Source organism: Rhodococcus sp. NPDC057297, from assembly GCF_042667435.1.
Taxonomy (GTDB): Bacteria; Actinomycetota; Actinomycetes; order Mycobacteriales; family Mycobacteriaceae; genus Rhodococcoides.
In genome coordinates, this window is sequence record NZ_JBHUZE010000004.1 from 429,161 (window position 1) to 544,503 (window position 115,343).

The 115,343-nt window shown below is 65.0% G+C and carries 101 protein-coding genes and 1 tRNA gene (2 of these 102 running past the window's edge); 59 read left to right on the forward strand and 43 right to left on the reverse strand.

Going from position 1 to position 115,343, the window contains the following annotated elements:
• Both ACFULT_RS15470 and ACFULT_RS15475 read left to right on the forward strand, forming a co-directional pair.
• Nucleotides 1-1,680, forward strand: partial view of a primosomal protein N' gene (locus ACFULT_RS15470; RefSeq protein WP_378481910.1) — the 3' portion only. The gene continues 357 nt to the left of window position 1, outside the view; only the last 1,680 of its 2,037 coding nucleotides appear in the window; its start codon lies off the left edge, out of view; it ends in the stop codon at nucleotides 1,678-1,680.
• Nucleotides 1,681-1,782: 102 nt separating this feature from the next.
• Nucleotides 1,783-2,634, forward strand: a complete 852-nt coding sequence (locus ACFULT_RS15475) for a cyclase family protein (RefSeq protein ID WP_378481838.1) — start codon at nucleotides 1,783-1,785, stop codon at nucleotides 2,632-2,634.
• On the opposite strand, the gene ACFULT_RS15480 is transcribed toward ACFULT_RS15475, so the two are convergent.
• A complete protein-coding gene (locus ACFULT_RS15480) occupies nucleotides 2,550-4,298 on the reverse strand; it encodes a diguanylate cyclase domain-containing protein (RefSeq protein ID WP_378481839.1) in 1,749 nt (582 codons plus the stop codon). The two genes, ACFULT_RS15475 and ACFULT_RS15480, sit on opposite strands and share 85 nt — an antisense overlap.
• Before the next feature lie 158 nt (nucleotides 4,299-4,456).
• Between ACFULT_RS15480 and ACFULT_RS15485 the strand changes: the two genes are divergently transcribed.
• From ACFULT_RS15485 to ppc, 19 genes are all read left to right on the forward strand, one after another.
• On the forward strand, nucleotides 4,457-5,116 hold the full coding sequence (locus ACFULT_RS15485; RefSeq protein ID WP_378481840.1) for a PadR family transcriptional regulator: 660 nt from the start codon (nucleotides 4,457-4,459) through the stop codon (nucleotides 5,114-5,116).
• A gap of 87 nt (nucleotides 5,117-5,203) precedes the next feature.
• The gene (fmt, locus tag ACFULT_RS15490; RefSeq protein WP_176460100.1) at nucleotides 5,204-6,127 is read left to right on the forward strand and encodes a methionyl-tRNA formyltransferase; all 924 of its coding nucleotides are present in this window, start codon (nucleotides 5,204-5,206) and stop codon (nucleotides 6,125-6,127) included.
• 41 nt (nucleotides 6,128-6,168) lie between these two features.
• Nucleotides 6,169-7,599, forward strand: a complete 1,431-nt coding sequence (locus ACFULT_RS15495; RefSeq protein WP_371828900.1) for an RsmB/NOP family class I SAM-dependent RNA methyltransferase — start codon at nucleotides 6,169-6,171, stop codon at nucleotides 7,597-7,599.
• 51 nt (nucleotides 7,600-7,650) lie between these two features.
• A complete protein-coding gene (locus ACFULT_RS15500) occupies nucleotides 7,651-7,986 on the forward strand; it encodes an MmcQ/YjbR family DNA-binding protein (protein ID WP_170945366.1) in 336 nt (111 codons plus the stop codon).
• A gap of 86 nt (nucleotides 7,987-8,072) precedes the next feature.
• Nucleotides 8,073-8,750: a ribulose-phosphate 3-epimerase gene (gene rpe / locus ACFULT_RS15505; protein WP_037113176.1), complete on the forward strand. Its 678-nt coding sequence runs from the start codon at nucleotides 8,073-8,075 to the stop codon at nucleotides 8,748-8,750.
• The gene (gene ribD / locus ACFULT_RS15510; RefSeq protein WP_378481841.1) at nucleotides 8,750-9,775 is read left to right on the forward strand and encodes a bifunctional diaminohydroxyphosphoribosylaminopyrimidine deaminase/5-amino-6-(5-phosphoribosylamino)uracil reductase RibD; all 1,026 of its coding nucleotides are present in this window, start codon (nucleotides 8,750-8,752) and stop codon (nucleotides 9,773-9,775) included. Before rpe ends, ribD begins: the two co-directional genes overlap by 1 nt.
• 25 nt (nucleotides 9,776-9,800) lie before the next feature.
• A complete protein-coding gene (locus ACFULT_RS15515; protein WP_378481842.1) occupies nucleotides 9,801-10,415 on the forward strand; it encodes a riboflavin synthase in 615 nt (204 codons plus the stop codon).
• Between the two features lie 81 nt (nucleotides 10,416-10,496).
• Nucleotides 10,497-11,750: a bifunctional 3,4-dihydroxy-2-butanone-4-phosphate synthase/GTP cyclohydrolase II gene (locus ACFULT_RS15520; protein WP_019666367.1), complete on the forward strand. Its 1,254-nt coding sequence runs from the start codon at nucleotides 10,497-10,499 to the stop codon at nucleotides 11,748-11,750.
• Nucleotides 11,747-12,244: a 6,7-dimethyl-8-ribityllumazine synthase gene (ribH, locus tag ACFULT_RS15525; protein WP_094721677.1), complete on the forward strand. Its 498-nt coding sequence runs from the start codon at nucleotides 11,747-11,749 to the stop codon at nucleotides 12,242-12,244. Before ACFULT_RS15520 ends, ribH begins: the two co-directional genes overlap by 4 nt.
• Nucleotides 12,241-12,696: a PH domain-containing protein gene (locus tag ACFULT_RS15530; RefSeq protein WP_037113419.1), complete on the forward strand. Its 456-nt coding sequence runs from the start codon at nucleotides 12,241-12,243 to the stop codon at nucleotides 12,694-12,696. The genes ribH and ACFULT_RS15530 overlap by 4 nt, the downstream gene beginning before the upstream one ends.
• A 41-nt stretch (nucleotides 12,697-12,737) precedes the next feature.
• On the forward strand, nucleotides 12,738-14,864 hold the full coding sequence (uvrC, locus tag ACFULT_RS15535) for an excinuclease ABC subunit UvrC (RefSeq protein WP_378481843.1): 2,127 nt from the start codon (nucleotides 12,738-12,740) through the stop codon (nucleotides 14,862-14,864).
• 74 nt (nucleotides 14,865-14,938) lie between these two features.
• Complete coding sequence (gene rapZ / locus ACFULT_RS15540; protein ID WP_378481911.1) at nucleotides 14,939-15,838, forward strand: RNase adapter RapZ; 900 nt, start codon at nucleotides 14,939-14,941, stop codon at nucleotides 15,836-15,838.
• Nucleotides 15,835-16,833, forward strand: a complete 999-nt coding sequence (gene yvcK / locus ACFULT_RS15545) for a uridine diphosphate-N-acetylglucosamine-binding protein YvcK (RefSeq protein ID WP_037113185.1) — start codon at nucleotides 15,835-15,837, stop codon at nucleotides 16,831-16,833. Before rapZ ends, yvcK begins: the two co-directional genes overlap by 4 nt.
• Nucleotides 16,824-17,807, forward strand: a complete 984-nt coding sequence (gene whiA / locus ACFULT_RS15550) for a DNA-binding protein WhiA (protein ID WP_037113186.1) — start codon at nucleotides 16,824-16,826, stop codon at nucleotides 17,805-17,807. Before yvcK ends, whiA begins: the two co-directional genes overlap by 10 nt.
• A gap of 157 nt (nucleotides 17,808-17,964) precedes the next feature.
• A complete protein-coding gene (gap, locus tag ACFULT_RS15555; protein WP_019666360.1) occupies nucleotides 17,965-18,984 on the forward strand; it encodes a type I glyceraldehyde-3-phosphate dehydrogenase in 1,020 nt (339 codons plus the stop codon).
• A gap of 4 nt (nucleotides 18,985-18,988) precedes the next feature.
• Nucleotides 18,989-20,200 (forward strand): phosphoglycerate kinase, encoded by a 1,212-nt coding sequence (locus ACFULT_RS15560; RefSeq protein ID WP_094721673.1) that lies wholly within the window; start codon nucleotides 18,989-18,991, stop codon nucleotides 20,198-20,200.
• A 3-nt stretch (nucleotides 20,201-20,203) separates the two neighbouring features.
• A complete protein-coding gene (gene tpiA / locus ACFULT_RS15565) occupies nucleotides 20,204-20,989 on the forward strand; it encodes a triose-phosphate isomerase (RefSeq protein ID WP_037113189.1) in 786 nt (261 codons plus the stop codon).
• Between the two features lie 126 nt (nucleotides 20,990-21,115).
• The gene (gene secG, locus ACFULT_RS15570) at nucleotides 21,116-21,349 is read left to right on the forward strand and encodes a preprotein translocase subunit SecG (protein ID WP_019666357.1); all 234 of its coding nucleotides are present in this window, start codon (nucleotides 21,116-21,118) and stop codon (nucleotides 21,347-21,349) included.
• A 90-nt stretch (nucleotides 21,350-21,439) separates the two neighbouring features.
• Nucleotides 21,440-24,271, forward strand: a complete 2,832-nt coding sequence (gene ppc, locus ACFULT_RS15575; protein WP_037113190.1) for a phosphoenolpyruvate carboxylase — start codon at nucleotides 21,440-21,442, stop codon at nucleotides 24,269-24,271.
• 262 nt (nucleotides 24,272-24,533) lie between these two features.
• On the opposite strand, the gene pgl is transcribed toward ppc, so the two are convergent.
• The 5 genes from pgl to tkt are packed head-to-tail and all read right to left on the reverse strand — an operon-like array spanning nucleotide 24,534 to nucleotide 30,968.
• Entirely contained in the window at nucleotides 24,534-25,283 is a 750-nt protein-coding gene (gene pgl / locus ACFULT_RS15580) for a 6-phosphogluconolactonase (protein WP_037113191.1), read from the reverse strand.
• Nucleotides 25,276-26,184 (reverse strand): glucose-6-phosphate dehydrogenase assembly protein OpcA, encoded by a 909-nt coding sequence (opcA, locus tag ACFULT_RS15585; protein ID WP_342585482.1) that lies wholly within the window; start codon nucleotides 26,182-26,184, stop codon nucleotides 25,276-25,278. The genes pgl and opcA overlap by 8 nt, the downstream gene beginning before the upstream one ends.
• Nucleotides 26,181-27,737: a glucose-6-phosphate dehydrogenase gene (gene zwf / locus ACFULT_RS15590; protein ID WP_037113194.1), complete on the reverse strand. Its 1,557-nt coding sequence runs from the start codon at nucleotides 27,735-27,737 to the stop codon at nucleotides 26,181-26,183. Before zwf ends, opcA begins: the two co-directional genes overlap by 4 nt.
• A gap of 3 nt (nucleotides 27,738-27,740) precedes the next feature.
• On the reverse strand, nucleotides 27,741-28,865 hold the full coding sequence (gene tal, locus ACFULT_RS15595; RefSeq protein WP_037113195.1) for a transaldolase: 1,125 nt from the start codon (nucleotides 28,863-28,865) through the stop codon (nucleotides 27,741-27,743).
• A gap of 3 nt (nucleotides 28,866-28,868) precedes the next feature.
• Nucleotides 28,869-30,968, reverse strand: coding sequence for a transketolase (gene tkt, locus ACFULT_RS15600; RefSeq protein WP_378481844.1), 2,100 nt, complete (start codon nucleotides 30,966-30,968; stop codon nucleotides 28,869-28,871).
• A 293-nt stretch (nucleotides 30,969-31,261) separates the two neighbouring features.
• Between tkt and ACFULT_RS15605 the strand changes: the two genes are divergently transcribed.
• Nucleotides 31,262-32,293: a heme o synthase gene (locus ACFULT_RS15605; RefSeq protein ID WP_037113199.1), complete on the forward strand. Its 1,032-nt coding sequence runs from the start codon at nucleotides 31,262-31,264 to the stop codon at nucleotides 32,291-32,293.
• Nucleotides 32,294-32,300: 7 nt separating this feature from the next.
• Here ACFULT_RS15605 and ACFULT_RS15610 read toward each other — a convergent pair whose 3' ends face one another.
• Entirely contained in the window at nucleotides 32,301-33,266 is a 966-nt protein-coding gene (locus tag ACFULT_RS15610; protein WP_378481845.1) for a quinone oxidoreductase family protein, read from the reverse strand.
• A 73-nt stretch (nucleotides 33,267-33,339) separates the two neighbouring features.
• On the opposite strand from ACFULT_RS15610, the gene ACFULT_RS15615 reads away from it, so the two are divergent.
• Complete coding sequence (locus ACFULT_RS15615; RefSeq protein ID WP_037113202.1) at nucleotides 33,340-33,723, forward strand: hypothetical protein; 384 nt, start codon at nucleotides 33,340-33,342, stop codon at nucleotides 33,721-33,723.
• A 119-nt stretch (nucleotides 33,724-33,842) separates the two neighbouring features.
• On the opposite strand, the gene ACFULT_RS15620 is transcribed toward ACFULT_RS15615, so the two are convergent.
• Genes ACFULT_RS15620 through mptB form a run of 4 tightly spaced genes read right to left on the reverse strand, consistent with a single transcriptional unit; the run spans nucleotide 33,843 to nucleotide 38,294 of the window.
• Entirely contained in the window at nucleotides 33,843-34,826 is a 984-nt protein-coding gene (locus ACFULT_RS15620) for a heme A synthase (protein ID WP_052059557.1), read from the reverse strand.
• A gap of 56 nt (nucleotides 34,827-34,882) precedes the next feature.
• The gene (locus tag ACFULT_RS15625; RefSeq protein ID WP_037113204.1) at nucleotides 34,883-35,683 is read right to left on the reverse strand and encodes an ABC transporter permease; all 801 of its coding nucleotides are present in this window, start codon (nucleotides 35,681-35,683) and stop codon (nucleotides 34,883-34,885) included.
• Entirely contained in the window at nucleotides 35,680-36,642 is a 963-nt protein-coding gene (locus ACFULT_RS15630; RefSeq protein ID WP_241483920.1) for an ABC transporter ATP-binding protein, read from the reverse strand. Before ACFULT_RS15630 ends, ACFULT_RS15625 begins: the two co-directional genes overlap by 4 nt.
• Nucleotides 36,639-38,294 carry a polyprenol phosphomannose-dependent alpha 1,6 mannosyltransferase MptB gene (gene mptB / locus ACFULT_RS15635; RefSeq protein ID WP_241483930.1) on the reverse strand — a complete coding sequence of 552 codons (1,656 nt, stop codon included), beginning with the start codon at nucleotides 38,292-38,294 and terminating at the stop codon, nucleotides 36,639-36,641. Before mptB ends, ACFULT_RS15630 begins: the two co-directional genes overlap by 4 nt.
• A gap of 323 nt (nucleotides 38,295-38,617) precedes the next feature.
• Here mptB and ACFULT_RS15640 point away from each other — a divergent pair, with 323 nt between their 5' ends.
• From ACFULT_RS15640 to ACFULT_RS15670, 7 genes are read left to right on the forward strand one after another with little or no spacing between them, the layout of a single operon-like run.
• The gene (locus ACFULT_RS15640; protein WP_255122974.1) at nucleotides 38,618-39,388 is read left to right on the forward strand and encodes a metalloregulator ArsR/SmtB family transcription factor; all 771 of its coding nucleotides are present in this window, start codon (nucleotides 38,618-38,620) and stop codon (nucleotides 39,386-39,388) included.
• Nucleotides 39,385-40,830: a Fe-S cluster assembly protein SufB gene (gene sufB / locus ACFULT_RS15645; protein WP_019666341.1), complete on the forward strand. Its 1,446-nt coding sequence runs from the start codon at nucleotides 39,385-39,387 to the stop codon at nucleotides 40,828-40,830. The genes ACFULT_RS15640 and sufB overlap by 4 nt, the downstream gene beginning before the upstream one ends.
• Complete coding sequence (gene sufD / locus ACFULT_RS15650) at nucleotides 40,831-42,048, forward strand: Fe-S cluster assembly protein SufD (protein ID WP_378481846.1); 1,218 nt, start codon at nucleotides 40,831-40,833, stop codon at nucleotides 42,046-42,048.
• A gap of 29 nt (nucleotides 42,049-42,077) precedes the next feature.
• Entirely contained in the window at nucleotides 42,078-42,854 is a 777-nt protein-coding gene (gene sufC / locus ACFULT_RS15655) for a Fe-S cluster assembly ATPase SufC (protein WP_020110107.1), read from the forward strand.
• Nucleotides 42,855-42,856: 2 nt separating this feature from the next.
• A complete protein-coding gene (locus tag ACFULT_RS15660; protein ID WP_378481847.1) occupies nucleotides 42,857-44,197 on the forward strand; it encodes a cysteine desulfurase in 1,341 nt (446 codons plus the stop codon).
• Nucleotides 44,197-44,688 carry a Fe-S cluster assembly sulfur transfer protein SufU gene (gene sufU, locus ACFULT_RS15665; protein WP_378481848.1) on the forward strand — a complete coding sequence of 164 codons (492 nt, stop codon included), beginning with the start codon at nucleotides 44,197-44,199 and terminating at the stop codon, nucleotides 44,686-44,688. The genes ACFULT_RS15660 and sufU overlap by 1 nt, the downstream gene beginning before the upstream one ends.
• 11 nt (nucleotides 44,689-44,699) lie before the next feature.
• Nucleotides 44,700-45,089 (forward strand): metal-sulfur cluster assembly factor, encoded by a 390-nt coding sequence (locus ACFULT_RS15670; protein ID WP_037113210.1) that lies wholly within the window; start codon nucleotides 44,700-44,702, stop codon nucleotides 45,087-45,089.
• A gap of 57 nt (nucleotides 45,090-45,146) precedes the next feature.
• On the opposite strand, the gene ACFULT_RS15675 is transcribed toward ACFULT_RS15670, so the two are convergent.
• From ACFULT_RS15675 to ACFULT_RS15685, 3 genes are read right to left on the reverse strand one after another with little or no spacing between them, the layout of a single operon-like run.
• A complete protein-coding gene (locus tag ACFULT_RS15675) occupies nucleotides 45,147-46,091 on the reverse strand; it encodes a Ku protein (protein WP_094721663.1) in 945 nt (314 codons plus the stop codon).
• A 53-nt stretch (nucleotides 46,092-46,144) separates the two neighbouring features.
• Nucleotides 46,145-47,263, reverse strand: coding sequence for a lycopene cyclase family protein (locus ACFULT_RS15680; protein ID WP_378481849.1), 1,119 nt, complete (start codon nucleotides 47,261-47,263; stop codon nucleotides 46,145-46,147).
• Complete coding sequence (locus tag ACFULT_RS15685) at nucleotides 47,260-48,048, reverse strand: SDR family oxidoreductase (protein ID WP_037113212.1); 789 nt, start codon at nucleotides 48,046-48,048, stop codon at nucleotides 47,260-47,262. Before ACFULT_RS15685 ends, ACFULT_RS15680 begins: the two co-directional genes overlap by 4 nt.
• Before the next feature lie 165 nt (nucleotides 48,049-48,213).
• On the opposite strand from ACFULT_RS15685, the gene ACFULT_RS15690 reads away from it, so the two are divergent.
• Complete coding sequence (locus tag ACFULT_RS15690) at nucleotides 48,214-49,845, forward strand: ABC-F family ATP-binding cassette domain-containing protein (RefSeq protein WP_378481850.1); 1,632 nt, start codon at nucleotides 48,214-48,216, stop codon at nucleotides 49,843-49,845.
• Nucleotides 49,846-49,950: 105 nt separating this feature from the next.
• On the forward strand, nucleotides 49,951-50,184 hold the full coding sequence (locus ACFULT_RS15695) for a helix-turn-helix domain-containing protein (RefSeq protein ID WP_080733081.1): 234 nt from the start codon (nucleotides 49,951-49,953) through the stop codon (nucleotides 50,182-50,184).
• 29 nt (nucleotides 50,185-50,213) lie between these two features.
• On the opposite strand, the gene ACFULT_RS15700 is transcribed toward ACFULT_RS15695, so the two are convergent.
• Nucleotides 50,214-50,789: a TetR/AcrR family transcriptional regulator gene (locus ACFULT_RS15700; protein ID WP_037113215.1), complete on the reverse strand. Its 576-nt coding sequence runs from the start codon at nucleotides 50,787-50,789 to the stop codon at nucleotides 50,214-50,216.
• Nucleotides 50,790-50,976: 187 nt separating this feature from the next.
• On the reverse strand, nucleotides 50,977-53,787 hold the full coding sequence (locus ACFULT_RS15705) for an aconitate hydratase (protein ID WP_378481851.1): 2,811 nt from the start codon (nucleotides 53,785-53,787) through the stop codon (nucleotides 50,977-50,979).
• A gap of 388 nt (nucleotides 53,788-54,175) precedes the next feature.
• Between ACFULT_RS15705 and ACFULT_RS15710 the strand changes: the two genes are divergently transcribed.
• The 8 genes from ACFULT_RS15710 to ACFULT_RS15745 all read left to right on the forward strand — a co-directional run bounded on the left by ACFULT_RS15710 (nucleotide 54,176) and on the right by ACFULT_RS15745 (nucleotide 63,008).
• The gene (locus ACFULT_RS15710; RefSeq protein WP_037113216.1) at nucleotides 54,176-54,709 is read left to right on the forward strand and encodes a DUF6676 family protein; all 534 of its coding nucleotides are present in this window, start codon (nucleotides 54,176-54,178) and stop codon (nucleotides 54,707-54,709) included.
• Between the two features lie 392 nt (nucleotides 54,710-55,101).
• Nucleotides 55,102-56,592, forward strand: a complete 1,491-nt coding sequence (locus tag ACFULT_RS15715; protein ID WP_037113218.1) for an NlpC/P60 family protein — start codon at nucleotides 55,102-55,104, stop codon at nucleotides 56,590-56,592.
• A 316-nt stretch (nucleotides 56,593-56,908) separates the two neighbouring features.
• On the forward strand, nucleotides 56,909-58,204 hold the full coding sequence (locus ACFULT_RS15720) for an AAA family ATPase (protein ID WP_378481912.1): 1,296 nt from the start codon (nucleotides 56,909-56,911) through the stop codon (nucleotides 58,202-58,204).
• Nucleotides 58,201-59,190: a DUF58 domain-containing protein gene (locus tag ACFULT_RS15725; protein WP_094721659.1), complete on the forward strand. Its 990-nt coding sequence runs from the start codon at nucleotides 58,201-58,203 to the stop codon at nucleotides 59,188-59,190. The genes ACFULT_RS15720 and ACFULT_RS15725 overlap by 4 nt, the downstream gene beginning before the upstream one ends.
• The gene (locus ACFULT_RS15730; protein WP_378481852.1) at nucleotides 59,187-60,179 is read left to right on the forward strand and encodes a VWA domain-containing protein; all 993 of its coding nucleotides are present in this window, start codon (nucleotides 59,187-59,189) and stop codon (nucleotides 60,177-60,179) included. Before ACFULT_RS15725 ends, ACFULT_RS15730 begins: the two co-directional genes overlap by 4 nt.
• An 84-nt stretch (nucleotides 60,180-60,263) precedes the next feature.
• Nucleotides 60,264-60,986 (forward strand): 3-oxoacyl-ACP reductase FabG1, encoded by a 723-nt coding sequence (gene fabG1 / locus ACFULT_RS15735; protein ID WP_037142311.1) that lies wholly within the window; start codon nucleotides 60,264-60,266, stop codon nucleotides 60,984-60,986.
• A gap of 44 nt (nucleotides 60,987-61,030) precedes the next feature.
• Entirely contained in the window at nucleotides 61,031-61,855 is an 825-nt protein-coding gene (gene inhA, locus ACFULT_RS15740) for an NADH-dependent enoyl-ACP reductase InhA (RefSeq protein WP_020110096.1), read from the forward strand.
• 67 nt (nucleotides 61,856-61,922) lie between these two features.
• A complete protein-coding gene (locus ACFULT_RS15745) occupies nucleotides 61,923-63,008 on the forward strand; it encodes a ferrochelatase (protein ID WP_037113220.1) in 1,086 nt (361 codons plus the stop codon).
• 36 nt (nucleotides 63,009-63,044) lie between these two features.
• Here the strand turns inward: ACFULT_RS15745 and ACFULT_RS15750 are convergent, their stop codons facing one another.
• Complete coding sequence (locus ACFULT_RS15750; RefSeq protein WP_378481853.1) at nucleotides 63,045-63,884, reverse strand: hypothetical protein; 840 nt, start codon at nucleotides 63,882-63,884, stop codon at nucleotides 63,045-63,047.
• A 230-nt stretch (nucleotides 63,885-64,114) separates the two neighbouring features.
• Here ACFULT_RS15750 and ACFULT_RS15755 point away from each other — a divergent pair, with 230 nt between their 5' ends.
• From ACFULT_RS15755 to ACFULT_RS15765, 3 genes are all read left to right on the forward strand, one after another.
• Entirely contained in the window at nucleotides 64,115-64,927 is an 813-nt protein-coding gene (locus ACFULT_RS15755; protein ID WP_037113221.1) for a DUF3097 domain-containing protein, read from the forward strand.
• A 143-nt stretch (nucleotides 64,928-65,070) separates the two neighbouring features.
• Entirely contained in the window at nucleotides 65,071-65,502 is a 432-nt protein-coding gene (locus ACFULT_RS15760; RefSeq protein ID WP_378481854.1) for an NfeD family protein, read from the forward strand.
• Between the two features lie 6 nt (nucleotides 65,503-65,508).
• Nucleotides 65,509-66,714 carry an SPFH domain-containing protein gene (locus tag ACFULT_RS15765; protein ID WP_037113224.1) on the forward strand — a complete coding sequence of 402 codons (1,206 nt, stop codon included), beginning with the start codon at nucleotides 65,509-65,511 and terminating at the stop codon, nucleotides 66,712-66,714.
• Between the two features lie 91 nt (nucleotides 66,715-66,805).
• Here the strand turns inward: ACFULT_RS15765 and ACFULT_RS15770 are convergent, their stop codons facing one another.
• From ACFULT_RS15770 to ACFULT_RS15780, 3 genes are read right to left on the reverse strand one after another with little or no spacing between them, the layout of a single operon-like run.
• Nucleotides 66,806-67,375, reverse strand: coding sequence for a hypothetical protein (locus tag ACFULT_RS15770; protein ID WP_378481855.1), 570 nt, complete (start codon nucleotides 67,373-67,375; stop codon nucleotides 66,806-66,808).
• 37 nt (nucleotides 67,376-67,412) lie between these two features.
• Nucleotides 67,413-68,030, reverse strand: a complete 618-nt coding sequence (locus ACFULT_RS15775; RefSeq protein ID WP_037113227.1) for a hypothetical protein — start codon at nucleotides 68,028-68,030, stop codon at nucleotides 67,413-67,415.
• A gap of 31 nt (nucleotides 68,031-68,061) precedes the next feature.
• Nucleotides 68,062-68,763 (reverse strand): TVP38/TMEM64 family protein, encoded by a 702-nt coding sequence (locus ACFULT_RS15780; protein WP_378481856.1) that lies wholly within the window; start codon nucleotides 68,761-68,763, stop codon nucleotides 68,062-68,064.
• Between the two features lie 164 nt (nucleotides 68,764-68,927).
• On the opposite strand from ACFULT_RS15780, the gene ACFULT_RS15785 reads away from it, so the two are divergent.
• Genes ACFULT_RS15785 through meaB form a run of 3 tightly spaced genes read left to right on the forward strand, consistent with a single transcriptional unit; the run spans nucleotide 68,928 to nucleotide 74,109 of the window.
• Nucleotides 68,928-70,817 carry a methylmalonyl-CoA mutase family protein gene (locus tag ACFULT_RS15785; protein WP_378481857.1) on the forward strand — a complete coding sequence of 630 codons (1,890 nt, stop codon included), beginning with the start codon at nucleotides 68,928-68,930 and terminating at the stop codon, nucleotides 70,815-70,817.
• 2 nt (nucleotides 70,818-70,819) lie between these two features.
• On the forward strand, nucleotides 70,820-73,102 hold the full coding sequence (gene scpA / locus ACFULT_RS15790) for a methylmalonyl-CoA mutase (protein WP_037113229.1): 2,283 nt from the start codon (nucleotides 70,820-70,822) through the stop codon (nucleotides 73,100-73,102).
• A gap of 2 nt (nucleotides 73,103-73,104) precedes the next feature.
• Nucleotides 73,105-74,109, forward strand: coding sequence for a methylmalonyl Co-A mutase-associated GTPase MeaB (meaB, locus tag ACFULT_RS15795; protein ID WP_378481858.1), 1,005 nt, complete (start codon nucleotides 73,105-73,107; stop codon nucleotides 74,107-74,109).
• Nucleotides 74,110-74,117: 8 nt separating this feature from the next.
• On the opposite strand, the gene ACFULT_RS15800 is transcribed toward meaB, so the two are convergent.
• Nucleotides 74,118-75,179 carry a nucleoside hydrolase gene (locus ACFULT_RS15800; protein WP_176460096.1) on the reverse strand — a complete coding sequence of 354 codons (1,062 nt, stop codon included), beginning with the start codon at nucleotides 75,177-75,179 and terminating at the stop codon, nucleotides 74,118-74,120.
• A 215-nt stretch (nucleotides 75,180-75,394) separates the two neighbouring features.
• Between ACFULT_RS15800 and proP the strand changes: the two genes are divergently transcribed.
• Complete coding sequence (proP, locus tag ACFULT_RS15805) at nucleotides 75,395-76,879, forward strand: glycine betaine/L-proline transporter ProP (protein WP_378481859.1); 1,485 nt, start codon at nucleotides 75,395-75,397, stop codon at nucleotides 76,877-76,879.
• Nucleotides 76,880-76,904: 25 nt separating this feature from the next.
• Here proP and ACFULT_RS15810 read toward each other — a convergent pair whose 3' ends face one another.
• The 5 genes from ACFULT_RS15810 to ACFULT_RS15830 form a co-directional block, all read right to left on the reverse strand.
• Entirely contained in the window at nucleotides 76,905-78,170 is a 1,266-nt protein-coding gene (locus tag ACFULT_RS15810; RefSeq protein WP_378481860.1) for a saccharopine dehydrogenase family protein, read from the reverse strand.
• Between the two features lie 20 nt (nucleotides 78,171-78,190).
• Complete coding sequence (locus ACFULT_RS15815; protein ID WP_037113236.1) at nucleotides 78,191-78,571, reverse strand: DUF2784 domain-containing protein; 381 nt, start codon at nucleotides 78,569-78,571, stop codon at nucleotides 78,191-78,193.
• Nucleotides 78,572-78,587: 16 nt separating this feature from the next.
• Nucleotides 78,588-80,084 carry a glutamate-cysteine ligase family protein gene (locus tag ACFULT_RS15820; protein WP_094721653.1) on the reverse strand — a complete coding sequence of 499 codons (1,497 nt, stop codon included), beginning with the start codon at nucleotides 80,082-80,084 and terminating at the stop codon, nucleotides 78,588-78,590.
• A gap of 83 nt (nucleotides 80,085-80,167) precedes the next feature.
• A complete protein-coding gene (locus ACFULT_RS15825; protein ID WP_378481861.1) occupies nucleotides 80,168-81,712 on the reverse strand; it encodes an SDR family NAD(P)-dependent oxidoreductase in 1,545 nt (514 codons plus the stop codon).
• A 132-nt stretch (nucleotides 81,713-81,844) separates the two neighbouring features.
• Nucleotides 81,845-81,933 (reverse strand) — tRNA-Leu (locus ACFULT_RS15830).
• Nucleotides 81,934-82,072: 139 nt separating this feature from the next.
• Here ACFULT_RS15830 and ACFULT_RS15835 point away from each other — a divergent pair.
• Nucleotides 82,073-83,434, forward strand: a complete 1,362-nt coding sequence (locus tag ACFULT_RS15835) for a M20/M25/M40 family metallo-hydrolase (protein WP_080733083.1) — start codon at nucleotides 82,073-82,075, stop codon at nucleotides 83,432-83,434.
• 28 nt (nucleotides 83,435-83,462) lie between these two features.
• Nucleotides 83,463-83,990, forward strand: coding sequence for a YbhB/YbcL family Raf kinase inhibitor-like protein (locus ACFULT_RS15840; protein WP_037113243.1), 528 nt, complete (start codon nucleotides 83,463-83,465; stop codon nucleotides 83,988-83,990).
• Between the two features lie 124 nt (nucleotides 83,991-84,114).
• Here ACFULT_RS15840 and ACFULT_RS15845 read toward each other — a convergent pair whose 3' ends face one another.
• The 3 genes from ACFULT_RS15845 to ACFULT_RS15855 form a co-directional block, all read right to left on the reverse strand.
• Nucleotides 84,115-85,182, reverse strand: coding sequence for a quinone-dependent dihydroorotate dehydrogenase (locus ACFULT_RS15845; RefSeq protein ID WP_378481862.1), 1,068 nt, complete (start codon nucleotides 85,180-85,182; stop codon nucleotides 84,115-84,117).
• Nucleotides 85,183-85,197: 15 nt separating this feature from the next.
• Nucleotides 85,198-85,416 (reverse strand): DUF5703 family protein, encoded by a 219-nt coding sequence (locus ACFULT_RS15850; protein WP_037113436.1) that lies wholly within the window; start codon nucleotides 85,414-85,416, stop codon nucleotides 85,198-85,200.
• An 84-nt stretch (nucleotides 85,417-85,500) separates the two neighbouring features.
• A complete protein-coding gene (locus tag ACFULT_RS15855; protein ID WP_378481863.1) occupies nucleotides 85,501-86,529 on the reverse strand; it encodes a YncE family protein in 1,029 nt (342 codons plus the stop codon).
• A 210-nt stretch (nucleotides 86,530-86,739) separates the two neighbouring features.
• Here ACFULT_RS15855 and ACFULT_RS15860 point away from each other — a divergent pair, with 210 nt between their 5' ends.
• The gene (locus tag ACFULT_RS15860; RefSeq protein ID WP_378481864.1) at nucleotides 86,740-87,117 is read left to right on the forward strand and encodes a hypothetical protein; all 378 of its coding nucleotides are present in this window, start codon (nucleotides 86,740-86,742) and stop codon (nucleotides 87,115-87,117) included.
• Here ACFULT_RS15860 and ACFULT_RS15865 read toward each other — a convergent pair.
• Genes ACFULT_RS15865 through ACFULT_RS15880 form a run of 4 tightly spaced genes read right to left on the reverse strand, consistent with a single transcriptional unit; the run spans nucleotide 87,114 to nucleotide 91,030 of the window.
• Nucleotides 87,114-87,974: a heme ABC transporter ATP-binding protein gene (locus ACFULT_RS15865; RefSeq protein WP_378481865.1), complete on the reverse strand. Its 861-nt coding sequence runs from the start codon at nucleotides 87,972-87,974 to the stop codon at nucleotides 87,114-87,116. The genes ACFULT_RS15860 and ACFULT_RS15865 overlap by 4 nt on opposite strands.
• Complete coding sequence (locus tag ACFULT_RS15870) at nucleotides 87,965-89,032, reverse strand: FecCD family ABC transporter permease (RefSeq protein WP_378481866.1); 1,068 nt, start codon at nucleotides 89,030-89,032, stop codon at nucleotides 87,965-87,967. The genes ACFULT_RS15865 and ACFULT_RS15870 overlap by 10 nt, the downstream gene beginning before the upstream one ends.
• Nucleotides 89,032-90,072, reverse strand: coding sequence for a hemin ABC transporter substrate-binding protein (locus ACFULT_RS15875; protein ID WP_371828898.1), 1,041 nt, complete (start codon nucleotides 90,070-90,072; stop codon nucleotides 89,032-89,034). Before ACFULT_RS15875 ends, ACFULT_RS15870 begins: the two co-directional genes overlap by 1 nt.
• A gap of 25 nt (nucleotides 90,073-90,097) precedes the next feature.
• Entirely contained in the window at nucleotides 90,098-91,030 is a 933-nt protein-coding gene (locus ACFULT_RS15880) for an aldo/keto reductase (RefSeq protein ID WP_037113251.1), read from the reverse strand.
• Nucleotides 91,031-91,237: 207 nt separating this feature from the next.
• On the opposite strand from ACFULT_RS15880, the gene ACFULT_RS15885 reads away from it, so the two are divergent.
• The 5 genes from ACFULT_RS15885 to mshC all read left to right on the forward strand — a co-directional run bounded on the left by ACFULT_RS15885 (nucleotide 91,238) and on the right by mshC (nucleotide 95,742).
• Nucleotides 91,238-92,080 carry an undecaprenyl-diphosphate phosphatase gene (locus ACFULT_RS15885; RefSeq protein ID WP_170945362.1) on the forward strand — a complete coding sequence of 281 codons (843 nt, stop codon included), beginning with the start codon at nucleotides 91,238-91,240 and terminating at the stop codon, nucleotides 92,078-92,080.
• 30 nt (nucleotides 92,081-92,110) lie between these two features.
• Entirely contained in the window at nucleotides 92,111-92,842 is a 732-nt protein-coding gene (locus ACFULT_RS15890; RefSeq protein ID WP_094721649.1) for a histidine phosphatase family protein, read from the forward strand.
• 200 nt (nucleotides 92,843-93,042) lie between these two features.
• Nucleotides 93,043-93,636 carry a DUF3090 domain-containing protein gene (locus ACFULT_RS15895; RefSeq protein ID WP_026347991.1) on the forward strand — a complete coding sequence of 198 codons (594 nt, stop codon included), beginning with the start codon at nucleotides 93,043-93,045 and terminating at the stop codon, nucleotides 93,634-93,636.
• Between the two features lie 35 nt (nucleotides 93,637-93,671).
• The gene (locus ACFULT_RS15900) at nucleotides 93,672-94,457 is read left to right on the forward strand and encodes an SCO1664 family protein (RefSeq protein ID WP_170945361.1); all 786 of its coding nucleotides are present in this window, start codon (nucleotides 93,672-93,674) and stop codon (nucleotides 94,455-94,457) included.
• Nucleotides 94,458-94,500: 43 nt separating this feature from the next.
• Nucleotides 94,501-95,742: a cysteine--1-D-myo-inosityl 2-amino-2-deoxy-alpha-D-glucopyranoside ligase gene (gene mshC, locus ACFULT_RS15905; RefSeq protein WP_378481867.1), complete on the forward strand. Its 1,242-nt coding sequence runs from the start codon at nucleotides 94,501-94,503 to the stop codon at nucleotides 95,740-95,742.
• Between the two features lie 33 nt (nucleotides 95,743-95,775).
• Here the strand turns inward: mshC and ACFULT_RS15910 are convergent, their stop codons facing one another.
• The 8 genes from ACFULT_RS15910 to ACFULT_RS15945 form a co-directional block, all read right to left on the reverse strand.
• Nucleotides 95,776-97,002, reverse strand: a complete 1,227-nt coding sequence (locus ACFULT_RS15910) for a DUF2399 domain-containing protein (RefSeq protein ID WP_037113261.1) — start codon at nucleotides 97,000-97,002, stop codon at nucleotides 95,776-95,778.
• The gene (locus tag ACFULT_RS15915) at nucleotides 96,992-101,158 is read right to left on the reverse strand and encodes a TIGR02680 family protein (RefSeq protein ID WP_378481868.1); all 4,167 of its coding nucleotides are present in this window, start codon (nucleotides 101,156-101,158) and stop codon (nucleotides 96,992-96,994) included. The genes ACFULT_RS15910 and ACFULT_RS15915 overlap by 11 nt, the downstream gene beginning before the upstream one ends.
• The gene (locus ACFULT_RS15920) at nucleotides 101,159-102,568 is read right to left on the reverse strand and encodes a DUF2398 family protein (protein WP_176460095.1); all 1,410 of its coding nucleotides are present in this window, start codon (nucleotides 102,566-102,568) and stop codon (nucleotides 101,159-101,161) included.
• Complete coding sequence (locus ACFULT_RS15925; RefSeq protein ID WP_378481913.1) at nucleotides 102,565-104,025, reverse strand: TIGR02677 family protein; 1,461 nt, start codon at nucleotides 104,023-104,025, stop codon at nucleotides 102,565-102,567. Before ACFULT_RS15925 ends, ACFULT_RS15920 begins: the two co-directional genes overlap by 4 nt.
• A gap of 134 nt (nucleotides 104,026-104,159) precedes the next feature.
• Entirely contained in the window at nucleotides 104,160-104,459 is a 300-nt protein-coding gene (locus tag ACFULT_RS15930; protein ID WP_019666284.1) for a nitrite reductase (NAD(P)H) small subunit, read from the reverse strand.
• Entirely contained in the window at nucleotides 104,456-106,951 is a 2,496-nt protein-coding gene (gene nirB / locus ACFULT_RS15935) for a nitrite reductase large subunit NirB (RefSeq protein ID WP_378481869.1), read from the reverse strand. Before nirB ends, ACFULT_RS15930 begins: the two co-directional genes overlap by 4 nt.
• Nucleotides 106,951-107,298 carry a molybdopterin oxidoreductase gene (locus tag ACFULT_RS15940; protein ID WP_378481870.1) on the reverse strand — a complete coding sequence of 116 codons (348 nt, stop codon included), beginning with the start codon at nucleotides 107,296-107,298 and terminating at the stop codon, nucleotides 106,951-106,953. Before ACFULT_RS15940 ends, nirB begins: the two co-directional genes overlap by 1 nt.
• Nucleotides 107,299-107,464: 166 nt before the next feature.
• Nucleotides 107,465-108,361: a PAC2 family protein gene (locus tag ACFULT_RS15945; protein WP_037113440.1), complete on the reverse strand. Its 897-nt coding sequence runs from the start codon at nucleotides 108,359-108,361 to the stop codon at nucleotides 107,465-107,467.
• Between the two features lie 190 nt (nucleotides 108,362-108,551).
• Between ACFULT_RS15945 and metH the strand changes: the two genes are divergently transcribed.
• Genes metH through hisG form a run of 4 tightly spaced genes read left to right on the forward strand, consistent with a single transcriptional unit; the run spans nucleotide 108,552 to nucleotide 113,986 of the window.
• The gene (gene metH, locus ACFULT_RS15950; RefSeq protein ID WP_037113273.1) at nucleotides 108,552-112,121 is read left to right on the forward strand and encodes a methionine synthase; all 3,570 of its coding nucleotides are present in this window, start codon (nucleotides 108,552-108,554) and stop codon (nucleotides 112,119-112,121) included.
• On the forward strand, nucleotides 112,114-112,806 hold the full coding sequence (locus ACFULT_RS15955; protein WP_378481871.1) for an HAD family hydrolase: 693 nt from the start codon (nucleotides 112,114-112,116) through the stop codon (nucleotides 112,804-112,806). Before metH ends, ACFULT_RS15955 begins: the two co-directional genes overlap by 8 nt.
• Complete coding sequence (locus ACFULT_RS15960; RefSeq protein WP_094620656.1) at nucleotides 112,803-113,084, forward strand: phosphoribosyl-ATP diphosphatase; 282 nt, start codon at nucleotides 112,803-112,805, stop codon at nucleotides 113,082-113,084. The genes ACFULT_RS15955 and ACFULT_RS15960 overlap by 4 nt, the downstream gene beginning before the upstream one ends.
• 50 nt (nucleotides 113,085-113,134) lie before the next feature.
• Nucleotides 113,135-113,986: an ATP phosphoribosyltransferase gene (gene hisG / locus ACFULT_RS15965; protein WP_037113276.1), complete on the forward strand. Its 852-nt coding sequence runs from the start codon at nucleotides 113,135-113,137 to the stop codon at nucleotides 113,984-113,986.
• Between the two features lie 9 nt (nucleotides 113,987-113,995).
• On the opposite strand, the gene ACFULT_RS15970 is transcribed toward hisG, so the two are convergent.
• Together ACFULT_RS15970 and ACFULT_RS15975 are read right to left on the reverse strand one after the other, a co-directional pair.
• Nucleotides 113,996-114,829, reverse strand: a complete 834-nt coding sequence (locus tag ACFULT_RS15970) for a thioesterase family protein (protein WP_378481914.1) — start codon at nucleotides 114,827-114,829, stop codon at nucleotides 113,996-113,998.
• On the reverse strand, nucleotides 114,808-115,343 hold the 3' portion of the coding sequence (locus tag ACFULT_RS15975; protein WP_094721638.1) for a RecB family exonuclease. Its footprint extends 325 nt past the window's final position; 536 of the gene's 861 nt are visible here — the last part of the coding sequence; the start codon falls outside the window, past its right edge; it ends in the stop codon at nucleotides 114,808-114,810. Before ACFULT_RS15975 ends, ACFULT_RS15970 begins: the two co-directional genes overlap by 22 nt.

The window sequence follows — 115,343 nt, forward strand, 5'->3', positions numbered from 1 at the left end:
AAGGTCGAATCGGAACCGGTGCCGGATGTTCCCTCCATCTCCACAGCTGCCGACCACGCAGTTGTCGACGCCTCTGCGTGGGACAGGTACACACACGGCACCGCGTTCGTGGACGCCCTGGCAGCGGCCCGTGGCCCCAGAGCGGTCTGGCAGGCGCTCCCGGGCGAGGACTGGGCGGGGCGTATAGCGGAGATAGCGGCCGTGACGGCAGCGTCGGGTCGCAGTGTCGTCGTCGTGGTGCCGGACCAGCGAGATCTGGACCGGGTGGCGTCGGCGTGCCAGGCCGCCCTCGGCGACGACGCGGTGGTGGCATTGTCGGCCGGTCTCGGCCCGGCTAAACGCTATCGACGCTGGCTCGCCGCATTACGGCGCGACGTGTCTGTGGTGGTCGGGACCAGGAGTGCAGTGTTCGCCCCGGTGCAGAACCTCGGTTTGATGGTCTTGTGGGACGACGGCGACGACGGTTACGCCGAACCTCGTTCGCCGTATCCGCATGCGCGCGAGGTGGCGTTGCTCCGCGCGCACGGTACCGGGTGCGGTGTGGTCCTGGCCGGGCATGCGCGCACCGCGGAAGCGGAAGCCCTCGTCGACTCGGGGTGGGCTCATGACCTGTTGGCGTCGCGTGAGACGGTGCGGGCCGCGCAGCCGCACATAGTGGCGCTGGCGGACAGTGATCACGCTCTGGCGCGCGATCCAGGGGCGCGCGCTGCGCGACTGCCCGCCATTGCGTTCGACGCCGCGAGAACGGCGCTGAAGAACGACACGGCGGTGCTCGTCCAGGTTCCGCGTGGCGGATACGTGCCGTCGCTCGCATGCGCGAAGTGTCGCAACCCCGCTCGATGTAGACGGTGCAACGGACCGCTTGCGTTGCCGTCCGCGCCGGGTGCCGACGGAGCGGGTAGCCCTACCTGCCGGTGGTGCGGCGCTGCGGACACCAATCACAAATGCAATGTCTGCGGGTCGAGGGCCCTGCGCGCGGTCGTGGTCGGGGCGCACCGCACCGCAGAGGAATTGGGTCGGGCATTTCCCGGTGTTGCGGTGCGCACATCCGGTGGCAGCGCTGTCCTGGACTCCGTGGATGCTGGTGCGTCGCTGGTGATCTCGACAGTAGGCGCAGAACCGACGATCGTCGGCGGGTACGGGGCGGCGCTGCTCCTCGACGGGTGGGCGCTGCTCGGGCGCGCAGACCTCCGAGCGGCCGAGGAAACCCTCAGACGATGGATGACGGCGTCCGCCCTCGTACGCCCGGGTGCCGACGGCGGCAGGGTGGTCGTCGTCGCGGAATCCGAGCTGCCCACCGTTCAGGCGTTGGTGCGGTGGGATCCGGTCGGCCACGCCCGAAGTGAATTGGACGAGCGCGCCGAGGTTCGATTTCCCCCTGCCGTCCACGTCGCCGCAGTCGACGGAACGACGGCCGCGATCACGGCTCTCGTCGAATCCACGGCCCTCCCGTCCGACACCGAAGTCCTCGGACCCGTGGAGCTCCCCGACGGGCAGCGACTGCCCGCCGGAGGGGGAGAAGACCGACTTCCTGGCGACGTTCAACGGATACTGCTCCGTGTGCCCCGTCGTGCAGGAGGATCGCTTGCGCGTGCGCTCGCAGACGCGCAAGCCGCCAGTAGTGCTCGTAAGAACACAGAAGCGGTTCGCGTACAGATCGATCCGATCCGCATCGGTTGACGCTCCCCTCAGCGCCCCTCAGCGCCCCTCAGCGCCTAGAGTCCATACCGGCAGTCGAGTCGGACTGGACATCGAGTCGTACATCGGAGCGGGGTCGGGGAAATGAAACGTAGACAGTTGATCAGGCGCGTCGCGACGGGCTTGGCCGTCGTTGCAGGTGCGAAACTCGCCGGACCCGCGGTCGCCCAGGCGGCACCGGGGTCGGGGTCGTCGAATCTGCCGGGGTTCGGAATCCCCCTGGATCGCCTGCTGAAGATCGTGTCGCTGTCGCATGTCAACGACCCGGCGACGACGCCCATCTTCCCCGGCGATCCGGAGTTCGCGCTCGAGACGGCAGCGACGGTGGCCGAGGACGGCTACTACCTTCAGAACGTTCGTGAAGGTGAACACACCGGAACACATTGGGGCGCACCTGCTCATTTCCAGGACGGCGGTTTGACGGCAGATCAGCTGGTTCCGGAGGATCTGTTTCTACCCGCGGTGAAGATCGACATTCGGGACAAGGCCGCGGCGGATGCCGATTACGCGGTGACGATCGCTGATCTTCAGGAGTGGGAGGCGTCGAACGGTCGCATTCCGTCGGGCGCCGCCGTCGTTCTGTGGACGGGGTGGGAATCGCGTTGGGGGACCGACGCATACGTGAATGCCGACGCCGACGGTGTCACTCACCAGCCGGGGTTCTCCGCTGATGCGGCGCAGTGGCTCATCGACACAGGTCGGCTGGCGGAGCGAGGCGCGTTGGGGACCGACACCTTCGGACCGGATCTCGGCAACGACGACACCTATCCGGTGTCGGTGAAGCTGTACGACTTCCATCGCATCAGCCTCGAAAATCTTCGCAACCTGGGCGAACTGCCGACCACCGGCGCCTACATTCTGGTCGGCGGCCCGATCAATCGTGCTGGATCGGGTTCTCCGGCAACGATATTCGGACTCATTCCACGGTTGCCCTGAGCATCTGCAGTGGCGTGCCCGTGACCGAACCAGTTGAACGGCGCGGCCTGCACCGACAGGTTGTAGACCATCCTGAGGGTGCCGTCGGAGTCGTACGCGAACACACCGGCCTTGCCGTTCTTCTTGGCCTCGTACATGGCTCGATCGGCGTTGCGTAGCAGCGTGTCGGCGGTGACGGCTTGCTCGAACACGTCGAGTTCCACGACGCCGACGCTGGCACCGATCGAGACGGTGTGGCCTTCGATGTCCTGTGGTGCACGCAGTGCGTCCACGATCGATCTGGCCGTGGTGCAGCCGGCGTCGATCGATGCAGGGATCAGAACGGTGAACTCGTCTCCGCCGAAGCGTGCGACGACACCTCCGTTGCCCTGGGCGTTCACAGTATCGACGAGCCGACTCGACAGTGTCTTGAGCGACCGGTCACCCGCTCCGTGACCGAGCCTGTCGTTGATGGCTTTGAAGTCGTCGAGGTCGACGAGCAGTAGTACTCCGACATCGCCGTTGTCGTTGTGTCGGTCGATCGCGGCGGTCAGGTGTTCGTCGAAGGCGGAGCGATTGAGCAGCCCCGTCAATCCGTCGTGGTGTGCACGGTAGGTCAGCTCGTTCTGGGCGGCGTAGAGCGTGCGCAGGAGTGCGTCGTTCTGCAGGAGGGTCATGACCTGCCGTACGACCGCGAGCACGATCACGGTGAGGAAGAGCCCGAAGGCGATAGGATCCACGGTCCCTTGCGTGAATCGCTGTATCGCGACGGACACTCCGGTCAGCGCCATCAGTGCATGCGGCACCAAGAGTCGAGTGCGTTCACCTTCTCGTCCACCTGGGGGTCCGGGCGGTGTGTCGGCGGATTTCGGGACGGAGTCCGGGACGGACACGGTGGGCACCGCCACCGCCACCGACGGCGCCGACGCTGCGAGTGCGATGAGGACAGGGCCGGCGATGAAACCGGCGTCGGCGATCAGCGGCATCTCGTCGGCGCCCGCCGCAACAAGGTACGCGTAGAGGCTGTCCGAGATCGCCAGGCAGGTCAGGCCCGCGCCCAGCAAAGTGAGCTGCGCCCGGTATCGGCGCAACACACGCGGTATCACGGCAAGCAACCCGACCATGACCAGCAGCACCAGGTCGGTGATGGGATACATCAACGCGATGAGGAACTGCACCGAGTCCGATCGATCCGAGCGTGCTGCCGGACCCAGAACCGTGGCCCAGGACATCACGAACAGCGAACCGACGACTATCAGGCCGTCCAGTAGCGACGTGAGCCAGTGGTACCTGCTGCCGTCTTCGGACTGGTGCGGCGCACGACGCATCACCGACAGCAGGGCGGGTACCGCGAAGATGGGAAAGAGGAAGAAACCGAAATCGGCGTACGACGGTGACGGCAACGGCACGTCCAGGACGGATCGGTAGAGGGCCCAGACGAGCATCCCGCCGGTCCAGCACGCCATGCCGGCGGCCATCAGCAGGCGCCACCGACGCTGTGCGCCGGATCGGCGTCTGCCGGTGCGCCAGCAGACGACGGTCGCAGCGATACCCCCGGCGAGTTGACCTGCGTCGTCGAGGGCGACCGACGCGGCTTTGGGGAGAAGTCCCGAGCTCGCGAGTGCCACCACGAGGGCGACCGCACCGAGGGAAACGACAATGCGCTTCCTCAGTGAGTTCGCCATGGCGCCCCCTCGTATCGACACGAACCTCGGTGCGAACAGGCTAGCCGCTCGTGGCAGCTGTCGGCCGCCGTCCAGTGAACTGCTCGACACTCACTCTTGCTGAAAACGTATTGGCGATATATCGTCAATACGTCCAAACGATACAGAAGGAGGCGGACATGGAAAACTTCTACGAACAAGAGCACATCCACGGACACGCACGGCGCGGTGGACCGCACCACCACCACCGGGGCGGTCCCCATCATCGGGGCGGTTTCGGTCCCGGTGGTTTCGGTCCCGGTGGTTTCGGTCCCGGTGGTTTCGGGCCTGCGGGCAACCTCGGCCGAGGCCGCGGCCGCGGAGGGCGAGGTCGTCGCGGTGACGTTCGAGCTGCAGTCCTGCTGATCCTGGCCGAGTCGCCGATGCACGGGTACGAGCTGATTCAGCAGATCGTCGCGAAGAGCGAGGGCGCGTGGAAGCCGAGCCCGGGGTCCATCTATCCCGCGCTCTCACAGCTCGAGGACGAAGGTCTCGTCCTGATCGAGAAGGTCGACGGCCGCAAGACGGCTCGTCTGACCGAGACCGGCCGGACGTTCGTCGACGAACACCGGGAGGAGCTGGGTTCTCCGTGGGACGACGTACGCGGAACGGTCGGAGGTGATGCGATGGACCTGCGGGGTCTGATCGGATTGCTGATGGGTGCCGCAGGTCAGGTCGCCGCGGTCGGGACGCCGGGTCAGGTCGCGGCCGCAAGCGAGGTTCTCGTCGATGCGCGGAGGCGTCTGTACCGGATTCTGGCCGAGGAGGAGACACCGGACGCCGGTGAGTCCGACGCATGATCGACGGGCGTGCTCGTGCCCGGTGGGTGGTCCCTAGAATGGGTGGTTCGTGAGAAATCCGTTCTACCTATTCGTGGGAGCCCTCTGGTGCGCGTTGTGTTCGCAGGTACGCCCGACCCGGCAGTTCCGTCGCTGGCGCGACTGATCTCGTCGGACCGGCACGACGTGGTCGCGGTGATCACGCGTCCGGATGCGGCCGCAGGTCGCGGACGCAAGATCGGACGCTCGCCCGTCGGACTGCTCGCAGACGAGCACGGAATTCCGGTGTTGACGCCGCAGCGCCCGTCGGAGCCGGAGTTCCTCGACGCTCTCACAGCGCTCGAACCCGACGTGTGCCCGGTCGTCGCATACGGAGCACTGCTACCGCGTCCGGTGTTGAACGTACCGAAATTCGGATGGATCAATCTGCACTTCTCGCTGCTCCCCGCGTGGCGGGGTGCAGCCCCGGTTCAAGCAGCGATCGCCGCGGGCGACGACGTGACGGGCGCATCGACGTTCCTTCTCGAGGAAGGCATGGACACCGGTCCTGTCCTGGGCGTCGTCACCGAAACCATCGGGTCGAACGATTCGGCCGGCGACCTGTTGGGCCGCCTTGCGCTCAGTGGTGCGGAACTGCTCGAAGCTACGCTCGACGCGATCGAGGCCGGTGAGGCCTCCGCAGTTCCGCAACCGGCCGACGGCGTGTCCTACGCACCGAAGATCACCGTGGACTCCGCGCGCATCGACTGGACCTCCTCGGCGTCGTCGATCGACCGGCACGTCCGCGCGGTGACCCCGTCACCCGGGGCGTGGACGACGATCGGAGACGTTCGACTGAAAGTAGCCCCGGTCACAGTGTCGGACGTGGACCTCGAAGCTGGGCACGTTCTAGTCCGGAAGGACGGGGTGTTCGTCGGGACTGCAACGACCTCGGTAGCTCTGGGCGACGTCCAACCCCAGGGCAAGAAACTCATGAAAGCACTCGACTGGGCGCGCGGTGCCCGGCTGACGGAAACGGCGGTTGCCCTGTGAGCTCCGAGAAGAACCAGGGCCGAGCAGGCCGACGCGGCAACGTGAACAGCGGGCCGACGCGCACCTCAGGTTCCCGTCGGGGGGCGGGCAACCGGCCGAATCGCGGGGGAGGGCCGGGCTCGACCCCGCCTGTCGACCCCGCGCGACTCGCAGCCAGAGACGTACTGAAGGCGGTACGCGAGCGGGATGCCTACGCCAACCTCGTGCTCCCAGGGTTGCTGCGCGAGCGCAAACTCGACACGCGTGATGCTGCCCTGGCGACCGAACTTGCCTACGGATCGTCGCGAGCCCGAGGATTCCTCGACTCGGTCATCGAAAGCGGTTCGGGCCGTGCGATATCGGAGATCGACGGTGGTCTGCTGGACATCCTGAGGCTGGGTGCTTACCAACTGCTCCGTACCCGCGTGGCGCCCCACGCGGCCGTGGCGACGTCGGTCGATCTGACCAGGGCCGAATTCGGCAGCGGCAAGGCAGGATTCGTCAACGCCGTGCTTCGGCGAGTGTCGGAGAAGTCCGCCGATCGATGGGTCGACGAGCTAGCTCCCGCAGCAGACAAGGATCCCGTCGGACATCTGGCGTTCGAGTACGCGCATCCCAAGTGGATTGCGCAGGCCTTCGCCGACGCGCTCGGGGCGGACGCCGCAGAACTGGCTGATGTGCTGGCCGCCGACGATGCCCGGCCCGCGGTCCATCTCGTCGCACGACCGGGGGAGATCTCCGCCGAGGAGCTCGCCCTCGTCACCGGAGGGGAGGAGGGCAAGTACTCCCCGTACGCCGTCTATCTCGACGGCGGTGATCCCGGCAAGCTCGACGCAGTCCGAGACGGCCTGGCCGGTGTGCAGGACGAGGGCAGCCAACTGGTGGCGCGCGCGCTGACGCTGGCACCGATCGAGGGCGAGGACGGCGGCCGCTGGCTGGACCTGTGTGCAGGTCCTGGAGGCAAGGCGGCTCTGCTCGGGGCGATCGCCGAGATCGACGGCGCGCGCGTCGACGCGGTCGAACCGACCCCGCACCGTGCCGACCTCGTGTCGAAGACGACGAAGGGCCTCCCGGTCACCGTTCACGTCGTGGACGGCCGGGACCCGGGTCTCGACGGCGGATACGACCGCGTTCTGGTCGATGCGCCCTGCACCGGACTCGGAGCGCTGCGCCGGAGGCCCGAGGCGCGGTGGCGTCGCACGCAGTCCGACCTGGCGGGGCTGGTGGCGTTGCAGAAGGAACTGCTCGCCTCCGCGCTGAAGCTGGTACGGCCAGGCGGCGTCGTCGTGTATTCGACCTGTTCGCCGCACCTGTCCGAGACCACGGCCGTCGTCGCGGACGCGGTGCGCCGTTACGGCGCTCAGCAGCTCGACACCCATGCGCTGCTACCGGACGTTCCGCAGCTCGGTGACGGTGCGTCGGCGCAGCTGTGGCCACACCGCCACGGAACCGACGCGATGTTCCTCGCTGCGCTTCGTCGTCCGCTCGACTGACACTGCCCATTCGTACAAGTGCGGTGGGCAGACATGGCGGAGACTGTCCCCATGGCACTTGTGTGGGAAGACCTCGTTTCGTTCGCCGTGACCCTTCCGGAGACCGAGGAGTCGACGTCCTACAACACTCCCGCGTTGAAGGTGGCGAACAAGTTGATCGCTCGCCTACGGGCCGAAGCAGAGGGCGGCGTGGTCGTCATGTGCAGCCTCGCGGAGAAAGAAGCTCTGCTGGCCTCGCCGGGCTCCGCGTACTACACGACGGATCACTACGACGGGCACGGCTCGATCATCGTGGACCTGGACAGGGCCGACGCCACCGAAGTGCAGGAGCTGCTCACCGAAGCGTGGCGTGCGAAGGCCCCCAAGCGGGCCCTGAAGAGCCTCTGAATCGGGCACTGAAGCGGCTCTGAATCCGGCACGAAGAAATCACGCGCCGCAGGAGCGCGTCCGCCGACCCTTTAAGCTGTCTCATCGTGGCAGCTCCGATGATCGCTCCGTCCATCCTCTCCGCCGACTTCGCCCGTCTGGGGGAGGAAGCAGAGGCCGTCGCAGGCTCCGACTGGCTTCACGTCGACGTCATGGACGCGCATTTCGTTCCCAATCTGACGCTCGGCCTTCCCGTCGTGCAGAGCCTCGTCAAGGCCACCGACATACCCCTCGATTGCCATCTGATGATCGAGGATCCGGCTCGGTGGGCGCCGCCGTACGCAGAAGCGGGTGCCTACAACGTCACGTTCCACGCGGAGGCAGCGGACGATCCCATCGCCGTTGCGAAGGACATCCGCGCTGCGGGAGCCAAAGCAGGTCTGAGCGTGAAGCCCGGCACCCCGATCGAGCCGTACCTCGAGATACTCCGGCATTTCGACACGCTGCTCGTCATGAGCGTCGAGCCGGGCTTCGGTGGGCAGTCCTTCATTCCGGAGGTGTTGAGCAAGGCTCGCACCGTACGAAACCTCGTCGACTCCGGTGAGCTGACCCTGGTGGTCGAGATCGACGGCGGCATCAATGCCGACACGATCGAGCAGGCCGCGGAAGCCGGCGTCGATTGCTTCGTCGCCGGGTCCGCCGTGTACGGCACCGCCGATCCCGCCGCGACCGTGCGCGCGTTGCGCGACCGTGCAGCCGGTGCGTCGCACCACCTCGCACACTGATGACATCCGGCGCCGCTGTGAGCGAGACCGCCGCCATGGCGCTCGCCATTGCCGCGTCGGAAACGGCCCGGGGGTCGACCAGCCCCAATCCGCCGGTCGGAGCCGTCATCCTCGACGCCGACGGTGTCGTCGTGGGGACCGGGGCGACGCGGCCGCCCGGGGGTCCGCATGCCGAGGTGGTCGCTCTTGCGGAGGCAGGTGAACGCGCACGAGGCGGAACGGCAGTGGTCACGCTCGAACCGTGCAATCACACCGGTCGGACCGGTCCGTGCTCGCAGGCGCTGATCGCGGCAGGCGTTCGCCGTGTCGTCTATGCGGTGGCCGATCCCAACCCTTTGGCCGAAGGGGGAGCAGGCACTCTCGCCGAGGCAGGCGTCGACGTCTCGTCCGGGTTGGAGTCCGACGCCGTCGAGCGCGGTCCACTGCGCGCGTGGCTGCACAAGCAACGAACCGGACGCCCTCACATCACGTTGAAGTACGCGTCGAGTCTCGACGGCCGCAGCGCAGCGCAAGACGGCACGAGTCAGTGGATCACCGGACCCGACGCTCGTGCGCACGTGCACGCGCAGCGCGCGACTCTGGACGCAATCGTCGTCGGGACCGGAACCGTCGTTGCCGACGATCCGCTGCTCACGGCCCGGCTTCCCGACGGAACCACCGCACCGCACCAACCCGTCCGCGTCGTCGTCGGCCGTCGTGTCATCCCTCCCGAGGCGCGCATCCGCGGCGATCAGGCACGGACGATCTTCGTCCGATCGCACGATCCGCACGACGTCGTCGACGCGCTCGGCGAGTACACCGACGTCCTCGTCGAGGGTGGTCCCACCCTGGCCGGTGCCTTTCTCGCCGCGGGCATCGTCGACCGCATCGTGGCGTACATCGCTCCCGTCGTGCTCGGCGCGGGAACGTCGGCGGTGGAGAATGCAGGCGTCGGAACAATTTCCGACGCCCTGCGGTTCTCGATCGAGAGTGTCGTCCCACTGGGAACCGACGTGGTCGTCAGCGCGGTGAAGCTGCAGGAATGACCGGAAACAAGAGAGTGGAGATCCAATGTTCACCGGAATAGTCGAGGAACTCGGGGAGATCGTCGGCAAGGACGATCTGACCGATGCAGCCCGCTTCACAGTGAAGGGTCCGCTCGTCACGTCGGATGCAGGGCACGGCGACTCGATCGCCGTCAACGGTGTGTGCCTGACGGTCGTCGATGTGCTGGCCGACGGCGCGTTCACGGCCGATGTCATGCAGGAGACGTTGAATCGGTCCAGCTTGCAGCGCTTGGAGGTGGGCAGCCGGGTCAACCTCGAACGTGCAGCAGCGCTCAACAGCAGGCTGGGTGGTCACCTGGTTCAGGGGCATGTCGACGGCACCGGAACGGTCGTGAACCGATCTCCTTCGGACAATTGGACGGTCGTTCGGATCGCGATGCCCACCTCGGTCGCGCGTTACGTCGTCGAAAAGGGCTCCATCACGGTCGACGGAGTGTCTCTGACGGTCTCCGCGCTGGGTCGCGACGACAACGGTGGGCACTGGTTCGAGATCTCGCTCATTCCGACGACGCTCGACCTGACCACGCTCGGCAGTTCGGACGTCGGGACGCCGGTGAACCTCGAAGTCGACGTGATCGCCAAATACGTCGAACGGCTGCAGACCCTCGCCGCGGAGTAGGAATGCCGGAAAGTTACTGTTGAAGAAGTATTCATGCCTGAATTCGTCTGGGGTGTGAACAAGACGTATGGAGCGTAGGACGTGACAAGGTTCGACAGTATCGAGCGTGCGGTTGCGGACATCGCCGCAGGTAAAGCTGTGGTTGTGGTCGACGACGAGGATCGTGAGAACGAGGGCGACCTCATCTTCGCGGCCGAGAAGGCGACGCCGGAACTCGTCGCGTTCATGGTGCGATACACCTCGGGGTACCTCTGCGTACCGCTGTCCGGTGACGATTGCGACCGCCTGGGCCTTCCTCCCATGTACGCGACCAACCAGGACAAGCACGGCACGGCCTACACGGTGACGGTCGACGCCCGGGAGGGCATCGGGACCGGAATCTCCGCGTCGGACAGGGCTGCGACCATGCGGCTGCTGGCGGATCCGACCACGGGCGCGGGCGATTTCACACGGCCGGGGCATGTGGTTCCGTTGCGCGCGAAGGACGGCGGAGTCCTGCGTCGACCCGGTCACACCGAGGCGGCCGTCGACTTGGCGCGGATGGCCGATCTGCGGCCTGCGGGCGTGATCTGCGAGATCGTCAGCCAGAAGGACGAAGGCTCGATGGCGCAGACCGACGAGTTGCGGGTCTTCGCGGACGATCACGACCTTGCGCTCATCTCCATCGCCGATCTCATCGCGTGGCGTCGCAAGCACGAGAAGCACGTCGTGCGCGTTGCGGATGCTCGGATTCCCACCGCTCACGGCACATTCCGCGCCGTCGGCTACCAGAGCGTGTACGACGAGGTGGAGCACGTCGCCCTGGTGTGCGGAGATATAGCCGGGCCGGACGGTGACGGCAGCGACGTTCTGGTCCGCGTTCACTCGGAGTGCCTGACCGGCGACGTCTTCGGTTCGCTCCGGTGTGACTGCGGTCCTCAGCTCGATGCCGCGCTCGACATGATCGCCACCGAGGGGCGAGGCGTCGTGTTGTACATGCGAGGCCACGAAGGCCGCGGCATCGGTCTGTTGCACAAGTTGCAGGCGTACCAGCTGCAGGACGCAGGCTCGGACACCGTCGACGCCAATCTTCAGCTCGGGCTTCCCGCCGATTCGCGGGACTACGGAATCGGCGCTCAGATACTGGTGGATCTCGGCATCTCCTCGATGCGGTTGCTGACGAACAATCCAGCCAAGAGGGTCGGTCTCGACGGATACGGCCTGCACGTCACCGAGCGCGTCCCGATGCCGCTGCGGGCGAATGCGGAGAACCTGACCTACTTGCGCACCAAGCGCGACCGCATGGGCCACGACCTGGCCGGGCTGGACGAGTACGAGAAGGGGCAGCATTCATGAGCGGGGAAGGCGAACCGCAGCTACAACTCGAGGGCGCGAGTGACCTGAAGGTCGCCATCGTCGCGGGTCAGTGGCACCGCACCATCTCCGATGCTCTGCTCGACGGCGCACGCAAGAAGGTCGAGGAAGCCGGCGTCACAGAGGTCACTGTTGTTCGTGTGGCGGGCGCGATCGAGCTTCCGGTCGTCGCGCAGACCTTGGCCCGCGACCACGATGCCGTGATCGCCCTCGGTGTCGTGATCAGAGGCGGTACTCCGCATTTCGAGTACGTGTGCGACGCCGTCACGGCCGGTCTGACGCGAGTGTCGCTCGACGAGAGCACGCCTGTGACCAATGGCGTGCTGACGACGGACGACGAGCAGCAGGCTCTCGATCGGTCCGGTCTTCCCGGTTCGAAGGAGGACAAGGGCGGTCAGGCTGCGGCGGCGGCGATCGACACCGCGTTGACCCTCAAGCATCTGCGGCAACCGTGGACGAACCAGGAATTCCGATGACGGAGAACGCAGACTGGGATCTCGAGGTCCGGTCCAAGAAGTCCGCACGCTACGCGATCGCCGCCGCTGTACTGCTGGTAGTGGCGCACACGACCGTCGCGATTCTGCTGCGGGTCTCGCCCACCGGGGTGTATTTCCGTACTGCCGATCAACTGGCGTTGGCCGGAATCGGTGTGCTGTTGGCGGGTATCGCACTGCTGTTGACGCGACCACGCGTGCGGGTCGGCAAGAAGGGCGTTGCGGTCAGGAACATCCTGTCCGAGCGCCTCATCGAATGGGACCTGGTTCGAGGTCTGTCGTTCCCGGACGGGGCGATGTGGGCGCGCGTGGACATCCCGGACGACGAGTTCATTCCGGTGATGGCCATCCAGTCGAACGATCGGGATCACGCGGTCGCCGCGGTCCGGTCCTTTCGCAGCCTGGAAGCGAAGTATGCGGGCTCGGACCGCTAGCTCGCCGAAGCCGGTCGGTGGCTGCGGCTAACCTGGACACCGTGTCCGACCCAGCTACATATCGCCCGGCTACCGGAACCATCCCGGTGGAGCCCGGCGTGTACAAATTTCGTGATCCTCACGGACGCGTGATCTACGTAGGCAAGGCCAAAAGCCTTCGAAGCCGCCTCAATTCGTACTTCGCGGACGTCGCGTCCCTGCATCCGCGCACTCGTCAGATGGTCACCACGGCGGCATCCGTCGAATGGACCGTGGTGACGACCGAGGTCGAGGCGCTGCAGCTCGAGTACAACTGGATCAAGGAGTTCGATCCTCGATTCAACGTCCGGTACCGCGACGACAAAAGCTACCCGATGCTCGCAGTCACGATGAACGAGGAGTACCCGCGGTTGTTCGTCTACCGCGGGCCCAGGCGTAAGGGCGTTCGATACTTCGGTCCGTACGCACACGCGTGGGCGATTCGCGAGACTCTCGATCTGTTGTTGCGTGTGTTTCCGGCCCGTACGTGTTCGGCAGGAGTCCTCAAACGGCACAAGCAGATCGGCCGTCCGTGTCTGCTCGGCTACATCGACAAGTGTTCCGCGCCGTGCACAGGACGAGTGTCGGCCGACGAGCATCGCCGCACCGTCGAGGACTTCTGTGACTTCCTGTCCGGCAAGACGGACAAGCTCGTTCGGCAGCTCGAGAAGAAGATGCAGGACGCGTCGGAGAACCTGGACTTCGAATCCGCGGCCCGCCTCCGCGACGACGTGGGCGCATTGAAGCGTGCGCTGGAGAAGCAGGCCGTGGTGCTCGGTGACGGAACCGACGCAGACCTGGTGGCCTTCGCGACCGACCCGCTGGAGGCTGCCGTGCAGGTCTTCCACGTGCGTGGCGGCCGGGTTCGCGGACAGCGCGGATGGGTCGTGGAGAAGGCTGGTGAGGTCATCGAGACGGTGGCGGACGATCAGTCCGACCTTCCGGCTCTGGTCGAGCAGTTTCTCACCCAGTTCTACGGTCAGGAAGCAGCGTTGTCCTCACGCACTCCCGGCGTCGACGACGCGGGAGCCAACGCGGTGCCGAAGGAAGTGCTCGTTCCGGTACTACCGGGCAACGCGGACGAGGTGCAGCAGTGGCTCAGCGAACTGCGCGGATCGAACGTGCAGTTGAGGGTTCCGCAGCGCGGAGACAAGAAGGCGCTCGCCGAAACCGTCGAACGAAACGCGAAAGAAGCTCTGCAACAGCACAAGCTGAAGCGAGCTGGTGATTTCACATCGAGATCTGCTGCGCTGCAGGGAATTCAGGAGGCTCTGGATCTGGATTCCGCGCCGCTGCGCATCGAGTGCATCGATATCTCGCACGTCCAGGGCACTGATGTCGTCGCGTCGCTCGTCGTGTTCGAGGACGGTTTGCCGCGCAAGAGTGATTACCGGCACTACGCGATCAAGGAAGCCGCAGGAGACGGGCATTCCGACGACGTCGCGAGCATCGCCGAGGTCACTCGGCGACGCTTTCTACGCCATAGCTCCGACGCCTCGGGAAACGAGTCCGGCGGCGACCTGTCGCCGGAGGCCGCATTGGATCCTCAGACCGGGCGTCCACGACGATTCGCGTATCCGCCCAACCTGTTCGTCGTCGACGGTGGAGCGCCGCAGGTCGCTGCCGCGTCCGAGGTACTCGACGAGTTGGGTGTGACCGACGTCGCGGTGGTCGGCCTCGCGAAGCGACTGGAGGAAGTGTGGGTTCCCGGCGAATCGGACCCGGTTATCCTTCCTCGAACCAGCGAGTCGCTGTACCTGCTCCAGCGGGTTCGAGACGAAGCACACCGGTTCGCCATCACGTTCCACCGCAGCAAGCGCTCCAGAAGGATGACCGCGTCGGCCCTCGACTCCGTGAAAGGTCTCGGCGAGACCAGGCGGACAGCGTTGGTGACGCACTTCGGATCCGTCGCGAAACTCAAACAGGCGACGGTGGAGGACATCGTCGAGGTCCCGGGAATCGGAGCCACCACCGCCAGGGCAGTTCTGGACGCGCTGGGAGCGGGTGCGGCCGAGACGAGAGTCGGCGAGACGGGGGTAGCTGTCGACGACGTGTCGTCGACCGAGGTCGAGGGCGATATGTCGGCATCGGCGGCGCCGGTGGGGGAAGATCGGGAGGAAACGACTTCGACAGGGCAGGTTGTGACGTGAGCGAACCGGATGTTCGGCAGGACGACGAAGTTCAGGTGAACGATCCGGTTCGAGACGTAGATGCCGGTCAGGACGTGCGTGCGGTTCGAGCGACCGCAGTTCACTCCTTCGAGGTTGCGCTCGTGACCGGTCTGTCCGGTGCGGGTCTGCGTACGGCCGCGAAGGTGCTGGAGGACCTGGGGTGGTACGTGGCGGACAATCTGCCACCCGAGCTGATTTCGAAGATGATCGACGTGGCGCTCGAGTCGGAACCTCCGCTCGAACGCCTCGCGTTGGTCATGGACGTCCGTAGTCGCCTGTTCACCGGTGATCTCGGATGGGTCGTCCGTGAACTGAACTCGCGGGGGATTCGGAATCGAGTCCTGTTCCTGGAAGCTGCGGATGCTGTGCTGATTCAACGATTCGAGTCCAACCGTCGAAGCCACCCACTGCAGAACGACGGCCAGGACGGCACCTTGTCCGAGGGGATACACGCCGAACGTGCCCGGCTCGCCGAGGTGAAATCCGTCGCGGACGTGGTCGTGGACACGACGTCGCTCTCGGTGCATCAATTGCGTCGCCGAGTGGAGGCCTCGTTCGGAGGAACCGACATCGCGGTGATCGGTGTGACCGTCCAGTCCTTCGGCTTCAAGTACGGTCTGCCGATCGATTCCGATCTCGTGTGCGACGTGAGATTTCTACCGAATCCGCACTGGGTCCCGGAGCTACGCGAACATACTGGCAAAGAGCCTGCAGTGCGTGATTACGTCCTGGGTCAAGACGGTGCCCAAGACTATCTGCAGACCTTTCGGCACTTGTTGCAGTTGACCGTCGACGGGTATCGCAGGGAGGGCAAGAGCTACATGACCGTCGCGGTCGGGTGTACGGGTGGCAAGCATCGAAGTGTGGCAATGACAGAAGCGCTGGCAGACATGTTGGCGCGAGAGAACGATTTGTCGGTGCGGGTGCTGCACCGAGACGCGGGCCGCGAATGAGCGACATGAAAGTCGTTGCCCTCGGCGGCGGACACGGCCTGTATGCAACCCTCAGTGCGGCTCGGAGGCTCGCATCCCACGTGACGGCAATCGTGACCGTCGCGGACGACGGAGGGTCCTCGGGTCGGCTCCGCGCGGAGCTCGGGCTGGTTCCGCCGGGTGACCTCCGTATGGCGTTGGCAGCGCTGTCGTCGGAGGAACCACGCACGCGCATGTGGGCAGATGTCATGCAGCATCGGTTCGGCGGATCGGGTGCGCTCGCGGGCCATTCCGTCGGGAACCTGATCCTCGCGGGCCTGACGGAGGTCCTCGGCGACACGGTGCTCGCGTTGGACGAAGCAGCACGCCTGCTCGGAATCGAGGGCCGCGTCGTGCCGATGGCTCCGATCCCGCTGGACATCGAGGCCGACGTCTCGGGGTTGGAAGACGATCCACGGGTCTCGCGTGTCATCCGCGGACAGGTCGCCGTCGCGACGACACCGGGCAAGGTACGGCGCGTGCGACTACTGCCATCGGATCCGCCCGCGACCCCGGAAGCCGTCCACGCGATCGACGAGGCCGATCTGGTCGTACTGGGACCGGGCTCGTGGTTCTCCAGTGTGATTCCCCACGTACTCGTCCCGGATCTGCTGGACGCATTGGCGCGGTCGTCCGCGGTCAAGGTGCTCGTACTCAATCTGGCACCGGAATTGGGGGAGACGACCGGATTCTCCGCCGAGCGGCACTTGCACGTACTGTCCCAGCACGCACCGGATTTCAGGGTCGACCACATCGTCGTCGACTCCGCGTTCGTACCGGTCGGTGGCGAACGCGAACATCTCGCCCGAGCGGCAGCACGGTTGGGAGCAGACGTCGTCTACGTGGACGTCGCGGAACCGGGCACCCACGCACATCATTTCGGAAAGTTGGCTGCGGCACTCGGTAGCATCGTCTCCTCGCAGGAGAACGACGCGTCCGACGGGCCGCGCAGAGAGGGGATCACTTCGTGGCCATGACAGCTGAGGTGAAGGACGAGCTGAGCAGGCTGGCTGTCACCCAGGTGAGCTGCAGGAGGGCCGAAGTGTCGGCGCTGCTGCGTTTCGCCGGCGGGCTTCACATCGTTGCCGGACGAGTAGTCGTCGAGGCTGAAATCGACCTCGGTTCGACGGCACGCCGGTTGCGCCGCGAGATCCTGGACCTGTACGGGTACACCTCCGACGTGCACGTTCTCAGCGCCGGTGGTCTGAGAAAGAGTTCGCGGTACGTCGTCCGAGTCGCCAAGGACGGGGAGGCCCTCGCCCGCCAGACCGGACTTCTCGACATGCGTGGTCGTCCCGTTCGAGGGCTGCCGGCCCAGGTGGTCGGCGGCACGGTCGGCGACGCCGAAGCGGCGTGGCGCGGGGCGTTCCTGGCTCACGGTTCTCTGACGGAGCCGGGTAGGTCCTCGGCGCTCGAGATCAGCTGCCCCGGGCCCGAGGCAGCGCTGGCGCTGGTCGGTGCGGCGCGCCGACTCGGCGTCGTCGCCAAGGCACGAGAAGTACGAGGCACCGACCGGGTCGTCGTGCGCGACGGAGAGGCCATCGGCGCGCTGCTCACTCGGATGGGAGCGCAGGACACCAGGCTCGTCTGGGAAGAACGGCGCATGCGTCGTGAGGTGCGTGCCACCGCCAACCGGCTTGCCAACTTCGACGATGCCAACCTGCGCCGGTCGGCGAGGGCAGCCGTGGCCGCGGCGGCGCGGGTCGAACGAGCGCTGCAGATTCTCGGCGACGACGTGCCGGATCATCTGGCCGCGGCCGGGTCGCTGCGCGTCCAGCATCGGCAGGCATCGCTGGAGGAACTCGGCCAACTCGCGGACCCACCGATGACCAAGGATGCGGTCGCCGGGCGTATCCGCAGGTTGCTGTCCATGGCCGATCGAAAGGCGAAGGACACCGGCATTCCGGACACCGAGTCCGCCGTCACCGCCGAATTACTCGACGAGGCCTGAGGCACCGGCGAGAGCTGACGACGCGACTGCTCGGATATCTGCAGGTGGAGGGCGATGCGCGCGCGAACGCAGTGCGCACACTAGGGTGGAAAACGCACGTAGGGACTTGCCCCATGCGCGAAATACGACAATCGGTTCAACAACTTAGGAGCGAACAGTGACGATCCGGGTAGGCGTGAACGGCTTCGGCCGCATCGGACGTAACTTCTTCAGGGCAGTCGATGCGCAGAAAGCTCTGGGCACCACCGACATCGAGATCGTGGCTGTCAACGACCTCACCGACAACGCATCCCTGGCGCACCTGTTGAAGTACGACTCGATCCTGGGCCGTCTGCCGCACGACGTCAGCCTCGAAGGCGACGACACCATCGTCGTCGGCGATCAGAAGATCAAGGCGTTGTCGCTGCGCGAGGGACCGTCTGCTCTTCCGTGGGGCGACCTGGGCGTCGACGTCGTCGTCGAGTCCACGGGTATCTTCACCGACGCCTCGAAGGCCAAGGGCCACCTCGACGCAGGCGCCAAGAAGGTCATCATCTCCGCACCTGCCAAGGGTGAGGACATCACGATCGTCATGGGCGTCAACGACGACAAGTACGACGGCAGCCAGAACATCATCTCCAACGCGTCGTGCACCACCAACTGCCTCGGCCCCATCGCCAAGGTTCTCGACGACGAGTTCGGCATCGTCAAGGGCCTCATGACCACGGTGCACGCCTACACGCAGGACCAGAACCTGCAGGACGGCCCGCACAGCGACCTACGTCGCGCACGCGCAGCGGCCCTCAACGTCGTCCCCACCGGCACCGGCGCAGCAAAGGCCATCGGCCTGGTGCTCCCACAGCTTCTCGGCAAGCTCGACGGATACGCACTGCGTGTGCCGATCCCGACCGGCTCGGTCACCGACCTCACGGCGAACCTGAAGAAGTCGGCATCCGTCGACGAGATCAACGCCGCCATGAAGGCAGCAGCGGAAGGCCCGCTGAAGGGCATCCTGAAGTACAGCACCGACCCGATCGTGTCCTCGGACATCGTCACCGACCCGCACTCGTCGATCTTCGACGCACCGCTGACCAAGGTCATCGACGACCAGGTCAAGATCGTGTCCTGGTACGACAACGAGTGGGGCTACTCCAACCGCCTGGCCGACCTCATCGGTCTCGTCGGAAAGTCCCTCTGATCACATGGCAGTCAAGACTCTGCAGGACCTGATCGACGCCGGTGTGTCGGGTCGCCCGGTTCTGGTGCGCTCTGACTTCAACGTGCCGATCGAGAACGGTGTCATCACCGATCCCGGTCGCATCGTCGCGTCGCTTCCGACGTTGAACGCACTGCTCGACGCCGGTGCGAAGCTCATCGTCACCGCGCACCTCGGCCGGCCGGACGGCAAGCCCGAGGCGAAGTACTCGCTCGCGCCGGTGGCGTCGAAGCTCGGGGAACTGCTCGGTCGCCACGTTCAGTTGGCGGGCGACGTCGTCGGCCAGGACGCTCAGGCTCGTGCCGAAGGGCTGACCGACGGCGACGTACTGCTGCTGGAGAACATCCGGTTCGATCCGCGTGAGACCAGCAAGGACGAGGCCGAGCGTGCTCAGCTGGCAGCCGAATTGGTCGCGCTCACCGATGGTGATGGTGCTTTCGTGTCCGACGGCTTCGGCGTCGTGCACCGCAAGCAGGCTTCGGTGTACGACGTGGCGAAGCTGCTCCCGTCGTACGCAGGTGGTCTGGTCGCCACCGAGGTCGACGTGCTGGCCAAGTTGACGGAGGATCCGGCACGCCCGTACGCGGTCGTGCTCGGCGGGTCGAAGGTCTCGGACAAGTTGGGTGTCATCGAGGCGCTCGCACCCAAGGTCGACACCTTGGTGATCGGCGGCGGAATGGCGTTCACTTTCCTTGCCGCACAGGGCTACTCGGTCGGTTCTTCGCTTCTGCAGGAAGACCAGATCGACGTCTGCAAGGACCTGCTCGAGCGATTCGGCGACGTCATCCACCTGCCGGTCGACATCGTGGTGGGTGACTCGTTCTCCAAGGACGCGGAAGCCGAGACCGTTGCCGCATCGGAGATCCCGGACGGCTGGATGGGACTGGACATCGGACCGGAGTCCGTCAGCCGATTCACCGCCGTACTCGCGAACGCGAAGACGATCTTCTGGAACGGCCCAGCCGGTGTCTTCGAGTTCGAGAAGTTCTCCGCAGGAACGCGTGGAATCGCCGAGGCAATCGTCGGTGCCACCGAGAAGGGCGCGTTCAGTGTCGTCGGCGGCGGGGACTCCGCGGCCGCCGTCCGTGCACTCGGACTGTCCGACGACGGCTTCTCGCACATCTCGACCGGAGGTGGAGCATCCCTCGAGTACCTCGAAGGCAAGCAGCTTCCCGGCATCGCAGCGCTGGAGGGATGAACCATGGCACGTAAGCCGCTCATCGCAGGCAACTGGAAGATGAATCTGAACCACCTCGAGGCCATCTCGCTGGTGCAGAAGATCGCGTTCTCGCTGCCCGCGAAGTACTTCGACAAGGTGGATGTGACGGTCATTCCGCCGTTCACGGACATCCGCAGTGTGCAGACGCTCATCGAGGGCGACAAGCTCCTGCTCACCTACGGCGCCCAGGACGTCTCCGCACAGGAGTCCGGCGCATACACCGGTGAGATCAGTGGGTCGATGCTCGCGAAGCTCGGTTGCACGTTCGCCGTCGTCGGGCATTCCGAGCGTCGCACCCTGCACAGCGAGGACGACGCCGCGGTCGCGGCCAAGACCAAGGCTGCGCTGAAGCACGGACTCACACCGATCGTGTGCATCGGTGAAGGTCTCAACATCCGTGAGGCGGGCGAGCACGTCTCGTACAACATCACGCAGCTTCGCGGTTCGCTGGCCGGGTTGTCGGCCGAGGACATCGCGAAGGTCGTGGTCGCGTACGAGCCGGTGTGGGCCATCGGCACCGGCCGAGTTGCCAGTGCCGCCGACGCGCAGGAAGTGTGCTCGGCAATCCGCGATGAGCTGAAGACGCTCGCCTCCGCCGAGGTGGCGGCAGGCGTTCGAGTCCTCTACGGCGGCTCCGTCAACGCGAAGAACGTGGGTGAGATAGTCGGCCAACCCGACGTCGATGGTGCACTCGTCGGTGGAGCTTCCCTCAAAGCGGACGAGTTCGCCACATTGTCGGCCATCGCCGCGGGTGGCCCTCTGCCCTGATCGCACAGCTGATCGAGCAACAGATCGGACACTGCCGTGTTACCGCCACCGAGGCGGTGGCACGGCAGTGTGCGTCGTGCAGGTAGGCTGTCACGGGTTGTGAGCTGAGACTATTGTGAGGCGGACATGGAACTGTTCCTGGATATTTTGCTGGTGGTCACCAGTTTGGCGCTGATTCTGCTGGTGCTGCTGCACCGGGGCAAGGGCGGCGGCCTGTCCAGTCTGTTCGGCGGTGGTGTCCAGTCGTCTCTGTCGAGCTCGACGGTCGTGGAGAAGAACCTGGATCGGTTGACCATTTTCACCGGCGTCGTGTGGCTGATCGCAATCCTCGGAATCGGTCTGGAGATCAAGTTCTCCTGATCCGATTTGTCCTTACATATCATGTTGCGGTACCGGGCCCGTACAGGACCTCGGGCTGCATGACACCGGTGGGTGCACGATAATCGGGGGATGAGCGAAACCCCTTTGGAGTCGTCAGGATCTCCCGCCTTCGTCACACCCACGACGCAAGGTCGTGAGTTGACCGAGCCGCTGCGGGAAGACATTCGATACCTCGGTGGCATTCTGGGCGACATCATCCGCGAGCACGAGGGCCCAGCCGTGTTCGACCTCGTCGAGCGTGCCCGAGTCGAATCCTTCGCCGTCCGTCGCTCGGAGGGTGAGCGCGACGATTCGCTCGGGATCTACGCCGACCTCGATGTGTCGCAGGCAGTCCCGCTCATCCGCGCGTTCAGCCACTTCTCGCTGCTGGCCAATCTCGCCGAGGATCTGCACCGCGAGCGTCGCCGCGCAATTCACCTCGATCGCGAGGATCCGCCGCAGGACAGCAGTCTCGACGCGACGTGGATCAAACTCGATACTGCCGACCTCACTCAGCAGCAAGTGGCCGATGCACTGACCGATGCGCTCGTGGCGCCGGTCATCACTGCGCATCCGACGGAAACGCGTCGACGCACGGTGTTCGACGTTCAATCCAGGATCACCGAGCTCATGCGGCGGCGCGAGGTTGCCTCGTCCGCGGCAGCGAACAACGCGTCGAGCGCTGCCAAAGAGCTTGCTGCGGTAGATGTTCAGATCCGTCGCCAGGTCCTCACTCTGTGGGAGACGGCCCTGATCAGGTTGTCCAGGCTCCGTATCCAGGACGAGATCGAGGTCGGCCTCCGCTACTTCGAGACGTCTCTGTTCGACGTCATTCCGGCACTCAACGCCGACGTACGTCAGGCCCTGCGGCAGAGGTGGCCGTCGAGTGACCTGCTGCCGCAGCCCATTCTTCGTCCCGGTTCGTGGATCGGCGGAGACCGCGACGGAAATCCGAACGTCACAGCCGAGGTCGTACACACCGCCACACATCAGGCCGGGTACACCGCGTTCGCCCACTATCTGGACGAGCTCGTCGCGCTCGAGAAGGAACTGTCGATGTCCGCGCGACTCGTCGCGGTCAGCGACGAACTGCTGACGTTGGCGGCAGAATCCGGCGATCCGGCCGACACGCGAAACGACGAACCGTATCGCGTCGCCGTGCGCGGCATCCGAGCACGGCTGACGGCCACCGCCGCGCGGGTTCTCGACTCCGTTCCCGTCGCCGGCCTCGATGTCGGGTCCACCCCGTACGCCGCGCCCCAGGACGTACTGAACGATCTCGACACGATCGACCGAGCGCTGCGTGCCGACGGTGATGCTCTCATCGCCGACGACCGTCTACTGGCGCTGCGCCAAGCAGTCGAGACGTTCGGCTTCCACCTGCAGGCACTGGACATGCGCCAGAACTCGGAGACGCACGAGGAAGTCGTTGCCGAACTCCTGGCATGGGCCGGTGTTCACTCCGATTACGCCTCGCTCGACGAGAACGAACGGGTCGCTCTGCTGGCACGGGAGCTGACCACTCGACGGCCCCTCGTGGGCCCGACGGCCCAGCTGAGCGAACTCGCGACCAAGGAACTCGGCATCGTCCGCGCCGCGAAGATAGCCATCGATCACCTCGGGCCCGACACGATCCAGAACTACATCATCAGCATGTGCCAGTCGGTGAGCGACATGCTCGAAGCCGCCCTGCTGCTGAAGGAAGCCGGAATCTTCGACCCCGGCACCGACGGATCCGCGCCGACGTCGACTGTGGGCGTAGTGCCTCTGTTCGAAACCATCGAGGACCTGCAGCAAGGCGCAGCCACACTCGTGGCCACCCTCGACGTTCCGGTCTACCGAGCTCTCGTCGCGGGCCGCGGTATGAACCAGGAAGTGATGCTCGGGTACTCCGACTCGAACAAGGACGGCGGGTACCTCGCGGCGAACTGGGCGTTGTACCGCGCCGAACTGGATCTGCTCGAGGCGTCGCGCAAGACCGGAATTCGGTTGCGACTCTTCCACGGTCGAGGTGGCACCGTCGGCCGCGGTGGCGGCCCGAGCTACGACGCCATCCTCGCGCAGCCTCCGGGCGTCGTGCAGGGGTCCCTGCGTCTGACCGAACAGGGCGAGATCATCGCCGCCAAGTACGCCGAGCCGTCCATGGCTCGTCGCAACCTCGAATCGCTGGTGGCAGGCACGCTCGAATCGACCCTGCTCGACGTGGAAGGTCTCGGCGACGGTGCCGAGCCTGCCTACGAGGTGCTCGACGACCTGGCTGCGAAAGCCCGCGCTGCGTACGGTCGGCTCGTGCACGAGGAGCCTGGATTCGTGGAGTACTTCCGAATGTCCACTCCGGTTGCGGAGGTGGGGGAGCTCAACATCGGAAGCCGCCCCGCCTCACGCAAGCCGACCAATTCGGTGTACGACCTGCGCGCGATCCCATGGGTGATGTCCTGGAGCCAGTGCCGTGTGATGCTGCCCGGCTGGTACGGAACCGGTACGGCGTTCGAGGAATGGGTCGGCGGCGACGAGAACAAGCTGGCGGTACTGACGGACCTGTACCGGAAGTGGCCGTTCTTCCAAACGGTGCTGTCGAACCTCGCGCAGGTCATGGCCAAATCGGATCTGGGGATCGCTGCTCGTTACTCCGAACTCGTCCCGGACACGGAACTGCGCACCAGGATCTTCGGAATGATCGAAGCAGAGCACGCGAAAACCATCGAGATGTACCTCTCCATCACCGGTCACTCGAGGTTGCTCGAGGACAATCCTGCCCTGGAACGGTCGGTGCACAACCGGTTCCCGTACCTCGAGCCCCTCAACCAGATGCAGGTCGAGATGCTGCGACGCTACCGTGCCGGTGACGAGGAGGAGCGAGTCAAACGCGGCATCCTGCTGACGATGAACGGTCTGGCGACGGCCCTGCGCAACAGCGGCTAGTCACGTACGGCTCAGTCCTGATCGAGTCGGGAACCGGCGCCGTGTCGGCTGCGTCTGACTAGGTATGAGGCAGTGCAGAACAGACGCCAAGTCCTGGCGCGACGGCTCGGCGTACCGTTCTGCCCGGTCGGCGCGTCGGACACCACCGACAGAGAAGGACGCGGACGACACAGCGAGCACACGCGACTCGGACGCCGACGGCGCCGGTACCCCGTGACGAATCGGGTACCGGCGCCGCCGGGTCGTCTGCCGCTGCTCGAATCTAGTTGCTGTTCTCCAGCTTCGACGCCGCACCTGCATCGAGGAACCACACGGTCGATTCCGATCCGACCGCCCCCGCCGACGGGACGTCGTCGGAGTCGGCGCCGCCGACCGCTGCGGCCACCGCGTCCGCCTTGGCGTCCCCGGAGACCAACAGCCACACGTGCTTCGCACGTCGGACGGCAGGCAACGTCAGCGTGATTCGTACCGGCGGCGGTTTCGGAGAATCCTCGACGGCCACCACGTACCGATGCTGTTCGCGAACGGCGTCGGTGTGCGGGAACAGCGAATTGATATGTCCCTCACCGCCCATACCGAGCAGGTGCACGTCGAATTCCGGCGTGTGCTCACCGTTGGAGCGGGCGCCGAGGATCTGCGCGTACGTTGCCGCAGCCACCTCGGGATCGCTGCCGTGTGGACCGTCCGACGCCGCCATGCGGAACACTCGGTCCGGGTGCACACCCACATGATCGAGTAGAGCCTGCGAGGCCTGCACCTCGTTGCGTTCGGAATCGCCTGCGGGAAGGAAACGTTCGTCGCCGAAGTAGACGTCGACCTGTCCCCAGTCGATGGCTCCGGAATCCGCGCGGAGAGCCTCCAGAAGCGCGACGCCGGTGCCGCCGCCGGTCAGCACGACCGACGCGACGCCGCGTTCGGCCTGAGCCGCCACGACCACGTCGACGAAGCGGGATCGAGCTGCGTCGACCAGTGACTGGGCGTCGAGAAACTGCAGGACGGATTTCTTACTCATAGCTCACCTTCGACAGACCCTTCAAGGCCAGTTCGTAGATTTCGTCGGTATCGAGGCGCCTGAGCTCCTCGGCCAAACACTCGCGGGTTCCACGTCGAGCGAGCGCGACCTCCGCATCGGGTTGGCCGGTTCTGCGCAGCGTGGCCGTCTTTCCGGTCTGCGGACGGGTGATCGAGATGCTGGTGGTCTCGCGATCCAACACGACCTTCAGCTCGCCCGTTCGACGATGGACCGGTACCTCCAGCTTGGCAGCGAGCCAACCGGCGAGGATGTCCAGTGCAGGCTCCTCGGCCAGACCCGACACCACCGCGGAGACGACGGATTCGTGCGGTGCCTGATCCAGGGCCGTGGCGAGTAGCCCACGCCAATACGTGATTCGGCTCCACGACAGGTCGGTGTCTCCGTCGGTGTAACTGGACAACCTGCTCTTGATCGCCGCCGTCGTGTCCGGTGCATTGGTCGCATCGGTGATACGGCGAATTGCGAGCCGGCCCAAGGGATCCTGAGCAGGAACGGCAGGTGCTTCGTTGGGCCACCAGGCGACGATCGGGGTGTCCGGCAGCAGAAACGGTATGACGACGCTGTGTTCGTGATCCGCCAGTTCGCCGTTGAGGCGAAGGACGACGACCTCGGACGCTCCTGCGTCGCCCCCGACACGAATCTGCGCGTCGAGGCTCGACTCCGCGGACCGGTCTCCGTGGATCAGCACGATGACGCGGCACGGATGCTCCCGTGACGCCTCGTTCGCCGCTTCGATCGCGGACTCCGCCTTCGTGGCGTCCTTGCTGACGACGATCAGCGTCAGCACGCGCCCGATGGTCACGGCACCGCCCGACTCCCGGAGGGAGACCAGTTGCTTTCCCACCTCGGCTGTCGTCGTCGAAGGAATGTCGACAATCACGGCCTTCTCCATTCGCGTCCGGTGCGTTGCATCATCTCGTCGGCTGTCTCCGGACCCCAGGTGCCTGCCTCGTACGGCTCAGCGGTGCCGCCCGACGCCCAGAAGTCGAGGATCGGATCCAGGATCTTCCAGGACAACTCGACCTCGGCATTGACGGGGAACAATGACGGTTCGCCGAGCAGTACGTCGAGGATGAGCCGTTCGTACGCCTCCGGTGAAGATTCGGTGAAGGCCTGACCGTAGCTGAAGTCCATGCTGACGTCGCGGACCTGCATGCTCGACCCAGGCACCTTCGAACCGAATCGCATGGTCACGCCCTCGTCGGGCTGGACCCTGATGACGAGCGCATTCTGGCCGAGTTCCTCGGTCATGGTGGCATCGAACGGCAGGTGTGGCGCGCGTTTGAACACCATGGCGATCTCGGTGACCCTGCGTCCCAAAGCCTTTCCGGTCCGCAGATAGAACGGAACTCCGCCCCAGCGTCTCGTGTCGACCTCGAGTGTGATGGCGGCGTAGGTTTCGGTGTTCGACTCGGGGTCGAATCCCTCTTCCTCCTTGAGCCCCTTGACCTTCTGGCTGCCCTGCCACCCGGCTGCGTACTGACCCCTGGCGGTGGTCTCGGCGAACGGTTCGGCGGCCTTGGTGGCGGAGAGAACCTTGATCTTCTCCGACTGCAGCTCCGACGGGCTGAAGCTCACCGGTTCTTCCATCGCCGTGATCGCCAGCAACTGCAGCAAGTGATTCTGGATGACGTCCCGGGCCGCGCCGATACCGTCGTAATACCCTGCGCGACCGCCCAATCCGATGTCCTCGGCCATCGTGATCTGCACGTGGTCGACGTAGTGGGCATTCCAGATGGGATCGAACAACTGATTCGCGAAGCGCAGAGCCAGAATGTTCTGGACGGTTTCCTTGCCCAAGTAGTGATCGATGCGGAAGACGGTGTCCTCGGGGAACACCCTGTTCACGACCGCGTTCAGTTCCTTGGCGCTGTCCAGATCGTGCCCGAACGGCTTCTCGATGACGACTCGGCGCCACTTGCCTTCCTCACGCTGAGCGAGGCCGGAGCGGGAGAGCTGTTCCAGAACGACAGGGAAGGCGCCGGGAGGGATCGACAGGTAGAAGGCGTGATTTCCCCCGGTGCCGCGGGTTTCGTCCAGTTCGGCGAGCGTGGCCGACAGGCTGTCGAACGCCGCGTCGTCGTCGAACGATCCCTGAACGAATCGAAATCCCTCCGCGAGGGTGTTCCACACCTCCTCGCTGAACGGCGTGCGGGCGTGATCGCGGACCGCGTCGTGCACGATCTGCGCGAAGTCCTCGTTCTCCCACTCTCGCCGCGCGAATCCGACGAGGGCGAAACCGGGGGGCAGGAGCCCCCGGTTCGCCAAGTCGTACACCGCAGGCATGAGCTTCTTACGGGCGAGGTCGCCGGTGACACCGAAGATCACGAGGCTGCAGGGCCCCGCGATCCGCGGAAGACGCTTGTCACGTGGATCGCGAAGTGGGTTGTGCCACTCCGCGGAATCCTTCTGATCGGTTTCTGCGGTGGCCACGTCTCAGCTCTTCTGGCCTGCTTGACGCAGCTGCTCGCCGGTGGCTTCGAGCAACTCGCTCCAAGACGCCTCGAACTTCTGCACGCCCTCGTTCTCGAGAGTGAGGAACACATCCGTCACGTCGATTCCGATCGCGGACAGCTGGTCGAAGACCTCCTGGGATTCGGGGCCCTTACCGGAGATGGTGTCTCCCGATACCTCGCCGTGGTCGGCGACGGCATCCAGAGTCTTCTCCGGCATCGTGTTGACCGTGTTGGGCGATACCAGGTCGGTTACGTACAGCGTGTCGGGGTAGGCCGGGTTCTTGACCCCGGTGGAGGCCCACAGCGGCCGCTGCGGGCGTGCTCCCGAGCCTGCGAGCTCGTGGAAGCGGGGCCCGACCTCGAACGCCTGCTGGTAGGCGACGTACGCCAGGCGAGCGTTGGCGAGTGCGGCTTTGCCTTTGAGCGCCTCGGCGTCGGGCGTGCCGATCTTGTCCAGCCGAGCGTCGATCTCGGTGTCGACACGTGAGACGAAGAACGAGGCAACGGAGTGAATCTTCGACAGATCGTGGCCGGCCGCACGTGCAGCTTCCAAGCCCTCCAGATACGCGCCGATGACGGCCTCGTAGCGTTCGACCGAGAAGATGAGCGTGACATTCACGCTGATGCCCTCGCCGATGACCTTGGCGATCGCAGGGATACCTGCCTCGGTCGCGGGGATCTTGATCAGCACGTTGGGCCGGTCGACGATCTTCCACAGCTCGACGGCTTGCGCGATCGTCTTCTCGGTGTCGTGGGCCAGACGCGGATCGACCTCGATCGATACTCGTCCGTCGACGCCTGCCGAGGACTCGTGGATCGGAGCAAAGATGTCGCAAGCGTTGCGCACGTCGTCGGTGGTGACGGTGCGAATCGTCGCGTCGACGTCCGCTCCGCGCTCGGCGAGCTCGGTGACCTGAGCGTCGTACGCATCACCCTTGCTCAGAGCCGCCTGGAAGATCGACGGGTTGGTGGTGACACCGACGACGCTCTTGCTGTCGATGAGCTCCTTAAGGTTCCCGGAGGTGATGCGGTCGCGGGACAGATCGTCGAGCCAGACGGATACGCCTGCTGCGGACAGGTCTGCGAGGTTCTTGTTCTGGGTCATGGGTTATCCCTTCACATTGGTGATGGAGCGCTGCGCGGCGGCGACCACTGCGTCGGCCGTGAATCCGTACTCGCGGAAGAGCGTTTTGGCGTCGGCCGATTCGCCGTAGTGCTCGAGCGAGATGATCTCGCCGAAGCCGCCGACGATCGGGTACCACGGCATCGCGATGCCCGCCTCGATGGAGACGCGCGCCTTGACCGTGGGCGGAAGCACCTGGTCGCGGTAGTTCTGGTCCTGGCTGTTGAACCACTCGACACACGGCATGGATACGACCCGTGCGGCGATTCCCTGGGCTTCCAGAGTTTTCTGTGCCTCGACCGCGTACTGGAGCTCGGAACCCGTTCCGATCAGGATCACGTCCGGAGCAGCCTTCGACGACTCGACGAGGACGTACCCGCCCTTCGAGACTCCCTCGTAGCTGGTGCCCTCGAGAACCGGGATGCCCTGACGTGTCAGCGCCAGGCCGACGGGGCCGCTGCTGCTGGATCGAGCGAGGGTCGACTGCCAGGCGTACGCCGTTTCGTTGGCGTCACCCGGGCGGACGACGGACAGGTTGGGAATGGCGCGCAGGGCGGCAAGGTGCTCGACGGGCTGATGCGTCGGGCCGTCTTCACCGAGGCCGATGGAATCGTGCGTCCAGACGTAGATCGGGTCGATGTCCATCAACGACGCGAGCCGGACAGCGGGACGCATGTAGTCACTGAACTGCATGAAGGTTCCGCCGTACGCCCGAGTCGGCCCGTGCATGACGATGCCGGACAGGATCGAGCCCATCGCGTGCTCACGGATACCGAAATGCAGAGTCCGTCCGTAGGGCTCGGCATCCCAATCGTCGGTGGAGATGGACGTCGGCCCGAAGGACTTCGCGCCCTTGATCGTGGTGTTGTTGCTGCCGGCAAGGTCGGCGGATCCGCCCCAGAGTTCCGGAAGAACAGGTCCGACCGCGCTCAGAACGTCGCCGGACGCGGCGCGGGTCGCGATTGCCTTGCTGCCGGGCTCCCACGTCGGCAGGACGTCGGTCCAGCCCTCGGGGAGGTCGCCCGCGGTCAGGCGATCCAGCAACTTCTTACGCTCGGGCTCACGTGCAGCCCACGCGTCGAACTCCGTGTTCCACTCCGCGTGTGCCTTGCGGCCGCGCTCCTGCAGGCCGCGCGTGTGGACGATGACCTCGTCGGTGACCTCGAAGGTCTTTTCCGGGTCGAAGTCGAGTGCCTTCTTGACCTTGGCGATTTCCTCGTCGCCGAGGGCGGCGCCGTGTACAGCGCCGGTGTTCATCATCGTCGGCGCCGGGTAGCCGATGATGGTGCGCAGCACGATGATCGACGGCTTGTCGGTCACGGCTTTCGCAGCCTCGATTGCTTCCTCGATGGCAGTGACGTTCTCGCCGCCTTCGACTACCTGGACGTGCCAGCCGTACGCCTCGTAGCGTGCGGCGGTGTTCTCCGACAGCGCGATGTCGGTGGCGTGTTCGATGGAGATCTTGTTGTCGTCGTAGAACAGGATGAGGTTGCCGAGCTGCTGGGTGCCGGCGAGCGACGACGCCTCCGAGGTCACACCTTCTTCGATGTCGCCGTCGGATGCGATGACGTAGATGAAATGGTCGAACGGACTCGTCCCGAGCGCGGGCTCGGGATCGAACAGGCCACGCTCGCGACGCGACGCCATGGCCATACCCACCGCGGAGGCCAATCCCTGGCCTAGAGGTCCGGTGGTGATCTCCACGCCGTCCGTGTGGCGGAATTCCGGGTGACCTGGAGTTTTGGACTTGAACGTGCGCAACGACTCGATGTCGACGAGTTCGAGGCCGAAGCCACCCAAGTACAGCTGCAGGTACAGCGTCAGGCTCGAGTGTCCGCAGGAGAGAACGAATCGGTCGCGCCCGATCCAGTGCGTGTCGTTCGGGTCGTGACGCATGGTCCGCTGGAACAGGGTGTAGGCCAGCGGGGCGAGGCTCATCGCTGTACCGGGGTGGCCGTTGCCGACCTTCTGCACTGCATCGGCAGCGAGGACTCTGACAGTGTCGACCGCCCTGGTGTCCAGGTCCGTCCAGTCGCTGGGATGGTGCGCTGTGGTGAGGACGTCAATATCGTCTGTGATCGACACGAGCAGAGATCTCCTGACATTCGTACGAGTGAGGCAGAACGCGCTCGATCAGTCGCAGATCGAAACACGTCGACTACCAGCCTAGTTCCGTCCGCGTCGGCTGTCGTGCCTTCCCCCCATCGAGCCCCGGGCTGTGTCGTCACGGGGCTCTGTCTCTTCACTTTGGGTGCCCTGAGAATTGGAGTGCAGGTGGTTCACGTCTACCATCGCTTGTAGTAGTGCGCTCGCCTCACGTCTTGTGCCGGTGTGCGTGCTGCTCGTTCATGAGTGTCGAGCCCGTGCAAGGAGACGTAGTGCGAATTGGGCAGCAGCCGGGCGGCCACGGATTCGCAGGCGGTCCCAGTCATCCCGAGCACGACGGATCCGCTGGTGGAACCGAGGACGGGCATCGGGACGGTTCAGCTGAGCCGGCGAAGTCGGCTTCTCGGCGGGCGCTTGCACTCGTCATGGCGTACGTCGCGCTGACCAAGCCTCGTGTCATCGAACTTCTGCTCGTCACAACCATCCCGGCAATGCTTCTTGCCGATCGCGGCCAGGTACAGCCAGGTCTGATCCTGACCACTTTGTTCGGTGGAATGCTGGCCGCCGCGTCGGCCAACTGTCTCAACATGGTCGCCGACGCGGACATCGACAAGGTGATGGCTCGCACAGCCAAACGCCCGCTCGCGCGTGGCGCGATGCCGGTGTCGCACGCGTTCGTGTTCGGTGTCACCCTGGGAATCGTCTCGTTCTTCTGGCTGTGGTTCACGACAAACCTGCTCAGCGGCATCCTCGCGGTCGTCACCATCTGCTTCTACATCTTCGTCTACACCCTCGTCCTCAAGCGTCGTACGTCTCAGAACGTCGTCTGGGGCGGCGCCGCGGGCTGCATGCCCGTGATGATCGGCTGGTCCGCGGTCACCGGGACGATCGGCTGGCAGGCCGTTGTCATGTTCCTCGTGATCTTCCTCTGGACCCCGCCGCATACCTGGGCCCTCATGCTTCGGTACAAGGAGGACTACCAGGCGGCCAATGTCCCGATGCTGCCTGCAGTGGCGTCGGAAACGAAGGTGACCAAGCACATCGTCCTGTACGCGTGGGCCACCGTCGTCGCGACGTTTGCACTCGCGCCCGGTTCGGGAGTCATCTACGCGGCGGTCGCTCTCGCGTCGGGAATCTGGTTCCTCGTCGTGGCGCACCGGCTGTATGCCGGGGTGCGCGCGGGCACCCCGGTCAAGCCGCTGAAGTTGTTCATCCTGTCGAACGAGTACTTGGCGCTGGTGTTCTGTGGTCTGGCCGTGGACTCGGTCGTCGGGTGGGACACTGTGAGCCAGCTCCTTTCCTGAGCCGTTCTCACGGAACGAGTACGACCGAGCCGGTCGTGCGGCGACCTTCCAGCTCGGTATGCGCCGTCGCTGCGTCGGACAACGGGTGCACCGCACCCACCCGAACGGTCAGAATTCCGTCGGCTATCGCTTTGAACACCTCGCCCGCACGCCATTCGAGTTCGCTGCGATCTCGTAAGTGATGGGCCAGCGTCGGCCGGGTGAGGAACAGTGATCCGGCGCCGTTGAGCCGCTGCGGATCGAACGGCGGAACCGCGCCGCTGGCTGCGCCGAACAGTGCGAGCGTCCCACGTATGCGCAGCGAGGCGAGGCTCTGCTCGAACGTCGCGGCGCCGACACCGTCGTACACCGCGTGTGCGCCGTCCCCGTCGGTCAATTCTCGTACTTTCGCTGCGACGTCGTCGCTGTATTTCAGGACCTCCGAAGCACCCGCTTGTCGGGACAGCTCGGCCTTGGCGTCCGTCGATACCGTCGTGATCACGCGAACACCCGCCGCGACGGCGAGTTGGGTGAGGATGAGCCCGACGCCACCCGCTCCCGCGTGCACGAGCACGGTGTCGCCCGCAGCGGCCGGGTAGGTCGAGTTCAGGAGATAGTGGGCCGTCATGCCCTGCAGGAGTGCGGATGCGGCCTGTTCGGCTGGAACACCATCGGGTACCGCTACCGCGGCCGACGCCGGAACGATCACTTTCTCGGCGTAGCTACCCGGCGCGGTCGCCCAGGCAACGCGCTGACCGACGACGAACTCGCCGACCCCGTCGCCGACGGACTCCACCACCCCCGAGCCCTCGTCTCCGGGCACGTACGGCAGTTCGCGCTTGTACAGGCCGGTGCGGTAGTAGGTGTCGATGTAGTTGACGCCTGCGGCTTCGAGCCGCACGAGCAACTGGCCGGGGCCGGCAGTCGGCTCGGCGATGTCGACGGGGACGAGGACCTCCGGTCCACCATGTTCACGGATCTCCAGTGCACGCATGGTGTCTTTGTACACCTGCCGATTCCCAGGGGTTCTGGCCACGCGAAGTTACCGAGCGGTATCGTCTTCGGGTATGGCGACCGAAACAGAGACAACATCGCGTGAGACCGACGCGGCCGAGCCGAAGGTCGAGGTGCCCGCGGGTGCCCTCTCGGCAGTCAAGGCGTTCGTCGGAGAGCACGGCGGAACCGGAAATGTCGTGATCCAACCGATCGGACGAGCCGGAACGCGCGTCACCCTGGTCGGTGCCGACGGCGTGTTGGGCGATCAGGTCGTCGAGAACAACGACGTCGCGCACGCCCTCGTCGCCGCCGTCGACGGTTTGACCGAATCGGAGTGGGATCGCGAACTCGTCAGCGCAGTCACCCCTGCTCCCGGGCATTACCGCAAAATGGCGGGATGGGTTGCTCGCCAGACTCGATTCCCGAAGGCGCGTAACGCGGCTCTGGAGAAATAGTTCGAAAGATTTCGGTGGAGGTGGAACCGATCGGGGTTCGGGTCCGTCAAATCTAAGTGGGAGAGGTAGTCGGTCGTCTGAGGGGGAGACCGGCTACCTCTCCTCTCGTTGGTTCGGGGTCATGCAGGGCCGAGGTTTTCGGCGTGTTCGGCGGTCCGGCCCTCGCCGGGTGTACGTACCCTGCAGGCCGCCCAGACGGCGGCGGTGGCGGCAGTCGTCGCGCCCGCCCCCGCAACGTGAATGGCCACGAGCGCGGCAGGCACGTCGTTCAGGTACTGGACAACCCCCACGAGAGACTGCGCCACCACGATGGCGATCAGGACCTTCAACCGCGTCGTCACGTTCTGCGTCGCCTTGACTGCGTACAGGCCGAACCCGAGACCGACCAGGAGTGCGAGGTACGCCACCAGGAGCTGCGCGTGCAGGTGCACGAGTGTGACGATCTCCACCTCGAAACGAGGGACGGGTTCGTCGATGCTCTTGTCGCCGGCGTGCGGTCCTGCGCCCGTCAACATCGTCCCAGCCACCAACACACCTGCCATGACGACGCCGGAGAGGCCCGTCAACAGGCGTAGCGGTTCGGGGACAGTCTTGACGACTACGGTGTCCTCGTCGGATTCGGCAACCTTGAAGTACAGAAGGGTCGCGAGCCACACCATGGCCATCGAGGCCAAGAGGTGGATGGCGACAGTCCACCACAGAAGGCCGGTCAGTACTGTGATACCGCCCAGGATCGCCTGAACGACCGTTCCCAATGGCATGAACCACGCGAACAGGATCACGTTGTTGCGTCTGCGCGCCCGGGTGACAGCGAGAACGATGGCTGCCGCGGCGAGCACGACGACGAACGTCAGAAGCCGGTTGCCGAACTCGACGGCCTGGTGGAGTACAGGGACCTCGGACACTCCGACGGGAGTGAAGCTACCGGGAAAGCACTGCGGCCACGTCGGGCAACCAAGACCCGACGCGGTGACACGCACTACAGCGCCGGTCACGGCGATGCCGCCCTGAGTCAGGATGACGACGAACGCCAGGATCTTCTGCGCTCGCACCGAGGGCAGCGGCAAGCGGTCGACAATGCGCAAATACGCTCGATACAGCACGTAGCGATGGTAGACGGCGATCAACTACACGCTGTCGTTGACCCCGGCGGGGTCGTTCAGGTGAAGCGGAACGAGCGACTCGCGAACACGCCGCACAGTCCTGCCCATCCGAGAAGAACGGCGATTCCGAACCAGTCGACGGAACCGGTGACCGCCTGGCCGAGTGCTTCCGCGAGCGCGCCCGACGGCACCAATCGTGCGATCGTGTGCAGGGTCGTCGGCAGGTCGTCGGCGAGAACGACGAGAGAGCCGATTCCCAGCATCACGAACCAGAGGATGTTCGCGAGAGCCAGGACGATCTCTGCCTTGAGGGTGCCGCCGAGCAGCAGACCCATGGTGGCGAACGTCGTCGTACCCAGCGCGATCACCACGGCGCCGAGCAGCAGGCCGGTGACCTCCGGCCGCCAGCCGAGGGCCAGCCCGATTCCGCCGAGAACCACGGACTGCAGAATCACCACGAGCAGAACGGCGATGGATTTGCCGGCGATGATTCCCCACTTGGGCAGTGGGGTCGCACCCAGTCGTTTGAGTGCTCCGTAGCGGCGATCGAATCCGACGGCGATGGCTTGGCCGGTGAACGCCGTGGACATCACCGCGACCATCATCACTGCGGGCACGACCTGATTCACGGGTTCGTTGCCCATCGCACCCAGTGGCAGCAGCGTGAGCCCGATCAGCAGGGTGATCGGAATGAACATCGTCAGCAACAGTTGTTCGCCGTTGCGCAGAAGCAACTTCAGCTCGAGCATCGCCTGAGCGGACAACATCGTGATCGGCGAGCTGGGTTCGGGTTTCGGTGCGAACAGTCCCTCGGCGAACCTGTTGCTCGCGAGCCGCACGTCTTTGCGAGCTGTCATTTCCTGAGCTCCCTGCCGGTCAATTCGAGGAAGACGTCTTCCAGCCGTCGCTGATCCACCTGCAGTTCCGTCGCCAGTACGTTCTGTTCGGCGCACCACGACGTCACCGTCACCAGTATCGACGGTTCGATCACGCCCTCGATCGCGTACGAACCGGCACTTTCCTCGACCGGGTGGTACCCGGCCGGAAGTGCCGCGTCGAGCAAAGACAATTCGAGCCCGGCGGGCGCGCTGAATCGCAGTCGCCCCTCCGCTCCCTGCTTCGTCAGTTCCGATGCCGTCCCGGACGCGACGATCTTGCCGTTGTCGATGATGACGAGTTCGTCGGCGAGCTGCTCGGCCTCGTCCATCAGATGTGTGGTCAACAACACGCTGACTCCGTCACGACGAAGTGCGTCGACGAGTTCCCAGACAAGCAGACGGGCCTGCGCGTCGAGACCGGCCGTCGGCTCGTCGAGAAACACCAGTTCGGGGCGGCCGACGATGGCACAAGCCAGCGCGAGGCGCTGCTGCTGACCACCGGACAGCCGCCGATACGGTGTCTTCGTCGCTTGCGTGAGGCCGAGGCAGTCCAGCAACCAGTCGGGGTCCAGCGGGTCGTTCGAGTACGAGGCGACGAGCTTCAACATCTCGCCGGCTTTCGAACCCGGGTAGGCGCCTCCGCCCTGGAGCATCACTCCGATGCGCGGCCGTAGCTGTGCCGACTGAGTGATCGGATCGAGGCCGAGCACGCGCACGGAGCCGGACTCGGGTGCGACGAAACCCTCGCACATCTCCACCGTCGTCGTCTTGCCCGCGCCGTTGGGTCCGAGAAGGGCGAGTACCTGGGCGCGCTCGACGGTGAATCCGAGTCCGTCCACGGCCACGGTGCCGTCGTACGTCTTGGTCACGTCTGTCAGCTGCACTGCGGGCTGCGTCGAGTTCGACGCCCCGCTTCTGGTCTGCGCACCGGCGATCACGAGGAACCAGCGTATTCCCCGACCGGTCGACCGGGTTCCGGTGGTCCGGTCTCGCCTCGCCACGGCAGCCGTGAACGTGTGAGCAGGAACAGGATGCCGATGGTCAAGATGGTCATCAGTGCAGCCTGAACGATCTGGAACGGAAGATACTCGCTGCCGTTCGGCATCAGTATGACGCTGACGATCGACGAGAAGACGATGGCGGGCCCGCGGAACGCCCGTGTCGTCGCCCAGGCGGCAAGGGGAGTGACCGCCCACAGCAGGTACCAGGGCTGAACGACGGGGAAAAGCAACACGAGGGCACCGAGCGACACTCCGAGGGCGCCGACCGGATGCAGGCGTCCCTTCAGCACGGCGACGAGCATTCGCAGTGCGATGAAGCCGGCGACGAGCGCTGCGATCGGTCTCGTGAGGCTGAGCACTGCGGTGGTGTGGTCACCGAGCCCCAGAAGTACGCCGACGAACCCAGTGCCCAGGCCGAGAATGGTGGGGATGGACATCCAACTCCGCACGACTCCCGCGGTGCCGAGGGTGTGCACCCACCCGAATCCGAGACCACTGACCGCGCTGACGCCGACGATGATGACGACGCTCACCGCTCCCAGCAGAGCGGCAGCCGACGCGACCGCCCGGAAGCTGCCTCCCCACCTGCGAGCGAGGGCCATGCCCACGAACCCCAGTGCGATGAGCGAGGGGATTTTCACCGTCGAGGAAAGCGCGATCAGAGCAGCGCCGGACAACAACAGGAGCAGGGATGTCTTCTTCAATGGATCCGCGGACTCGATGGCGCGCAGCGCGAGCTCGGTACCCGCCAGCATCAATCCGATCATCAGCGCTTCGTTGTGAATACCCGCCACCAGGTGGAACAACAGGAGAGGATTCGCCGCGCCCAGCCACAGGGCGCTCACCGCAGCCACACCGCACCGTTTCGCGAGCCTGGGCAGTGCCCAGACGATCAGCGCGACACCGGCGATCGCCAGAAGTCGATGCAGGAAGATCCCGGCCACGATGTTCTCACCGGTCAACCACGTGATCCCGCGGCCCATCCAGAGAAACAGCGGACCGTACGGCGCAGGCGTCTCACGCCAGATGTTGGGGACAGTTCTCGTGAGAACGTTGTCCACGCCCAATGCACCGGCAGGGCCGATCTCGTAGGGGTCGAGGCCTCGAGCAGTGATCTCGCTCTGCGCGAGGTAGGAATAGACGTCGCGGCTGAACATCGGCGGAGCGACACACAACGGAAGAATCCACAGCAGCAGGGTTCTGTCCAACTGCGATCGCGTCAAGCGCCGCGGAGCCGTGCCGCCGCGCAGGCGTCCGACGGCGAACCGGCCGAGTAGCAGCCAGGCCAACACCACCATCACCGTGCCGGTCATCGTCACGGTCAGCGCAGTGGTGGCCATCCGGGACGGCAGGCTGAGGATTCGAACGCCGACAACCGGGTTCTGCAGCACCGGCTGCGCACCCGCGCCGAGAGCACCCACGGCCATCAGAATTGCGCCGGCAGCACCGAACCTGCGAATACTGCGGAGCTGACCGGTCTCGGTGGCATTCAGGCCGGGTGATTCGGCCTCGTCCCCGTGAAGGATCGACACACTCGACTGACGCTGATCGGCATCGAGCCCGACCAGGCGACGCAGTGGCCGCACCACGCGTCGCTCGACACCGGATACCGGACGCACGACGTCGACGGAGGAGACCGCGGACTTCGGTTCGATGTTCTGCTCGTCAGCGGTCGGTGGCACCAAAAGAGCGTAGCGGTGCCGCGCGGCCGCGATGCATGCCACTCGAACGACTCGACCTCTCGGATGACAGCGGCACCTCAACACGAGCTCGGCCTGCGATATTCCCTGGTGACGCCACCAGGTGAAGAAGGGCACCCTTGCTGGACCAGTGCAATCAATTCCGTCACACTGGTGTTGTGAAAACCACGACTACCGCGGCGCGCGCACGCGAAAGCGCCGGCAACGGCACAATCGCTCCTGCTCACACGCCTGCTGGTGGTGTCGGCACTTCCGGCGTCGGCCACGAAGGTCAAACCCGGAGTGCTGTGGTGACTCTACTTCTCGAAGAGGGCCCGATCACCGCGTCGGACATCGGTACCAGGCTCGGTCTGAGCGCCGCCGGTGTTCGTCGTCACCTCGAAGCCCTGATCGACAACGGAGAAGCTCGGGTCGCGCCCGCCGCTGCCCTCCGGCAGCGAGGCCGAGGCCGCCCTGCCAAGCACTTCCAGTTGACAGCGGCCGGGCGGAACAAGCTGGGACACACGTACGACGATCTGGCCGGTGCCGCGATGCGGCAGCTGCGAAAGATCGGCGGAGACGCAGCGATCGAAACTTTCGCGCGCCAGCGAGTCGACGCGATCGTCGCGGACCTCGAACCGATCAGCGGCGACGAGCCGTCGGACATCGAGGAGGCCGCAGATCGCATCGCCGACGCGTTCACCGCGGCCGGCTTCGCTGCATCGACGCGGGTGGTGGGTAACGGCGTCCAGATCTGCCAGCACCACTGCCCGGTGTCGCACGTGGCATCCGAATTCCCCGAGTTGTGCCACGCCGAGCGCGAGGCCTTCGCCGAGCTGCTCGGTACTCACGTGCAGCGTCTGGCCACCATCGCCAACGGTGACTGCGCTTGCACCACGCACGTGCCCTTGACCAACCCAGTCGATCTGTCCACCCCCTCCACCCCGTCCGGTGCTCAGCCCAGTACCGGACATCGCACAAGCCTCCGGAAGGAGCTCGCATGACCGTCACACCAGATCAGGTGACACCAGCAGTGCCGATGACTCAGGACGAGACCATTGCCTCGCTCGGCAACTACGGCTACGGCTGGTCGGACTCGGACGTCGCAGGCGCGAGCGCGCAGCGAGGCCTGTCCGAGGCCGTCGTGCGGGACATCTCCGCGAAGAAGAGCGAGCCGGAGTGGATGCTGGAGGCTCGGTTGAAGGCGCTCAAGACCTTCGACCGTAAGCCGATGCCCAACTGGGGTTCCGATCTCGACGGCATCGACTTCGACAACATCAAGTACTTCGTGCGTTCGTCCGAGAAGCAGGCGGCGACGTGGGACGACCTGCCCGAGGACATCAAGAACACGTACGACAAGCTCGGCATCCCCGAGGCAGAGAAGCAGCGCCTCGTGTCCGGAGTTGCGGCGCAGTACGAGTCCGAGGTCGTCTACCACTCGATTCGTGAGGATCTCGAGGCGCAGGGTGTCCTGTTCCTCGACACCGATACGGCGCTGAAGGAACAGCCCGAGCTGTTCCGCGAGTACTTCGGCACCGTGATTCCTGCCGGTGACAACAAGTTCTCCGCGTTGAATACCGCAGTGTGGTCCGGCGGATCGTTCATCTACGTGCCGCCCGGCGTGCACGTCGACATTCCGCTGCAGGCCTACTTCCGCATCAACACCGAGAACATGGGGCAGTTCGAGCGGACGCTGATCATCGTCGACGAGGGCGCATACGTGCACTACGTCGAGGGATGCACGGCGCCGATCTACAAGTCGGACTCGCTGCACTCGGCGGTCGTGGAGATCATCGTGAAGAAGGGCGGTCGTTGCCGCTACACGACCATCCAGAACTGGTCCAACAACGTGTACAACCTGGTCACCAAGCGCGCCAAGGCAGAGGCAGGCGCGACGATGGAGTGGATCGACGGCAACATCGGCTCCAAGGTCACCATGAAGTACCCGGCCGTGTGGATGACCGGCGAGTACGCCAAGGGTGAGGTTCTGTCGGTCGCGTTCGCCGGACCGGACCAGCACCAGGACACCGGTTCCAAGATGCTGCACCTCGCGCCGCACACGTCGTCGAACATCGTCAGCAAGTCGGTGGCCCGCGGCGGCGGACGTACCTCGTACCGAGGTCTGATCCAGATCAACAAGGGTGCGCACGGCTCGCGTTCGACGGTGAAGTGCGACGCGCTGCTGGTCGACACGATCTCGCGCTCGGACACCTATCCGTACGTCGACATCCGTGAAGACGACGTGTCGATGGGCCACGAGGCGACAGTGTCGAAGGTCAGCGACGATCAGCTCTTCTACCTGATGAGCCGCGGTCTCACCGAGGACGAGGCCATGGCGATGGTGGTCCGCGGCTTCGTGGAGCCGATCGCCCGCGAACTACCCATGGAATACGCGCTCGAGCTCAACCGGCTCATCGAGCTCCAGATGGAAGGATCGGTCGGTTAAGTGAGCAACCCAGCGGTACCCGCGAACGGTGTGATCGACGCAGTGACGTCGGAGAATCCGGCTCGTGAAGACAAGTCCAAGCTGGTCGCCAACAAGGGCGCCCAGTTCACCTCCTACGACGTGAACGCGTTCGAAATTCCGTCCGGTCGGGACGAGCTGTGGCGGTTCACGCCTCTGCGGCGCCTTCGCGGGCTCCACGACGGCTCGGCGGTTGCCACGGCGGGTGCGAACATCACGGTGTCCGACGCCGCCGGCGTGACTGTCGAGACCGTGGCCCGCGACGACGCTCGGATCGGTGTGGCCGGCGTGCCGGCCGATCGCATTGCAGCGCAGGCGTACTCGTCGTTCTCCGACGCGACGGTCGTGACCGTCGCCTCGGAGAACGAAGTCGCCGAGCCCATCGAGATCACCGTCACCGGCCCCGGTGCCGACGCGATCGCGTACGGGCACCTGCAGATTCGGCTCGAGAGGTTCGCCGTCGCGACCGTCGTCATCGACCAGGTCGGTAGCGGAACGTACGCCGAGAACATCGAATTCGTTGTCGACGACAGCGCGCAGCTCACGGTCGTGCTGATCCAGGACTGGGAATCCGACGCAGTGCATGTCGCGGCGCACCACGCCCGGCTCGGTCGTGACGCAGTGCTGCGACATTTCAACGTCAGCCTCGGCGGCGACCTGGTTCGGGTCAGCCCGACGGTGCACTACGACGCGCCGGGCGGCGACGCCGAGCTGCTCGGTCTCTACTTCGCAGATGCCGGTCAGCACCTCGAGCAGCGACTGCTGGTCGATCACACTGCACCCAAGTGCAAGTCCAACGTGCTCTACAAGGGCGCTCTGCAAGGCGAAGCAGGCCCGGGGAAAGTCGACGCACACACAGTCTGGATCGGCGATGTCCTCATTCGCGCCGAAGCCGAGGACACCTCGACGTTCGAGTTCAACCGCAACCTCGTACTCACCGACGGTGCACGCGCCGACTCGGTGCCGAACCTGGAAATCGAGACCGGTGAAATCCTCGGTGCCGGGCACGCAAGCGCCACCGGCCGTTTCGACGACGAGCAGCTGTTCTACCTGCGCGCTCGTGGCATCTCCGAGGACGCCGCACGACGGTTGATCGTGCGCGGCTTCTTCCACGAGATCATCAACCGCATCCCGGTTCCTGCGGTCCGCGAGCGTCTCGACGCTGCGATCGAGACCGAACTCGCTGTCACCGGCGCCTAGTCATTCATCGAACTTCGTAAGGAATTTTCATGTCCACGCTCGAAATCCGCGACCTCCACGTCAGCGTCGCGAACTCCGATGCCACCGCAGAGCCGATCGACATTCTCAATGGCGTCGATCTCACGGTGCGTTCCGGTGAGACGCACGCCATCATGGGTCCCAACGGATCCGGCAAATCGACGCTGTCCTACGCCATCGCAGGCCACCCCAAGTACACCGTCACGTCGGGAACGATCACTCTCGACGGCGAGGACGTTCTGGAGATGAGCGTCGACGAGCGTGCTCGCGCCGGACTCTTCCTCGCGATGCAGTACCCCGTCGAGGTTCCCGGCGTCTCGATGTCCAACTTCCTTCGTACCGCGGCAACTGCCGTGCGTGGCGACGCACCCAAGCTCCGTCACTGGGTCAAAGAGGTCAAGACCGCGATGGGCGAACTCGAGATCAAGGAAGAATTCGCCGAGCGCAGTGTCAACGAAGGATTCTCCGGCGGCGAGAAGAAGCGCCACGAGATTCTGCAGCTCGGCCTGCTCAAGCCGAAGATCGCGATCCTCGACGAGACCGACTCCGGGCTCGACGTCGATGCCCTCCGTGTCGTGTCCGAGGGCGTGAACACGTACAAGGAGCGCGAGGACGGCGGCGTGCTGCTGATCACCCACTACACCCGCATCCTGCGCTACATCAAGCCGGACTTCGTGCACGTGTTCGTCGGCGGCAAGATCGTTCAGTCCGGCGGAGCAGAGCTCGCCGACGAGCTCGAGGCCAACGGATACGCAGGGTTCACTCAGGCTGCACCGACAGGAGCGTGAGGATGGTCGCGCCGGCTGCTCTGAAAGACAGCGCCTTCGACGTCACGTCGATCCGCGCGGATTTTCCGATCCTGGCGAGGACCGTTCGTGACGACAAACGGTTGGTGTACTTGGATTCCGGGGCTACCTCGCAGCGCCCGGTGCAGGTTCTCGACGCGGAGCGGGACTTCCTCGTCACGTGCAACGCGGCCGTACACCGCGGCGCACACCAACTCGCCGAAGAAGCCACCGATGCGTACGAGGGTGCCCGCGCGCTGATCGCATCCTTCGTCGGTTGCGACGTAGACGAGGTCGTGTTCACGAAGAACGCCACCGAGTCGTTGAATCTCGTGACGCACGTGCTCGGTGACGACCGGTTCGATCGACGGGTCGGTCCTGGCGACGAGATCGTGATCACCGAGCTCGAGCATCACGCCAATCTCGTTCCGTGGCAGGAACTCGCACGACGAACCGGTGCGACACTGCGGTGGTACGGCGTGACCGAGGACGGACGAATCGACCTGGATTCACTCGAGCTCACCGAGCGCGTGAAGGTCGTTGCGTTCACCCACCAGTCCAACGTCACCGGCGCAGTGGCGCCGGTCGACGAGCTGGTGCGGCGAGCGCGGGCCGTAGGTGCGCTCGTCGTACTCGACGCATGCCAGTCGGTGCCCCACATGAGCGTGGATTTCCACGCGCTCGACGTCGACTACGCGGCGTTCTCCGGGCACAAGATGCTCGGACCGTCCGGAGTCGGTGTGTTGTACGGCAGACGTGAGCTACTCGAAGCGATGCCGCCGTTCATCACCGGCGGCTCCATGATCGAGACCGTGACGATGGAGAAGACGACGTACGCCCCGCCGCCGCAGCGATTCGAAGCGGGCGTGCCGATGACATCGCAGGTCGTCGGACTCGGTGCGGCAGTGCAGTACATCGAGCGCATCGGTATCGACGCCATTGCGGCGCACGAGAAGACCCTCGTGGCAGCTACTTTGGCCGAGTTCGCAGCGATCGACGGCGTCCGCGTGATCGGGCCGACCGAGAACGTGAACCGAGGTTCCGCTGTCTCGTTCGTCGTGGACGGGATCCACGCCCACGACCTGGGGCAGATCCTCGACGACGAGGGTGTTGCCATCAGAGTCGGTCACCACTGCGCCTGGCCCCTGCACCGCAGGTTCGGCGTTGCCGCGACCGCACGGGCGTCCTTCGCTCTGTACAACACCGTGGACGAGGTCGCTGTCCTGGCGAATGCAATACGCCGGGCGCAGACGTTCTTCGGGGTGGGAGCGGAGCCTGCAGGAGTGACCCGTAGTGGGGTGGGAGCGGAGCCTGCAGGAGTGGCTCAAGAGGCTGGGGGTGCTTGATGCGAATGGAGCAGATGTATCAAGAGGTGATCCTGGATCACTACAAGCATCCGCACGGCCGTGGCCTGCGTGAGCCGTTCGGTGCCGAGGTCCATCACGTCAATCCGACGTGTGGTGACGAAGTGACGCTCCGCGTGCACATCTCCGATGACGGCACCGTCGACGATGTGTCCTACGACGGTCAGGGGTGCTCGATCAGTCAGGCGTCGACGTCTGTGCTGACCGATCAGGTCGTCGGGCAGTCGGTGGGGGACGCGCTGAAGATCGTCGAATCGTTCAACGAGATGGTCGGCAGCCGGGGTACCGTCGAGGGTGACGAGGAGGTCATCGGTGACGGAATCGCTTTCGCCGGAGTGTCGAAGTATCCCGCGCGTGTGAAGTGCGCGTTGCTGGGATGGATGGCTTTCAATGACGCGGTTGTTCGAATAGTGGACGAGAGCCCGACACAGAACGAGAACACAGCGGGGCCTGTTGAACCCGCACGATCGTAGGGACGGCAAGAATGACCGAAACTGACACCACGGTGACAGAGACGACCGAGACCGACCAGGTGCCTGCACCGTTGACCCCGGAGGAGATCAAGGTCCTCGAGGATCTCGAAGAAGCGATGCGTGACGTCGTGGACCCGGAACTGGGCATCAATGTCGTCGACCTGGGTCTCGTGTACGACATCAAGATCGATGACGAGGAGATCGTCACGATCGACATGACCTTGACGTCGGCGGCATGCCCGTTGACCGACGTGATCGAGGATCAGGCGCGCGGTGCGCTCGTCCGCAGCGGACTGTGTTCGGACCTGAAGATCAACTGGGTCTGGATGCCGCCGTGGGGCCCGGACAAGATCACCGACGACGGTCGAGAGCAGCTCAGGGCGCTCGGCTTCACGGTGTAGCGACAGCGCTCCGAGGACCGAGCTCGCGGCGAACGAAGTTCACGGAGCAGGAAGTACTCAGGCTCCTTTGCGTGCCTGAGTACTTTTGGCGGCGGTCTTCTTTGCAGCAGCCGCCTTCTTTGCGGGTGCCTTCTTGGCTGCCGCTTTTTTGGCCGGAGCCTTCTTCCCGGCTGTCTTCTCAGCGGGTTGCGACGAACTGCTGGAACTCTTCGCGTTCTTGCCCGCAGCTTCGACACTCCGCTGTAGCGCGGCGACCAGGTCCACCACCTCGGCGTCCTCGCCGTCGTCGGACGACGATTCGTCGGTCTGTATTACCTTTTCCCCACCGTTGGCGATGGTGTCGTCGATGAGCTTGCGGAGTTCGATCTGGTAGTCGTCGGTGAACTCGGTGGGATCGAAATCCGATGACATGCTTTCCACCAGCGACGTCGCCATCTTCACTTCTTGCGGGCGCGCACTGGGGGCGTCGTCGAGCGACGGGAACTCGGCGGCTCGAACCTCGTCGGGCCAGAGCAGCGTCTGGATCACCAGAACGTCGTCGCGTACGCGCAGGGCGGCCAAACGCGTCTTCTGCCGGAGAGTGAAATGCACGAGCGCGGTTCGCTCGGTTTCGAGCAAGGTCTGGCGCAGCAGAACGTACGCCTTGGGGGACGACGAATCGGGTTCGAGGAAATAGCTCTTGTCGAACAGAATCGGATCGATCTGCTCCGTCGGAACGAACTCGAGCACGGGGATCTCGTGTTTCTCCGCGGCAGGTAGCTTGTCGAAATCCTGGTCGGTGAGGATGACGCGTTCACCGTCGGGGGAGTCGTAGGCCTTGTCGATGTCCGCGAACTGCACCGAGTTACCGCACTCGGAGCACACCCTGTCGTACTTGATGCGGCCGCCGTCCTTCGCGTGCACCTGGTGGAACCTGATGTCGTGTGTCTCGGTCGCGGAGTAGACCTTCACCGGGACGTTGACGAGCCCGAAGGCGATCGATCCCTTCCAAATGGAACGCATGGGGTTCATGATTCACGAGATACGTGCGTCAGTCGACCCCAATGGGCAGAAAACTATCGGCCTGCAACTGTTCGCGCTATCGCAATCCTGGCCTCGGTGGGCAGCGTTGGAAACATGCGGGTCATCGCCAGTGCGGTGCCCTTGGGGTCCGCCCGACCGGACAGGTAGGCGCGCTGCAGCGCCACCGGCAGATCGAAGAAGCTTGCGAAGAAGTGTGGAACGAGCTCCGGTTGGAGTCCGAGGGCGGTTCGAAGTCCGAGGTTGCGCAGCTTCTGTACCGCCCAGATCGACAGCGAGCCGACGCGCTCACCTCGCCTGATGTAGTCGACCACCTCGTCGGCTGCGGTGAGCGAGGCCGCGACGCTGTAGCCGGTTGCAGGATGCATCATCGACGATCGGGCTCCGAATCGAACCACCCCGCGTTCCGCACCGTTCGCCGGTGGCGGCTGGACGGGAAATCTGACCCGCTCGACAGGTTCTGTGCCCGAGACGACTACGCCTCTGTTCCGCAAACGAGTCCGTAGGCGCTCTTCGAGGACGGCGAAGCTCAACGCCGGACGTCCTACCAGACAGGTCTCCTCCAGCAATACGGTCTCGGGGTCGGTCGACACCGCGTACAGGAAGCTGGGGACATCCGTCGGTGCCGCACCGTTGTCGCGGCGCCAGTCCATGAACCACGCGTCGACGCCGTCGAGTGCCGGTGCCGCGATGTCTCTCGGCACCATGATTCCGAACGCGGTCTGTTCGGCGAGGCCGATCTCGCCGATCGTTCCGCGGGCGTCGACGACGGTTCCGGCACCGAGCAGCGTGCCGTCGGCGAGGGTCACCGAATGCGCACGGACGGACTCGGCGTGAGCCTGCACCTCCTGAACGGCGTCGGAGCGGAGGCTGCGTTGCAGTGCAGCAGTGTCGAGAACGCAATACGGGCGTTCGATCGATCGTCGAGCCGTGGTGAAGACGGTGGGGCTGGAGGTTCGCGTGGCCACGACATCGGGGGAGAGCCAAGCCGGTAGCTCGTCCGACCACGCGGAGTAGGTGGGCGTCCAAGTTCTGTCGGGGTGTGGGTCTACGGCGATCACCTTCATCCCCGCTGCGGAGGCTCTGGCACTCAGCGCGCGACCCGCCGGGCCGAGTCCGACCACCACGACATCGGCGGAACGGGAGGCGTTCACAGCCCTCCGGTGGCCAGCAGACCTCCGTCGATCCGAACGGTCTCGCCGGTGAGCCAGGACGATTCGTCCGATACGAGAAACGCGACCAAGGAGGCGACATCCTCGGGTACGCCCAATCGCTTCATCGGGTACATCGCCGCGGCCGCGTCCTCACCTGCGGCGACCAATGCTTCGGCGAATTTGGTCTTCACGACGCCGGGGGCCACTGCATTGACCCGAATCGTCGGTCCGAGCTGCCAGGCCAGTTCCTCCGTCAACCTGATGAGCGCAGCCTTCGACGCTCCGTACGCCGCGATGACACCGGTCGACCGGATGCCTGCAACGCTGGCGAGGTTGACGACGGCGCCGCCGTGGTCCTTCATCCAACCTCGGTATGCCTCCTGCACGAATCCGAGAGTTGCCACCACATTGGTGTCGAAAATCTTCTTCACGCCGGCGAGGTCTGCTTCCATCAGCGACCCGTACACCGGGTTGATGCCCGTGTTGTTGACCAGAATGTCCAGAGACCCGAGTTCGGCAACCGTTCGATCGACCGCTTCGCGACGAGACTCTGCGTCACCTGCGTTACCGGCGATGGTCAGGACCTTCGCGCCTTCTGGTGCCGCAGCCTGCAGTTCACCGGCAGCGTCGGCCAGCGGTTCCGGCTTGCGGGCGGTGATGGCAACGTTCGCGCCGCGCCCGAGCAACTCGGCGGCTATCGCCTTGCCGATTCCCCGGCTGGCGCCGGTCACCAGAGCGGTTCTTCCGGTCAGATCCTTGCGTGGTGCAGTGTTCGCGGCTGTCATGGGCGTGACGTTACCGGTGTCACTGGCGCGGGTGGTCGGAGCACGCCGTTCGACGGTCTAAAATGAGTGGTTGCTCTGTCTTCGACTCCTCGCCGCGCACGTGGTGCGAGGAACAATCGATCGAGATGCATGCCCTGTTGTCTTCCCAGTCCAAGGAGCCTACGCGTGATCACCGCCACCGACCTCGAAGTTCGTGCCGGTGTCCGCACGTTGCTCTCGTCGCCAGGACCTGCCCTCCGCGTACAGGCCGGCGACAGGATCGGGCTCGTCGGCCGTAACGGTGCAGGCAAGACCACCACCCTCCGCATTCTGGCCGGCGAAGGCGAGCCGTACGCAGGCTCGGTCGTGCGAACCGGTGAGCTGGGTTATCTTCCGCAGGACCCGAAAGAGGGAGACCTCGACGTCCTCGCGAAGGATCGGGTGTTGTCCGCGCGCGGCCTCGACACGTTGCTGCACAAAATGGAGAAGCAACAGGCGCTGATGGCCGAGACCGCCGACGAAGATCGTCTGGACCGTGCGGTACGCAAATACGGCGAGCTGGAGGAGCGATTCGCGTCTCTCGGCGGCTACGAGGCCGAGAGCGAAGCTGCTCGGATCTCCAACAGCCTCGGATTGCCGGATCGCATCCTCGGCCAGCCGCTTCGCACGCTGTCCGGTGGACAACGCCGTCGCGTGGAGCTCGCTCGCATTCTGTTCGCCGCGTCGGACGGCAGCGGCGGCCGCTCCACCACCACGCTTCTGCTCGACGAGCCCACCAACCATCTCGACGCCGATTCGATCACCTGGCTGCGAGGATTTCTGCAGAACCACGAGGGCGGGCTGATCGTGATCAGTCACGACGTCGAGCTGCTCGGCGACGTAGTCAACCGTGTGTGGTTCCTCGATGCTGTCCGCGGCGAGGCGGACATCTACAACATGAACTGGAAGAAGTACCTCGATGCGAGGGCGACGGACGAACAGCGTCGTCGCCGCGAGCGCGCAAATGCGGAGAAGAAGGCGGGCGCTCTGCGCGTACAGGCCGCGAAAATGGGTGCCAAGGCGACGAAAGCCGTTGCAGCACAGAACATGGCGAAGCGCGCCGACAAACTGTTGGCCAACCTGGACGCCGAGCGGGTGTCGGACAAGGTTGCGCACATTCGCTTCCCCGAACCAGCGCCGTGCGGGAAGACCCCGCTGATGGCGAAGAACCTGACGAAGATGTACGGATCCCTCGAAATCTTCGCCGGCGTCGATCTCGCCATCGACCGAGGAAGCCGGGTGGTGGTGCTCGGGCTCAACGGCGCAGGCAAGACGACTCTCCTCCGTATCCTCGCCGGCACGGAGAAAGCCGACACGGGCGACATCGAACCGGGCCACGGCATGCGCGTCGGATACTTCGCTCAGGAACACGACACCCTCGACGACAACGCGTCGGTGTGGGAGAACATCCGGCACGCGGCTCCGGACACGGCGGAGCAGGAACTTCGTTCGCTCCTCGGTGCGTTCATGTTCACCGGACCTCAACTCGAGCAGCCCGCCGGGACTCTGTCCGGCGGTGAGAAGACCCGTCTGGCGCTCGCCGGTCTGGTCTCCTCGGCGGCGAACGTGCTTCTGTTGGACGAGCCCACCAACAACCTCGATCCGATCTCCCGCGAGCAGGTGCTCGACGCCTTGCGCAGCTACAAGGGTGCCGTCGTGCTCGTCACGCACGATCCCGGTGCCGCTGAAGCGCTGTCACCGGAACGCGTCATCCTCCTTCCCGACGGCACCGAGGACCACTGGTCCCAGGAATACCTGGAGCTGATTCAGCTCGCGTGATCGAGTTCGTCGCGTTCGGCCATGCCGCGTGGCCTCTGTCCTCTACCCTGAATCCGCGGGGGAATTTCGGTGAGCGAACACATTCGTAGCTGACTGGAGGATCCCATGGCCAAGGAGCGAGCCCGAAAGTCGACGTACATGAAAGGTGCTCGTATAACCGGTGATTCGCGTGATCGCCTGCAATCCTCGCTGAAGGAGCAATACGAGGCCGGAGCGAGTATCCGGTCCTTGGCCGTGCGAACGGGTAGGTCGTACGGTTTCGTGCACAAGGTGCTGGGGGAGTCCGGCACAGTTCTCAGGTCACGCGGCGGACCCAACCGAAAACCCGCAGCACGCTGACGACTGCAGAGCGGTGACGACGTGATTCGCTAGCTGGTCGCGTCGGGCTTTCGGACCGACTCCTCGACGAGGTCGAGCACTGCAGCAAGGTTGTGACCGTCCTGGCCTGATGCAATCCGTGCGACCAGGCCGTCGAGAACAAGATCGAGATACTCGACCATGACGTCCGGTGCGACGTCGTCCCGCAGGCGTCCCGCGGTTTTCTGCCGTTCCAGTCGGGCCAGTGTTGCATCCGTCAATTCGGCGGACTGCTGGGACCAGCTGTTTCTGAACTCGGGGTCGGTGCGCAGGCGTCGGGCGATCTCGAGCCTCGTACCCAGCCATTCGAAGCGATCCGGCTCCTCGAGGATGTCGCGCATGACCTGGACCAGACCCTGGCCCGCCGCGACTTCAGCCATGCGGCGAGCGTCTTCTCGGGCGAGTGCCAAGAACAGGCCGTCCTTGTCCTTGAAGTGATGGAAGATGGCCCCGCGAGACAGGCCGGTGGCCTCTTCGAGGCGGCGAACGGTGGCGCCTTCGTAGCCGAACTCACCGAAGCATCTGCGTGCGCCGTCGAGAATCTCACTGCGCCGCGCGGCCAACTGGTCTTCACTGACCTTGGGCACGTGCACGCCTCCTTCGTCGGACTGCCGGTGCGCACGGTCGGCGCACTCCAGGGACCTGCTGGCAAGCGCAGAACGCGCACGAGCACCGCAACCGCCGAGGCCTGAGCCCGACGTGTGGTGGTCGTGCGCGTTCTGCTGTCCTGGTCGGTGATGGTGTCACCATCCAGGGACCGAAATCCAGTGGCGTCTAGCCGCGGATCATGTTGCGCAGCACGTACTGCAGGATGCCACCGTTGCGGTAGTAATCCGCCTCACCGGGGGTATCGATGCGCACCACTGCGTCGAACTCGACCTTGGTTCCGTCGGTCTTGGTGGCGGTGACGGCCATGGTCTTCGGCGTCACGCCCTCGTTCAGCTTCTCGATACCGACGATGTCGAAGGTCTCGGTGCCGTCGAGCTTCAGCGACTTCGCGCTCTCGCCCGCCGGGAACTGCAGCGGCACGACGCCCATGCCGATGAGGTTGGAGCGGTGGATCCGCTCGAACGATTCGGTGATGACGGCCTTGACGCCGAGCAGAGAGGTGCCCTTTGCTGCCCAGTCACGCGAGGATCCCGAGCCGTACTCCTTGCCGCCGAGGACGACGAGAGGAATGCCGGCGGCCTGGTAGTTCTGCGAGGCGTCGTAGATGAACGACTGCGGTCCACCGTCCTGGGTGAAGTCACGGGTGTATCCACCCGAGACGTCGTCGAGGAGTTGGTTCTTCAACCGGATGTTCGCGAACGTTCCGCGAATCATGACCTCGTGATTACCGCGGCGCGAACCGAGCGAGTTGTAATCCTTGCGCTCGACGCCGTGCGAGTCGAGGTACTGGGCTGCAGGCGTACCGGCCTTGATCGGTCCGGCCGGGCTGATGTGGTCGGTGGTGACCGAATCGCCGAGCAGGGCGAGGACGCGAGCGCCCGTGATGTCCTTGACCGGAGCCGGTTCCATCTCCATGCCGTCGAAGTACGGGGGCTTCCGCACGTACGTGGACTTGGGGTCCCAGTCGAAGGTGTCGCCCTCCGGGGTCGACAAGTTCTGCCAGCGGCTGTCACCGGCGAAGATTGTCTCGTAGGACTTACTGAACATGTCCCGGCTGATCGAGGACTGGATGGTCTCCTCGATTTCCTGCGAGGACGGCCAGATGTCCTTGAGGTACACGGGGTTACCCTCGTGATCGGTTCCGAGGGAATCGTTCTCGAAGTCGAAGTCCATCGTGCCTGCGAGGCCGTACGCGATGACGAGGGGAGGCGAAGCCAAGTAGTTCATCTTCACGTCGGGGGAGATGCGCCCCTCGAAGTTGCGGTTTCCGGACAACACGGCGGTGACCGAGAGGTCGTTGTCGTTGATCGCCTTGGAGATCGGCTCGAGCAGAGGGCCGGTGTTACCGATGCACGTGGTGCATCCGTAGCCACCGAGGTAGTACCCGAGCTTCTCGAGGTACGGCCACAGGCCTGCCTTCTCGTAGTAGTCGGTGACGACCTGAGATCCGGGGGCCATGTTGGTCTTGACCCACGGCTTGGTGGACAGGCCCTTCTCGACGGCGTTTCGAGCGAGCAGCGCCGCGCCGAGCATGACCGACGGGTTGGACGTGTTGGTGCAGGAAGTGATTCCTGCAACGACGACGGCACCGTGGTCCAATACGAATTCACCGGCCTCGTCGGTGACTACGCGAACGGGCTTGCTCGGGCGTCCTTCGGAACCGTAGGCGGCCGAACGAACGTCGACGGCGTCGTCTTCGGCGAAGCTCAGCGATGCGGGATCGCTGGCAGGGAAGGACTCGTTGAGTGCTTCGTCCAGCTTGCTGTCGCCCTCGTGCGCGGGGTGGTTTTCCTCGACGTAGTTGTGGATGTCCTTGCGGAAAGCGATCTTCGATTCCGACAGCAGGATTCGGTCCTGCGGACGCTTCGGTCCGGCGATGGACGGTACGACGGTGTTGAGGTCGAGTTCGATGTACTCGGAGTAGACGGCCTCGTTCTCGGGGTCGTGCCACATGCCCTGCTCTTTGGCGTATGCCTCGACGAGCGCCAGCTGCTCGTCGCTGCGGCCGGTCAGCCGCAGGTAGTTGATGGTCTCCTCGTCGATCGGGAAGATCGCTGCGGTGGAACCGAACTCGGGGCTCATGTTGCCCAGGGTCGCGCGGTTCGCGAGGGGGACCTCGGCCACGCCCTTACCGTAGAACTCGACGAACTTGCCGACGACACCGTGCTTGCGAAGCATTTCGGTGGCGGTCAACACCACGTCGGTTGCGGTGACGCCGGGCTGGATTTCACCGGAGAGCTTGAAGCCGACGACGCGGGGGATGAGCATCGAGACGGGCTGGCCGAGCATGGCTGCCTCTGCCTCGATACCGCCGACGCCCCACCCGAGAACACCGAGGCCGTTGACCATCGTCGTGTGCGAGTCGGTGCCGACACACGTGTCGGGGTATGCCTGGCCCTTACGGGTCATGACGGTGGGTGCGAGGTACTCGATGTTGACCTGGTGGACGATGCCCATGCCCGGGGGGACGACCTTGAAGTCGTCGAACGCGCCCTGGCCCCAGCGAAGGAACTGGTAGCGCTCGCCGTTCCGTTCGTACTCGAGGTCGACGTTGCGCTCGAGCGCGTCGGAGCGACCGAAGACATCCAGGATGACCGAGTGATCGATGACCATGTCGGCGGGAGAGAGCGGGTTGACCTTGTTCGGGTCGCCGCCGAGAGTGGTGACTGCTTCGCGCATGGTCGCAAGGTCGACGACGCATGGGACGCCGGTGAAGTCCTGCATGATGACTCGTGCGGGGGTGAACTGGATTTCGATGCTCGGGTCGGCCGAGGGGTCCCACGACGCGATCGAACGGATGTGGTCGGCGGTGATGTTGGCACCGTCTTCGGTGCGGAGGAGGTTCTCCGCGAGAACCTTCAGTGCGTAGGGCAACTTCTCGGCGCCAGGGAGGGCTGACAGGCGGAAGATCTCGTAGGAGTTGTCTCCGACTTCGAGGGTGCCCTTTGCACCGAACGAATCATTACTGGCGGTCACTTCAGCTCCACTCGTCTTGAGGCACACCGCCGACGGGGCTGTGTCGACGGTTGAAGCGAGACGCACCTCGCAGGCTGGTGCCGCTGGCTTGTTCGTCTCGCGGTCGAGTCTAACAGTACGCTTGTCCTGTTGAAACGAAGGGCAGCCTACATTGCAGGTCGACGGCCCTCGACTGTCGATCTTCGTCCAGCGAACCTGGCTACGCAATGCAGGGGAACCTCACTCGCAGGCGGGTAGCCCGGTAAGTCGCGAACCCGTCGGTCGCGGCGTCACGTAGTGTTCGTTCGTCGAGCACGGTCCGAACATCGACGACGTCCGGTACACCCGTGATGCCGAAAGGGCGAGTGCTCGACCGTCCCGATGCAGCTAGTGAACTGGAACCTTTCTGATGCCTGTACCCGGTCTTGCTTTCACGCCGATGTCGGCCGACGTACCTCCCGGTGTCGACGTCGACACGATCGTCGCGGAGGTCTCGGCGACCGGCGTCAGTGCACCGGCCTCGATCGAGAGCCAACTCGAGTCCGCGGTGGACCGCGCCGAGGAACACGGCATCGATCTGTCCATCGTCGTGGTGGAGGACAACCCGCGGCACGACTCCCAGTTGCGCGATCTGGCCACGGCTGTCGGCGCAGAGGACGGCGGGACCGTCTTGGTGCTGAGCCCGAATCAGGTGGGGTCGTTCAGCGACAGCGTCAGCCGAGTTGTTCTGGAAGCCGGGCAGGACCGCACCTACACCGGGGATCCGGTGGTCGCCGCGGACAATTTCGTCGACACTTTGATCGAGCCGAGTGCTCCCTGGACCGCAATCACGGCCGTGATTCTCGTCGTGGTCGCCGGAGCGTCCGCGGCCACCGCGTGGGTCAAGATCAAACGGCGGCGAACGAAGGCCGACGCACCCTCGTCGAGGGTTCCCCGAGCCTGAAGGATTCTCTCTCCGAGGGTTGCCTGCGCATCGCGCGAAAAAGTCCAAAAAAATGTTTCGGGCGAACACCCGAGTTCAGCGCGTTTTCACCGGTCGAATCACAAATGTGTCATTTGTGACTGGAGTTTCCTCAGTGCTCAAAGTGTCGTACGGTGCCTTTGGCACTGCTGGGGAAGGAGTGTCGCAGAAGGCAGAGGTGTATCCGAGTTGTCTCGGGAGGCCGATGCTTCGGGTGTGACCGGCGTGGTCTGCATCTGACGTGTTGCTGCGTGCTCTCTCCCTGCCCGGCGGATCGACGAGGACATCTTGGGGAAGGCTGTCCAGCGGTCCGTCCGGCGTCGACAGCTTCCTCGTGAAGCGGTCGCGAGCGCCGGGACCGAGGGAGACTTTTTGTGAGGCGTCGAGCTGATCGCGGCATTCGCCGTGGAGCGTTCTCTGCCACTGCACGACTACTGGTCGGGTCCGGACTGGTGATAGCGCTGCTCGGTGCCGTGTCCGGCACCGCTGCGGCCGTGCCACCACCTCCGCCGAATCCGTCCGACTCGGACATCGCTGCGGCCGGTTCACGGGTGGAGCAGCAGCTCGGCGCTGTCGGCCAGTTGATCAATCAGGTTGCCGCAGCCAATCAACAACTGGCGCAGCTCGACGCCGACGTCGCGATCAAGCGCGAAGACGTGAACAGGGCACTCGTCGACCTGCAGAACGCCCGCGATGCTGCCGACGTCGCCGCGCAACTGGTCGGCGTCGCACAGCAGGCACTTGCCGACGCAGGCACGCAGATTCAGGCTGCTCAAACCAAGTTCAACGATTTCGCGGTGTCGAGCTACACACAGGGCACAGGCGTGGCATCGATCTCGTCGTTCCTCGGGTCGACCGGGCCGGACGACGTACTCGATCGAGCGCAGGTGCTGAAGGTGCTGTCCTCCAGTCAGAATGCTGTTCTCGACGGACTGCAACGTGCGCGTACCGAGCAGGCGAACAAGGACTCCGCCGCCCGCGAGTCGAAGCAGCAGGCCGACGCCGCTGCCAGCGACGCGGAGAGCAAGAAGGCTGCCGCGGAAGACGCCATTGCCACTGCGCGGGCGGCCCTCGCAGCCCAGGCCGAGCAGAAGACAGCAATCGAGGCGCAACGCGATTCCGCGCAATCGCAACTGGACTCCGCACGATCCGAGGTTGCGGGACTCGAGGGTCAACGCGATGCGTACTCCGCCTGGGAACAACAGAAGGCTGCCGAGGACGCAGCAATCGCGGCGGCAGCAGCCGCCGCACGCGATGCTGCCGTCCAGGCGGCGGCCCGTGTCGCCGCGAATCAGGCCGCGTCCGCGGCAGCGGCGGCCGCAGCAGCCGGACAACGCTCGCACACCGCCATCGACGATTCGGACTCCAGCCCGTCACCGTCCACGTCGACGACGCCGAAGAAGCCACGCAGCAGTGGTCAGAGCAATCCTTCTCTTACCGGCAGTGCCGCCGTGGAACTCGTCATCGACCGCGGCATGTCGCAGTTGGGTGTGCCCTACTCGTGGGGTGGCGGAGACGAGAACGGGCCGACCAAAGGAATTCGTGACGGAGGTGTCGCCGACAGTTACGGGGACTACAACAAGGTCGGTTTCGACTGCTCCGGATTGATGATCTATGCGTTCGCCGGCCTGGGGATCTCACTCCCGCACTACACGGGTTACCAGTACACCGCGGGCAAGCAGGTTCCGTCCTCGGACATGAAGCGCGGAGACATGCTGTTCTACGGTCCGAACGCGAGCCAGCACGTCGCGTTGTACCTCGGTGACGGAAAAATGCTCGAGGCCCCTCAATCGGGCAGCGTCGTGAAGGTCTCGCCGGTCCGGTACGACGGCATGACCCCGTACGCAGTGCGCATGGTCTCCTGAATCGGTGTGCATGGTCTCCTGACCGCGGTACCGATAGGCTCGCCCGTGCGCGCCGGTAGCCTGGGGCGGGACCGTCGGCGCGTTCTGTCGTCACCTGCAATAGTTGGTGGCGGACATGGAGGAACGTGCCCGCGAAATGTCGAGTGGAAGCGGTGGATTGTTGGTGGCATCACGTGACGGCGTGTCGAACGGTGACGCATCGAAGGCCGACCTGTCGAAGGGCGACGGATCGAGGGGCGACGGATCGAACGGGGGAGTGTCGAACGTAAGTGCATCGCACGGTACGGAGCCGAAGACCGCGGGCGGGACTGCTTCGGTGGATGCCGTGAACGACCTCCAGCAGGACGTACGCATTCTCGAAAAGGCCGTGTACGAGGTCAAGCGCGTCATCGTCGGCCAGGATCGGCTTGTCGAGCGTATTCTTGTCGGCTTGCTCGCCCGCGGACACGTTCTGCTCGAGGGCGTTCCCGGAGTGGCCAAGACGCTCGCCGTGGAGACGTTCGCCAAGGTGGTCGGCGGTTCGTTCTCTCGTGTGCAGTTCACCCCGGACCTGGTGCCGACGGACTTGATCGGTACCCGCATCTACCGACAGGGACGCGAGGAGTTCGACACCGAACTGGGCCCTGTCGTCGCCAATTTCGTACTGGCGGACGAGATCAACCGTGCCCCGGCCAAGGTCCAGTCCGCGCTTCTCGAGGTGATGGCCGAACGGCACGTCTCCATCGGCGGCAAGACGTTCCCGATGCCCGATCCGTTCTTGGTGATGGCCACACAGAACCCGATCGAGAACGAAGGCGTGTACCCGCTTCCGGAAGCCCAGCGGGACCGCTTCCTGTTCAAGATCGTGGTGGATTACCCGTCGGTCGAGGAGGAGCGGGAGATCGTCTACCGGATGGGAACCGCGGTCCCCACGCCGAAGCAGATACTCGACCCGGCTGAGCTCGTCCGCTTGCAGAAAGTCGCGAGCAACGTCTTCGTGCATCACGCTCTCGTCGATTACGTCGTCCGAGTCATCGCGGCAACTCGAACACCGGAGCAGCTCGGTCTCGACGACGTCGCCAGTTGGATCGCTTACGGTGCATCCCCTCGTGCGACGCTCGGCATCATCTCGGCGTCTCGTGCACTTGCACTGCTCCGCGGACGTGACTACGTAGTTCCGCAGGATGTCCTCGAGGTCATTCCCGACGTGCTCCGGCACCGGCTCGTCCTGTCCTACGACGCTCTCGCCGACGAGGTCACGCCGGAGGACGTCATCACTCGCGTCCTGCAGACCGTGGGGCTTCCACAGGTTGCACCGCAAGCCGTCGGAGGTGGGCCGCAGCCGCCGGTTCCGAACCAGCAGCAGGGCCCCAACCCTCAGCAGCCACCTTTTGCGCAGCAGCCACCGTTTGCACAGCAGACGCCGAATGCACAGGTTCCCCACACGCCTCATCAGCCACCTCACCAGCAGCAACCGCATCCGCAGTCGGGTCAGTTCCCGGTGCCGGGCGGGCAGGGACCAGGACCGAGCATCGGTGCACCCCAGGGTCAGCAGGGTCATCAGGTTCCCCAGGGTCAGCAGGGGGCACAACCGGCCGGCAACGAGTCGGCCGCGGGTAGCCAGAAGCAGTGAGGGGACCGGCCGAAGGTGCCGTTCGGCGGCACGAGGCTCGCCCACCGTCGTTCCGGAGCGGGGAACTACGGGACCCGTCGCTCGCCGCTGCGCTCCGAACGCTCGAACTGACGGTTCGGCGTCGGCTCGACGGTGTACTTCACGGCGATCACCTCGGGTTGATTCCAGGCCCCGGGTCCGAGCCGGGGGATGCTCGCGAGTATCAGCCGGGCGACGACGTGCGTCAGATGGACTGGTCGGTGACGGCACGCACGACTCATCCGCACGTGCGCCAGTCGGTGGCGGATCGGGAGCTGGAAACGTGGATGGTTCTCGACCTGTCGGCAAGCCTCGACTTCGGAACCACCGGATGCGAGAAGCGCGACCTCGCCGTTGCCGCGGCCGCCGCGATCACGCATTTGACGGGGGGAGGCGGTAACCGGATCGGAGCGGTCGTTGCCAACGGCTCCACACTGACGCGAATTCCCGCGCGCGGTGGGCAGATTCACGCACAGTCGATGCTGCGAACGATCGCGACCACTCCCAGCGCAGTAGACGGTGTCCGAGGTGATCTGGTGGGCGCGATCGAGTCGCTTCGACGGCCGCAGCGCAGGCGCGGGATGGCGGTGATCATCAGCGATTTCCTCGGGCCGATCGACTGGGAACGGTCGCTGCGAGCAATCGCGGCGCGGCACGATGTCCTCGCCGTCGAAGTACTCGATCCGCGCGACCTCGAACTTCCCGACATAGGAGATGTGGTGCTGCACGACCCCGAATCAGGGCGCACCCGAGAGTTCAGCACCACGCCGCGGTTGCGGGCGGATTTCGCCGAGGCAGCAGCAGCGCACCGGAGCGACGTCGAGCGTGTGTTGCGCCGATGTGGGGCGCCGCGTCTTACCTTGCGGACCGACGGTGACTGGATCGCCGACGTGGTTCGATTCGTGTCCTCGCGGAGGCACACGCTCGGGGCAAGCGCTGCCAACACTGCACGGGCGGGTCGCCGGTGAGCTTGTCCGACTTCACCTCTCCGTGGTGGCTGCTGTTTCTGTTGGTCGTCGGCGCTCTCGTCGCCGGATACGTCGTCGTCCAGCGTCGCCGTCAGAAGAACACTCTGCTGTTCTCCAACATGGAGTTGCTGGAGAAGGTAGCTCCCAACCGGCCTGGGTATTGGCGGCACGTACCGACGGCTCTGGTGCTGGTAGGCCTGCTTCTGCTCACCGTTGCGCTGGCCGGACCGACGTCGGATCAACGGGTTCCGCGCAACCGCGCAACCGTCATGCTCGTGATCGACGTGTCGCTGTCCATGGAAGCGACCGACGTCGAACCGTCACGTCTGGCGGCAGCGCAGGAAGCCGGCAAATCGTTCGCCGACGGCTTGACTCCCGGCATCAACTTGGGACTGGTGGCGTTCGCCGGCACTGCTTCGGTACTGGTGTCGCCCACCGCGAATCGTGAAGCGACCAAAGCGGCGATCGACAAACTCCAGCTCAGCGAGCGCACAGCAACCGGAGAAGCGATCTTTACGTCACTGCAGTCGATCGACACTCTGGGCGCGGTACTCGGCGGCGGAGATGCTGCCCCACCTGCCCGCATCGTGCTTCTGTCGGACGGCAAGCAGACGGTGCCGGAGAACCCGGACGACCCGAGAGGCGGTTACACCGCGGCGCGTGCTGCTGCCGAGAAGGACGTGCCGATATCGACCATCTCGTTCGGAACGAGCTACGGCACCGTCGACATCGAGAGCGAATCGGGTTCGGAGAGAGTGCCGGTGCCGGTCGACGACCCGTCGCTCAAGGAAGTCGCCACATTGTCCGGCGGCAGTTTCTTCACGGCCTCGTCGTTGGAGGAACTACGGGCCGTCTACGACACTCTCGAGGAGCAGATCGGTTTCGAGATGACGCGGGGCGACGCGAGTAGACCGTGGCTGATTCTCGGCGTCTTGTTCACAGCGGCGGGGCTCGGTACGGCCTTGGTGCTTCGACAGCGTTTGCCCTGATTTACCGAATTCGTACCGATTCACTGTTATTACTCATGAGTAACACTGCTTTGTCATTCCAGCACGAACAGATAGGTTGCAGGCATGTCCACACCCGACTTCATCGCACGTTCCGTACTTGTCACCGGAGGTAACAGAGGCATCGGCCTTGCCATCGCTCAGCGACTCGCCGCCGACGGCCACAAGGTCGCCGTCACTCACCGTGGCTCGGGCGCGCCGGAAGGTCTGCTCGGCGTCGTGTGCGACGTCACCGATTCCGCATCCGTCGACGCTGCGTTCAAAGAGGTCGAGGAGAAGCAGGGGCCTGTCGAGGTTCTGGTGTCGAACGCAGGCATCACCGATGACACGTTGATCATGCGTATGAGCGAGGAACAGTTCTCCAAGGTCATCGACGCAAACCTGACCGGTGCATTTCGCGTTGCCAAGCGCGCGAGTCGGTCCATGCTCCGAGCGCGTTACGGACGCTTTGTCTTCCTTGGATCAGTCGTTGCGCTTGCCGGTACACCAGGACAGGCGAACTATGCGGCATCCAAAGCAGGTGTCATCGGGCTCGCTCGTTCGCTGACACGTGAGCTCGGCTCGCGTTCGATCACGGCCAATGTCGTCGCGCCAGGTTTCATCGACACTGAAATGACCCAGGCCTTGGACGAGAAATATCAGGAGATGGCTGTCAGCGCTATTCCCCTCGGTCGCAAGGGCACGACCGAGGAGGTGGCTGGCGTTATCAGTTGGCTCGCATCGGAGGACGCAGCATATGTGTCAGGTGCGGTCATTCCGGTCGATGGTGGCTTGGGCATGGGTCACTGATTTTCTTCGTTTTCTCTTTTCGATTCGATCTGTAAGGAATACACATGGGCGGACTGCTCGAAGGCAAGACAATACTCGTGACCGGCATCATCACCGATGCCTCGATCGCGTTCCACGCCGCCGCAATGGCGCAGAACCAGGGCGCGAAGGTCATCATCACCGGCTTCGACAGGCTCCGCCTGATCGACCGCATCGCGCAGCGGCTCCCGCAGCCGGTGCCCCCGGCGATCGAACTGGACGCAACCAACGAGGAGCACCTGGCCGCTCTGGCCGACCGCGTTCGCGAACTCGCACCCGAGGGTGTCGACGGCGTACTGCACTCCATCGCTTTCGCGCCGCGCACTCTGATGGGACCGGACGCGAAGCCGTTCCTGGACGGTCCGGGCCCCGACGCTTCGCGTGCGTTCGAGATCTCCGCATGGAGCTACGCCTCGCTGGCGCGTGCCGTTCTCCCCGTCATGAACGAGGGCGGATCGATCGTCGGAATGGACTTCGACCCGCGCACCGCCATGCCGTACTACAACTGGATGGGCGTTGCCAAGGCCGCGCTCGAGTCGGTCAACCGGTACGTCGCCCGCGAGGTCGGTCAGGCCAAGCGCGTTCGCTCGAACCTCGTTGCCGCAGGCCCTATCCGCACTTTGGCAGCCAAGGCCATCGCAGGCACAGCGACGGGCGATGCCGCCAAGATGCAGCAGCTCAACGAGTACTGGGACGGTGCATCGCCCATCGGTTGGAACTACGACGACCCGACGGCCGTTGCCAAGTCGATCGTTGCGCTTCTGTCCGATTGGCTGCCGGGCACCACCGGCTCGATCATCTACGTGGACGGCGGCGCGAGCCACAACACGTACCTCCCGGACAACGTCTGATTCTCTTCTCCGTACGCCCGGGGAGGGGCGTGTTCGGTCACATCCTCCTCGGGCGCACAATGGACCGATGACCGACTCTCGTGGTGTCGATGGTTTCGATGCGTTGCTGTTCCTGTCCTTCGGTGGCCCCGAAGACCCGTCACACGTTCGGCCGTTTCTCGAGAACGTCACCCGTGGACGCGGTGTGCCGCCCGAGCGGCTCGACGCGGTCGTCGAGCACTACATGCACTTCGGTGGAGTCTCGCCCATCAACGGACTCAACCGCGACATCATCGCGACGGTCGAATCCGAATTGGCATCGGCATCGATCTCCCTACCGGTGTACTTCGGTAACCGGAACTGGCATCCGATGGTCGAGGACACGGTCGCCCGGATGACCGAGGACGGTGTTCGCCGCGCGCTGGTGTTTCCGACGTCAGCTTGGGGTGGCTATTCCGGGTGCAGGCAATACCACGAGGACATCGCACGTGCTCGTGAATCGGTAGGTGACGGCGCACCCGAGTTGGTCAAGATCCGGCAGTTCTACGACCACCCCCTGATGATCGACTCCTTCGCCGACGCGATCACCGCCGCATTGGAACAGTTGCCTGCTGACAAACGTGCCGGAGCGCGACTCGTGTTCACTGCACATTCCATTCCCAGCGCGGCCGACGCGAACGCGGGGCCGCCTAAGGACGGCGGGCACCTGTACAGCAGACAAGTCGCCGACGCATCCCGGCTGGCTGCCGAGCGAGCAGGTTTCGAGGACTACGACCTGGTGTGGCAGTCGCGTTCCGGACCACCTCAGGTTCCGTGGCTCGAGCCCGACATCTGCGACCATCTCGAACTTCTGTCGGACAAGGGTGTCGACGCGGTTCTCGTGTGCCCGGTCGGGTTCGTGTCCGATCACCTCGAGGTGGTGTGGGATCTCGACACCGAGGCACGCGACAAGGCAGCCGAACTGTCCATGGCTTTCGCGCGCGTAGCAACGCCAGGCACGGATCCACGGTTCGCGAAGATGATCGTCGAGTTGGTGGGGGAGTACGTCGGCGACACCTCTCCCCGCGGGATCGGTAGCGTCCCCCGTTACGGTTCGACGGCAAACGGTGATCGCTGCGCACTCAACTGCTGCGAGCAACCTGCGCGTCGTCGTCCGGTCGGCGCACCTCGCTGACGCAACGCACACTCGTCGGCCCCGACTCGGCTCCGCTCAGGCCCGAGGCGCTCCCTCTTCGATGCTGCGCGCCACAGCGCTGAGTCGCGCAGCCCGCACGGCCGACCACAGAGGCCGTATGAGGTTCTCCCTCGCTACCTCTGCTGCAGCGGTAGGAGCCTCGGTGGGTGAATCGTGCTGAGCAACGGACAGTATCGCGGACACCCGGTCGGCCGACTCCAGCACACGAAGCGCTCGTTCGGGAGTTTCGATCGGATAGCGATGTCGCGCAAGCGATTCCAACTCGGCGGCAATCCGAGTGCGGGGGTCACCGTTCGGAGTGCGCGTCGGCAGTGCCGACATGGTTCCGAGAGCCTCGGCGGCACCGCGCACGGCGTCGCGCATCGCGTATTCCGCCTCGCCCAGTGAGAAGTCGCGTACGAAGTGATCGGGAACCCGGACGGTGTGCACCGTCCAGCGCATCACGTCCGGGCCCTCGACGGTAGGTACCAGACCGATTCCGTCGGCTCCGGGAGCGCCGACGAGAACAGCCTGACCGGTGACCAGTGCCGCACGGGAGAACGCGGTACCGGGCGTGAGATTCTGCGCAGATCCAGGCGAGGGAAGAAGCAGTTCGATTCCTGGGTTCCCCGGCTGTCGGGCACCGCCCGGCGCGCGGCCAGACGTCGCACGCACGAGCGTCAACAACGCTGCGATGCCGTCGGCACGCGGGCTCGGCCAGGCCAGCGACGCGGAGGCCGCGGTTGCCTCGTCCGCAGCCACGACCAGATGCATCGGCGCCCATTCGGCCATGGCGTCGATCACGTCGTCCGGTGCGCTCACGCCGGCCAACCACGAACTCGCCCATACGGCGAGGCTTGCACTGGGAGAACTCACGGCTCACCAGTTTAGGCCGGGAGTGGAGCTTGCAGAAATGACCCGGGAGAAGCCGGGAGTGGAGCCTGCAGAAATGACCAGGGAGAAGCCGGGAGTGGAGCCTGCAGAAATGACCCGGGAGAAGCCGGGAGTGGAGCCTGCAGAAATGACCCGTGAGTCGAGGCTTTCGAACGGCGTGGCGTTCGGCTCGAGTGCTGTGGGTTCGGCTAGCGTGTTCGGCCGTGGCGGATATGTACGGGTCGGACATTCTTGCGGGTCACAGTCGGATGCGGAAGGTCCCTGCGCCGCAGGTTCCGGCCGAGCGTGGGCTCGTGGTCGAGGACGCGGCGACCGGGTACTGCGGCGCTGTCGTGGGGTTCGAGCGAACCTACGACGGTGATTTCGTGCGCCTGGAGGACGCGGCACGAACCACACGTCTGTTCGCGTTGCGCGAGGCTGCGTTCCTGATCGACGGAAAGCGGGTGACGTTGGTACGTGCCGCTGTGGCTCCGAAGGCGGGCCCCTCTCGGTCGGCGTCGGGTTCCACCCGTGTCGAAGGGCTGCGTGCTCGTACGGCTCGTGCGAGCCGCATCTGGGTCGAGGGTGTCCACGACGCCGCTCTGGTCGAGCGGGTGTGGGGTCACGATCTGCGTGTCGAAGGAGTTGTGGTCGAGCACCTCGAGGGTCTCGACAATCTCGGTGAGCGTCTCGCGGAGTTCGAGCCCGGTCCTGGGCGCCGTGTCGGTGTGCTCGTCGACCATCTCGTGACGGGTTCGAAGGAGTCGAAACTGACCACGTCCTTGGGTCCGCATGTGCTCGTGACGGGCCATCCGTACATCGACGTCTGGGAAGCGGTGCGTCCCAAGGCAGTTGGTATTGCTGCATGGCCGCGGATTCCGCGCGGCGAGGATTGGAAGACCGGTATCTGCCGGGAGCTGGGGTGGGGATCTCCGCGCGACGGTTGGCGACGTGTGTACGAATCGGTGTCCAGTTTCCGCGATCTCGAGGCGCCGTTGATCGGTGCGGTCGAGCAGCTGGTCGATTTCGTCACCGAGCCCCAGTGACCGAGCCCCCGTTGACTCGGCGCCGGTAATCGCAGTGCAGTAACCGCGCTGCAGTAACCGCGCTGCAGTAACCGATCGGTTGCTGCAGTGAGTTGTCACCTCGGTCTCACCGGCAGATGTCCGATTTGTGGTTCACTGGGGGTGTGGCAGCGATTATCTGGCTCATCGCGGGCGTCCTCCTTGCGGCGGCCGAGGCACTGACGGGTGATTTCTTCCTGCTGATGATCGCCGGAGGGGCCCTGGCAACGGCCGGAGTGTCGTCGATAACAGATTTTCCGGTGTGGGTCGATGCCGTGGTGTTCGCCGTCGTGTCGTTGGCCCTCGTTCTCGGGGTGCGTCCGATTCTGCTGCGCAAGTTCGCGAAACCGCCTGTCCTGCCGACCGGAATCGAGGCGTTGTCGGGCAAGAGTGCGCTGGTGCTCGAACAGGTGTCGGCCACCGAAGGTCAGGTGAAGATCGGCGGTGAGGTGTGGACGGCGCGTCCTCTGGATTCCACCGAGGTGTACGCGCCGGGGATCACAGTGACCGTGATGGAAATAGACGGCGCAACTGCGCTCGTGTGGAGAGGACCGTAGTCGAACATGGCAGCACTCATCGTTCTGGGCGTGATCGTCCTTCTTGTCGTCGTTCTGGTGGCCAAATCGGTTGCGCTGGTACCGCAGGCCGAGGCCGCGGTGATCGAGCGGCTCGGTAGGTATTCGAAGACTGTGTCGGGGCAGCTGACGTTCCTCGTTCCGTTCGTCGATCGGGTTCGCGCGAAAGTCGATCTGCGAGAACGGGTTGTGTCCTTTCCACCGCAGCCGGTGATCACGAAGGACAACTTGACGGTGTCGATCGACACTGTCGTGTACTTCCAGGTCACCAATCCTCAGGCCGCCGTCTACGAGATCAACAACTACATCGTGGGCGTGGAGCAGTTGACGACGACCACGTTGCGCAACGTCGTCGGTGGCATGACCTTGGAGGAGACGCTCACGTCTCGCGACTCCATCAACGGCCAATTGCGCGGGGTCCTGGACGAGGCGACCGGGCGATGGGGCCTGCGCGTGGCACGTGTGGAACTGAAGAGCATCGATCCGCCGCCGTCGATCCAGGAGTCGATGGAGAAGCAGATGAAGGCCGACCGTGAGAAACGAGCGACGATCCTGACGGCGGAGGGACACCGCGAGTCCGCGATCAAGACGGCCGAGGGTGACAAGCAGAGTCGGATCCTTGCAGCCGAGGGCGCCAAGCAGGCGTCGATTCTCACGGCCGAGGGTGAGCGTCAGTCCAGAATTCTTCGGGCCCAAGGCGATCGGGCTGCGAAGTACCTTCAGGCGCAGGGACAGGCCAAGGCAATCGAAAAGGTCTTCGCGGCCATCAAAGCGGGCAAGCCGACGCCCGAACTCTTGGCCTACCAGTACATGCAGACGCTGCCTCAGATGGCGCAGGGTGACGCCAACAAGGTCTGGATGATCCCCAGCGACTTCGGAGATGCGTTGAAGGGATTCGCCAAGACCCTCGGCGCACCAGGGGAAGACGGTGTGTTCCGGTTCCAGCCGAGCGACACCTCGGGTACGGACACCAAACCCGAGGACGACTCGGAAGAAGTCGCGGATTGGTTCGAGACGAAGAGCGATCCGGCTGTCGCGGAGGCCGTGGCGGCTGCGGAAGCCGTTGCGCGCACGCCCGTCGACACCTCCCTTGCTCCCGACCCCAGTCTGACGAAAGGGCTCGACGTAGGCGAGCTGTCGGCGGGGCCGGCGCATCAGCAGTGGACTGCGCCTCAGGCTGAACCGGAGCGGTAAGAAGCGGGGCGGGTCGTCGCAGTTCGCGCTGCCGGTCGGACGGTCAGGTGGTCGATCGGTCAGGTGGTCGATCGGTCAGGTGGTCGATCGGTCAGGTGGTCAGGGCGAGGCCGACTCCGCAGACGGCGACGGCCCACATGACACTCGCGAAGGTGCCGATGATGAACTGCTCGGAGGCCGACGTCGCGGCAGGCGACTGGGCTGACGGCTCGCTGGCACGCAGTTCCGGATAGCGGGCAAGCCCTTTGACGGCCAGGACGATCGCGATGCCCTCCGGCCAACCGGACAGGATGGATGCCGCGACCGCCGTGCGCTCGAGGACTCCGATGGTGCGTCCGCCGTGCAGTGGTCCCGGCGAATCGTCGGGTCCGGGCGTGCCGCTCCGCCGGGCAACTGCGAAGACCGCCGGAACGATGCCGGAACCGCCTACAGCGCCTACGGCGACCGTGACCACGTACGTGGTGGCCAACATGAATCCGTGTACCGGGTCGGTCAGAGACGCGCAGACGGCAGCGATCGCGAGCAGACCCACGGACGTGACTGCAGGCACCCACGTCGGCAGCCGGGTGGGCAGTCGGCCTGTTGACGGGGCGATCGACGCCGTGGCCGAGGCGACCAGAAGTATCTGCGTCATGACGGTCGTCAGTGCCGAAACGGACATCGGTTTCTCCCTCGAATGTGCCTGCCGTGCCGAGCCGTCACAGTCGGTCCTCGTGACCGGACAGGTCGCTCAGTAGATGTTCGGCCAGTGTTCGCCCGCCCGATTCGATACTCCACCTCGCCACCGACAATCTCTGTGACATCGCTTGCTTGCTGATGCCGAGTATCTCGGCGGCGCTGGTCTGCGTGTGGCCGGCAGTCATGAGGTCCACTGCGGCGTGGCCTTGCTCGGTTCGGTCGGTGACGAGCAGTGCGACCAGGATCAGTGCTGTCTCGGCGTCCGCTGCGGCGGCGGCGAGATCGTCGCGTGCGCTGGCGACTGCGACGCCACCCGGTGCGTTCTTGGCTCGGGTCACGGCGTCACGGGCTGCTTCGAACGCGTGTCCTCGTCCGGCCCGGGTGGTGGTGGGGAGCGGGAGTTCGACGGCGCCGACTCCGATGCCGATACTCCAGTGCTGTTCGCGGGCGAGGCGTAGTGCGACGTCGACGACGGTGCGCGCTCCGGTGGGCGAGTTCTCCACGACGGCCTGAACCTCGTCGCCCGCGGTTCGGTCGAACGGACGGAGGAGCGGCACGCCGTGCATGGCCTCGAGTAGGTCTTCGACGCGATCGCGTTCGCGTCGGCTTCCACGCTGATCGATCGTCATGACAAACATTCGTCAAGGCTAGTGCCTTGAAATATGCAAGTCAACGTTTTTGACTTGACTCCTGAATATCAAGCTCCGCGGCTTGACGTGCCCGGGTTCGACCGCGCGTCGTCAGGCGCCAGTCCACGATCAGGCCCAGCACGCCCAGTGCAATGCAGGACGCCGACAACGCGAGCATCACCGGATCGGCGTTCCCGCCCAGCGCATCGCCCAGCACCACGATGCCCACTGTTCCGGGCACGACTCCGACGGCAGTGGCCAACGCGAACGGGGCGATGCGAATCGACGACACCCCGCAGCAGTAGTTGACCACCGAGAACGGAACGGGCGCGATCAACCGCAGCGAGCCCACCGCGAGCCAGCCTCGGCGAGCCAGGCTGTCGTCGATGGCCTTGACCGCCGGGTGGGTCATCCTGGTTGCGAACCATTCCCGACCTACTGCCCGGACCATGAGCAGCGCGATCACCGCGCTGACCGTGGACGCGCCGACGGTGACCACGATGCCGGTCACCGACCCGAACAAGACGCCCGCGGCAAGGGTGAAGAGCGTACGAGGGATCGGGGCAACCGTGACCAGTGCGTGCACGGCGAAGAACACGAGTGGGAACGCGGGACCGATCGAATGCGACCACTCGCGGATCTGAGCGACGGACGGATGTGGCGTGAAAGCTGCAGCGAGAGCGAGGACCAGGAGAAGGAGAACGAGGCCGATGAGCCGGGGGTCTCGAAAGCGCCTCTTCACATTCGCCGACAGTACCGGCAACCGCCCGGCAGCGACGCTTGCCGAACCGATGCCCGCGCAGGCATGAGGTGATCCTCACGATAGTCTTCCAACAATCGCGGTTAACATCACAGACGTCGTAATTTGTCGATCTGCGTGCCGATCGAGTCGAGGGAGCAGTCACTGTGTCCGTTGCTTCACCAGAGAGCGCTTCGCAAGATGACGCTTCCATCAGTGCGTATGTCGTGTGGCAGAAGGCCGTCGCGGGCGTCCTCGCGAAGTCGAGACGAGTGGACGTCGCGGACCTTCCGGTCGATGCGGAGCACCTGCTCGACGCAGTGACCTACGACGGAGTCTCGATCGCGCCGCTCTACGGTGTGCGCGACGAGCAACCGGAACATCCGCTGCCGGGCGTCCACCCGTTCGTTCGTGGCCGTGACCGTACTCGCGACGTGAACGCCGGCTGGACCGTCAGTGCGAAGTTCGGTGCAGGGAACTCCGACCCGGAGTCCATCAACGAATCCATTCTGGACGGGTTGAACAACGGAATCAGTGGAGTGTGGCTCTCGATCGGTGGATCCGGACTTCCGGCGACCGGGGTAGCGCGTGCGCTGGACGGTGTTCTGTTGGATCTGGCTCCGGTGGTCGTCGACGCCGGGTCGGACGTCGCCGCGGCAGCCGACGCGATCTTCGCGGTGGCGGATTCCTCGAAGCTCGAAGACCGTGCCGCTGTCGACATCCGCTTGGGCGCTGCGCCGCTGACGGCCCGATTCGCCGGTGTCGGCGCTGTGAGCGTCGACGATGCGGTCGCGCTCGCCGTTCGCTCCGAGGCTCGTCCCGAGACCGTGCGCGCGATCACGGTGGACGGCACCGTGTTTCACAATGCCGGAGCGAGCGATACCCAGGAGGTGGGTGCATCGGTCGCGGCCGGATTGGAATACCTGCGTGCGCTGACCGCAGCAGGGTTGACGGCCGAGCAGGCTCTGGGGCAGATCGAGTTCCGTTTCGCTGCCACGGACGACCAATTCCAGACGATCGCAAAGTTCCGTGCAGCTCGAATGACGTGGGCGCGGGTGGCTCAGGTCATCGGCGCGCCGGACGCGGGCGGCGCCCCACAACACGCCGTCACCTCCGAGGCGATGATGAGCCAGCGTGATCCGTGGGTGAACATGCTGCGTACCACGCTTGCTTCGTTCGGTGCAGGCATCGGTGGGGCAGACGCGGTGACCGTGCTGCCCTTCGACGCTGCCCTCGACGGTGGCGCTGCCGGAGTGTCGAAGACCTTTGCGGCCAGGATCGCTCGCAACACGCAGCTGCTGTTGCTCGAGGAATCGCATTTGGGGAGGGTGCTCGATCCGGGTGCCGGGTCCTGGTACATCGAGAAGCTCACCGACGACCTTGCGGCGAGAGCGTGGGAGTTCACCCAGAGCATCGAATCCGACGGAGGGTATCTCGCCGCGCTCGACTCGGGGTCGATGGCGGTTGCCATAGACCAGACGAAGGCGCAGCGCGATTCCGACGTTGCGCACCGGCGTACGCCGTTGACCGGAGTGAACGAGTTCCCGAACCTGGCCGAGGCGCCGATACCGCCCCAACCTGCCGCCACCGTCGCCCGGTACGGCGCTGCGTTCGAGGCGCTGCGAGACCGGTCGGATGCCTACCTGCTCCAACACGATGTGCGTCCACTTGCGCTTCTGGCACCGATCGGATCGGTTGCCGAGCACAACGTGCGAACGACCTTCGCGGCCAACCTCCTTGCATCCGGTGGAATCCACACCGAGAACCCGGGGCCACTGACCACCGATACGATCGCGGACGCGGTGCGCAGTTCCGGAGCACGGGTGGCGGTGCTGTGCGGTACCGACAAGCGGTACGTCGACGAAGCGGGACCGGCGGTACTTGCATTGCGTCGAGCGGGGATCGAGCGTGTTCTTCTCGCCGGGCCCGAGAAGGTCTTCGGCCGCCCCGACGCTGATTCCGGTGTCGACGATGCGAGCCGCCCTGACGACTTCCTCACCGCCAAGGTCGACGCTGTTGCCGTGTTGACCGATCTTCTCGATTACCTGGGAGCCTGACGATGACCACTCATGACTCTCGTACGTCGCACGTCATCGGCAGTTTCGCCGATGTGCCGCTGAAGGATCCGTCGACACGTGCTGACGCCGCGCCGACGGCCGAAGACGTGACAGCACACATCGAGGCCGGTGCGGCAGCGAACAACTACACCGCCGAGCAGGTCGTGTGGTCCACTCCCGAGGGTATCGATGTGAAACCGGTGTACACCAAGGTCGATCGCGACGAGGTGGAGGCGCAGGGGTACCCGCTGGGCAGCTATCCCGGAACCCCGCCGTTCGTGCGCGGACCGTACCCGACGATGTACGTCAACCAGCCGTGGACCATTCGGCAGTACGCCGGCTTCTCGACGGCGGCGGAATCCAATGCGTTCTATCGCCGTAATCTCGCCGCCGGTCAGAAAGGTCTGTCCGTCGCGTTCGACCTCGCGACGCACCGTGGGTACGACTCGGATCATCCACGCGTGCAGGGCGATGTCGGAATGGCGGGTGTGGCCATCGATTCCATCTACGACATGCGCCAGCTGTTCGACGGCATCGACCTCGGCAGCGTGTCGGTGTCCATGACGATGAACGGTGCGGTCCTGCCGATTCTGGCGTTGTACGTCGCCGCAGCCGAGGAACAAGGTGTGCCGCCCGAGAAGCTTGCGGGCACCATCCAGAACGACATCCTCAAAGAGTTCATGGTGCGCAACACCTACATCTATCCGCCGAAGCCGTCGATGCGGATCATCTCGGACATCTTCGCGTACACGAGCGCGAAGATGCCCAAGTACAACTCGATCTCCATCTCCGGCTACCACATCCAGGAAGCCGGCGCGACAGCAGATCTGGAGCTGGCGTACACCCTGGCCGACGGTGTCGAATACATCCGCGCCGGGCTCGACGCGGGTATGGACATCGACACGTTCGCGCCGCGTCTGTCGTTCTTCTGGGCCATCGGCATGAACTTCTTCATGGAGGTCGCCAAGCTCCGCGCGGGTCGCCTTCTGTGGTCGGAGCTGGTGCAGAAGTTCGAACCGAAGAGCGCGAAATCGCGTTCCTTGCGCACACATTCGCAGACCTCGGGGTGGTCGCTCACCGCTCAGGACGTGTTCAACAACGTCGCGCGCACCTGTGTGGAGGCGATGGCGGCGACACAGGGCCACACACAGTCGTTGCACACCAACGCACTCGACGAGGCGTTGGCGCTGCCCACGGACTTCTCCGCTCGCATCGCCCGCAACACTCAGTTGCTGATTCAGCAGGAATCCAACACCGTGCGCCCCATCGATCCGTGGGGCGGCTCGCATTACGTCGAATGGCTCACCCACCAGTTGGCCGATCGTGCGCGTGCACACATCGCAGAGGTCGAGGCCGCGGGCGGCATGGCTCGAGCTATCGGCGAGGGTATTCCGAAACTTCGCATCGAAGAGGCCGCGGCGCGGACCCAGGCTCGCATCGACTCCGGTCGGCAGCCGCTGGTGGGCGTCAACAAGTACGTCCCGGACGAGCCCGACACCATCGAGGTTCTCAAGGTCGAGAACTCGAAGGTCCGCACGGAACAGATCGAGAAGCTGACACGTCTGCGCACCGAGCGAGACAACGCGGCCGTCGAAGAGGCGCTGGCCAACCTGACCAGGGCGGCAGCGACGTCGGAGAGCGGGCTCGAGAACAATCTGCTGCACCTGGCCATCGACGCAGCGCGCAAGATGGCCACCGTCGGGGAGATCTCCGACGCGCTGGAGAAGGTCTACGGGCGCCATCAGGCGGAAATCCGGACAATCAGTGGTGTGTATCGCGACGAAGCCGGCAAAGCGAAGAATCTGACCAAGGCCACCGAGCTGGTCGAGCAGTTCGCCGAGGACGAGGGACGCCGACCGCGAGTCCTGGTCTGCAAGATGGGCCAGGACGGTCACGACCGTGGTCAGAAGGTCATCGCGACGGCGTTCGCGGACATCGGATTCGACGTCGACGTCGGCCCGCTGTTCCAGACTCCGGAGGAGGTCGCACGTCAGGCGGCCGACAACGACGTTCACGTCGTCGGAGTGTCCTCGTTGGCTGCAGGCCACCTGACGTTGGTTCCCGCGCTGCGGGAAGCGCTCGCGGCGGTGGACCGCCCCGACATCATGATCGTCGTCGGCGGTGTCATCCCTCCGGGTGACTTCGACGAGCTCTACGCGGCAGGCGCCGCGGCGATCTTCCCGCCGGGAACGGTGATCGCGGACGCCGCGATCGGGCTCGTGGAGAAACTGTCGGTGCAGCTGGGTCACACTCCGCCCGATGCGCCGCGCGAGGCATCTGCCTGAACATGAGTTCTCCCAACAGAGGTGGTCGCACGATCGACATCGATGCGGTCGCGAGGTCGGTACTGTCCGGCGAACGGTCGGGGTTGGCTCGCGCGATCACTCTGGTGGAGTCGACGCGAGACGACCACCGAGACCTGGCTCAGCAGCTGCTGCTGCAGTTGCTGCCCAAGGCCGGTGGCTCGCATCGCGTCGGAATCACCGGCGTTCCCGGGGTGGGCAAATCCACGTTCATCGACGCACTCGGGATGTACCTGATCGGCAAGGGGCATCGAGTTGCGGTGCTGGCGGTGGATCCGTCGTCGACGAGGACCGGTGGGTCGATCCTCGGTGACAAGACTCGAATGGCGAACCTGGCGGTTCAGAAGGACGCGTACATCAGGCCGTCCCCGACGTCGGGGACGCTCGGAGGAGTGGCACGGGCGACACGCGAGACGATCGTGCTCCTCGAGGCGGCAGGTTTCGACGTCATCCTCGTCGAGACCGTCGGTGTCGGGCAGTCCGAGGTCACGGTGGCCAACATGGTGGACTGCTTCGCGTTTCTGACCCTCGCGCGCACCGGCGATCAGCTGCAGGGCATCAAGAAGGGCGTTCTCGAACTCGCCGACCTCGTGGCCGTCAACAAGGCCGACGGCAAACACGCGATCGAGGCGAAGAGCGCGGCGCGCGAGCTGTCGGGGGCGCTACGGATGATCTACCCGCACGACGCGATCTGGCATCCGCCGGTCCTGACGATGAGTGCCCTCGAGAAGATCGGCCTCGACGACTTCTGGAACACAGTGCTGAAACATCAGCAGGTGTTGTCGGACGCGGGTCAGTTCGCGGAGAAGCGACGCACCCAGCAGGTCGACTGGACCTGGACCATGGTCAACGATCAGTTGCTGCGACGACTGGCATCCAATCCGGCAGTCCGGGCGATACGAGGCGATGTCGAACGACAGGTTCGCGACGGTTCGCTCACGGCCGCCCTGGCGGCGAAGGAGATCGTCGACGCGTTCGACGGCGTCTGACCTGTCGGTCAGCGCGGGTACAGGCGTTCCGCAAGTGCGCCGACACGGTCGATCAACTGATCGAAGAAGGCCTCCGGGTCGGTGGACGTCGCGATCAACGCATTGTTCGGTCTGCCCCACATCCCGCGTCGATCGGCCACGGTGGTTCCGCGAGTCAGCGTTCCGGTCAGTTCCACGTCCACAACGGCGGGAACGACGTCGATGATCGAGGGTTTCAGTGCCACGGCGGCTGCGAACGGATCGTGCATGTGGGCCAGGAATCCTTGATCGTGCTCGCGGTGGAATTCCATGTAGAAACGGACGGCATCGGCGAAGTGACGCACGACGGGGTTCGATGCGGCCGATCTCGTGAAGGGCGCGTCCGATTCCGAGATGATCTCCCGCGGTGTGCTTGCGGCGCGTGCCGCGAGTCGCTCGACGTGCGAGGGATACATCTCGATGGTCTCGGTCACGTCGAGCGGGCAGACGATCGGGAGGCGATCTGCGGGTAGACCGGAGAACGCAGCGAACACCTCCGCCGCGGCTTCCGGGTCGACGGCGATGTTCCACTCACTGGTCGGTGTCGTGTTTCCCGGATGCCAGAAGGTGCCGCCCATCACGACCAGACGCTTCAGAAGCCGGGGCAGGTCGGGCTCGACACGAATGGCCGTCGCCAGGTTGGTCAGCGGTCCGGTGACCAGGCCGGTGATCTCACCCGGTCGGTCGCGCACGAGTTCCACCCAGGCCGTCGTGGCGTCTCTGGCGGAGAGAGACCGCGTCGACACGGGAAGCTCGGCGTATCCGATGCCCTGAGGTCCGTGCGTGTCCTCCGTGGTCATCAACGGTGCGACGAGGGGCGCCTGTGCCCCCAGCGTCACCTCGATGTCCGTCGCGCGGCACAGGTCGAGCCACGCGAGGTTGTTCGCGGCAACCTGATCGACCGGGACGTTCCCTGCTGTGGACGCGATGGACAAAATGTCCGCTTCCGGACTTGCCAGCAGATAGAGCAGGGCGAGCGAATCGTCGATACCGGTGTCGACGTCGACGATCAGGGGAACGGTCGGGCGGATGTCGGGTAAGGATTCAGGCACGGTGTCATGGTGCCTTCCTCGGACGCGAACAGGTCGAGCCGGGGTCGACGACACGAGATCGGACGATGTCCGGTCTGCCCGATAGATCTCAATTGTCCCTGGCGGCAACAAAATTGGCGGAATCGGTCATTGACCTGGCGATACGTCCGGAAATCGAGCCGAGCGCACGGTTCGCGGTTTGAAGACTGGTTGTTGCTCTGGCTAACGTTGTGTAAATGACAGTCGAGCATCCGCGGTGGGGACACGACCACATCCAACATCTCAGGCGCGGTGTGTTCGCCAAACTCATGCACCGTAAACCGAGACTGACCGAGGACGGGATCACCGTCGTCGACCAGCCGATGCTCAAGCGTGCGGTCTCCGCGGCGGCGCTCGGCAACACGATGGAATGGTTCGACTTCGGTGTCTACGGCTACCTCGCCGCCACGCTGGGCAAGGTGTTCTACCCGGACGCGTCGCCTGGAGTCCAGCTGATCAGCACGTTTGCGACCTTCGCCGCAGCGTTCGTGGTCCGTCCGCTCGGTGGCCTGTTCTTCGGGCCTTTGGGCGACAGGATCGGTCGCCAGAAGGTCCTCGCGGCGACCATGATCATGATGGCGATCGGCACACTCGCCGTCGGCCTCATTCCGAGTTACGCGTCCATCGGCATCTGGGCTCCGATCCTGTTGCTCGTTGCTCGACTCGTTCAGGGCTTCTCGACGGGGGGCGAGTACGGGGGAGCGACGACGTTCATCGCCGAGTACTCACCGGACAAGAGACGCGGATTCCTGGGCAGCTGGCTCGATTTCGGAACCTTCGTGGGATACGCCATGGGGTCGGGTCTGGTGACGATTCTCAACGCCGTCCTCGGCGACGCCACGATGGTCGAATGGGGTTGGCGTATACCGTTCTTCATCGCGGGTCCCATGGGAATCATCGGGCTGTACCTGCGGCTGAAGCTGGAAGACACCCCGGCTTTCCGCAAACAACTCGACGATCACGACAACAAGGTCAAACAGCAGGAGAGCGGAGCGCGCGAGATCGGCAAGATCTTCACCACGCACTGGCGTGCACTGCTGATCTGCATGGGAATCGTGTTGCTGTACAACGTCACCAACTACATGGTGACGAGCTACCTGCCGACCTACTTCACCGAGGTCGTCGGTCGCAGCCAACTCAGCGCCGACCTGCTCGTGCTGTCCGCGATGGTGATCGTGGTGTCGATCATCGTCGGCGTCGGTCGACTCACCGACTGGATCGGCCGCAAGCCGGTGTTCGTGTTCGGAGCGGTGGCCCAGATCGTCCTGGCGATACCGTGTTTCCTGCTCGTTCAGCAGAGCGGGTGGATCGGCCCGCTCGTGGGATGTCTCGTTCTCGGTGTCGTGCTTGCGTGCTTCGCCGCGCCGAGTGCCTCGACGCTTCCTGCGCTCTTCCCGACGCGCGTCCGCTATGCGGCCCTGTCGATCGGCTTCAATCTGTCGGTGTCGCTCTTCGGCGGCACCACACCGCTGGTGACCTCCGCGTTGGTGACCGCGACGGGAAACACGATGATTCCGGCGTTCTATCTGATCCTGACCGGCGTGATCGGTCTGGTCGCGGTCGGGTTCTTGAGGGAGTCCGCCACTCAACCTCTGGAAGGGTCCCCGCCGCAGGTCGATTCGCCGAACGAGGCCAAGGAGCTGTACTCCGAGGCTTCCGCGCTGCCGGCGCCCGCCGCCTGAGGCGAACGCCGGCTACGCGGTCCGTCTAGACCTGTTTGGCCCAGATCTCGAATCCGGCAGCACGTAGCCGGTTCACCAGTGCGTCACCGAGGCCGGTCGCCGGGGTGAGAACGCCCCCGCCGCCGGGCAGGTCGGCCCTGTCGTGGACCAGTGCGAGCGCGGATTCGCCCAGCATCACCGAGGTGGCCTTGTATCCGGGGTCGCCCGACGCCTTGACCCGCGACCGGTAGTGCGCGCCGGTGGTCGTGGTGGTGTAGACATCGATCGTGAAGTGACCGTTCTCCTGCGCGGAGGGGCTCGGCCCGTCACCCGGCTTGGGCAGTATGCGGTCGAGGACGGGCTTGGGCAGGAACGTCATACCGAGCACCATGGCGCCGAGCCCGGCGGATACCGCGCCGGCGATGACGGGCGACGCGATGGAGGATCCGACCGACATGACCTCGCGGTATCGAAACGCGGTGCCGTAGGCCCAGTCCCGCAGTGCGTTGCTGCGCCGTACGACTCGGGTGTTGTACGACGCCATGACGAACGGCGCCTTCCATCCGCGTACGCCCGGCGCGATGTCCTTGCCGTTGACCAGAACCACGTCGGACTGGCGGCCGAGGTCCGGTTCTGTCGATCGGTCGGGGCTCAGCGAGTACGGCCGTGCTGCGAGGCGCCGCAGTGAGCCGTCCTTCTTGACTTCCTCGATCTGTGTTCGCAGCGAATCCACGGTGCCACCGCTGACTCCACCGCGCATCGACGTGACGACCAGCGTGGTGTCGGTCAGGTCGCCTGCGTCGTCTGCTGCGACGGCAGCGTGGAGCACGTGCACGCCGAGATCCGAAGGGACCGAATCGAACCCACAGGAGTGGACGATGCGTGCACCGGTGCGTCGCGCGATCTCGTGATTGGCATCGATGCTCTTGCGTGCGAACAACACCTCGCCGGTGAGGTCCACGTAGTCGGTCCCGGCCTCGGCGCACACCGTCGTCAGAGGTAGGCCGTACTTGGCGTACGGGCCGACCGTGGTGATCACGACGCGGGTGCTCTCGGCGAGTGAGCGCAGCGCGTCGGGGTTGGTCGAGTCGGCTTCGACGAGCGGCCACTCGGTGGCGGCACCCGGCAGTGATCGCCGCGTTGCCTCCAGCTTCTGCCGCGAACGTCCCGCGAGGGCAATTCTGGTGCCGCTCGGTGCGTGCTCGGCGAGGTACTTGGCGGTGAGGCGGCCGACGAATCCGGTGGCTCCGTAGACCACGATGTCGTAGGTGCGGTCGGTGGACGGTTGATCGGTCGGCTCGGTCGAGGTCATGTACTGGACAGTAACGCGTATCACTGACCGAGTCGAAGAACCGCCCGTGAGCGGGTGCGGAGCACCACGAACCCTGCCCAGGACGCCACCACGGTGACCGCGACCGCAACTCGGACCGCGGCGAGTGCGCTGTCCGGATAGATCACTCCGGTGAGGTACTGGTCGATGAAACCGGTCGACACCAGCGCTGCGCCCCCGGAGTTCACGCGCGCCCAGTTTTCCAGCGCGGTCAGCGGGCAGTCGATCCCGACGGCGACGGACGCCAACCCCCAGCCCGCGGCGCAAGCATGCAGCCATATCGTCCGCGGCCACTTCCACGCGAAGAATCCGCCCACCACGACATAGGCGATGAAGGCAAGGTGGACCACCACGGTGACGTCGGCGATCGCCCGATACAGCATGAGGGAATGGTATGCCTCAGAGCGCCCAGGTGTGGACGGGATCGCCCTCGCCCATCAGGGCCACGTAGTCCGACAACATGCCCGCGAGTGCTGCCTCGCGTGTCTGTCCGGCCTTCTCCCGCGCGACGACGGCGTCGCGCTGCCAGACGGAGCCGGACCGTCGGCTCAGGCAGCGGGCTTCGACCACGCCCAGATAGCGGTCGCGGACGTCGGCCCCGACGCCGTATGCCGCAAGCCCTGCGTCGGCCATGGGGAGCAGCCGGCGCAGGATCAACTCCTGCGGGCTGACCCAACCGACCTCGGGCCAGTACAGCCGAGAGTCGAAGCCCCCGCGCGCGGCCGAATGCAGGTTCTCGGCAGCGGCGTCGTACGACATCTGGCTCCACAAGGGGCGATCGGCGTCAGCGAGTGCGCGCACCGTGCCGTAGTAGAACGCAGCGTCGGCGAGGGTGTCGACGACGGACGGACCGGCGGGCAGCACGCGGTTCTCGAGGCGAATGTGGTGACCTCCACCGGATCGGTCGTAGATCGGCCGATTCCACCGGTACACGGTGCCGTTGTGCATGCGCAGCTCCGACAGCGACGGCGTGCCTCCGTCGGCGAGAACAGCTCCGGGGTCCTCGTCGCTGCAGACGGGGAGGAGGGCAGGAAAGTAGCGCGAGTTCTCCTCGAACAGGTCGAAGATCGAGGTGATCCACCGTTCGCCGAACCAGACCCGGGGGCGCACGCCCTGATTCTTGAGTTCCTGCGGCCTGGTGTCGGTCGCCTGTTCGAACAACGGTATTCGCGTCTCGTGCCACAAGGCTCGTCCGGCGAGGAACGGTGAGTTGGCAGCAAGTGCTACCTGCACACCAGCAAGAGCCTGGGCGGCATTCCAGTAGGCAGCGAAGTCGTCGGGTGCAACCTGGAGGTGGAGTTGGACGGACGTGCACGCGGCCTCGGGCAGGATGGTGTCCGTTATCGATTTCAGTTCCTCCGGCTCGTCCGCGCCGGGCAACCGGACTCCACCGATGTGCAATTCGATGTCTTCGCCGCGGGCGGCGAAGATTTGCTGGTTCAGCAGGTCGTAGCGGGGGTTCGCGGACAGCCAACGATGCTCGAAGTGCTTCTCCGCCAACGTCGGCAGCATCCCGATCATCACCAGGCGGCTTCCCGATTCACGGGCGCGTCGGTCCGCCTCGTTCAGCGAGCGGCGAAGGTCGGCCTCGAGATTCGAGATGCTGCTGCCGGACAACGGCCTGGGAGCCACGTTGATCTCGATGTTGAACTGCCCGAGCTCGGTCTGATAATCGGGATCGGCGATGGCGTCGAGCACTTGGGCGTTGGCCATGGACGGAGCCATGTTCTCGTCGACGAGGTTGAGCTCGACTTCCATGCCGATCTGTGGCTCACCGACGTCGAACGTCTCGTCCGCGAGCATGATCGCGAGTGCGTCGAGACAGTCCTGCACCTTCTGTCGGAATCGATGCCGGTCCTGCCGGGTGAACTTGCGCTGCTCGACATCGTCACCCATCGCAGACCACCGTCCCGTCGTGTCGTACCCCGAGGATCTCGTATATCCGTGAGTATGACAGGGCAAACGTCGACGATCGGGTACTACCAGGGCGACGGCTGGTAGTCCTTGAGGAACTTGCCGTAGAGGTCCACGCCGAGCTCGCCCTGCACGATCGGGTCGTAGACGCGAGCCGCACCGTCGACCAAATCCAACGGTGCGTGGAAGCCTTCGTCGGCCAGACGCATTTTCGTCGGATGGGGTCGTTCGTCGGTGATCCAGCCGGTGTCCACAGCGCTCATGAGAATGCCGTGCTCGAGCATCTCCTTGGCACTGGTGCGCGTCAGCATGTTCAGCGCTGCCTTCGCCATGTTGGTGTGCGGATGGCCGGGACCCTTGTAGGCGCGGCTGAACTGCCCTTCCATCGCGGAGACGTTGACGACGTACTTGCGCCGGGCGGTCGACGCCTGCATCGACGCACGCAACCTCGACACCAGAATGAACGGAGCCACCGAATTGCACAGTTGCACTTCGAGTAACTCGACAGGGTCGACCTGCTCGACCGTGTGAATCCAGCTGTTGGTCCCCGCCAGATCCGGCACCAGGCCACCGGCGTCGATCGCGATTCCCTTCTCGATGCGCTCCGCGGTGGCCGAACCTGCGATCAGCGCAAGGGAACTGACCGCCTCGGCCGACAACGCCTCGCCGGTCACGGCGCCGTCGTCGCTGTGCGGCAGTGATTTCGCGAGTGATGCCGGATGCGCTTCGCTGGTTTTACCGAACGAGATGGTCGCGACGTCGGAACCTGCGGGAAGCGCTTCGGATTCCGCGTCGATCAGTGCGCTGTAGGAACCGGGGGAGCGCTTCACCGTCTGCGCGGCGTTGTTGACGAGAATGTCCAACGGGCCCTCTGCGGCCACCGAATCCGCCAACGCCACCACCTGCGCCGGATCGCGGAGATCGATGCCGACGACCCGAAGGCGATGCAGCCAGTCGGCGCTGTCCTCCATAGCCGAGAATCGACGAACCGCGTCGTTCGGAAAGCGGGTCGTGATCGTGGTGTGCGCACCGTCGCGCAACAGTCGCAGAGCGATGTACATACCGATTTTGGCGCGTCCACCGGTGAGCAGTGCACGTCGGCCAGTCAAATCGGTACGCGCATTACGTTTTCCGCGATTGAACGCCGCGCACTCCGGGCAGAGTTGGTGATAGAACGCGTCGACGAGGGTGTACCGCTGCTTGCAGATGTAGCACGGCCGCGCGCGGATCAGCGTTCCCGCGTACTCGCCCGACGCGCGTGCAGTCAGCGACAGTCCGGCCGTCTCGTCGTCGATACGATCCGGCGAACCGGTCGCAGTCGAGGCGACGACGGCTCGGTCGGCTTCCGACTTCGCGTTGCGCGCGGCGATACGCCGCGAGCGCTTCAAATCCTTGAAAAGCTGACCCGAGGCCCTTTGCACGACAATGGAATCAGGATGATTCTTATCCAACGATCCCGCCTGCCTCAGCACCCGTAGGCACGCTTCGAGATCCGCGGGATCGATTCCCTCCGCGGCGGTCGAAACAGCGTCGAATTCGGCATCGAATTCGGCATCGGCATCGGCATCGGCATTGGTGTCGGACCGGGCGTCGAACTCGGGATCGGTCATCGGTTTGTCCTTTCGCACTGCGCCCGCACCGTCGTCAACGCAGGCCCACACAACGACATAGACCCCGATTCCGCTGGAATCGGGGTCTATGTCGTCTGTCTCAACTCAGAAATCTCGGATCTTCTCGATCCCTGGTGTCCGAGGGGGGACTTGAACCCCCACGTCCGTTAATAGGACACTAGCACCTCAAGCTAGCGCGTCTGCCATTCCGCCACTCGGACCAGATGTTCTTCAGATGTTGTTCAGTTGTTCGCACACCCGCTCGCTGCGTGCTCGACAAAGATATAGCAAGGGTGCCCGATCGCCCAAATCCGCACGTCAGTTCGCCCGACGCCCGAAGACTGGTGGTAGGAAAGTGATGTGTCTTCTTCCGATAATTCACCTGCCAGTCCCGTACACACCACCGCGCTCGACGAGGTCGTGGATCTCGTCAGTTCGCTGATCAGATTCGACACGTCGAACACCGGGGAACTCGCGACGACCAAGGGCGAGAAGGAGTGCGCCGAGTGGGTTGCGCACAAGCTTCAGGAAGTGGGATACGACACCGAATACGTCGAGTCCGGCGCACCCGGTCGCGGCAACGTCTTCGCGACGCTGCCGGGCGCGGACCCCAGCAGAGGGACGTTGCTGATTCATGGTCACCTCGACGTCGTTCCGGCCGAACCGGCCGACTGGAGCGTTCATCCGTTCTCCGGCGCCGTCGAGGACGGATACGTCTGGGGCCGCGGTGCCGTGGACATGAAGGACATGGTCGGTATGGCGCTCGCGTTGGCACGGCAGTTCAAATCCAACGGCACGGTGCCACCGCGCAACATCATGTTCGCGTTTCTCGCCGACGAGGAGAACGGCGGACGGTGGGGTTCGCAGTGGCTCGTCGAGCATCGTCCCGACCTGTTCGAAGGCGTCACCGAAGCCGTCGGCGAGGTAGGAGGGTTCTCTCTGACCGTCGCCAGACCGGACGGCACCGAGAAGCGGCTCTACATGGTCGAGACGGCGGAGAAAGGTCTCGGGTGGATGAAGCTGACCGCGAAAGCTCGCGCCGGCCATGGATCGTTCCTGCACGACGAGAACGCCGTCACCTACCTCGCGGAAGCGGTCGCGAAGTTGGGCAATCACACCTTTCCGCTCGTCATCTCCGACTCCGTCGCGGAGTTCCTGTCCGCGGTAGCCGAGGAAACGGGGCTCGACTTCGACCCGACCTCGCCCGACCTCGACGGCACGCTACAGAAGCTCGGAAGCATCGCGCGGATCGTCGGTGCCACGCTTCGGGACACCGCCAACCCGACGATGCTGAAGGCCGGTTACAAGGCCAACGTCATCCCCCAGACTGCAGAAGCCATGGTCGACTGCCGTGTCGTTCCCGGCAGGCAGGCTGAGTTCGAACGCGAGGTCGACGAGCTGATCGGGCCCAACGTCGAGCGGGAATGGGTCACCAAACTCGACTCCTACGAGACGACGTTCGACGGGCACCTCGTCGACGCGATGAACGATGCCGTGCTTGCCCACGACGAGAACGGCCGAACCGTCCCCTACATGCTGTCCGGTGGCACCGATGCGAAAGCGTTCGCAAAGCTGGGTATCAGGTGCTTCGGTTTCGCACCGCTGAAACTGCCACCCGAACTGGATTTCGCGGCACTTTTCCACGGCGTGGACGAGCGGGTACCCGTCAGTTCGCTCGAGTTCGGTACACAGGTATTGGAACACTTCTTGCTCCACAGCTGAAAAGAAATACATCGAGAGGGCTGATCACGTGACGTACGACCCCTATGCATCACTCCCGTCGCTTGCCACGTTCGAGCTGACGTCAGAAGACGTCACCGATGGTGGAACTCTGGCGACGCAGCAGGTCAGCGGCATCATGGGTGCAGGCGGCCACGACAATTCACCTCAGTTGTCGTGGTCCGGATTCCCCGACGAGACCAAGAGCTTCGTCGTCACCGCCTACGACCCGGACGCGCCCACCGCCTCCGGATTCTGGCATTGGGCAGTGGCGAACATCCCGGTATCGACGACGTCGCTCGTCTCCGGTGCAGGAGATGACGGCGGCACCGGCATCCCGAGTACTGCGCTGACGCTGAAGAACGACGCGGGGCTGTTCCGCTACATCGGCGCTGCACCCCCCGCCGGTCACGGACCTCACCGCTACATCTTCGCGGTGCACGCCGTCGATGTGGAAAGACTGGAGGTCGACGAGACAGCGACGCCGGCCTACCTAGGATTCAACCTGTTCTCACATGCGATCGGCAGGGCACTGCTGACCGCGACCTACGAAGCCTGAGTGTACGACTGCGCCCGTTCCGCCCGCTGTGGTGCGGGCGGAACGGGCGCAGTTCCCAGTGCCGTCGTCCGATTTCGCAGATGTTCGGATTTGGCAGATGTTCGGATTTGGCAGATGTTCGGATTTATCTGTGTGCAGAGCCCACCGCGTCGGCGAGAGTGTCGAATCCTTCGGCACGGAGTCGCTTCGCGATCCCTCGGTTGATCGACCGCATCCAGAACGGCCCGCCGTAGATGAAACCGGTATAGCCCTGAACCAGTGACGCGCCGGCCGTGATGCGGTCCCATGCCTGATCGGGTGTCTCGATTCCTCCGACCGATACCAGTGCGATGGATCCTCCGACACGGGTGTACAGCTTCCTGAGGACATCCAAGGACCGATCGGCCAGTGGTGCACCGGACAGTCCGCCGGCCCCGATGGTGTCCACCGAGTCGGCCGGCGTCCGCAACCCGGAGCGGCCGATCGTCGTGTTGGTGGCCACGATTCCGTCGAGACCGAGTTCGACGGCGAGGTCGGCGACCGCGTCGATGTCCTCGTCGAGAAGGTCCGGTGCGATCTTGACCAGTACCGGTACCGATACGACCGCTTGGACGGCCGTCAGGATCGGACGCAACGATTCCACTGCTTGAAGGTCGCGAAGACCTGGAGTGTTGGGGGAACTGACGTTCACCACGACGAAGTCCGCGAGTGGCCCGAGGAGAGTCGCACTGGCGGTGTAGTCCGCTGCGGCTTCGGACGCGGGAGTCACCTTCGTCTTGCCGATGTTCGCCCCGATGGGAATGCCCCCACGGCGATGACGCAGAGCGTTCGCCGCGTGGCCGGCGCCGTGGTTGTTGAAGCCCATGCGGTTGATCAGTGCGCGGTCGGCGGGCAGCCTGAACAGTCGTGGCTGCGGGTTGCCCGGTTGTCCCTGTGCGGTCACCGTGCCGATCTCGGCGAAGCCGAATCCGAGCGGACCCCACACGTCGACTCCGTCGGCGTTCTTGTCGAAACCTGCGGCAAGTCCTAGTGGAGTTGCGAAGTCGACGCCGAACGCGGTGCTCTTCAGGGCGGGATCGTTCACGACGAGGACCTTCGCCACGAGCGCGCGGATCGGTGACCACGCCGTTGCTGCGCGCATCGCGAAGAACGCGAGATGGTGAATGCGTTCCGGGGAGACAAGGAACATCAAGCGAAGCAGAGCGCGGTACACGAGCCTTCTTTCGACCTAGATTCCCGGGTCCGGGATGTGGTGTGCAGTTTTCTTACGTTTGAGCAGTACCTTGCGGCTGCCGTCGGTGTACAGGCGCACACGGGAGAGTTCCCAGCCACCGAACTCGGCTTGGATCGCCAGTCTCATGGATGCGGTCACCCGTGTGACATCAGGCGGCAGACGCAACGGAATGTACTCCCAGTCGTCGGACCCGGACTCCCACTCCGCAGGCATTCTGCTGCGTGTGCTGTTGTTCTTCAAACGCTGCGCCCTTCTACGTGCCGTGCGCCGTCGACCCGCCGTGAGCGTTTTACAGGATCAGCCCTGTTCGGCGGTGTCGATTCGCTGCAGACCTTCTCCGGTAGCGGACCCCACGTAGAGATCGCCCGTTTGCGGGTCGACCGTGATGGAGTCCGGCTGTCTCACCGTGGAGAACCTGTGCGACTCGACGGGAATTCCTGTGTCCAACGTGTAACCGACCACCTCGTTGTCCGCTGGAGTGGTCACCCACACCGTGTCGGACTTGTCATCGTAGGCGACGGCCCACGGCTGCGCACCGACCGGAAAACGCTGGCGAAGCAGAAGATCGTCGGACGAGTACACCAGCAGTTCTCCGCCTGCGGCATCCGTGACGAGAATCCGTCCGTACTCGTCGGTATCGAGGTGCGCAGCGCCGGTGCCCGCTCTGAGGGCGAGGCCGAGGGATCGGTCGTCGACGTCCACCTCGGTCAACGAGGTCTGGTGACGGTCCAGAGCGGCCAACCCGTGCTCGGTGGAGGCAAGCGCGTCGACCGATGTGAGGCCACCGATGGACTGTGATCGGTTCGCGTCGAAGTCGACGATATGAATACTGCCACTGTCGTCGCCCGCGACGACGGTGCCGTCCGAGAGAGTGGCTGCGCTGAGAAGGTTGCTGCCGATGTCCACGTTTCGAATCTCCGAGCTGCGGAGATCGATCGCGGCGAGGCCGCCGTTCATGGGGGCAAGCACGATGCCGTCGGAACCGGGGACCACATCGGCCGCCTCACCGGGAAGCGGAACCGACCGCGGCGGGACGGCTGCGTCGTCGGCATCGAAGACCGTCAGAGCGGTGCGCGCATCGTCGAGCGCGACGATGCTGCGCGTCGCCGGTTCGAATGTGGTGGAATGCAGTCCGGAGGGGGAAAGAACGACCGAACCGCTCGGGGGAGTCGACGTTTCGGGCGACGTTATGCCGGTGAGGGGTTCGAGGTCGACCGCGTCCGGTTCGTCCGACGAGCCGGACCCGGAGTCCGAGCATCCGGCTACCAGCAGACATGCGGATGCGGCCGCGGCTAGTAGATGCCACGGGGTGTGTCGAGCGTTCATCGATCCGCAAATCCTTCTCTCGGGGCGCTGTCAGCACCGTCGGTGCACCCGTTCACCTTGCCTGACGATCGATGAGCGGTGTTCGCCGGACCTCCGGTGACCGAGCGTGGACACCTCGGCGGTACCGTGATTCGGCACCCTGTTCCGTCGAGACCCAGGACCGTCGAGACCCTGTTCCGTCGAGACCCAGGACCGTCGAGAGTACGAGGAGTGGAGTTGGCGACCGAAAACGACAGCGACGCGGTGGGTGTCGCGACGTTCCAGGTGGAGCAGGTCAGCACGGGGGCTCAGGCGAGTGGGTTCGGCAGCACCGAGGACAACAGGCCGTTCGCGTTTCGCGTGTACAAGAGGACGCTGTACCTCGAGATTTATCGAGCGGATCTTCCGTCGCCGGTTCCGGACCGCTCCGACGTGACGGCAGTCGCGGAGCAGTCGGTCACCGAGATCGATCTGACCGACGAACGAAGCATCGTCGCGGCGGTCAGAGACGCGGTCGGTTCCGCCGATTCGCTCGGCACGGACGCAAAGGAATCCTCGGCTGTCCGATCGTTTCTGGGCCGAGTCGGTTCGGTGATGGCGTCCATCTAGTACCCAACTCGCGGCGAACCCTCCGCTCGATCACCGCGGACGGGTAGCACCAGCAATCCGCCGGTACGCGGATGGTCGAACACCTCCACGCGGTGGCCGTACACGCGGGTCAGAAGCTCCTCGTTCAGAGTCGACCGCGGAGATCCGACCGCGACCAGGGCGCCGCAGTCGAGGATCGCGATTCGGTCGGAGTAGGCGGCTGCCAGCGCGAGATCGTGCAGGACTACGACGACTGCGTCTCCGCGGCGAGCACGGTCACGTGCCACGGACATGACGGTTTCCTGATGGCCGATGTCCAACGCGGCGGTCGGTTCGTCGAGCAACAGCGTAGAGGTTCTCTGCGCCAGCACCCGCGCCAGTGATACACGGGCGCGCTCGCCGCCGGACAGACCGGCGAACGGGCGATCCGCGAATTCCGAAACATCGCAGTGCTTCATGGCGAGGGCGACCGCGGCATCGTCGTTCTCTGCTTCGTCCGTGCCCGTCCACGGTGCCCTTCCCATGCGGACGACCTGGAGCGCGGTGAAGGAGAACCCGACGGTGTGCTGCTGAGGGAGAACCGCACGGCGTCTCGCGGCGTCGAGATCCGACCAGTGGGCGAGCGATCGTCCGTGCAGTTCGACCGACCCGGCGGCAGGTCGGAGTTCGCCGGTGAGTACGGCCAGCAGTGTGGATTTGCCTGCGCCGTTCGGCCCGACCAGTGTCAGAACTTCGCCGGCGACGACGTCGATGTCGACGCCGCCGAGGACTTCCCGACCGGAACGGACGGCGGTGACTCCGGCGGTGCTCATGGTCACGGTTCCGGCCGTCACGTCGTCGGGAAGGTCCCGGTTCCGTCGAAACAGTGTCATGCCCATCCGCCTTGCTTGGCGCGAGTTCTACGCAGCATCCAGAAGAAGAACGGTGCGCCGATCAGTGACGTGATCATGCCGAGGGGCATGTCCACGTTGTCGACGAGCGTTCGTGCGAGCAGATCCGACGCGAGAAGAACGACGGCACCGCACAGTGCGCTCGCCGGAACCAGCGTTCGATGGGCCGGACCGAGCAGCATGCGCATCAGATGTGGGACGACGAGGCCGACGAACAGAATGATTCCGGTGAACGCGACCCCGGAGGCGACCAGAACGGCCACGATGACGATGGCGGTCTGTCGCAGTCGTTCCACGTTCACGCCGAGGTGCCGGGCGACGTTCTCACCGAGTGAGAGCAGGTCCAGTCGTCGTGCCAGGGCGAGGGACGCACCGATTCCGACGACGGCGAGCGGCGCCACGACCCCGACTGCCTGCCACGTCGCGCCCGAGAGCGATCCGAGTTGCCAGAAGACGATCTGATCGCGCGCTGCGGGTGAGGCGACGAACGTGAAGAACGCGATGAGTCCGCCGGCGAACGCGTTGATCGCAACGCCGGTGAGGATCAGCGTGACCACCTCCGTCCGGCCACCGCCTCGGGCCAACACGTACACGAGCACCGTCGTGATCAACCCGCCGAGAAATGCGGCGGTGGCGACCGACCACACCCCGGCGAACGCTCCTCCGAGAACGAACACCGAGGACGCTCCGACAGCTGCGCCCGAGGACACGCCGATCACTCCTGGTTCGGCGAGCGGATTGGCGAACACTCCCTGCAACAGGGCACCGGCTGTGCCGAGGCAGGCTCCGACGACGGCACCGAGAACGATGCGGGGAAAGCGAACCTGCCACAGGGTGACTTCCCCACTGGGGTGGGCGGGCATGGGCCCGACGTCGAGGCCGATCCGATGCAGGACGCTGCCCACCACTTCGAGTGGCGTCGTCGGAACCTGACCGACGCACGCCGAATACACCGCGAGTCCGACGGCAAGGATCGTCAGGACGGCGAAGACGACGGTGGTACGGAGCCGAGCGCGTGTCGGCGCGGCTGCAGTCGATGTGTCCATCAAGCGGGCGCGTAGACGGCCTCGGCCAGCGCGCTCAGAACTTTGCCGGTGTTGGGGCCGAAGCTGAGAACGACACCGTCGGCCATGTCGACGATGCGCTCGGCCTGCCCCGCCGGTGTCTGTGCGATGCCGGGTACCTGTGCGAGGCCGTCGATCCCGCCGATCGAGTCGAGTCCACCGGACATCATGAGGATGACGTCCGGTGCGGCGGCGATGAGGGCTTCGCTGGTGATCGGGACGAACTGTTCGGTCAGACCCGATGCGGTGCCTGCGTCTTCCGCGCCGAGACCGGCGATGAGTGCGTCGGCTCCTGACCCGGGCCCGGCGAGCATCTTGATCGCCGGGCCGCGCATGTAGAGGAACGCGATCTTCACCGGCTCACCGCCGCTGGGTGCACTCGACGATGCCTCGGCGATTTCGGCCTCGGTGCGCTGTGCGAGGGCTGCGCCGCGCTCGGGTACCCCCAGAGCGTTCGCCACGGACACGATCTGGTCCCCGACCGTGTCCATCGTTCGGGTCGGATCGAAGAAGACGACGGGGATACCGGCCGCACGGAGCTGATCCTGCACTCCGCGTGGGCCGACACTGGTATCGGTGAGAACTACCGTCGGGGCGAGCGCGAGGATGGATTCGGCGCTGAGCGAATGGCCGTTCGGCGTGACATCGGCAACACCGGCGACGGCCGGGAACTCTGCGGACGTGTCCCGACCGACGAGGTTGTCGCCGAGCCCGAGCGCATAGACCGTGGTGGTGAGCGTTCCGTATTGATCGGCTGCGACGATGCGGCTGGCGTCTGTGATCGTGACGTCGGTTCCGTCGACACCGCGGACCGTCACCGGCAGAGTCGGCTGCTGCTGGGCGTCGACGGGTTCCGGATCGGGATCGGCGATCACGGCGGTACGCGGACCGATGGAACCCGCTGTGGAGTCCGCCTGCTGGTCGGGGCCGGAGCACGCTACCGAGGCGAACACGGTAGCCGCCACGACAGCACCCACGGCCGAGCGACGCAGAAACCGTTGCGGTGTCGACGAGAAGTTCACGCAGACAAGGTTAGCCTGAGTTGACTCAGCTGCTGACGTCGTCGAGTGCGGACGTGATGGCGCGGGGGAGTTCCAGGTCCTCGACGACCAGGATGCCGGTGAGCTGCGCAAGATCACGCGCACCGACGATCGCCGACGCCACCCCTGGCCTGTCGCGTGCCCAGGCGAGGGCCACGGTGAGCGGGGATGTCTTCAAGCCGCTCGCAGCCGTGACTGCGGCTTCGACGACGTTCGCGGCGCTGTCGGTCAAGTACCCGGCGATCGACTCGGCATAGGCGTCGTCGGCGCCGCGCGAATCGGCAGGCGTGCCGTGGCTGTACTTTCCCGTCAGCACCCCTCCCGCAAGCGGAATTGCTGCCAGCACGCCGACACCGTGGTGCTGCGCGGCGGGCAGAAGTTCGTCCTCGATCCCGCGTGCGAGCAGCGAGTACTCGGCCTGCGTCGCGACGATTCGTCCTGCACCGGCCGCGCCCGCCGCCGTCGCCAACTGCCAACCGAGATAACCGCGGGCGCCGACGTACCGCACCTTTCCGCTCGTCACCGCGTAATCCAAGGTCGAGGCGATCTCGTCGACGGGGGTGTGTTCGTCCCAAGCCCCGACCTGCCACAGGTCCAGGTACTCGGTGCCGAGTTCGCGCAGCGTGTTCTCGAGTTGGTCGAGCAACGATCGGCGTGAGCAGTCGACGCGGTAGCGCCCACCGGTGGTGATTACTCCCGCTGCGCTGCTCACGATCAGTTCGCGCCGGGGAACGACGTCGTCGAGTACCTCGGCGAGTACGCGTTGCGCGCGGCCTTCGCCGTAGGACGGAGACGAGTCGACGAGTGTTCCACCGGCCTCGGCGAATGCCGACAGCTGCGCGGCGGCGTCGTCGCCGTCCGTTCCGCTACCCCAGCCGAGAGTTCCGAGACCGAGTCGGGATACGCGCAGGCCACTGGATCCGACAGATCTCTGCTTCATGGTGTTCTCGAGATTCCTCACGTTGTGTCCGGCGCCAGATGAGCACAGTAGTGCGCCCGCCCCGTCGATGCGAGCTTGCCGCGGCTCGTCCGCGTGTGTCGGCCTGTGCGGCAGTGCGCTGCCGGGTACCGTCGTGGCCGTGAAATGTGTAGAGGGACCAGGTTTCGACGTGCTCGGGGAATCGGGTCATGCGGGGGTGCGCCAGTGATCGGCGAGTCGATGACCTGGTTGCAGGCGATCATTCTCGGAGCTGTCCAGGGGCTGACCGAGTTCCTCCCGATCTCGTCGTCGGGGCACCTGAGAATCGTGTCGGAGGTGTTCTTCGGCGACGACGCAGGCGCGTCGTTCACTGCCGTGAGCCAGCTCGGCACGGAAGCTGCGGTGCTCCTCTTCTTCTGGCGCGACATCGTTCGCATCGTCAAGGCGTGGTTCGCCGGGTTGCTGGACAAGGCGAAGCGAGATCTCGATTACCGGCTCGGCTGGTACGTCATCATCGCTACCGTTCCCATCGGTGTCCTCGGCATTCTGTTCAAGGACCAGATCCGGACCGGCGCGCGGAACCTGTGGCTCATCGCGACCATGCTCATCGTGTTCGCGATCGTCATCGCGGTGGCCGAGTACGTCGGCACCAAGCGTCGTCCCATCGAGAAGATCACCACGCGTGACGGTCTCGTCATGGGTGCGGCTCAATGCCTCGCGCTCATTCCAGGCGTGTCGCGTTCCGGAGCGACGACCAGTGCAGGCTTGTTCCTCGGTCTGGAGCGCGAGGCCGCCGTGCGATTCTCGTTCCTGCTGGCGATCCCCGCCGTCACTGCATCCGGCCTGTTCTCGCTGCCCGACGCGTTCGAGCCGGCCGGGGAAGGGCTGAACGCGTCGGGTGCGCAGTTGGTGGTGGCGACGATCATCGCGTTCGCGCTGGGCTACGCGTCGATCGCGTGGCTGCTGAAGTTCGTGGCGAACCACTCGCTGTACTGGTTCGTCGGTTACCGCATCGTTCTCGGCATCGGTGTCATGGCGTTGTTGTCGGCGGGCGTCGTCTCCGCGACCTGACAGCTGCGCAGCGGATACTACTGTGGTGTCATGACGGTGATCTTGTTGCGGCACGGCCGCTCTACCTCCAACACCGCAGGGACGCTCGCGGGTAGGTCACCCGGGATAGACCTCGACGACAAGGGGCGCGAGCAGGCGCAGCGCGTCGCCGAACGTCTCGGCGGCCTGCCCGTCGAAGAGGTCGTCCGCTCTCCATTGCAGCGGTGCGAGCAGACGGTCGAGCCGCTGCTCGAGCGCCGAGGCCTGACTGCGGTCGTCGACGATCGTCTCGAAGAGGTCGATTACGGCACGTGGACCGGCCGCAGCATCAAGGAGTTGCTCGCCGAGCCGTTGTGGAAGGTGGTCCAGCAGCATCCGTCGGCGGCAGTGTTCCCCGGCGGTGAGGGTTTGGCTCAGGTCCAGGCCCGGGCGGTGACGGCGGTGCGTGAACACGACCGCAGGCTCGCCGCCGAGTACGGTCGCGATGTGCTGTGGGTGGCCTGCTCCCACGGTGACGTCATCAAGTCGATCCTGGCGGACGCGGTCGGCTGCCACCTCGATGCGTTCCAGCGCATCGTGGCCGATCCGGCCTCGATCAGCGTCATCCGGTACACCGAGACCCGTGCTTTCGTCCTTCGAACCAACGACACGGGAGCCGATCTGTCGGGACTCGTCGTCGCGGCCGAGAAGGCGCCGCACGCGGAGTCCGCAGCCGGTTCGCCGTCGGATTCCGACGCTGTCCCCGGCGGCGGCTCCGGGCCCGCTGCCCACAGTGGGGGATAGGTTCAGGGCCTTCGCCCCCTCGATGGCGGATAGGTTCAGGAGCTTCGCTCCCTCGATGGCGGATAGGTTCGGGAGCTTCGCTCCCTCGACGGCGGATAATGGGCACGGCCCGCAGGGGCGGATAATGGAGAGCTGTGATCCTTCGTCGGTGAAGAATCACGAGACAGGATTGTCGACAAGATCTAGACGCAGGAGGTGCAATGCCACGCGCAATACATGTTTTCCGCACCCCTGATCGATTCGTCGCCGGAACCGTGGGTGAACCGGGCGACCGATCGTTCTTTCTTCAGGCCGTGCACGAGCACCGCGTGGTGTCCGTTGCACTGGAGAAGCAGCAGGTGCAGGTCCTGGCGGACCGTATGGGATTGCTGCTCGACGAAGTGCATCGTCGTTTCGGCGCCGAGATCCCGCCCGAGGAAACCGAGGTCGGGGACACCAGCCCGCTGCTGACACCGATCGACACCGAGTTCCGAGTCGGGACCATGGGCCTGGGGTGGGATGCGGACGCAGGCGCCGTCGTCGTGGAACTCCTCGCCGTGAGCGAATCGGAGATCGACGAGTCCGTCGTGCTCGACGACACCGAGGACGGTCCCGACGCCGTCCGCGTGTTTCTCACTCCGGTGCAGGCGCGAGAATTCGCCCTTCGATCCGAGCGCGTGATCGCCGCCGGACGTGCTCCGTGCCCCCTGTGCGGACAACCACTCACGCAGGAGGGCCACATCTGCATCCGAACGAACGGGTACCGACGCGACGCCACCTTCGGATCCGCGTCGGAACTCGGTGACGAGCTTTGACCGACACTCGGCCGCCGTTCGAGGGCCTGCAGTCCATGACCGCCGGTGAGCTCACCGTCGTCGGACGGGTCGTCACGGCCAGCAACGCGACGCTGGTGTGCGATGCGGCCGACGCTGCGGGCGGTGAACCCGTGCGGTGCGTCTACAAGCCGATTCGTGGCGAGGTCCCGTTGTGGGACTTCCCCGACGGGACCCTCGCCGGACGCGAGGTCGCCTCGTTCGAGATATCCGACGCCCTCGGCTGGGACGTCGTGCCCCCGACCGTGCTGCGGGACGGTCCCTTCGGACCCGGCATGGTGCAACGCTGGATCGACACCCCCGAACCACACGGAGACCGGGGCGACCGAGTGGATCTGATCGACATCTGCAGGCCCGATCTGGTCCCGTCCGGCTGGATACCGGTACTGCAGGCGTACGACGGTGAGGGGGAAGAAGTCGCGCTCATTCACGCGGACGACCCTCGCCTCCAGCGGATGGCCGTCCTGGACGTACTGCTCAACAACGCGGACCGCAAGGGCGGTCATGCGCTCGAAGGACTCGACGGTTACGTCTACGGCGTCGACCACGGAATATGCCTGCATTCGGAGGACAAACTGCGGACCGTGCTGTGGGGTTGGGCGGGCACCACCGTCGACGACGCGTTGATGGCCGACGTGGTGACCTTCGTCGACACCTTCGCCGACGCGGTGGAGCCCCGCATTCGCGGGCAGATCACCGAGGCCGAGGTCGATGCCCTGCTGGCCCGCGCGTGCGCGTTGGTGGCCGACCCGGTCATGCCGGAGCCGCGCTCGAGCAGGCCGATACCCTGGCCGGCCTTCTGACGCCCTGCCCGCGCTCCGATCCGTCTCGGATAGGCTTGTACGCATGCAATCTTGGTCCGATACTGCCGTACCGTCGATCCCTGGTCAGGGGCCGCCGCTTCGGTTGTACGACACGGCGGATCGTCAGGTCCGGCCGGTCACACCGGGTTCCGAAGCAAAGATGTACGTCTGTGGAATCACCCCGTACGACGCCACGCACCTCGGGCACGCCGCGACGTATCTCACATTCGATCTGGTGAACCGCATCTGGCGGGACGCCGGACACGACGTGCACTACGTCCAGAACGTGACCGACGTCGACGATCCGCTGTTCGAACGTGCGGACCGAGACGGTGAGAACTGGATCGACCTGGGCACCCGGGAGATTCAGCTCTTCCGTGAGGACATGGAGGCGCTCCGGGTTCTTCCGCCCCGCGACTACGTCGGAGCGGTCGAGTCCATCGACGAGGTCATCGAGTTGGTCGAGAAGCTGGTGGCTTCGGGTGCGGCGTACGTCGTGGACGATTCCGAGTTCCCCGATGTCTACTTCCGAGCCGACGCGACCACGGAGTTCGGATACGAGTCGGGCTACGACCGGGCGACGATGGACCGATTCTTCGCCGAACGTGGTGGCGACCCGGAGCGGGCGGGCAAGCGTGACCCGCTCGACGCTCTGTTGTGGCGCGCCCACCGCGAAGGCGAGCCGTTCTGGCCGTCCCCGTTCGGACCGGGACGTCCGGGATGGCACATCGAGTGCGCCGCAATCGCACTGAACCGCATCGGGACCGGTTTCGACATCCAGGGCGGTGGAAGCGATCTGATCTTCCCGCACCACGAGTTCTCGGCCGCGCACGGTGAAGCAGCCGTCGGAGGCGGTCGGTTCGCCCGGCACTACGTGCACACCGGCATGATCGGTCTGGACGGTGAGAAGATGTCCAAGAGCCGCGGCAATCTCGTGTTCGTGTCCAAACTCCGTCTCGCCGGCGTCGACCCGGCGGCAATCCGCCTCGGCCTGCTGTCCGGGCACTATCGGCAGGACAGGGCCTGGACGGACGAGGTGCTGGAGCGCGCGACAACTCGTCTCGCATTGTGGCGCGCGGCGGCCGCTCTCGAATCGGCCACGAGCGCAGACGATGTCATCGTCCGGTTGCGTCAGCACATCGCCGACGACCTCGATACCCCCAAGGCGCTCGACGCGCTCGACGCATGGGCGAGCTTTGCCGTGGAACGCGGGGGAGCGGACACGTCCGCTCCGGCTGCGTTCGCGGATGCAGTCGATGCATTGCTCGGGGTTTCGTTGCGCTGAGACCTCCGGCCGTCCGGGTCGGGGGCGCTCGGCTCAGCTCAAGTCCAGCAGAAGATCGGGGATGGTCCGTTCCTCCATCACCGCCCGGCCGGACCGGTGCATCGCATGTGCCAACTCGGGGTCCCATGGGCTCTCCGCAGGAAAACCTTTGAGGGGCTCCGAGTTTCTCGTATCCAGCGCCTGCTCGTAGGACTGCAGATCCATTCGCCAGGGGACGGCGTCGTAGCGGGTGAGAGCACGACCCGTCATGCGCAACCCTGCCCAGTCGAAGTCGTTGCGCCAGTGAATTTCGGTCCCCGACCGGCGCCCGGCGAGCAGTTTGTGCACCGCAGCGGACGGTTGTCCGTCGGTACAGACGATCGCCCCGGACTCACCACCCAATGTTCGCCCTGCAGCGGCGATCACGGCGATGTTCTCGCACACGAAGATTCGGTCCGCGGTGTTGGTCAGTGGTCCCCGAGTGATCATGTCGAGGGTCAGAGGAAAGGGAATGCCCGCATCCGCGGCTTCGTTCGACCACCGGGCCACCACGTGGTCCTCGGAGACCCGGTACCCCAGCACGACGACACGGCTGGACAGCGCATCGACCGAGACGCCCGCGGTTTCCCACAGCAGTCGAATGCCGACAGGATCGACCGGCCGCGGAATACCCTCCTTGAGAGACAACGCTTCCAGGACCAGCTTGGGTGCACCGCCGGAGGAGAGAGCCTTCGTGTCACCACAGGCCAGTTCCGCCACTTCCGTCAAGGAAAGACCGTCCGCGGGAAGGACTGCGAGGACCTTGGTCGCGACTGCCAGAGCGTCGACGGCAACGCGGCCGCCGAGGGTTCCGTCCTGATTCAACAGAGACGAGAGCCAGCGATCCAACCAGTCGCCGTGATCGGTTGTCGCGAGCAGAGTGCGAGCGTTGTCGAGCGCTCGTGCCTTGACGTCGGCCTTGTCCGCGGCGATACGTTTCTTGTCCTGCAGCGGCGCACGCTCTCGCAGTGTGTCCAGCAATCCGACACCGCCGTTGACGGAGTGGCCGAGCCAGGCGTCGAACCGGGCAAGATCGAGTCGTGACGACCTCGCTCGGCTCAGTTGAGACGACGATCCGTTCACTCCGCTCATGAGCCTCGACAGGTCCGGCGCGGCATCGAGCTGTACGGTGACGCTGCCCTCGACTTTCAGCCAGTTGGACTCCAGCTTCTTACGCGCAGCGGCCAGAAGTACGTCGAGTTCGGGTGTACCGCGCCAGCGAGCATCGTGATCATCGGACAAATTCGAGCCCGCCTTCCGCTCGGGTCGGAACCCGCCTCGTCAGCGGTGATCCGAGCGCGGACGCCAGGTCACCGCCGTCGTGTTCCTGGAGCAGCTCGCCGTTCGCCCACACCATCAATGCTGCGCTGACGGTGTTCTCCGCCGCCGAGTGCGCCAGGTCGTAGTGCGCACAGCCCGGGACGTCGGCGTAGGTGATCCAGAGGTCGAATCCGGTCATGAACAAGTCGAGATCGAACTGAACGCTCAGGCCGAGCAACTCGCTGCGGCCGTTGTCGTCGACGCCTGCGAACGCTTCGTCGAGCGCGAGGAGTCGTGGGCAATGAGGATCGGCGGAGGACAGCATCACATGCGCCGCGGCGAACAACGGTAGGTGAAGCGACACCGACTGTTCGCCTCCGGACAAGGCGCTGTGCTTGGCGACGGTGAGCCGATCCTCGGTGCCGTCACCTCGAATCAGACTGAACGAGAACACACGCCAGCGTCGGTAATCCAGCGTCGAAGCCAGGATTTCGGGATACGAGCGCTCGGGATGCGCAGCTCGGGCAATTCTGATCTCGGATGCGAAGTGCGCGCGCATCTTCGCGAGATCGTCCGAGCTCAATGCCGATGCGTCCCGGTCGAGCAGCTTGGAGATTTCGCGGGCACCGTCGTCGAGATTGTCCGCCAGCACCCAGTGGACACCGATGGTGTTGCCGGAGGACATCTTTCGCTGCTTCATTTCGCTGGCCATCTGTCCGATGAGCTCACGCGCGTCGACGGTGCGTTCGTGGATCTGTTGTGCAAGCCCGGTCAGGAGAGCATCCTCGAGAATCCTACGTTCGTGCTCGGTGAGGAGCGTCTCCTGGTTGGATCGTGCGTCGCCGATGCGGTCGGCGAAGTCGCCGATGGAGGAGTAACCCTGTTCGTCCTGGACGCGAACCACAGTCAACCCGTCCGGGGCGTCCCACTGAAGTCGGTAGTCCTGACCGGACGAGGCGAGCTGCGAGTCGAACTCCTGCAGCGCGGTGGTCAGCGACGTGCGCGTGCTCTTGCGGTAGGACTCGCTGGCTTTGACCGATGCCGTGGCCTCGTCGAGCGCCGCGTGCAGTCCGGCGACTGCGACCGGGAGCACCTGGAAGTCGTCGTCCGGCGACGCCGCATGCTGGATGCGGTAGAGGATCTGTTCGACGCCGAGCCAGGCGGAGTCGCTCGACGGCCACGCGTACGGGTCGTGCACACCGAGGATGGCGAGCAGGTCCTTGCGTGCATAGGGAGCGAGGCGCTTGGCGTCGTCGATGCCTTCGGTGAGTGCAGCGCGCAGGCCCTCCTGTGCGGTGTTGCACGCACCCTCGGCCTTACCGATGGCCTCGCCTGCGTCCTTGTCGGCCTTCCGGGCGGCACGTTGCTCGACCTTGCACGCCTCGATCTTCTCGCGCGCACGTTCCAGGTCGGCGTTGATCGATACGGCCGTCGACCCGAGCTTCTCGCTGAGAATCTCGAGCTTCTGAACCTGTTGAAGATGACTCTCCTCGGCGATGGCCGCTTCCTCCGCGAGTTCCTCGGCCAGGCCGGTCTGCTCCTCCAACCTGTTCAACGCTTCGCGACCGCGTTCGGCCTCGCGCACGCGGTCGCCGCGTCGGCGTAGGACCAGCTCGCCTTGATTCTCGAAATGTCGAATGGCCGCGGCCAGCGAGTCGATTTCCCGTGCGGTGTGCGGTGTGCGGTGCGCGACCGCCGTGGAACGTAGATGCTTCTCTCGGGCGGACAGTTCCGCGATGGCCTGGTCGAGTTCGGCGTCTGCGGCAGCCGCCCCGGCCTGTGATGTCCGCAGGGCCCCGGCGGATTCCGTCACGGCCTTCTGCGACTTGATGATCGCCGACGCCTTGGGCAGCTGCTTGGCTGCCGCGGCGAGTCCGCGGAGGAGGTCGGCGGCCGAGCGTTCCTCGTCTCGGGTGGCGTTCAGCGACGCTTCGGATCCGGCGATGGATTTGTCCAGCTCGGCGATGCGGGTAGCGCGCCGGGCTGCGCGGGCCGTCGCTCCGATGTACTCGGCGTCCTGTTTACGGTGCCGTCCCCACTGAAGTCCTTGACGGAACCGGCCGTCGACACCGACACACGTCACGCCGTCGACCAGTCCCAACGAGATCGAGGACAGGATGTCTCGAATCAGTTCCTCCGGCACGTCCGTCCCTGACTCGGGAACGAGGACGTCCACCAAGGTGGGACCGGTCGGGCGGGACTCCACGGGAGCGGGAACGAGGTACTGCTCGGACTCGAGCGAGTCGGGGACGGCTGTCGGCGAGACCCAGCCGTCGAGCAGGTTCGCGGCCTGCAGTGCGGATTCGACACCTGCCGCCTCGGACGGATCGACGCCCTCGGCGAACCGCACGAGCTGCCACAGCGGCGCGCCGAGCAGACCGTCACGCGAGGACGTGCGCGCCGCGAAGGGTGGAGGTGCGTCGTCGTGTTCGGCGCTGACGAGGTCCCGCTCGGCACGCATCGACGACAGTTCTTCGGTGAGCGCGGCAGCACTGAGCTGTGCGTGCGTTCGCCGAGCCCGAACGGTATCGAGTCCGTCGGCCGAGGCGTCGGCGAGCACGGTGTCCAGGCTCGGCCCGTCGTCCTCGCCGATGCGCGGAACGGCGGCATCGAGAGCCTCGAACGCCGACGACGTGATGCCGGCGAGCTGGTAGGTGGACGAATGCTCGGACCACCACGACCGCAGTGCCGACGTGTACTGCGCCCGTGCGAGTTCCACCGATGCCTCGGCTTCCGTCACGGCTGCACGCGCGGCGTCCAGCAGCTCGTGAGCCCTGGTGGCACTGCGGTCTGCGCGCGCACGTTCGGTGCTCGCCTTCTCCGCTGTTCCGAGCGCCTCACGCACGGCGCGCACGTCGCCGTCACGCTCCTCGGCGTGACCACGCAAAGCCGTGCTGAACTGGTCGGTGCGTGCGCCCGCGGGCATCGATGCCCACGCGATACCCGCGTCCTCGGCAGCGGCCTGCAAATCCTCCTCGGCGCGAGCGAGCGCTGTCGTCGCATCCTTCAGCGCGGTGTCCGCCCTCGCGGATTCGGTGGTGCGCTTCTCCAGCTCGGCCTGTGCACCTCGTGCACGGTCGGACTGTTGGGCGGCCGAGACCTTCAGTTTCGCAGCCGATTCCGCCAAGTCGTCGAGCTGCTGCTTGCCCTCGTAGGCGCTCGAACGCTGCAGCGTCTCGCGATCGGCGAGTGCCTGGTCGAGGGCGCGTTCGGCGTCGTCGAATCGTTTCTCGGCAGCCAGACGCTCCTGCAACCGACGTTCCTTCAGTGCGGCTGCGGCGAAGTGCGCCGTCGTCGCGTGGGTCACCGCTTCGAGCCTGCGGGAGACCTGTTCGACATCCGAGCGAGCCTGCACACGGAGATACTTCGAGTAGACCCCGACGAAATTCTTCGCAGCCTGGTCCGCCTGGGCGAGACCTTCGAGGGCCCGCCCCACCTCTTCCATGTCGCTGAACGAGCGCGCAGCTTCGAGCACCAACTGATCGTCGAGGGGACGCAACCCGTCGGTCAGCGCCTGCGACAACCCCTTCGGGTCAAGGTTCTTCGCGAGCTGCGGACGGCGAAGCGTCAGAATGAGATTGATCAGCTGGTCGTACCGCTCCGCGCCGAGTCCGAACATGCGGGCGTCGATAGCAGCCCGATAGTCCACGGGCCGATCGGTCAATGCGTCGGTGCCCAACTGCTCGGCGAGTTGCTTCTTGGTCAGCGGGCGGTCGTCGGAGCCCAGCAACGAAAAATCCACCCCGGCGCGACCGTCGGCGACGAAGTACCAGCGAGTGACCTTGTCGTTCTGCCTGCTGGCACGCATTCCGATTCCGACGGTGACCGACTCGGGGTCCTCGTGAGTGCCGCGCGAGAATTCCATCCAGACGTAGGAGTGCGCGCTCTCCTGACCGCGATAGAGCAGGTTGGACTTCATCGTCCGTTCCTCACCCGCGAACGGGTTGAGCCGGCGCGGTTCGATGCGCCCGTCGAGGACGAAGGGGAACAGAACTTCGAGGGCTTTGGTCTTACCCGAACCGTTCGGACCGCGGAGGACGAGCCGTCCGTCGGCGAACGAGAACTCTTGGTCACGGTAGTCCCACAGGTTGACGATTCCTGCTCGCGTCGGGCGGAAGCGCTCGGAGTGTGCGGTCATCTACTGCGCCTCGATTTCTGTGTCCGTGGAACGACTGTCGAACAAGGAGTCCTGCGGTACCCGGTCTCGCACGCTCACCATCACATCGCGATACCGGGCGATGACGGGAAGCACGAGAACTCCGCCGGACATGATGTGCACCAACCGAAGTCGGTGCAGCATCTGCACCGCTCGCTCACGCAGCCCGTCGGGGTCGGCTTGCCATTGGGCGGCGAACGTGCGGCCGAAACGCTCGACCAGATCGGCGACGGTGTGCGCGAGCCAACTGTTCTCCACGAACGGATAGGTGACCGGTGGGGCGCCGGTATCGGGGACAGGGCCCGTCGGCGATCCGAATTCGGCCAGGTCGTCGAAGATTCCGCCGCCGGGGATGGCCGCATCCAGCCGCGTCACCAAGTCGTCAGCCGCCACGATCGCGTGGTGCGTGAGGGCATGGTGTGCCAGGGCGTCGGCGTCCGGGTCGACGACACGGTCGGAGATCTCGCCGGCCAGGAGCAGTGCGACCTGGGCGATGGTGCCGGTACTCGGGAACCGGACGTCGGACATCCTGCCCGCGGTGTCGATCAGCGTGACACCCTCGGCGCGGCGTTCGGACACCAAGCCGGTGAGCAGTTCCACGTCGGCGACGGTTCTGTCCGCCGCGAGTGCGGTGCGCCCGTCCTGATCCAGATCCTCGAAGTACACGACGGGGCGTTCGACCAGAGCGCGTCTGACCTTGCGCAACGTCTCCTTCGGATCCGTGGGGCGCGCAGCGTCGTCGTCGTCCGAATCCTCGTCGACCGGGAAGTCGGATCCGACGAGCAGGCCGGTGACCGAACGCAGATGCTGCACTGCTCGCGGCGGCCGGAACAACGCGACGACCACCGAGCGCTCGATGTCGTACAACGCCTCGCCCGAGGACGGATTGCTCGCCCAGCCCGATGCGTCCCCGTCGGCAAGAGAGATGGCGCCGCGCGCGGCCAACCAGCCGACCGCGTCGACGAACGCATCCCGGTCGGACGCCCGATCCGCCTCCAATTCGACGCCGTCGACCTGACCGGCCTCGGCGGCGACGTGGTCGGCCAGCTCGGACAGAGTGATCTGGTTGCCCGCCCGTCCCAATGCGGCCATCGCCAACGCAAGATACGCGTATCGGCGGCGATCGAAGATGCGGTCCGAGGCCGTGCGAGCGGGTTGGCTCGGGTCGAGCGAGTCGACCACCGGGTACACGCGGGCCGTGGTCTCGGTGACCTCGAGTCGGTACCCGAAGAGTTCCAGAAGATCCTCGCGCAGTTCGGTCGCCCACCGGCGCAGCAATGGCAGCGCAATGCGGTCCGGGTACTCCCTGGTGACCAAGTGGTTCGCCAATGCCACTCTCGCTGCGCGCTGGTAGGAATCGAGTGCGAGAGAGGGTATTTCACGTGCTCTCATCGACCGGCCACCTCGGCCACGTCCAACTGCAGACGGTCCAGGTGCAGTCGCCCGCGCGCCGTGTGCACGACGGTCGAGGTTTCGGATGTGGTCAACGTGAGCTTCACCCCGCTGTCGGATCCGGTGGATCCCGACGTTCGTCCACTGACCCGAACTCGCGCGGTCAGTGCGGCGTTGAGGAGACCGAGCAGCACCTCGGTTTCCTCTTCGTCGAGGGTCCGTTCGTAGACGCCGCCGGACGCCAGTGATCGTGCGGCTGCACTACGGACTCGTTGGGCTTCGAGTTGCTGCTCGCGGAGCCTCCTGATTCCGCCGTCGTTGCGTTGCACCCGGCCGGGAAGCCCGGGCGACGGCGCCCGGCCGGTCTCCGCCAGCGTCCGTGAGATCTCCACCGGTGGTGCCTCCCACCAGGAGCGAGAGGTGGGGATGATGTCGGCGTCCGGATGCACCATCGACAGGTGGCGCGGGCGGCCGAGCCCGAACACGGCGTGGAACAGGGCATGGGCGCTGTGTTCGCTGGACGTGTTCGCGAACCACCCCGCCAGGTGACGGAGCTGACTTTCTCGGCTGACTCCACCCTTGCGGGTCTCCGTGACGCGCCGGAGCAGAGACAGAACGGCCGCGATCGCGCTCATGGTGCCCTCGCGGAGGCGTTCGGATTCACTGAGCTCGGCGTCTGCTGCGACGAACCAGTGCGACAGACCGGACCAGCGTGCCCGCCAGTCCGCCGTGCGTTCCTCGACGGTGAGGAACACGCGCTCGTCGCTGACCGCCGCGCGGTGTATCAACTCGGAGATACCGGTCGATTCGACCGTTGCGATGGCCTCGGCGAGCTTGGGTGCGTACCGCGTCAGATCCGAGCTGAACTCGCGCATGTGCGTCAACAGCGCATCCTTGTGCACCAGAAACGTCTCGGGAGTGATCTCCGTGGTCCGCACCAGATCACCGAGAACGAGATAGAAATGGGCTGCACGCGTTGCCATCTCGGACAGCGTGGAGTCCAGGCGGCTCAGCTTCCGGTAGATGCGATCACCGTCCGCTTGCCGATTGGCCTCGGCTAGCTCGTGCATGTCGGCGAGTAGCTCGGGCAGAACGAGCCGGGACAGAGAGGCGTCGTCGAGCCGTGCGCCGAGCACGTCCTCGACGGCGCGGAATGCCTTGTATCCGGCGCCGCTGAATTGATAGACGAAATGTCGGTTCCGATACTCCGCGAGTGTCGCCGCACGAGATCCGTCGTAGCTGCGCTCGAGCAATTCCCACGCGTGCAGTTGTTCGAGCAGGGGCGCGATCTCCGCCGCACCGAGCTGCAGATCCGCCGGCGCATTCCTGGCCAGAGTGTCCGCAACATCGGCGGCATGCAACAACACGACGTAGTTGGCGCGTGCGATGTCGAACGCACGCAGCACCCAGAGGTACTCGGCCCGCTTCTCTGCCACCGTGAACGCGAACAGCTTCAGCCGTTCTTCCTGCAGAAAAGCAGTCGCAGTACTGTGCCGGATGTCGTCGACCACCGGCTCCGCTCCTGATTCGCTCACTGCAACAGGGTAGGCGTCCACTGCCCAGGAGTGAAAAACACGCCGAAGGGTGCGATTCAGACGTCGACGGTGACCTTCCCGTCCACCACCGCCGCCGGGTATGTCCTGACGGAATCGATGCCGCTGGGGCACACACCCGTGTCGAGCGAGAACGTGTACTGGTGCAGCGGGCACATCACCACCGAGCCGTCGATCTGGCCGTCGGCGAGCGGGCCTCCCTTGTGCGGACAGACGGCGTCCATCGCGCGTACGGTGCCGTCACCGAGCAAGAAGACGGCAACCTGCTTGCCGTCGACCACGTAGGCGCGGCCTTCCCCGGGTGTCAGGTCCTCCACGGCACCGACGGGGATGCTCATCGGACCGGGACCCGAGGCAGCGGAAGCAGGGGGAGCGACGGTGCGAACTGGGCGGGCGACTTCTGCTCGACCCGGTCCTGCCACGGGTCGCGGTAACCGTCGACGGACGTCTGCATTCGTTGCTCCAATCCCGCGACGATCCCGTCGGCGTCCTCGATCAAGATCTGCTGGAGTGCTTCCAGGCCGATACGGGGAACCCAGGCGTAGGTCCGCTCGAGCCACTGGGCGGTCTCCCGATAGTGCTGGATGAAGATTCCCGCGACACGGATCACTTCATCCGCGCCGACCACGGTGGCGAGCAGATCGCCCTTCCTGATGTGCGCTCCCGCCGCTCCTCCCACGTAGATCTCCCACTTGTCCTCGCCGACGGATACGACACCGAGGTCCTTGCACAGCGCTTCGGAGCAGTTGCGGGGGCAGCCGGCGACGGCGAGTTTCAGCTTCGCCGGGGTCTCCAGCCCCTGGAACCGGTCTTCGAGCGCGATGCCGAGCGCGGTCGAATCGCCGAGACCGAACCGGCAGAAGTCGCTGCCCACGCAGGTTTTGACAGTTCGCATGCTCTTGCCGTAGGCGAAACCGGACGGCATGTCGAGATCGCCCCATACCTTGGGGAGGTCTTCCTTCTTGATGCCGAGCAGATCGATGCGTTGTCCGCCGGTGACCTTGACGAGCGGCACCCGGTACTTGTCCGCGACATCGGCGATCTTGCGCAGTTGGTCCGGGGTGGTGACGCCGCCTTTCATCTGTGGAACCACCGAGAACGTGCCGTCGCGTTGGATGTTGGCGTGGACGCGGTCGTTGATGAACAGTGCTCCGCGCTCGTCCACCCAGTCCGGTCCCCACACGGTGCGGAGCAAGGACGCCAACGGCATCTTCGACGGCACGTCCTCGCGGCCGCCGGTCGCCAGCTCGGTGAACACCTGCGACACCGACCTCAGATCACGCTCGCGGATCACGTCGATGAGGGCGGGCTTGGACAACGGAATGCACGGGACGTACCAGTCCGCAGCCGGGTCGGCTTCGACGGCGCCGCCGGCGGCACAGGCCAGGATGTCGGCGACCAACCCCTTGCACGATCCGCATCCTTTGCCGGCGCGCGTCGCGGCTGTGACGTCGCCCATCGACTTGGCGCCTGCGCGGACACAGGCAACGATCGCGCCCTTCGTCACCCCGTTGCAGTTGCACACCTGAACGTCGTCGGCCAGTTCGGCGGCCCCGGTTGCCGCGGTAGGGGTGCCCATGTCGAAGAGCATGCTGATTCGCTCGTCGGGCAGCGGTACCTTCTCGTCGAATGCCTGCGTCAAGAAGTTCGCTTTGCTGATGTCGCCCAGAAGTGTTGCGCCGATCAGCTTTCCGTCGCGTACGACGACGCTCTTGTAGGTGCCGCTTCTGGGCTCGTAGAACTGGACGAACTCGTCGTCCTCACGTTCGGGTCCCTTCACGCCCATTGCGGCGACGTCCACGCCGGCGACCTTGAGCTTGGTCGTCAGCCTCGAACCGTGGTATGCGGCAGCGGGATCCGTGCCCGTCAGGTGCTCGGCAAGTACCACGGCCTGCTCCCACAGCGGTGCGACGAGGCCGTACACCTCGCCTCGGTGCTGGCAGCATTCACCGACCGCGAAGATCGATCCTTCGTCCTCGCAGCGCAATTGGTCGTCGACCACGATTCCGCGTTCGATGACGAGGCCGCCCCCTCGTGCGAACTCGACATTCGGGCGGATTCCCGCGGTGACGACGATCATGTCCGCCGGCAGCGACGTGCCGTCGCCGAAACCGACACCGGCCACTGCACCGGTCTCGGTGCGCAGAACGGAGGTCGTGCGTTTGGACGTGTGCACTCCCACACCCAGCGATTCGATCTTGTTGCGCAGCAGCTTGCCGCCGCGTTCGTCGAGCTGCTGGTTCATGAGATGGCCGGGGGAGTGCACGACGTCCACATCGAGGCCCTGCGTGCGAAGACCGTACGCTGCTTCGAGACCCAGCAGGCCACCGCCGATGACCACTGCGCGTAGGTCGTCCTGCGATGCCGCCATCTGCAGCATCCCGTTCGTGTCCTCGATGGTCCGAAACCCGAACACGCCGCGGGCAAGTCGGCCGTCGGGTTCACGGAGTCCGTCCATGTTGGGGAAGAAGGTGTTGCTTCCCGTCGCAATGATCAAGATGTCGTAGGGCACGTCGCGACCGCTTTCGCATCGCACCGATTTCGCGAACCGATCGAGGGACACTGCTCGGTCGCCCGCGTACAGAGTCACTCCGTTCTCCCGGTACCAACTCATCGGGTTCAGGAGGAGATCCTCGTCGTCGACGCCGGTCTCGCCAGCGAGCACGTGCGAGAGCATGATGCGGTTGTAGTTGCCGTACGGTTCGTCGCCGATCATCGTGACGTCGAACCGATCGGCGCTCCGTTTCAGGATCTCCTCGACCGTTCTGGCGCCTGCCATTCCGTTGCCGACCACGAGCAGACGGGTCCTGCCCGTTTCGGTTCCCGGCATCAGATCAACACCAGACCGAAGTCGACGACGACTTCGCCCGTCGTTCCCTCGGGGGCCGCGACGACCAGTTCCAGCACGGAGTCCGGATCGACGTCCTCGACCACGCGCAACGGGATGTTGACGCCACTCTTGGCTCCCATGGGGAACAGACGCATCGGCTGGCCGTCCCGGAGCAACGAGACCACGACGAGTTCGTCGCTGGAGTTTCCGCCTCTGAAGTACAGCGGCTGCGCGATCGATCCCGACGGTACGACGAAGGTGGTGGTCGGGTCGACGTTCTCCGGCTTGTCGAGTCCGTGTCCGGTGAACGGGAAGACGCCCTGCAGGAACCGCGGTGTGCTTGCCATGGCACGACTGTCGCGCCGAACGGTGACGTGATGGATGCGTCCGGGTTACGTCGGGGTCATGAATTGCTCACATGGACGGAAACCCGGATGTCAGGGCTGGTGATCCGGGGCGGATCCGGGGCGGATCCAGGGCGGATCCAGGGCGATGGCGGCAGGAGTGACCCGGTTACAGCCCGAAGTTGCCCGGCCCTCGTCGACGCAGGTAGCGCTCGAACTCGGCGGCGATGGCGTCCCCGTCGATCTTGGAGATCGCCTCGGAGATGTCGACCTCGGCGTCTCCTCGCTCCTCCAGGGTGCGCACGTATTCGCTGATTTCCTCGTCTTCCTTCGTCATGTCGGTGACGGCCTCCTCCCATTCCTCGGCCTGAGTGGGTAGTTCACCGAGCGGGACCTCGATGTCGAGAACGTCTTCGACACGCTGAAGCAACGCAACGGTTGCCTTCGGGTTCGGCGGTTGCGAGACGTAGTGGGGCACTGCAGCCCAGAACGAGACGGCCGGAACACCTGCTTTGACACACTCGTCCTGCAACACGCCGGTGATACCCGTCGGACCCTCGTAGCGCGTCTGCTCCAGGTTGAAGCGTTCCGCCGCTTCGACGCTGTACGCACTTCCCGTCACCGGAACAGGGCGGGTGTGCGGGGTGTCCGCGAGCAGGGCACCCAGGATCACGACGGTGTCGACACCGAGCTGGTCGACGAACTCCAGCAGATCGTCGCAGAAGCTTCTCCACCGCATGTTCGGTTCGATACCGCGAAGCAACACCACATCCCTGGCGCTTCCAGGCGGAGAGCACACCGACAACCTCGTCGACGGCCACTGAATTTCCCGGGTCACACCGTCTACCTGCCGAATGGTCGGCCTGTTGACCTGATAGTCGTAGTAGTCCTCCGAGTCGAGCTCGGCGAGAGGCGTCGCATCCCAGATCAACTCCAGATGTTCGACGGCTCCGCTCGCGGCGTCGCCTGCGTCGTTCCACCCCTCGAACGCGGCGACGAGAATCGGGTCGCGGAGGGTGGGGAGTGGAAGATCCTCGTCGTCGACGAGTTCGGAGGCCGTCGGCACCGGTGTTGCGTTCGACACAGCCGAGGACACCGCTTCCAGTAGCGCTTCGGCCGCACTGTCCGGATTGTCGTGTTCTGTATCGTCGTTGTCGGCGGGTTGGTTGCCGTCGAGGTTTCGGGGACTCACCACGACAGCCTACGACCAGGCTGCGCCGTGATGGGCACAGCCACGCGCCCATTACTCTGTAGGGATGCCTGCGCTACATAGAACCAGCCTGCTCGATGCGATTCGGAGTCGTGTTGTCATCGGCGACGGGGCAATGGGCACGATGCTGCAGGATGCGAACCTGACGCTCGACGATTTCCTCGGACTCGAGGGCTGCAACGAAATCCTGAACGACACGCGCCCGGACGTTCTACGGGAGATCCACCGCGCATACTTCGATGCCGGTGCGGACGCGGTCGAGACCAACACGTTCGGTTGCAACCTCCCCAACCTCGCCGACTACGACATCTCGGATCGAATCCGTGAGCTGGCCGAGAAGGGAACGCGCCTCGCCCGCGAAACGGCCGACGAGATGGGACCGGGCCGCGACGGGATGGATCGGTTCGTCCTGGGATCGATGGGTCCTGGAACGAAGCTTCCGACGTTGGGGCATGCGCCATTCGCCGTGTTGAGGGACGCGTACGTCGAGGCAGCGCTGGGCATGATCGACGGCGGCGCCGACGCCATCCTGGTCGAGACGTGCCAGGACCTGCTTCAGGTGAAAGCTGCGATCATCGGCAGCCAGCACGCGATGGACAAACTCGGCGTGCGTATCCCGATCATCACGCACGTCACCGTCGAGACGACCGGCGCGATGCTCCTCGGTAGCGAGATCGGTGCTGCATTGACGGCGCTCGAACCACTGGGGATCGACATGATCGGTCTGAACTGCGCGACGGGTCCTGCCGAGATGAGCGAGCACCTGCGTCACCTGTCGAAGCATTCGACACTCCCGGTGTCGGTCATGCCGAATGCCGGCTTGCCGACGCTCGGTCCGCGCGGAGCCGAATACCCGTTGACGGCGCCGGAACTCGCCGACGCGCTCGGGGGTTTCGTGTCGGAGTACGGCCTGTCGCTCGTCGGTGGGTGCTGCGGAACCACGCCGGAGCACATCCGTCAGGTCGCGGACCTCGTGCACGGTGTCGCGAAGGCCGACCGAGCGCCTGCACCCGAGCCCGGTGTGGCATCGCTCTACTCGGCTGTGCCGTTCGAGCAGGATGCCAGCATCCTGATGATCGGCGAGCGGACGAACTCCAACGGGTCCAAGGCATTTCGCGATGCGATGATCGCCGAGGACTACGAGAAGTGCCTCGACATCGCCAAGGATCAGACGCGCGACGGTGCACACATGCTCGATCTCAACGTCGACTACGTCGGACGCGACGGCGCGGCCGACATGTCCGCGCTCGCATCACGACTGGCGACGGCGTCGACACTTCCGATCATGCTGGACTCCACCGAACCTGCAGTTCTGGAGGCAGGCCTCGAACACCTCGGCGGCCGTAGCGCCGTCAACTCCGTCAACTACGAGGACGGCGACGGACCGGATTCGCGCTTCCAGAAGATCATGAAGCTGGTCAAGGAGCACGGCGCGGCAGTCGTCGCACTGACGATCGACGAGGAAGGTCAGGCTCGCACGGCCGAGTGGAAGGTGCGCGTCGCCGATCGGTTGATCGAGGACATCACCACCAACTGGGGCCTGTCCCACGAGGACATCATCGTCGACACGTTGACGTTCCCCATCTCCACCGGTCAGGAGGAGGTCCGGCGAGACGGCATCGAGACCATCGAGGCAATTCGACAGCTCAAGGCCAAGTACCCGAAGGTGCACACCACGCTCGGTCTGTCCAACATCTCGTTCGGGCTCAACCCAGCAGCGCGTCAGGTCTTGAACTCGGTATTCCTGCACGAGTGCACCGAGGCCGGGTTGGACACTGCGATCGTCCATGCGTCGAAGATCCTGCCGATGAACAAGATTCCGGACGAGCAACGCGAAACTGCGCTCGATCTGGTGTACGACCGCAGATCCGAGGGGTACGACCCGCTGCAGAAGCTGATGCAACTCTTCGAGGGCGTCTCGGCTGCGTCCGCGCGCGAGTCCAGGGCCGAGGAGCTGGCGCGTCTGCCTCTGTTCGAGCGACTCGAGCGCCGCATCGTCGACGGTGAGCGAAACGGCCTCGACGCCGATCTCGATGCCGCGATGGAGGAGAAGCCACCGCTCGAGATCATCAACGAGACACTGTTGTCCGGCATGAAGACCGTGGGCGAGTTGTTCGGGTCGGGGCAGATGCAGTTGCCGTTCGTGCTCGCCTCCGCCGAGGTGATGAAAGCCGCCGTGGCGTACCTGGAGCCGCACATGGAGGCCACCGACGACGACGGCAAGGGGCGCATCGTGCTCGGAACCGTCAAGGGCGACGTTCACGACATCGGCAAGAACCTGGTCGACATCATCCTGAGCAACAACGGATACGAGGTCGTCAATCTGGGCATCAAACAACCGATCGCCACTATTCTGGAAGCGGCGATCGACAAGCGCGCCGACGTCATCGGCATGTCCGGGTTACTCGTGAAGTCCACGGTCGTCATGAAGGACAACCTGATCGAGCTCAACAACAAGGGTGTGGCCGAGCAGTTCCCGGTTCTGCTCGGTGGCGCCGCGTTGACGCGGTCCTACGTGGAGAACGATCTTCAGGACGTCTATCAGGGCGATGTCCACTACGCCCGCGACGCGTTCGAGGGTCTGCGGCTGATGGACACCATCATGACGACCAAACGGGGCGGGGGACCGGCTCCGGACAGTCCGGAGGCGCTCGAAGCCAAGGCGAAGGCCGAGGAACGGAAGGCGCGTCACGAGCGCTCGCGCCGAATCGCGGAGCAGCGCAAAGCAGCCGAGGTGCCCGTCGTCGTTCCGGAACGGTCCGACGTGGCGATCGACGTCGAGACTCCTGTACCGCCGTTCTGGGGCACTCGCATCGTCAAGGGCGTGTCGTTGTCGGAATACTCGGGTCTGCTCGACGAGCGCGCGCTCTTCCTCGGACAGTGGGGCCTGCGCGGCGCTCGTAAGGGTGAGGGCGCGACGTACGAGGATCTCGTGGAGTCGGAGGGCAAACCGCGGCTGCGATACTGGCTGGACCGCCTCAGCACCGACGGCATTCTCGCCCACGCGGCGCTGGTGTACGGCTACTTCCCCGCGGTGTCCGAAGGCGACGACGTCATCGTCCTCACCGAGCCGAGTCCTGATGCGCCCGAACGCTTCCGGTTCACGTTCCCGAGGCAGCAACGGGACCGCTTCCTGTGCATCGCGGACTTCGTTCGATCTCGCGACCGTGCCCGCGACACCGGTCAGGTCGACGTGTTGCCGATGAACCTGGTGACGATGGGCCAACCCATCGCGGACTTCGCCAACGAGCTGTTCGCAGCGGATTCCTACCGCGATTACCTCGAGGTGCACGGCATCGGTGTGCAGCTGACCGAGGCACTCGCCGAGTACTGGCATCGCCGCGTCCGCGAGGAGCTGAAACTCACGGGCGGCCGAAGCGTCGCCGAGGACGATCCGGAGGACGCGGAGGGCTTCTTCAAGCTCGAATATCGGGGCGCTCGTTACTCGTTCGGCTACGGCGCATGCCCGGACCTCGAGGATCGCGTCAAGCTCGCGGCACTGCTCGAACCGGAACGTATCGGCGTCAAGCTCTCGGAGGAACTGCAGCTGCATCCCGAGCAATCCACCGACGCATTCGTTCTTCACCACCCGGAGGCCAAGTACTTCAATGTCTGACAACTCTTCTCTGCAGGGCGTCCTGTGGGACATGGACGGCACACTGCTCGACTCGGAGAAGATCTGGGACGTCGCAGTTGCGGAACTGTCCGCGACCCACGGACGCGAGCTCACCCCCGAGGTTCGCGAGAGCACGCTCGGTAATTCCATGCGCGGGGCGCTGACCAAGGTCTTCGTGCACGCCGGGACCGACGTGACCGAGGAATCGCTCGCCGCCGGACGCGACTGGCTGACCGCCCGCGTGTCCGAACTGTTCGCCGAAGGTATCCCGTGGCGTCCCGGCGCCAAGGATGCGCTGGCGCTCGCCCGTGAGATCGGGCTGAGGACCGCGCTGGTCACCAACACCGAACGCGGACTCGTCGAGAACGCATTGGAGACCATCGGGCGTGAGTACTTCGACTTCACCGTCAGCGGCGACGAGGTCGAGGAAGGCAAGCCGCATCCGGCGCCTTATCTGAAGGGGGCCGCGCTGCTCGGCCTCGACCCGTCGCAGTGCCTCGCAGTCGAGGATTCTCCGACCGGATCGCTGTCGGCTCACCGGGCGGGCTGCTCCGTACTCCTCGTGCCGTCGGAGGTCGCGGTGGCGGCGTCTCCGGGCTACGTCGTGCGCCAATCGCTCGTCGGTCTCACGGCCGACGACCTCCGCTCGGCATGGTGCGATGCACGGCGGCCCGCGTCGTCATGAAAGAATCTTTCACCGTGAAGACCTTCGATTCCCTGTTCGCCGAGCTGACCGACCGCGCTGCCACCCGCCCCGAGGGCTCCGGCACCGTCGCTGCGTTGGATGCGGGCGTGCATGCCCAGGGCAAGAAGATCATCGAAGAAGCAGGTGAGGTCTGGATCGCCGCCGAGCACGAAGGCGACGAAGCGCTCGCCGAGGAGATTTCGCAGCTGCTGTACTGGGTCCAGGTGCTGATGGTGGGTCGGGGCCTGACGCTCGACGATGTCTACCGACATCTGTGAACCGTGTGCACACGTTCACCGTCTGACTTTTCCGATCTAAGGACCTCGCAATGTTGCGTGTAGCAGTTCCCAACAAGGGCGCCCTCTCCGAGTCAGCAGCCGAAATCCTCAAGGAGGCCGGCTATCGTCGCCGCAGCGACTCGAAGGACCTGACCGTCCTCGACAATGCGAACGGCGTCGAATTCTTCTTTCTCCGTCCCAAGGACATCGCGATCTACGTCGGATCGGGTCAACTCGACCTGGGCATCACCGGCCGCGACCTCGCGCTCGATTCCGGAGCGCCGGTGGAAGAATTGCTCGGCCTCGGATTCGGCCGCTCCACCTTTCGGTACGCGGGACCACAGGGAAAGGAGTGGTCCACGGCAGACCTGAACGGTCTGCGTATCGCCACGTCGTACCCGAACCTCGTCAAGGCCGACCTGGCGGCTCGAGGGTTGGAAGCAACGGTCATCCGCCTCGACGGTGCCGTGGAGATCTCGATCCAACTCGGCGTCGCCGACGCCATCGCCGACGTCGTGGAATCCGGCCGCTCTCTTCGCCAGAACAATCTCGTGGCATTCGGCGAATCGCTCTGCGATTCCGAGGGCGTGCTCATCGAACGTGAGGGCAGCGATCGATCCGACAAGACACGCAAGCAGCTCATCGCTCGCGTCCAGGGCGTCGTGTTCGCGCAGCAGTATCTGATGCTGGACTACGACTGCCCCAAGGCAATTCTCGACGAGGCCGTCAAGATCACGCCCGGAATCGAGTCCCCGACGCTGTCGCCCATGGCTGACGAGAACTGGATTGCCGTGCGTGCCATGGTCTCTCGCAAGGTTCACAACACCGTCATGGATGATCTTGCCGACCTCGGCGCGAAAGCCATTCTCGCGTCGGACATTCGGTCCTGCAGGGCGTTCTGACCGGTACGGTCAGGAACGGGGACGGACCAGCACGGTCTGGGCGATGCGCCCGACCGGTCCGTGCTCGTCGTGAAGAACGCCGGCGGACATGGCCACCCCGTCCGGACCCACGGAGGTCTCGGCCGCGACACCTACCCACTCTCCCTCCGGGATCCTGAACACGTGCACTGTGAGGTCCGTGTTCAGGAAGGTCCACTGGTCGAGGTCCAGTGATGCACCGACCCCGTTGGCGATGTCGGCGATGGAGAACAGACGCTCGAGCGGGGTCATGGTTTCACCGAGGATCAGAGCGGTCTTCGGGCGCGCCCAGACGAGGCCCGGTCCGTCGGCGCCGACGTTTCCGAGTGCCTGGACCTCGATGTTGTCTAGGTACCCGGACTTCCATCGCCCTCCCCACGAATGCAACGAGGCGTCCGACAACGGCGCCAGCCGCTGGTCCGCCGCATGAGTGACGGCGGCGGTGTCTTCCGTCGTCATCCGCCACGCTGTTCCGCGCGCGACTGCCCGCTCCACCCCGGTTGCGGTGGTTGCCCACAGCTCGGCAGCGACGAGTTCGATGTTCTTACCTGGTCGCTCGACCCAGGACTTCACGACGATGTCCGTGATGGGAACGGGGCCGAGCAGTTCGACCACCACCCGCGTCACCCGAACGTCGGACCGAGCAGCTACGCGCTCGAGAGCTCGCAGCAGAAGAGCCGACGGCGGAGCGCCGTGCTGCATGGTCGGCGCCCAGAGACTCGTCGTCCGCTCGGTACTCGAGAACCGTTCGGTGCCCGGTTCAGTTTCTCCGACCGGCACGAAGAACGCGTCGGGAATCCCGGTCACGACCGTGCCTCCGGCCAGCCCGGATACGCAGGGGGAGTGCCGCCGAATTCAGGACACAGCGCTTGGTGATCGCACCAGCCGCACAGCTTTCCGCGTTTGGGCTGGAAATCGCCCGACTTGCCTGCGGCGACGATGGCTTTCCAGATCGCCGAGAGCATCCGCTCGAACCTGATCAACTCACCCTCGTCCGGGGTATAGGTGAGTGATTGCTTGTCCGCCAGATACATCAGCTTCAGTTGCGCCGGGACGATTCCGCGCAGACGCATGACCACGAGCGCATAGAACTTCATCTGGAACAGCGCCTTCGCCTCGGTGAACTCCCGAGGGGCCTTACCCGTCTTGTAGTCCACGACGCGAACCATTCCGTTGGGCGCGACATCGATTCGGTCGATGAAACCTCGAAGCGGAGTACCGTCCTCCAGGTCGATCTCGACCCGTTGCTCGCAGGACTCCGGATCGAATCGAGTGGGATCTTCCATCTCGTAATACCCGGCGACCAGGTTCCGAGCCTGGTCCAGTAGAGCGCTGCGCT

Bases quoted from the DNA above. Each gene is read 5' to 3' on its own strand.
- ACFULT_RS15475 (WP_378481838.1), top strand. From the start codon at position 1,783: ATGAAACGTAGACAGTTGATCAGGCGCGTCGCGACGGGCTTGGCCGTC.
- ACFULT_RS15480 (WP_378481839.1), bottom strand. From the start codon at position 4,298: ATGGCGAACTCACTGAGGAAGCGCATTGTCGTTTCCCTCGGTGCGGTC.
- ACFULT_RS15485 (WP_378481840.1), top strand. From the start codon at position 4,457: ATGGAAAACTTCTACGAACAAGAGCACATCCACGGACACGCACGGCGC.
- ACFULT_RS15500 (WP_170945366.1), top strand. From the start codon at position 7,651: ATGGCACTTGTGTGGGAAGACCTCGTTTCGTTCGCCGTGACCCTTCCG.
- ribD (WP_378481841.1), top strand. From the start codon at position 8,750: ATGACATCCGGCGCCGCTGTGAGCGAGACCGCCGCCATGGCGCTCGCC.
- ACFULT_RS15515 (WP_378481842.1), top strand. From the start codon at position 9,801: ATGTTCACCGGAATAGTCGAGGAACTCGGGGAGATCGTCGGCAAGGAC.
- ribH (WP_094721677.1), top strand. From the start codon at position 11,747: ATGAGCGGGGAAGGCGAACCGCAGCTACAACTCGAGGGCGCGAGTGAC.
- ACFULT_RS15530 (WP_037113419.1), top strand. From the start codon at position 12,241: ATGACGGAGAACGCAGACTGGGATCTCGAGGTCCGGTCCAAGAAGTCC.
- yvcK (WP_037113185.1), top strand. From the start codon at position 15,835: ATGAGCGACATGAAAGTCGTTGCCCTCGGCGGCGGACACGGCCTGTAT.
- ACFULT_RS15560 (WP_094721673.1), top strand. From the start codon at position 18,989: ATGGCAGTCAAGACTCTGCAGGACCTGATCGACGCCGGTGTGTCGGGT.
- tpiA (WP_037113189.1), top strand. From the start codon at position 20,204: ATGGCACGTAAGCCGCTCATCGCAGGCAACTGGAAGATGAATCTGAAC.
- secG (WP_019666357.1), top strand. From the start codon at position 21,116: ATGGAACTGTTCCTGGATATTTTGCTGGTGGTCACCAGTTTGGCGCTG.
- ppc (WP_037113190.1), top strand. From the start codon at position 21,440: ATGAGCGAAACCCCTTTGGAGTCGTCAGGATCTCCCGCCTTCGTCACA.
- pgl (WP_037113191.1), bottom strand. From the start codon at position 25,283: ATGAGTAAGAAATCCGTCCTGCAGTTTCTCGACGCCCAGTCACTGGTC.
- tal (WP_037113195.1), bottom strand. From the start codon at position 28,865: ATGACCCAGAACAAGAACCTCGCAGACCTGTCCGCAGCAGGCGTATCC.
- ACFULT_RS15610 (WP_378481845.1), bottom strand. From the start codon at position 33,266: ATGCGTGCACTGGAGATCCGTGAACATGGTGGACCGGAGGTCCTCGTC.
- ACFULT_RS15615 (WP_037113202.1), top strand. From the start codon at position 33,340: ATGGCGACCGAAACAGAGACAACATCGCGTGAGACCGACGCGGCCGAG.
- ACFULT_RS15625 (WP_037113204.1), bottom strand. From the start codon at position 35,683: ATGACAGCTCGCAAAGACGTGCGGCTCGCGAGCAACAGGTTCGCCGAG.
- sufB (WP_019666341.1), top strand. From the start codon at position 39,385: ATGACCGTCACACCAGATCAGGTGACACCAGCAGTGCCGATGACTCAG.
- sufC (WP_020110107.1), top strand. From the start codon at position 42,078: ATGTCCACGCTCGAAATCCGCGACCTCCACGTCAGCGTCGCGAACTCC.
- ACFULT_RS15660 (WP_378481847.1), top strand. From the start codon at position 42,857: ATGGTCGCGCCGGCTGCTCTGAAAGACAGCGCCTTCGACGTCACGTCG.
- sufU (WP_378481848.1), top strand. From the start codon at position 44,197: ATGCGAATGGAGCAGATGTATCAAGAGGTGATCCTGGATCACTACAAG.
- ACFULT_RS15670 (WP_037113210.1), top strand. From the start codon at position 44,700: ATGACCGAAACTGACACCACGGTGACAGAGACGACCGAGACCGACCAG.
- ACFULT_RS15675 (WP_094721663.1), bottom strand. From the start codon at position 46,091: ATGCGTTCCATTTGGAAGGGATCGATCGCCTTCGGGCTCGTCAACGTC.
- ACFULT_RS15685 (WP_037113212.1), bottom strand. From the start codon at position 48,048: ATGACAGCCGCGAACACTGCACCACGCAAGGATCTGACCGGAAGAACC.
- ACFULT_RS15695 (WP_080733081.1), top strand. From the start codon at position 49,951: ATGGCCAAGGAGCGAGCCCGAAAGTCGACGTACATGAAAGGTGCTCGT.
- ACFULT_RS15710 (WP_037113216.1), top strand. From the start codon at position 54,176: ATGCCTGTACCCGGTCTTGCTTTCACGCCGATGTCGGCCGACGTACCT.
- fabG1 (WP_037142311.1), top strand. From the start codon at position 60,264: ATGTCCACACCCGACTTCATCGCACGTTCCGTACTTGTCACCGGAGGT.
- inhA (WP_020110096.1), top strand. From the start codon at position 61,031: ATGGGCGGACTGCTCGAAGGCAAGACAATACTCGTGACCGGCATCATC.
- ACFULT_RS15745 (WP_037113220.1), top strand. From the start codon at position 61,923: ATGACCGACTCTCGTGGTGTCGATGGTTTCGATGCGTTGCTGTTCCTG.
- ACFULT_RS15755 (WP_037113221.1), top strand. From the start codon at position 64,115: ATGTACGGGTCGGACATTCTTGCGGGTCACAGTCGGATGCGGAAGGTC.
- ACFULT_RS15765 (WP_037113224.1), top strand. From the start codon at position 65,509: ATGGCAGCACTCATCGTTCTGGGCGTGATCGTCCTTCTTGTCGTCGTT.
- ACFULT_RS15770 (WP_378481855.1), bottom strand. From the start codon at position 67,375: ATGTCCGTTTCGGCACTGACGACCGTCATGACGCAGATACTTCTGGTC.
- ACFULT_RS15775 (WP_037113227.1), bottom strand. From the start codon at position 68,030: ATGTTTGTCATGACGATCGATCAGCGTGGAAGCCGACGCGAACGCGAT.
- scpA (WP_037113229.1), top strand. From the start codon at position 70,820: ATGACCACTCATGACTCTCGTACGTCGCACGTCATCGGCAGTTTCGCC.
- meaB (WP_378481858.1), top strand. From the start codon at position 73,105: ATGAGTTCTCCCAACAGAGGTGGTCGCACGATCGACATCGATGCGGTC.
- proP (WP_378481859.1), top strand. From the start codon at position 75,395: ATGACAGTCGAGCATCCGCGGTGGGGACACGACCACATCCAACATCTC.
- ACFULT_RS15810 (WP_378481860.1), bottom strand. From the start codon at position 78,170: ATGACCTCGACCGAGCCGACCGATCAACCGTCCACCGACCGCACCTAC.
- ACFULT_RS15815 (WP_037113236.1), bottom strand. From the start codon at position 78,571: ATGCTGTATCGGGCGATCGCCGACGTCACCGTGGTGGTCCACCTTGCC.
- ACFULT_RS15820 (WP_094721653.1), bottom strand. From the start codon at position 80,084: ATGGGTGACGATGTCGAGCAGCGCAAGTTCACCCGGCAGGACCGGCAT.
- ACFULT_RS15825 (WP_378481861.1), bottom strand. From the start codon at position 81,712: ATGACCGATCCCGAGTTCGACGCCCGGTCCGACACCAATGCCGATGCC.
- ACFULT_RS15850 (WP_037113436.1), bottom strand. From the start codon at position 85,416: ATGCCTGCGGAGTGGGAGTCCGGGTCCGACGACTGGGAGTACATTCCG.
- ACFULT_RS15855 (WP_378481863.1), bottom strand. From the start codon at position 86,529: ATGAACGCTCGACACACCCCGTGGCATCTACTAGCCGCGGCCGCATCC.
- ACFULT_RS15865 (WP_378481865.1), bottom strand. From the start codon at position 87,974: ATGGGCATGACACTGTTTCGACGGAACCGGGACCTTCCCGACGACGTG.
- ACFULT_RS15870 (WP_378481866.1), bottom strand. From the start codon at position 89,032: ATGGACACATCGACTGCAGCCGCGCCGACACGCGCTCGGCTCCGTACC.
- ACFULT_RS15880 (WP_037113251.1), bottom strand. From the start codon at position 91,030: ATGAAGCAGAGATCTGTCGGATCCAGTGGCCTGCGCGTATCCCGACTC.
- ACFULT_RS15890 (WP_094721649.1), top strand. From the start codon at position 92,111: ATGACGGTGATCTTGTTGCGGCACGGCCGCTCTACCTCCAACACCGCA.
- ACFULT_RS15895 (WP_026347991.1), top strand. From the start codon at position 93,043: ATGCCACGCGCAATACATGTTTTCCGCACCCCTGATCGATTCGTCGCC.
- ACFULT_RS15900 (WP_170945361.1), top strand. From the start codon at position 93,672: ATGACCGCCGGTGAGCTCACCGTCGTCGGACGGGTCGTCACGGCCAGC.
- mshC (WP_378481867.1), top strand. From the start codon at position 94,501: ATGCAATCTTGGTCCGATACTGCCGTACCGTCGATCCCTGGTCAGGGG.
- ACFULT_RS15915 (WP_378481868.1), bottom strand. From the start codon at position 101,158: ATGACCGCACACTCCGAGCGCTTCCGCCCGACGCGAGCAGGAATCGTC.
- ACFULT_RS15920 (WP_176460095.1), bottom strand. From the start codon at position 102,568: ATGAGAGCACGTGAAATACCCTCTCTCGCACTCGATTCCTACCAGCGC.
- ACFULT_RS15930 (WP_019666284.1), bottom strand. From the start codon at position 104,459: ATGAGCATCCCCGTCGGTGCCGTGGAGGACCTGACACCCGGGGAAGGC.
- nirB (WP_378481869.1), bottom strand. From the start codon at position 106,951: ATGCCGGGAACCGAAACGGGCAGGACCCGTCTGCTCGTGGTCGGCAAC.
- ACFULT_RS15940 (WP_378481870.1), bottom strand. From the start codon at position 107,298: ATGGCAAGCACACCGCGGTTCCTGCAGGGCGTCTTCCCGTTCACCGGA.
- metH (WP_037113273.1), top strand. From the start codon at position 108,552: ATGCCTGCGCTACATAGAACCAGCCTGCTCGATGCGATTCGGAGTCGT.
- ACFULT_RS15955 (WP_378481871.1), top strand. From the start codon at position 112,114: ATGTCTGACAACTCTTCTCTGCAGGGCGTCCTGTGGGACATGGACGGC.
- ACFULT_RS15960 (WP_094620656.1), top strand. From the start codon at position 112,803: ATGAAAGAATCTTTCACCGTGAAGACCTTCGATTCCCTGTTCGCCGAG.
- hisG (WP_037113276.1), top strand. From the start codon at position 113,135: ATGTTGCGTGTAGCAGTTCCCAACAAGGGCGCCCTCTCCGAGTCAGCA.